At 63.3% G+C, this 88,968-nt stretch carries 81 protein-coding genes; 35 read left to right on the top strand and 46 right to left on the bottom strand.

Annotation, left to right across the window (positions count from 1 at the left end; translation table 11 throughout):
• The 7 genes from GCM43_RS05535 to GCM43_RS25780 form a co-directional block, all read left to right on the top strand.
• Positions 1–5,096: Ig-like domain-containing protein (locus tag GCM43_RS05535; protein ID WP_226929326.1), on the top strand; the 5,096-nt coding region annotated here is incomplete at its 5' end.
• Positions 5,097–5,149: 53 nt separating this feature from the next.
• On the top strand, positions 5,150–7,078 hold the full coding sequence (locus GCM43_RS05530; RefSeq protein WP_152242499.1) for a TolC family protein: 1,929 nt from the start codon (positions 5,150–5,152) through the stop codon (positions 7,076–7,078).
• Positions 7,078–7,875: an efflux RND transporter periplasmic adaptor subunit gene (locus tag GCM43_RS05525; protein WP_193315550.1), complete on the top strand. Its 798-nt coding sequence runs from the start codon at positions 7,078–7,080 to the stop codon at positions 7,873–7,875. Before GCM43_RS05530 ends, GCM43_RS05525 begins: the two co-directional genes overlap by 1 nt.
• Positions 7,876–7,926: 51 nt before the next feature.
• Entirely contained in the window at positions 7,927–9,270 is a 1,344-nt protein-coding gene (locus GCM43_RS05520) for an HlyD family efflux transporter periplasmic adaptor subunit (protein ID WP_152242497.1), read from the top strand.
• Between the two features lie 679 nt (positions 9,271–9,949).
• Entirely contained in the window at positions 9,950–10,663 is a 714-nt protein-coding gene (locus tag GCM43_RS05510) for a phage tail protein (RefSeq protein ID WP_152242496.1), read from the top strand.
• A 214-nt stretch (positions 10,664–10,877) separates the two neighbouring features.
• The gene (locus GCM43_RS05505; protein ID WP_152242495.1) at positions 10,878–11,561 is read left to right on the top strand and encodes a phage tail protein; all 684 of its coding nucleotides are present in this window, start codon (positions 10,878–10,880) and stop codon (positions 11,559–11,561) included.
• Between the two features lie 106 nt (positions 11,562–11,667).
• Entirely contained in the window at positions 11,668–12,381 is a 714-nt protein-coding gene (locus tag GCM43_RS25780) for a phage tail protein (RefSeq protein ID WP_193315549.1), read from the top strand.
• Positions 12,382–12,384: 3 nt separating this feature from the next.
• On the opposite strand, the gene GCM43_RS05495 is transcribed toward GCM43_RS25780, so the two are convergent.
• Both GCM43_RS05495 and GCM43_RS05490 read right to left on the bottom strand, forming a co-directional pair.
• Entirely contained in the window at positions 12,385–13,368 is a 984-nt protein-coding gene (locus GCM43_RS05495) for an SAM-dependent methyltransferase (protein WP_152242493.1), read from the bottom strand.
• Entirely contained in the window at positions 13,365–13,676 is a 312-nt protein-coding gene (locus GCM43_RS05490; RefSeq protein ID WP_152242492.1) for a DUF6916 family protein, read from the bottom strand. The genes GCM43_RS05495 and GCM43_RS05490 overlap by 4 nt, the downstream gene beginning before the upstream one ends.
• Before the next feature lie 95 nt (positions 13,677–13,771).
• Between GCM43_RS05490 and GCM43_RS05485 the strand changes: the two genes are divergently transcribed.
• From GCM43_RS05485 to GCM43_RS05475, 3 genes are read left to right on the top strand one after another with little or no spacing between them, the layout of a single operon-like run.
• The gene (locus GCM43_RS05485) at positions 13,772–14,263 is read left to right on the top strand and encodes a GNAT family N-acetyltransferase (RefSeq protein ID WP_152242491.1); all 492 of its coding nucleotides are present in this window, start codon (positions 13,772–13,774) and stop codon (positions 14,261–14,263) included.
• Positions 14,260–14,973, top strand: a complete 714-nt coding sequence (locus GCM43_RS05480) for an aspartyl/asparaginyl beta-hydroxylase domain-containing protein (RefSeq protein WP_152242490.1) — start codon at positions 14,260–14,262, stop codon at positions 14,971–14,973. The genes GCM43_RS05485 and GCM43_RS05480 overlap by 4 nt, the downstream gene beginning before the upstream one ends.
• Positions 14,970–15,977, top strand: a complete 1,008-nt coding sequence (locus GCM43_RS05475) for a sulfotransferase family protein (RefSeq protein WP_152242489.1) — start codon at positions 14,970–14,972, stop codon at positions 15,975–15,977. Before GCM43_RS05480 ends, GCM43_RS05475 begins: the two co-directional genes overlap by 4 nt.
• Before the next feature lie 60 nt (positions 15,978–16,037).
• Here the strand turns inward: GCM43_RS05475 and GCM43_RS05470 are convergent, their stop codons facing one another.
• From GCM43_RS05470 to nhaR, 6 genes are all read right to left on the bottom strand, one after another.
• Positions 16,038–17,576: a hypothetical protein gene (locus tag GCM43_RS05470; protein ID WP_152242488.1), complete on the bottom strand. Its 1,539-nt coding sequence runs from the start codon at positions 17,574–17,576 to the stop codon at positions 16,038–16,040.
• Between the two features lie 97 nt (positions 17,577–17,673).
• Positions 17,674–18,678 carry a magnesium and cobalt transport protein CorA gene (locus tag GCM43_RS05465; RefSeq protein ID WP_152242487.1) on the bottom strand — a complete coding sequence of 335 codons (1,005 nt, stop codon included), beginning with the start codon at positions 18,676–18,678 and terminating at the stop codon, positions 17,674–17,676.
• Positions 18,678–20,888, bottom strand: a complete 2,211-nt coding sequence (gene paoC / locus GCM43_RS05460) for an aldehyde oxidoreductase molybdenum-binding subunit PaoC (RefSeq protein ID WP_152242486.1) — start codon at positions 20,886–20,888, stop codon at positions 18,678–18,680. Before paoC ends, GCM43_RS05465 begins: the two co-directional genes overlap by 1 nt.
• Complete coding sequence (locus GCM43_RS05455) at positions 20,885–21,859, bottom strand: FAD binding domain-containing protein (protein WP_152242485.1); 975 nt, start codon at positions 21,857–21,859, stop codon at positions 20,885–20,887. Before GCM43_RS05455 ends, paoC begins: the two co-directional genes overlap by 4 nt.
• A complete protein-coding gene (paoA, locus tag GCM43_RS05450) occupies positions 21,856–22,521 on the bottom strand; it encodes an aldehyde dehydrogenase iron-sulfur subunit PaoA (RefSeq protein ID WP_152242484.1) in 666 nt (221 codons plus the stop codon). The genes GCM43_RS05455 and paoA overlap by 4 nt, the downstream gene beginning before the upstream one ends.
• A gap of 112 nt (positions 22,522–22,633) precedes the next feature.
• Positions 22,634–23,533, bottom strand: coding sequence for a transcriptional activator NhaR (nhaR, locus tag GCM43_RS05445; RefSeq protein WP_152242483.1), 900 nt, complete (start codon positions 23,531–23,533; stop codon positions 22,634–22,636).
• A gap of 139 nt (positions 23,534–23,672) precedes the next feature.
• On the opposite strand from nhaR, the gene GCM43_RS05440 reads away from it, so the two are divergent.
• The 5 genes from GCM43_RS05440 (at position 23,673) to GCM43_RS05420 (ending at position 29,978) form a co-directional block, all read left to right on the top strand.
• Positions 23,673–24,638 carry a TerC family protein gene (locus GCM43_RS05440; protein ID WP_193315548.1) on the top strand — a complete coding sequence of 322 codons (966 nt, stop codon included), beginning with the start codon at positions 23,673–23,675 and terminating at the stop codon, positions 24,636–24,638.
• A gap of 26 nt (positions 24,639–24,664) precedes the next feature.
• Complete coding sequence (locus tag GCM43_RS05435) at positions 24,665–25,087, top strand: tellurite resistance TerB family protein (RefSeq protein ID WP_152242482.1); 423 nt, start codon at positions 24,665–24,667, stop codon at positions 25,085–25,087.
• A gap of 71 nt (positions 25,088–25,158) precedes the next feature.
• Positions 25,159–26,175: a M14 family zinc carboxypeptidase gene (locus GCM43_RS05430; RefSeq protein WP_152242481.1), complete on the top strand. Its 1,017-nt coding sequence runs from the start codon at positions 25,159–25,161 to the stop codon at positions 26,173–26,175.
• Positions 26,176–26,185: 10 nt separating this feature from the next.
• Positions 26,186–26,938, top strand: a complete 753-nt coding sequence (locus GCM43_RS05425; RefSeq protein WP_152242480.1) for an alpha/beta fold hydrolase — start codon at positions 26,186–26,188, stop codon at positions 26,936–26,938.
• Between the two features lie 103 nt (positions 26,939–27,041).
• A complete protein-coding gene (locus GCM43_RS05420) occupies positions 27,042–29,978 on the top strand; it encodes a sensor histidine kinase (protein ID WP_152242479.1) in 2,937 nt (978 codons plus the stop codon).
• A 130-nt stretch (positions 29,979–30,108) separates the two neighbouring features.
• Here the strand turns inward: GCM43_RS05420 and GCM43_RS05415 are convergent, their stop codons facing one another.
• From GCM43_RS05415 to GCM43_RS05380, 8 genes are all read right to left on the bottom strand, one after another.
• Positions 30,109–30,573 carry a hypothetical protein gene (locus GCM43_RS05415; protein ID WP_152242478.1) on the bottom strand — a complete coding sequence of 155 codons (465 nt, stop codon included), beginning with the start codon at positions 30,571–30,573 and terminating at the stop codon, positions 30,109–30,111.
• Between the two features lie 89 nt (positions 30,574–30,662).
• Positions 30,663–31,112 (bottom strand): hypothetical protein, encoded by a 450-nt coding sequence (locus tag GCM43_RS05410; RefSeq protein ID WP_152242477.1) that lies wholly within the window; start codon positions 31,110–31,112, stop codon positions 30,663–30,665.
• 147 nt (positions 31,113–31,259) lie between these two features.
• Positions 31,260–31,691: a DUF6602 domain-containing protein gene (locus GCM43_RS05405; RefSeq protein WP_319636937.1), complete on the bottom strand. Its 432-nt coding sequence runs from the start codon at positions 31,689–31,691 to the stop codon at positions 31,260–31,262.
• 14 nt (positions 31,692–31,705) lie between these two features.
• Positions 31,706–32,107 carry a ribonuclease E inhibitor RraB gene (locus GCM43_RS05400; RefSeq protein ID WP_152242475.1) on the bottom strand — a complete coding sequence of 134 codons (402 nt, stop codon included), beginning with the start codon at positions 32,105–32,107 and terminating at the stop codon, positions 31,706–31,708.
• Positions 32,108–32,260: 153 nt separating this feature from the next.
• On the bottom strand, positions 32,261–32,614 hold the full coding sequence (locus GCM43_RS05395) for a hypothetical protein (RefSeq protein ID WP_152242474.1): 354 nt from the start codon (positions 32,612–32,614) through the stop codon (positions 32,261–32,263).
• Between the two features lie 141 nt (positions 32,615–32,755).
• Positions 32,756–33,070, bottom strand: a complete 315-nt coding sequence (locus GCM43_RS05390; RefSeq protein WP_152242473.1) for a hypothetical protein — start codon at positions 33,068–33,070, stop codon at positions 32,756–32,758.
• A gap of 210 nt (positions 33,071–33,280) precedes the next feature.
• A complete protein-coding gene (locus GCM43_RS05385) occupies positions 33,281–33,496 on the bottom strand; it encodes a hypothetical protein (protein WP_152242472.1) in 216 nt (71 codons plus the stop codon).
• Positions 33,497–33,573: 77 nt separating this feature from the next.
• Positions 33,574–34,575, bottom strand: coding sequence for a 2-hydroxyacid dehydrogenase (locus tag GCM43_RS05380; protein ID WP_152242471.1), 1,002 nt, complete (start codon positions 34,573–34,575; stop codon positions 33,574–33,576).
• Between the two features lie 67 nt (positions 34,576–34,642).
• Between GCM43_RS05380 and GCM43_RS05375 the strand changes: the two genes are divergently transcribed.
• Entirely contained in the window at positions 34,643–36,232 is a 1,590-nt protein-coding gene (locus GCM43_RS05375; protein WP_152242470.1) for an aspartate:alanine exchanger family transporter, read from the top strand.
• A gap of 3 nt (positions 36,233–36,235) precedes the next feature.
• On the opposite strand, the gene GCM43_RS05370 is transcribed toward GCM43_RS05375, so the two are convergent.
• Complete coding sequence (locus GCM43_RS05370) at positions 36,236–37,741, bottom strand: DASS family sodium-coupled anion symporter (RefSeq protein WP_152242469.1); 1,506 nt, start codon at positions 37,739–37,741, stop codon at positions 36,236–36,238.
• A gap of 253 nt (positions 37,742–37,994) precedes the next feature.
• Between GCM43_RS05370 and GCM43_RS05365 the strand changes: the two genes are divergently transcribed.
• A complete protein-coding gene (locus GCM43_RS05365) occupies positions 37,995–39,188 on the top strand; it encodes a DUF1624 domain-containing protein (protein WP_226929325.1) in 1,194 nt (397 codons plus the stop codon).
• 29 nt (positions 39,189–39,217) lie between these two features.
• Here GCM43_RS05365 and GCM43_RS05360 read toward each other — a convergent pair whose 3' ends face one another.
• From GCM43_RS05360 to GCM43_RS05350, 3 genes are all read right to left on the bottom strand, one after another.
• Complete coding sequence (locus GCM43_RS05360) at positions 39,218–39,580, bottom strand: hypothetical protein (protein ID WP_152242468.1); 363 nt, start codon at positions 39,578–39,580, stop codon at positions 39,218–39,220.
• A gap of 31 nt (positions 39,581–39,611) precedes the next feature.
• The gene (udk, locus tag GCM43_RS05355) at positions 39,612–40,253 is read right to left on the bottom strand and encodes a uridine kinase (protein ID WP_152242467.1); all 642 of its coding nucleotides are present in this window, start codon (positions 40,251–40,253) and stop codon (positions 39,612–39,614) included.
• A gap of 149 nt (positions 40,254–40,402) precedes the next feature.
• Positions 40,403–41,125: a hypothetical protein gene (locus GCM43_RS05350; protein ID WP_152242466.1), complete on the bottom strand. Its 723-nt coding sequence runs from the start codon at positions 41,123–41,125 to the stop codon at positions 40,403–40,405.
• A 176-nt stretch (positions 41,126–41,301) separates the two neighbouring features.
• Here GCM43_RS05350 and GCM43_RS05345 point away from each other — a divergent pair, with 176 nt between their 5' ends.
• From GCM43_RS05345 to GCM43_RS05335, 3 genes are all read left to right on the top strand, one after another.
• The gene (locus tag GCM43_RS05345) at positions 41,302–42,099 is read left to right on the top strand and encodes an HDOD domain-containing protein (protein ID WP_193315547.1); all 798 of its coding nucleotides are present in this window, start codon (positions 41,302–41,304) and stop codon (positions 42,097–42,099) included.
• A gap of 134 nt (positions 42,100–42,233) precedes the next feature.
• On the top strand, positions 42,234–42,665 hold the full coding sequence (locus GCM43_RS05340) for a hypothetical protein (RefSeq protein WP_152242543.1): 432 nt from the start codon (positions 42,234–42,236) through the stop codon (positions 42,663–42,665).
• Positions 42,662–43,570: a DUF2145 domain-containing protein gene (locus tag GCM43_RS05335; RefSeq protein WP_152242464.1), complete on the top strand. Its 909-nt coding sequence runs from the start codon at positions 42,662–42,664 to the stop codon at positions 43,568–43,570. Before GCM43_RS05340 ends, GCM43_RS05335 begins: the two co-directional genes overlap by 4 nt.
• Before the next feature lie 48 nt (positions 43,571–43,618).
• Here the strand turns inward: GCM43_RS05335 and GCM43_RS05330 are convergent, their stop codons facing one another.
• The 10 genes from GCM43_RS05330 to GCM43_RS05285 form a co-directional block, all read right to left on the bottom strand.
• The gene (locus GCM43_RS05330) at positions 43,619–43,942 is read right to left on the bottom strand and encodes a hypothetical protein (RefSeq protein ID WP_152242463.1); all 324 of its coding nucleotides are present in this window, start codon (positions 43,940–43,942) and stop codon (positions 43,619–43,621) included.
• A gap of 47 nt (positions 43,943–43,989) precedes the next feature.
• On the bottom strand, positions 43,990–45,609 hold the full coding sequence (locus tag GCM43_RS05325; protein ID WP_152242462.1) for a hypothetical protein: 1,620 nt from the start codon (positions 45,607–45,609) through the stop codon (positions 43,990–43,992).
• An 84-nt stretch (positions 45,610–45,693) separates the two neighbouring features.
• A complete protein-coding gene (locus GCM43_RS05320) occupies positions 45,694–46,275 on the bottom strand; it encodes a flavin reductase family protein (RefSeq protein ID WP_152242461.1) in 582 nt (193 codons plus the stop codon).
• A complete protein-coding gene (locus GCM43_RS05315) occupies positions 46,272–46,745 on the bottom strand; it encodes a GNAT family N-acetyltransferase (protein ID WP_152242460.1) in 474 nt (157 codons plus the stop codon). Before GCM43_RS05315 ends, GCM43_RS05320 begins: the two co-directional genes overlap by 4 nt.
• Before the next feature lie 91 nt (positions 46,746–46,836).
• Positions 46,837–48,486, bottom strand: coding sequence for a DUF4394 domain-containing protein (locus GCM43_RS05310; RefSeq protein WP_152242459.1), 1,650 nt, complete (start codon positions 48,484–48,486; stop codon positions 46,837–46,839).
• Between the two features lie 65 nt (positions 48,487–48,551).
• Entirely contained in the window at positions 48,552–49,793 is a 1,242-nt protein-coding gene (locus tag GCM43_RS05305; RefSeq protein WP_193315546.1) for an MFS transporter, read from the bottom strand.
• Positions 49,794–50,032: 239 nt separating this feature from the next.
• Positions 50,033–50,773, bottom strand: a complete 741-nt coding sequence (locus tag GCM43_RS05300; RefSeq protein ID WP_193315545.1) for a substrate-binding periplasmic protein — start codon at positions 50,771–50,773, stop codon at positions 50,033–50,035.
• A 44-nt stretch (positions 50,774–50,817) separates the two neighbouring features.
• The gene (locus GCM43_RS05295; protein ID WP_152242456.1) at positions 50,818–52,203 is read right to left on the bottom strand and encodes an efflux transporter outer membrane subunit; all 1,386 of its coding nucleotides are present in this window, start codon (positions 52,201–52,203) and stop codon (positions 50,818–50,820) included.
• Positions 52,200–55,340, bottom strand: a complete 3,141-nt coding sequence (locus GCM43_RS05290) for a multidrug efflux RND transporter permease subunit (RefSeq protein WP_152242455.1) — start codon at positions 55,338–55,340, stop codon at positions 52,200–52,202. The genes GCM43_RS05295 and GCM43_RS05290 overlap by 4 nt, the downstream gene beginning before the upstream one ends.
• Before the next feature lie 38 nt (positions 55,341–55,378).
• Entirely contained in the window at positions 55,379–56,533 is a 1,155-nt protein-coding gene (locus tag GCM43_RS05285; protein ID WP_152242454.1) for an efflux RND transporter periplasmic adaptor subunit, read from the bottom strand.
• A gap of 131 nt (positions 56,534–56,664) precedes the next feature.
• Here GCM43_RS05285 and GCM43_RS05280 point away from each other — a divergent pair, with 131 nt between their 5' ends.
• The 3 genes from GCM43_RS05280 to GCM43_RS05270 are packed head-to-tail and all read left to right on the top strand — an operon-like array spanning position 56,665 to position 59,201.
• A complete protein-coding gene (locus GCM43_RS05280; protein ID WP_152242453.1) occupies positions 56,665–57,408 on the top strand; it encodes a response regulator in 744 nt (247 codons plus the stop codon).
• Positions 57,408–58,505 carry an ATP-binding protein gene (locus GCM43_RS05275; RefSeq protein WP_152242452.1) on the top strand — a complete coding sequence of 366 codons (1,098 nt, stop codon included), beginning with the start codon at positions 57,408–57,410 and terminating at the stop codon, positions 58,503–58,505. Before GCM43_RS05280 ends, GCM43_RS05275 begins: the two co-directional genes overlap by 1 nt.
• A 57-nt stretch (positions 58,506–58,562) precedes the next feature.
• Positions 58,563–59,201, top strand: coding sequence for an NAD(P)H-dependent oxidoreductase (locus GCM43_RS05270; RefSeq protein ID WP_152242451.1), 639 nt, complete (start codon positions 58,563–58,565; stop codon positions 59,199–59,201).
• Between the two features lie 82 nt (positions 59,202–59,283).
• Here GCM43_RS05270 and GCM43_RS05265 read toward each other — a convergent pair whose 3' ends face one another.
• The 3 genes from GCM43_RS05265 to GCM43_RS05255 are packed head-to-tail and all read right to left on the bottom strand — an operon-like array spanning position 59,284 to position 63,118.
• Entirely contained in the window at positions 59,284–59,982 is a 699-nt protein-coding gene (locus tag GCM43_RS05265; RefSeq protein ID WP_152242450.1) for a Fe2+-dependent dioxygenase, read from the bottom strand.
• 8 nt (positions 59,983–59,990) lie between these two features.
• On the bottom strand, positions 59,991–60,734 hold the full coding sequence (locus GCM43_RS05260; RefSeq protein ID WP_152242449.1) for a tetratricopeptide repeat protein: 744 nt from the start codon (positions 60,732–60,734) through the stop codon (positions 59,991–59,993).
• Positions 60,734–63,118 carry a TonB-dependent receptor gene (locus GCM43_RS05255; protein WP_152242448.1) on the bottom strand — a complete coding sequence of 795 codons (2,385 nt, stop codon included), beginning with the start codon at positions 63,116–63,118 and terminating at the stop codon, positions 60,734–60,736. The genes GCM43_RS05260 and GCM43_RS05255 overlap by 1 nt, the downstream gene beginning before the upstream one ends.
• A gap of 181 nt (positions 63,119–63,299) precedes the next feature.
• Here GCM43_RS05255 and GCM43_RS05250 point away from each other — a divergent pair, with 181 nt between their 5' ends.
• Positions 63,300–64,049 carry a response regulator transcription factor gene (locus GCM43_RS05250; protein WP_319636936.1) on the top strand — a complete coding sequence of 250 codons (750 nt, stop codon included), beginning with the start codon at positions 63,300–63,302 and terminating at the stop codon, positions 64,047–64,049.
• Entirely contained in the window at positions 64,046–65,476 is a 1,431-nt protein-coding gene (locus GCM43_RS05245; protein WP_226929324.1) for an ATP-binding protein, read from the top strand. Before GCM43_RS05250 ends, GCM43_RS05245 begins: the two co-directional genes overlap by 4 nt.
• A gap of 173 nt (positions 65,477–65,649) precedes the next feature.
• Here the strand turns inward: GCM43_RS05245 and GCM43_RS05240 are convergent, their stop codons facing one another.
• From GCM43_RS05240 to GCM43_RS05210, 7 genes are all read right to left on the bottom strand, one after another.
• A complete protein-coding gene (locus tag GCM43_RS05240; RefSeq protein WP_152242447.1) occupies positions 65,650–66,003 on the bottom strand; it encodes a hypothetical protein in 354 nt (117 codons plus the stop codon).
• Positions 66,004–66,320: 317 nt separating this feature from the next.
• A complete protein-coding gene (locus GCM43_RS05235) occupies positions 66,321–68,381 on the bottom strand; it encodes a putative bifunctional diguanylate cyclase/phosphodiesterase (protein ID WP_226929323.1) in 2,061 nt (686 codons plus the stop codon).
• A gap of 44 nt (positions 68,382–68,425) precedes the next feature.
• Complete coding sequence (locus GCM43_RS05230; RefSeq protein WP_152242446.1) at positions 68,426–68,821, bottom strand: response regulator transcription factor; 396 nt, start codon at positions 68,819–68,821, stop codon at positions 68,426–68,428.
• A gap of 245 nt (positions 68,822–69,066) precedes the next feature.
• The gene (locus tag GCM43_RS05225) at positions 69,067–69,711 is read right to left on the bottom strand and encodes a response regulator transcription factor (RefSeq protein WP_152242445.1); all 645 of its coding nucleotides are present in this window, start codon (positions 69,709–69,711) and stop codon (positions 69,067–69,069) included.
• A complete protein-coding gene (locus tag GCM43_RS05220) occupies positions 69,708–71,195 on the bottom strand; it encodes a sensor histidine kinase (protein WP_152242444.1) in 1,488 nt (495 codons plus the stop codon). Before GCM43_RS05220 ends, GCM43_RS05225 begins: the two co-directional genes overlap by 4 nt.
• A 118-nt stretch (positions 71,196–71,313) precedes the next feature.
• On the bottom strand, positions 71,314–73,680 hold the full coding sequence (locus tag GCM43_RS05215; RefSeq protein WP_152242443.1) for an FdhF/YdeP family oxidoreductase: 2,367 nt from the start codon (positions 73,678–73,680) through the stop codon (positions 71,314–71,316).
• A complete protein-coding gene (locus GCM43_RS05210) occupies positions 73,677–76,490 on the bottom strand; it encodes a bifunctional diguanylate cyclase/phosphodiesterase (RefSeq protein ID WP_193315544.1) in 2,814 nt (937 codons plus the stop codon). The genes GCM43_RS05215 and GCM43_RS05210 overlap by 4 nt, the downstream gene beginning before the upstream one ends.
• Before the next feature lie 278 nt (positions 76,491–76,768).
• On the opposite strand from GCM43_RS05210, the gene GCM43_RS05205 reads away from it, so the two are divergent.
• The 7 genes from GCM43_RS05205 to GCM43_RS05175 all read left to right on the top strand — a co-directional run bounded on the left by GCM43_RS05205 (position 76,769) and on the right by GCM43_RS05175 (position 82,889).
• Positions 76,769–77,443 carry a response regulator gene (locus GCM43_RS05205; protein WP_152242441.1) on the top strand — a complete coding sequence of 225 codons (675 nt, stop codon included), beginning with the start codon at positions 76,769–76,771 and terminating at the stop codon, positions 77,441–77,443.
• Between the two features lie 118 nt (positions 77,444–77,561).
• The gene (locus GCM43_RS05200) at positions 77,562–78,560 is read left to right on the top strand and encodes an MBL fold metallo-hydrolase (RefSeq protein ID WP_152242440.1); all 999 of its coding nucleotides are present in this window, start codon (positions 77,562–77,564) and stop codon (positions 78,558–78,560) included.
• Between the two features lie 100 nt (positions 78,561–78,660).
• Entirely contained in the window at positions 78,661–79,203 is a 543-nt protein-coding gene (locus GCM43_RS05195; RefSeq protein WP_152242439.1) for a Dps family protein, read from the top strand.
• Between the two features lie 219 nt (positions 79,204–79,422).
• Positions 79,423–80,847 carry a cytochrome ubiquinol oxidase subunit I gene (locus GCM43_RS05190; RefSeq protein WP_152242438.1) on the top strand — a complete coding sequence of 475 codons (1,425 nt, stop codon included), beginning with the start codon at positions 79,423–79,425 and terminating at the stop codon, positions 80,845–80,847.
• A gap of 2 nt (positions 80,848–80,849) precedes the next feature.
• Positions 80,850–81,857 carry a cytochrome d ubiquinol oxidase subunit II gene (gene cydB, locus GCM43_RS05185; protein ID WP_152242437.1) on the top strand — a complete coding sequence of 336 codons (1,008 nt, stop codon included), beginning with the start codon at positions 80,850–80,852 and terminating at the stop codon, positions 81,855–81,857.
• A complete protein-coding gene (locus tag GCM43_RS05180; protein WP_152242436.1) occupies positions 81,857–82,006 on the top strand; it encodes a DUF2474 domain-containing protein in 150 nt (49 codons plus the stop codon). Before cydB ends, GCM43_RS05180 begins: the two co-directional genes overlap by 1 nt.
• A gap of 88 nt (positions 82,007–82,094) precedes the next feature.
• Positions 82,095–82,889 carry a hypothetical protein gene (locus tag GCM43_RS05175; protein ID WP_152242435.1) on the top strand — a complete coding sequence of 265 codons (795 nt, stop codon included), beginning with the start codon at positions 82,095–82,097 and terminating at the stop codon, positions 82,887–82,889.
• 6 nt (positions 82,890–82,895) lie between these two features.
• On the opposite strand, the gene GCM43_RS05170 is transcribed toward GCM43_RS05175, so the two are convergent.
• From GCM43_RS05170 to GCM43_RS05160, 3 genes are read right to left on the bottom strand one after another with little or no spacing between them, the layout of a single operon-like run.
• On the bottom strand, positions 82,896–83,516 hold the full coding sequence (locus GCM43_RS05170; protein ID WP_152242434.1) for a TetR/AcrR family transcriptional regulator: 621 nt from the start codon (positions 83,514–83,516) through the stop codon (positions 82,896–82,898).
• Positions 83,517–83,545: 29 nt separating this feature from the next.
• Positions 83,546–83,812, bottom strand: a complete 267-nt coding sequence (locus tag GCM43_RS05165; RefSeq protein ID WP_152242433.1) for a UBP-type zinc finger domain-containing protein — start codon at positions 83,810–83,812, stop codon at positions 83,546–83,548.
• Between the two features lie 11 nt (positions 83,813–83,823).
• The gene (locus GCM43_RS05160; protein ID WP_226929322.1) at positions 83,824–84,441 is read right to left on the bottom strand and encodes a TMEM175 family protein; all 618 of its coding nucleotides are present in this window, start codon (positions 84,439–84,441) and stop codon (positions 83,824–83,826) included.
• Positions 84,442–84,638: 197 nt separating this feature from the next.
• Between GCM43_RS05160 and GCM43_RS05155 the strand changes: the two genes are divergently transcribed.
• Positions 84,639–85,070 (top strand): hypothetical protein, encoded by a 432-nt coding sequence (locus GCM43_RS05155; RefSeq protein ID WP_152242432.1) that lies wholly within the window; start codon positions 84,639–84,641, stop codon positions 85,068–85,070.
• Between the two features lie 6 nt (positions 85,071–85,076).
• Here the strand turns inward: GCM43_RS05155 and GCM43_RS05150 are convergent, their stop codons facing one another.
• Positions 85,077–86,423 (bottom strand): ATP-binding protein, encoded by a 1,347-nt coding sequence (locus GCM43_RS05150; protein WP_152242431.1) that lies wholly within the window; start codon positions 86,421–86,423, stop codon positions 85,077–85,079.
• Positions 86,420–87,082 carry a response regulator gene (locus GCM43_RS05145; protein WP_152242430.1) on the bottom strand — a complete coding sequence of 221 codons (663 nt, stop codon included), beginning with the start codon at positions 87,080–87,082 and terminating at the stop codon, positions 86,420–86,422. The genes GCM43_RS05150 and GCM43_RS05145 overlap by 4 nt, the downstream gene beginning before the upstream one ends.
• Positions 87,083–87,220: 138 nt before the next feature.
• Here GCM43_RS05145 and sodC point away from each other — a divergent pair, with 138 nt between their 5' ends.
• Together sodC and GCM43_RS05135 are read left to right on the top strand one after the other, a co-directional pair.
• A complete protein-coding gene (sodC, locus tag GCM43_RS05140; RefSeq protein WP_152242429.1) occupies positions 87,221–87,733 on the top strand; it encodes a superoxide dismutase family protein in 513 nt (170 codons plus the stop codon).
• Positions 87,734–87,760: 27 nt separating this feature from the next.
• Positions 87,761–88,300: an ankyrin repeat domain-containing protein gene (locus GCM43_RS05135; protein WP_152242428.1), complete on the top strand. Its 540-nt coding sequence runs from the start codon at positions 87,761–87,763 to the stop codon at positions 88,298–88,300.
• A gap of 11 nt (positions 88,301–88,311) precedes the next feature.
• Here the strand turns inward: GCM43_RS05135 and GCM43_RS05130 are convergent, their stop codons facing one another.
• Entirely contained in the window at positions 88,312–88,950 is a 639-nt protein-coding gene (locus GCM43_RS05130; protein ID WP_152242427.1) for an HlyD family efflux transporter periplasmic adaptor subunit, read from the bottom strand.
• Between the last annotated feature and the right edge of the window lie 18 nt (positions 88,951–88,968).

The raw sequence follows: 88,968 nt of genomic DNA, 5'->3' as shown, positions 1-88,968 counted from the left end.
CGGCAGCGCCAAGTGCCCCGGTATTGGCGCTGGCTTCCGATAGCGGCAACTCCAGCACCGACGGTGTCACCAACGTCACCACGCCTACCGTCACTGGCACCGCCGAAGCGGGCAGCACCGTCACGCTATACGATACCAACGGCACCACCGTGCTCGGCACGGCAGTGGCCACCGGCGGCGTGTGGAGCATCACCAGCAGCGCACTGGCTTCCGGTACGCACAACCTGAGCGTCAAGGCGGTCGATGCCGCCGGCAATAGCAGCGTCGCCAGCGCGTCGCTGTCGATCACCATCGATACCACCGCACCGGCAGCACCAAGCGCGCCGGTACTCACTGCGGCCAGCGACAACGGTAGCTCGAACACCGACGGCATCACCAACGTCACCACGCCTACCGTCACCGGCACCGCCGAAGCAGGCAGCACCGTCACCCTGTACGATACCGACGGCACCACCGTACTCGGCACCACCACCGCCACCGGCGGCGTGTGGAGCATTACTAGCAGCGCATTGGCTGACGGCGCACACAGCTTGAGCGTCAAGGCAGTGGATGCATCCGGTAACCGCAGCGCGGCATCGCCATCGCTCACGATCACCATCGTGAGCGCCGCACCGGCAGCGCCAGGCGCGCCGGTCCTGGCCCTTGCTTCCGACAGCGGCAGTTCCAACACCGACGGTGTCACCAACGTCACCACGCCTACCGTCACTGGCACCGCCGAAGCGGGCAGCACCGTCACGCTGTACGATACCAACGGCACCACCGTGCTCGGCACGGCAGTGGCCACCGGCGGCGTGTGGAGTATCACCAGCAGCGCGCTGGCGTCCGGTACGCACAGCCTGAGCGTCAAGGCGGTGGATGCTGCAGGCAATAGCAGCGTCGCCAGCGCGGCGCTGTCGATCAATATTGACAGTGCGGCACCGGCAGCGCCAAGCGCACCGGTATTGGCGCTGGCTTCCGATAGCGGCGTCTCCAACACCGACGGTGTCACCAACGTCACCACGCCTACCGTCACTGGCACCGCCGAAGCGGGCAGCACCGTCACCCTATACGACACCAACGGCACCACCGTGCTCGGCACGGCAGTGGCCACCGGCGGCACGTGGAGCATCACCAGCAGCGCGCTGGCCTCCGGCACGCACAGCTTGAGCGTCAAGGCGGTCGATGCAGCAGGTAACCGCAGCGCGGCCTCGCCATCGCTGACGATCACTATCGTAAGCACCGCACCGGCAGCTCCAGGCGCGCCGATCCTGGCCCTTGCTTCCGACAGCGGCAGTTCCAACACCGACGGTGTTACCAACGTCACCACGCCTACCGTCACCGGCACCGCCGAAGCAGGTAGCACCATCACCTTGTACGATACAGATGGCACCACCGTGCTCGGCACCACCACCGCCACCGGCGGCGTGTGGAGCATCACCAGCAGCGCACTGGCTTCCGGTACGCACAGCTTGAGCGTCAAGGCGGTGGATACCGCCGGCAATCCCAGCGTGAGCTCGGCAGCGCTGACGATCACCGTCGACACCACCGCGCCAGCCGCACCGGCCGCCCCGGTATTGGCCGCCGCCAGCGACAGCGGCGCCTCGAATACCGACGGCATCACCAGCATCACCCGTCCTACCATCACCGGCCGTGCCGAAGCGGGCAGCACCGTTAGCCTGTACGACACCGACGGCGTTACCGTGCTGGGCACCGTGCTCGCAGCGGCCAACGGCAACTGGAGCATCACCAGCAGCACACTGGCCGACGGCGTCCATAGCCTGAGCGTGCGCGCCACCGACTCGGCCGGCAACCGCAGCGCCGCCAGCCCGGCGCTGACGGTCACCATCGATACCGCCGTACCAGCCACACCCGCGGTGCCGGTGCTGGCCGCTGCCAGCGACAACGGCGCCTCCAACAGTGACGGCATCACCAGTGTCACACGACCGACGGTGTCCGGCCGCGCCCTGCCCGGCGCCACCGTCACGCTGTATGACACCGACGGTGTCAGCGTGCTTGGCAGCGCGGTGGTCGGCGCCGGCGGTGACTGGAGCATTACCAGCAGCACACTGGCCGATGGCAACCACCAGTTGACGGTCAAAACCACCAGCACCAGCGGCCTCGTCAGCGCCGCCAGCACCGCGCTGGTCGTCACCATCGACACCACCGCACCAGCAGCGCCGGCCACGCCGGTGCTCTCGCCAGCCAGCGACAACGGTGCATCCAACTCCGATGCCATTACCAGCGTCACGCGTCCTACCATTACCGGCACGGCAGAAGCAGGCAGCACTGTTACCCTGTACGACACCGATGGCGTCACCGTGCTCGGCACGGCCGTGGTGGCGGGCAACGGCAGCTGGAGCATGACCAGCAGTGTGCTGGCCGAAGGCAGCCATGCGCTGAGCGTAAAAGCCACCGATGCGGCCGGCAACACCAGCGCTGCCAGCGCTGCGCTCCAGATCGTTATCGATACGGCCGCACCAGCAGCGCCGGCCACGCCGGTGCTCTCGTCAGCGAGCGACAACGGTACATCCAACTCCGATGCCATTACCAGCGTCACGCGTCCTACCATTACCGGCACGGCAGAAGCAGGCAGCACTGTTACCCTGTACGACACCGATGGCGTCACCGTGCTCGGCACGGCCGTGGTGGCGGGCAACGGCAGCTGGAGCATGACCAGCAGCGTGCTGGCCGGAGGCAGCCATGCGCTGAGTGTGAAAGCCACCGATGCGGCCGGCAACACCAGCGCTGCCAGCGCTGCGCTCCAGATCGTTATCGATACGGCCGCACCAGCAGCGCCGGCCACGCCGGTGCTCTCGTCAGCGAGCGACAACGGTACGTCCAACTCCGATGGCATTACCAGCATCACGCGTCCTACCATTACCGGCACGGCAGAAGCAGGCAGCGCTGTCACCCTGTACGACACCGATGGCGTCACCGTGCTGGGCACGGCCGTGGTGGCGGGCAACGGCAGCTGGAGCATTACCAGCAGTGTGCTGGCCGAAGGCAGCCATACGCTGAGCGTAAAAGCCACCGATGCTGCCGGCAATACCAGCGCCAGCAGCCCCGCGCTGACGGTGACCATCGACACCACTGCGCCAGCCACGCCGGCAGTGCCGGTGCTGTCGCCGGCGAGCGACAATGGCGTATCGAATTCGGACGGCATCACCAGCGTGGCGAGGCCGACGATCAACGGTCGCGCTGAGGCTGGCAGCATGGTCACGCTGTACGACACCGACGGCGTCACCGTACTGGGTACCACGACCGCGGACGCCGTCGGTGCGTGGAGCATCACCAGCAGCCTGCTGGCAGACGGCAGCCACCTTCTGTCAGTCAGGATCACGGATGCGGGTGGCAATACCAGTAGCGCCAGCGCAGCATTGACGGTCATGATCGATACTTCTGCTCCAGCGGCGCCAGCAACACCGTTGCTGGCGCCCGGCAGCGATAATGGCGCGTCGAACAGCGACGGCATCACCAGCGTAAGCCGCCCGACCATTACCGGCCGTGCCGAAGCGGGCAGCATCGTCACCCTGTTTGATACCGATGGCGTCACCGTGCTCGGCAGCACTGTCGCCGCCGTCAACGGCAGCTGGAACATCACCAGCAGCGTGCTGGGCGACGGAACCCACAGCCTGACCGTCCGGGCCACCGATGCCGCAGGCAACCGCAGCGCCGCCAGCGCAGCATTGACGGTCACGATCGATACCGGCGCACCAGCCGCACCAAGCGTGCCGGCACTGACGGCAGCGAGCGACAATGGCGTATCCGGCAGCGACGGCATCACCAGCGTCAGGACGCCGACGGTCACCGGTACGGCCGAGAATGGCAGTACCGTGACCCTGTATGACAGCAATGGCACCACCGTGCTGGGCACGGCCGTGGCCGTCAACGGCAGCTGGCGCATCACCAGCAGCACCCTGTCGGAGGGAACCCACACGCTGACCGTGCGCGCCACCGATACGGCCGGCAATACCAGCACCGTTTCCGCACCGCTGACAGTGGTCATCGACACAACTGCTCCAGCCGTTGCCGGCACACCGAAATTGCCAGGCGGCGAGGCCTCGACCCTCGATACCCTGCCCTCGCTGACGGGTACGGCAGAAGCAAGCAGCACCGTCACCGTGCGCAGCAATGGCACCGTGATCGGCACCGTGCAGGCCGACGCCAACGGCACCTGGACGTTGACAGCGCAACTAAGCCTGGGCAATCACCAGATTACCGCCACCGCCACTGACGCAGCAGGCAATACGGGCGCGACTTCGGCAGCGTTCAGCCTCACCGTGCTGGCGCCGCCTGCTCCAGCCGTAACAGCACCGTTGCCGCCGGCGCCGCCGGTGCTGGCACCAGTGGCCGAGCAGGCTCCGCCTGCCACGCCGCCAGTGCGCGATGCCGCCCAGGGGCAAGTAAGCCAGTCTGCACTGGCTGCTGCTGTACAGGGTGCAGTACAGGGAACAATGCAAACGCCAGCACCACAAACGGCCACTATCACCACCCCGGCGCCACGAGTTGAAAACGTTTCCGCACCATTGCCACAAACGACCTCTTCGCTCGTAGTCAACAAGGAAATCAGCAGTATCGCCTTGCAGACGGGAACCCTCCTGAACTTTACCGTGCCGGCCGACACGTTCACCAGCAGTAGTGGCGGCACGCCGACACTGAGTGCCCGCCTGGCTGACGGCAGTGAACTGCCGTCCTGGCTCAGTTTCAATCCCGCCACCGGCACCTTTACCGGTTCGCCTCCTCCAGGCCAGGCCGGCTTGCTGGAGATCGAAGTGCTGGCCAGGGACGCCAATGGCAACGAAGCGCGCACCGTCTTCAAGATAGAGACCGCCGCTCCCGCTCCCGCTCCCGTGCCTCAGGCCAGCCTGACCGGCAAGGAACTGCTGATGGCGCTGGGCCTGCACAAACGCGTGGCGCAGATCGGCCAGCCGGACACGGCGCCTGACGGTGATGCCGTGCCAGCTGACTCGGCATTGGCAGCTGTGTCCGACAGCGCCGAAGCGGCAACCGAGGCCGAGGCAGTTCCGGCGTCTGCACTGAGCGGACAACTGTCGCAGGAAGCACAGCGCTTTGCGCGCGAAGCCCAGGCCACCTTGCGTCATCTGGCACAGATTTAATCGTGCAGACCTTCAAACAACACAACCGACTTGAACAACCAGGAGCTTCATTGATGACCTTTGTTAATAGCGTGACCGGCACGCTGCGTGGTGTACGCCCTGCAGCACTGCGCCGCCTGCCCATGGCCATTGTGCTGGGCGCCGCACTGAGCGCCTGCACCGTGCTGCCAGAACCGATCGATGCGGAAACACGCAACGTGCGCGCACGCAACGATGTCGAGACTCTGTTCAAGGATGTCGAACCGGTCGCCGGCGAAATCACCCTGCACGAAGCTTTTGCACGCGCGCTGAAATACAACTATGACTATCGTCTGCGTTCGATGGAGCAGAGCATGGCATCGAGCCAGCTCGACCTGGCAAAGTACGACATGCTGCCGCGCCTGACGGTCGCTGCCGGTTACAATTCACGCAGCAATGACGCCGGTTCGCGTTCGGTGGACCTCGGCACGGGCGTCGAGAGCAATCTGTTCTCGGGTGCCCAGGAGCGCACGCGCAATACGCAGAATGCGGTGCTGGCCTGGAATGTGCTGGACTTTGGCGTCAGCTACGTGCGCGCCCAGCAGCAGGCGGTGCAGGTGATGATCGCCGAAGAACGCAAGCGCAAGGTCGTGCAGAATATCTCGCAGGACGTACGCCAGGCTTTCTGGCGCGCCTATGTTGCCCAGCAAACGCTGCCGCGCATGGACGACCTGCTCAATCGCGTCAAGGAAGCGTTGCTGCGCAGCGAGCGCATGGAAACCGAGCGTCTGCTGCCGCCGCTGCAGGCGCTGGCCTACCAGCGCGCCCTGCTCGACCTGCACCAGCAGATCGTCTCGCGCCGCCAGGAACTGATACTGGCCAAGTCCGAACTGAACGCGCTGATCAACCTGCGTCCGGGCACGGTCGTGACCTTGTCGGCTGGCCAGGAAGAACAGGAAACGAGCAAGCTGCAGCCGTTTGACGACCTGAACGCGCTGGACCAGGCGGCATTGAACAACCGTCCGGAATTGCGCGAAGAAGACTATCGCAAGAAAATGTCGGTGCTCGAAGGCCGCAAGGCGCTGCTGGCGTTCCTGCCTGGTCTGGAAATTAATGTATCGAGCAACCGCGACAGCAATAAATTCCTGCTCAATAACACCTGGGGCGAAGCCGGCAGCACCATCTCGCTGAACCTGATGCGCGCTTTTGCCTACCCTGCCACCAAGCGCGCCCAGGAGAACCAGGCACAAGTGGACGATGCACGCCGTATCGCCATGACCATGGCCGTGCTGACCCAGGTGCGCATCGCTGCACAGCGCTTCCAGGAAGCGCGCGCGGACTACGTCGTCAGCAGCCAGGCGGCAAAAGTCGATGCCCGCATCGAGCAGCATACGCTGGCCGCCACCAAGGCCAGCGCGGAATCTGAAATGGAACTGCTGCGCACCGAAGTGAAGGCAGCCCTGTCGGAAATGCAGCGCTACGTGGCACTGGCCAACCTGCAGATGGCTTACGCGCGCGTCGCCAATTCGGTCGGCGCCGACCTGCTGCCGGAACAGCCGCAAAGCGAGAGCGTGGCGACATTTACGGCCCAGCTTGCAAAGGCTGACCTGGACTGGCGCAAGACCAGCTTCCATACCGCCGATGTCTCGCTGCCGCCGCCACGCGTGGCGCTGGGCGACATTACCGCACCAGCCGGCAGCAATATTGATATGACCGCATTGCTGCGCAAGCAACTGGGCGAACATGGCACGGTTGTTGTCGATGCCGCTGACGGCAATATCCCTGTCATCAGCGCCAGCACCAACGTAGGCCAAACCAATGCAGGTATGCGCTCGGTGGAAGTGACCTGGCAAGTCAAGCGTGGCAACGCGGTGATGGCCACCATCCCATACCGTTCGGCGATTCCCGACAGCGTCAGCTCGGCATGGCCGGTATTTGGCGAAGCGGCGGCCGAATCGGCGGCGACCAAGATCAGCAGTCTGCTGCGCAGCGAAGCGGCCGCCAGCCGACAGGTGCAGAACTGATGCGCAGCATGACTTTGATGCGCAGTGTGGTCGGCAGCGCTGCGGCGCTGCTGGTGGCCGGTGCCGTGGCTGCGCAGGCCGCAACGCCGGCGGCAACGCCCGCAAAAGCGGCGGCGCCAGCCCAGCCGGCGGCCAGCAAAACCATCCGCGTGCTGGTGGCGGCCGACCAGGAAAGCGTACTTGCTTCCCAGATGGCCGGGCGCATCGACCAGTTGAACGTCAGGCTGGGCAGCCCGATCAAGGCAGGTCAGGTGTTAATACGCTTTAATTGCGAGGAGCAGGATGCCCATCTGAAAATGGCCAATTCCGACTTCTACAGCGCCCAGCAGACCTATGAATCGAAGGTCAAGCTGCAATCGATGCAGTCGGTGGCCGAGATCGATGTACAGCAGGCTGGCGCCGCAGCGCAGAAAGCCAAGGCGCAGATCCAGCTGTACCAGGCGCAGCTCAAGCAGTGCAATATCGTTGCGCCGTTTGCCGGCACCGTCACGCGCCTGCTGGCCAAGCAGTATGCGAGCGTCAATATCGGCCAGCCGCTGATCGAGATCGTCAACGACCGCAAGCTCAAGGTACAATTGAACGTGCCTTCGCTCTGGCTATCCTGGCTTAAAGCGGGTCAGCCGTTTTCGGTGCAGATCGACGAAACCGGCAAGGCCTATCAGGCCAAGGTCGCGCGCATCAACGGGCGCGTCGATGCGGTCAGCCAGTCGATCGAGATCGAAGGCGAGGTGATCGGCAACACGGCAAACTTGCTTCCTGGCATGAGCGGCGTGGCCAGTTTTGCCGCTCCCAGGTAAGCGCGCGCGCCCTTACCACTCTTAGTTACCTGCCTTAGCACTGGAAGTCTCTTGTCAGAATCACCGATCAATCTGCAAAGTATCGGCACCCTGTTGCAGATCGAACAGGATGTGCGCCAGGCCGCCAGCGAAAGCGCGGTGGAATTTATCGCCGTCAATGACACCTGGCGCTTGCTGCCCTACCGCCAGGCAGTGCTATGGCGTAACGATATGGCAGGCGTCGCCAGTGTCAAGCTGGTCTCGGGGCTGGCCGACCTGCCCGTCGATTCGCCTTACCGCCAGTGGATGAACCAGGCACTACGCCTGTTTGCGCCCGACCTGGCGCCAGGCCAGACCAAGCGCATCATCCGCACTGACATGCCAGAAGCAATGTGGGCAGGCTGGGACGAATGGATGGGCGCCTGCGCCCTGCTGGTGCCGCTGCCCACGCCGGCAGGCACCACAGTCGGGGGCCTGTGGCTGACGCTGGAACAGGATGCCGGCGAGGCCGAAACAGCCTTGCTGGCGCGCCTGGCAGGCGCTTACGGCCAGGCGCTGTGGGCGTGGCGTGTGCAAGCTGCGGCCTGGCGCACCACGCTGGCACGCCTGCGTAAGCGCCCCAAATGGCTGTGGCTCGCTGCGCTGGGGGTGGCATTGATACCGATGCGCCTGACCGTGCTGGCGCCAGCAGAGATTATTGGCAAGGATGCCAAGCTCATCGCAGCCCCGCAGGATGGCGTCGTCGCGCGTTTCTTCGTGGCGCCCAACCAGACCGTGGCAGCCGGCGCGCCATTGTTTGCGCTGGAGGATATGGGCGCGCGCAACCGCAATGAAGTGGCGGCAAAGTCGGAGGCGGTGGCCGCTGCAGAATACCTGCGCGCAACGCAAAAGTCATTCAGCGACGGCGCCAGCAAGGCTGACCTTTCGGCACTGAACGCCAGGCTGGAAGAAAAGGCCGCCGAGGCGCAATATGTCAAGGATATGCTCGAACGCATACAGGTACGCGCACCGGAGGCCGGCATTGCGGTCTTTTCGGACCCGAACGACTGGCTCGGCAAGCCGGTACAGACCGGTGAGCGCATCATCCTGCTGGCCAATCCGGCCAAGGTGCAGATCGCCATTCGCCTGCCGGTCGATGATGCGCTGAGCCTGGACCCGGGCGCCGCCGTCAAGCTGTACCTGAATGTGGCTCCGCTGAGCACGGTAGCGGGGGTACTGACTCAATCGAGCTACGAGCCGGCGCTGACCAGCGACGGGGTGGTTGCCTATTCGCTCAAGGCCGACCTGGCCGCAGGCGAAGCGGTGCAGCGCATCGGCCTGAAGGGCACAGCCAAGCTGTATGGCGGCTGGGCGCCACTGATCTACCATGTGCTGCGCAAGCCGCTGGCGGTTGTCCGGCGCACGCTGGGTGTCTGACTGCTTCAGTACGGCTGCAGTAACGCGCTTACGCTGTTCCAGAGCCTGGGCTACCCTTAACTAACTACCTGTGCCTGGCGTTCCTGGCTGGCATATTGATAGTCATGCTGATTACGCCAGGACTGCGTCTGTCGGTCTACCTGATCCCTGTCTGGCTGGGCGTGCTGGGCCTGGGCTACCGCATCGGCCAGAGCAAAGTAAAACCGTAGCCACTGCACCACATTGTCGGCGCTCAGCATCGTCATCACCGAGCGCCGACAGCTCATCTTGCACTAAATTCCCGTCCGCAACCGCCCCTGCCGATATTGCCTTATTGGCACGCAAGTCACGATATACCTTCCTCACGTGCAACAACAATTTCGATCAATCAACCTGGCTTTTTTAATGCCCGCAAACCGGAAATAATTAATAGATATTATTAATCTTTTCAATTACTATATCTATACAGTGCCGCGCCAGCATAACTTCCGGCTTAATTGCCAATTTTCCTGCCAGCGACATGATGCCGCGTTTCCCATTCAAAAGGAAGAACATGCAAGCCGGTACAGCCAGCATAATCAAAGCGAATCATTCACTTGATCAGACGGCAGCGCCATTCTTGCAATCGAATGCATCACTTTTCCGCCGACGCTGTCACGCCGCCTGTCTTCTCATTCCCGTCATCTGAAAGAAAATACGCATGGATCCGATTTTAGGTAGTGTCATGTTGTGCCCGTATACTTTTGCACCGCAAGGCTGGATGTTTTGCAGCGGCCAGACCCTCAATATCCAGACCAATGCCGCGCTGTATGCACTGATCGGCGTACAGTTTGGCGGCAATGGCCAGACCACCTTCAACCTGCCCGACCTGCGCGGCCGCATTCCGGTGGCGATCAACAATACCCCCGCGCCCGACCGCATCGTCACCGCCCCCGTCAATGGCCAGGGCGTGCCGACCAGGCAAGGCGTGGTGGGCGACACCCTGGGCGCCAATGTGCGCCTGGTCAGCAGCGGCCCCGCCAACTTTACGCTGACGCAAGCGAACTTGCCGCCGCACACCCACGTGGCCACCGTGTCGAGCGGCTCGGCGACGGTCGACGTCACCCTGAACGCCGCGCTGGACGAGGCCAGCGACCCTGCACCGACGGCCGGCGGCTACGTGGCCACCGCCGCATCGTCGGGTACCTCGGTCACCAATATGTACCTGCCGGCGCTGGGTTCCAGCGGCAGCGTCGCGCTGGCCAAGGCCAGCGGACAGGTCAGCTTCACCCCGACCGTCACCAATGCCAGCGCCGGTAACGGCCAGGCGGTCAACGCGCTGATCACGCTGCCGGCACAGAGCGCGCCAACGCCGCCTTTCCTGGCCATGCAATACATCATCGCCGTGGAGGGAGTGTTCCCGCAGCGCAACTGATCACCGCGTCGTCAGCAGCAATATGATTATGATCGTTTACCTGTTTTGACGGTTTGACGGTAAATTGTATTTTTAAAAATAACACCGCGTTGCAAATTACAGCGACATGTTTTTAAAATTGAATTAACATATCCAGGCTGGATGCATGTTACCGAAGCCGGTCTCGCAAGCCCGGCGCCATAATATTGAAGCTCTCATTTGAAAGGCAGCAAACATGGATGCATTTGTAGGTACTATTCTTGGCGTAGGTTTTTCTTTTCCACCACGCGGCTGGATGACATGCAACGGCCAGCTGTTAAGCGTTAGTAACTACTCAGCCTTGTTTGCATTGCTGGGCACGCAATATGGCGGCGACGGCATGAGCACCTTCGGCTTGCCCGATTTGCGCGGCCGCGTGGCCGTGGGCCAGAACCTGACCACGACCGCAGACCGCATCCAGGGCAACAACGGCACTGCCGGCGGCACCATGTCCAGCACCGTCATCGCGTCCGGCACCGCCACCGCCGCCCTGACCGTTGCCAACCTGCCGTCCCACAACCATCCTGCGACGTTTACCGCCGGCAGTGGTGGCGCGCCCATCACCGTCGACATCAATGTCAGCACAGCCGATGCCACGTCAGCGGCACCGCTGGCCAGCGGCTACCTGGCCTCCGGCTCGACCGATGGTACCAGCACGCCGTTCCTGTACGCGGCCACCGGCCCTGTCACCAAGCTCAATGCCGGCACCGCGACCGTGTCCGGCGGCGGCGGCGGCGGCACCGTTAGCGTTGGCAATACCGGCAGCGGCACGCCCGTGGTGGCACCGGTCACCACCACCGGCACCGCCGCCACCGTGCCACCGTTCCAGACGATACAGTACATCATCTGCATCAACGGTATTTTCCCTAGCCGCAACTAAATCATGCGGCACGGTCCGGGGCAGCGTATCGCGCGCCCCGGTTCCGCACCTGTCGCATCAGTTTCACGTATCCATCCGACACACCCATCACTTCACCAGAGACACCATGGACCCACTCATCGGCACCATCATGCTGGCAGCATTCCCTTTCGCACCGAAGGGCTGGATGTTTTGCCATGGCCAGACGCTCAGCATCAGCACCAACAACGTACTGTACGCGGTGCTGGGCGTACAGTTCGGCGGCGACGGCAAGACCACCTTTGCCCTGCCCGACCTGCGCGGCCGGATTCCGGTGGCGCTGAACGACACGGTTGCGCCTGACCGCATTGTCACCGCCCCCGTCAATGCACAAGGCGCGCCGACGCGGGCGTCGCAAAATGGCGACCTGCTGGGCGCCAACGTACGCCTCGTCAGCACCGGCACCGCCAGCATCGCCCTGACGGTCGCCAACATGCCGGCACACACCCACGCAGCCACCGTGTCGAGCGGCTCGGCGACGGTCGACGTCACCCTGAACGCCGCGCTGGACGAAGCCAGCGACCCTGCGCCGACGGCCGGCGGCTACCTGGCCACCGCTGCATCGTCGGGCACCTCGGTTACCAATATGTACCTGCCGGCGCTGGGCGCCAGCGGCAGCGTCGCGCTGGCCAAGGCCAGCGGACAGGTCAGCTTCACCCCGACCGTCACCAACGCCAGCACCGGCGGCGGCACGCCGATCATCACGCCGGTCACGGTGACGGCGCAAAGCGCGCCGACGCCGCCCTTCCTGGCGATGAATTACCTGATCGCCGTGGAAGGCTATTTCCCGATGCGCAATTAAAAATCAGCGCAGCACCTCGCACGCCAGGCCCGGCGTGCTGCCCAGCTGATAGGAAAAGGCCAGCGTTTCCGATCCCGTCAGTTGCGGCTTGCCGGGCAGGTGCAGCGGCAGGTTCAGGCTGCAGTCATAATCGCGCAGCACGGTCTCGCCATGCACCTGGATACGCGTCAGCAGTTTCGGCGCCCGCGCCAGCTGCGTCGGCAGGCGGATGCTGGCGGCAGGCAGGGAACCGCCCTGATTCCCTTTCCACGCCAGGATGCTGGCGGCATTGATTTCAAAGATGCGGCCCCAGTCGGCGCACGGCTCATGCATGGTATGCCCCGGCTGACCAAGATGTACCGCGATGGCCGCTGGCACCAGTGCCGCTTGCGGCGCCTGCACGAACAGATTGCGCATGATGGCCACCTGCGGTTCCTTGCCCAATGCCGTATTCATGGTTTCACTGACGATCACGTCCGGGGTTGCCTCCGGCGCGATGCGCCATGTGGCGGCGTCGGCGCAGACGAATGCCGCCACGTGCCCGCCATAGCCGAGCTTTTCGATCAGGGCGCGCGCGTAGTCGAGCGCTTCCTGGTGCACTTCGAGGATGGTGAAGCGCACCTGGTGCGGCGAGAAGATCGCCATCAGCGGCAAGGCCAGCAAGGCAAACGGACCGCAACCGGCATACAGCACCGACACCGGCCGCTGCGGCGTGGCGGCGGCGTTGATGGCCGCAGCCAGGCCCTGGATAAAGGCGGCGCTGCGCAGCGGTTCGCGCGCGCACAGTGCAGCTTGCACCGGTGAAATCGCCCAGCCGCTGGGCAAGGTGCTTTCGCCCTCGGTCATGTGGTCCGAGCCTGCCATCGACAGCTGCGAATGGCGCTCGACAAAGGCGCGCAACTGCCCGGTCTCGCCGATCAACGAGGCGAGCGAACGCGCCGGATCGGCGATGGCGCGGGCGATCTGCGCCAGTTCCGCCTGTTCGGCAGCGCGATCAACGCCGCTCACGACAGCGATACCTGGTAGCACTGCTTGCCTACCTCGCTGGGCCTGGCTGGCAGCGGTGCCGAGATCGGCCACAAATACAGTTCCAGCTGGCCCAGCTGCTCGTGATCGAGGGTGTAATTGCCGTCCATCAGCACCAGTTCGGGCGGACCCGCGAAAATCATGCTCAGCGGCGTGCGGAACTGCTCCGGCAAGCCGCGCCGCGGCAGTTCCTTCGCTTCGGTCAAGGTCAGAGCAACCACGCCTGCGGCGGTATGGGCCATGAAGACGCTGTCGACCAGCGGAGCGATCAGTTCTAGAGTGATGTTCATAGAGGAAATCCTGTAAATGTGATTGCAAGACGACGTAAACATTGGCAGCATAGCAAATAGACAGCTATTTGAACCACCCTTTTTTCGGAGCGCCGGTGTATTCCTTATCCTCCCCTTTCAATTTGCGCGAGTTCGATGCCGCCAGCGAGAGCGACCAGGCTTTCGCGCGCGTTCTGTACCGCAGCAGCCGCGGCGATTTGCTGCAGATGCAAGCCGAACCTGATTTCATCGAGCAGCTGATCGCCATGCAGCAGCGCATGCACGACCAGGGCTATCGCCAGTCCTATCCGCAGGCACGCCACCTGATAATCGAGCGCGACGGCGCGCCGATCGGCCGGCTGATCGTCAATCCCGGCGAGCAGGCGCTGCGCGTGGTTGACATCACGCTGCTGCCGCAGGCGCAGAGCCAGGGCGCGGGCAGCGCCGTACTGGCTGGCCTGCAGGTGCTTGCCGCCACGCAGCAAGCGACGGTGAGCCTGGGCGTCAATCACGGCAACCTGGCTGCACGGCGCCTGTATGCGCGGCTCGGTTTTATGGTCGAAGGCGAAGATCAGATCCAGCAACAACTGCGCTGGAGCACGCCATGACGGCGCCCAGCACCCATCTGCGCTTGCCATTGCGTTTCGACGTGGCGCGCATGCAGCAGGAAATTGCCCGCTTCGCCGCCACTGACTGGCTGGCGCATTTCAATACCGGGGCCTATGAAAACGGCTGGAGTGTGCTGCCGCTGCGCTCGGCCGGCGGCGACGCGCGCCATATCATGTCGCTTGACGACGTGGCCTATGCCGACACGCCGCATCTGGCGCACTGCCCATACTTGCGGCAGGTGATCGCCAGCTTCGACTGCGAGGTCGGGGCGGCTCGACTGATGGCGCTCGACGCGGGCGCGGTGATCCGCGAACACCGCGACCCCGGCACCGCGCTGGCCGACGGCGTGACGCGCATCCACATCCCGATCAGGACCTCGCAGCAGGTGCTGTTTCGCATCGATGGCGAAACGGTACATTTCAGTGCCGGCCACGCCTGGTACATGGATGCCAGCTGCCGCCACGCCGTGGAGAACCGTGGCACGGCGCCGCGCGTGCACCTGGTGATCGACTGCGTCACCAACGACTGGCTGGAACACTTGTTTGCCAGCGCCGGCTTCGTGCCCAAGCCGCCGCCCAAGTATGGCGACGCCAGCATCAACGACGGCAATGTGCAGCACATCATCGCCAGCCTGCGCGCCACCGGCGAGCCTTCCGTGCTGGCACAGGCCGAACGGCTGGCGGCGATTTACCACGCGGTGGCCGCATGAACGTGCACAACGGCTTCGCGATGCAGGAGCGCCTGCTGGCCAGAGGCGAGCAAGTCGAATGGCAACCGGGCATGGATCTGCGCAACTGGTATCCGCTGACCGCCAGCGTCCAGCACGGTGAAATCAGCGTGGCATGGCGCGATATGGGCGATATCGCTTTTAATGACTCCTTCTTTGAAAACACCCTGGCGCGCCAGCCGCGCGAACAACGGCGTATCTGCCATGCGCCTGCAGCGGCGCTGGCACAGTTTGACGACGTGCCTGCGCCTGACGCCTTTATTTTCCATGTCTCGCGCTGCGGCTCGACCCTGCTCACCCAATTGCTGGCGTCTTTACCCCAATGTATCGTCATGTCCGAGCCGCCCATTATCGACTCGGTGCTGCGACTGCACCATGACCAGGGCCAACCTGGCAGCACCATCCCGTTGCTGCGCCAGCTTATCGGCGCGATGGGACAGCGCCGCTCTGACCAGGAAAAGCACTTTGTCATCAAGTTCGATTGCTGGCACATCCACAGCCTCGAACTGCTGCGCGCTGCCTTTCCCGATACGCCCTGCCTGTTCCTGTACCGCGAACCGCAGGCGGTGCTGGCCTCGCACCAGCGACAGCGCGGACCACAAATGGTGCCGGGACTGATACACCCAGCGCTGCTGCCGCTGCCGGCTCGCCACACCGCTCCCGGTGATTTCGACGCCTATACCGCGCTGGTACTGGAAAGTTTTTATACAGCGGCGTGCAGCCAGGCAGCAGCCGGGCGCATCATGCTGGTCAATTACAGCCAGTTACCCGCAATCGTGTTTTCCGCCCTGCTGGCAAGTCTGAAAATCGGCTGCACTGAGCCCCAGCTGGACGCCATGCGCGAACGCGCGCAGTTTCACTCCAAATACACGGGCAACGCCTATCGCGGCGACGCTAGTGCGCCGCAGGCGGAACGGCTGATCGAGCTGGCAGCGGCGATCAGGCCAGCTTATGAAGCATTGGAACTGGAGCGACTGAACACCTGAACCAAGCTGGTCGGGCTTGTCGGGCTTGTCGGGCTGGAATGTGGTTTGACGATGCGGCTGTCAATACGGCCGCAGGAATACACTGTCGTTGATTCCTTGCAGCATGGTCTGGCGCTGTTCGGCGCGTTTTTCCGTGGTGAGCGCCGCGTCGCCGGGCTGGTATGGTGACAGCGCGCCGACCAGGTCGCGCAGCAGGCGGTGCTGGTCGGGCGTGGTGATATCGGATTTGAGCTTGCCCATCACATAGGTCGATACGCGGCTCGACAGGCTGGTGCTTTGTTCCAGCGTGGCGCTGGCCAGCTTGCCGTCCTTGTAGCCGATTTTCGCCTCGCTGGTGGCAGAGTCGTCGATCTGGTGATAGGTGTAGTTCTGCGATTCGGCGGCCGTGGTCAGGCGCAGCGCGGTGCCGGCCACCAGCGGCATATGGTAGCTGGCAGTCAAGGTCGAGCTTTGCTGCTGCGAGATGGCGCGATCATCATAACTGCGCCCGCCCACGCTGGTGCTCTGGCTGACGGAATACGCAAACGCATCCTGCTCGGACAGGCGCATCGGGTTGATCATGGCCGGTGTCTGCGACACCGAGGCGGAGAAATCGGCCAGTCCGGTCAGCAGCGAACGCTCTTCGGCCGCCAGCGCCCATTTCGACGGCGCCGCACCGGAGGTGCTGAGCGTGGCGTCGCTGGCAATACTGCCGTGCAGGCTGCTGAAGGTCTGCTTGAACATATCCATCATGGCCGCATCGGCGTGGCCGCGTGTCGCGGCCTTGTCAAACTGCTGCAACTGCACCTGCAGCGCGCGCGCCTGCTGCTGCGCGCTGCCCAGGCTGGCCAGCTGGCTGGTATCGACCTTGATATCGATGCTGCCGGCCGCGCCGCTGAAGCTGACCTTTCTTTGCGTCGCGTCGGCCTGGAACGACAGGCTTTGCGTAGCGGCCGACTCGGCGCTGAGCGCGATTTTCGCCTGCAGATTGACCGATGACAGCACTTTGGCGTCAAACTGCATCAGACCACCGAGATTGAGTTGCGCCGGCTCCTGCGTGATGCCGTCGATGGCCTCCTGAAAACCCTTGGCCAGACTGCCCAGCGCCTGCGTTTCCGCGTCGCTCAACTCGCCATTTGCCGTCATCTGCACGGCCAGGCCATCGTCGTCGCTGTCGAGCGACAGTTTGACCTCCACCCCGCTTTTGGTCACCACAGACAGGCTGACCTTGCTGTCACCCATGCCATGCAGGGTCGACACGGCCACGCCGCTGGCATAACCGGCGCCGGCCGGTGCGCGCATGACCGTTTGCGACAACTGCGCAACACCGCCCTTCAGCTGCTCCAGCAACGCCGAGCCGAGGCCATTGAAACGGTTGGACGCGTAGCTATTGCTGAAATTGTTGGCCATGCGGTTGCTGACCGAGTCGCGCCCGGCGCGCTCCCATTGCAGCGCGGTCTTGCCGCTCGACTCGCTGACGGATTTGCCCAACGACACCACGGTCGATGGGAAAGCGCTGGTCGATACGACAGGCTGCGACAGATCATCGCGGCGGCTGTCGGTGCTGGCCACGCGGCTGGTGGCCGCGCTCCAGGAGGAAATGCCTGATAGTGTGCTCATGGTATCGATAACGGCAGGCCGCGCAAAAACATGAGTGTTTTAGACAATATTTCGACCTTTAACAGACCGCAGACCGCAGGCCAGTGCAGCTGCTGCGCTACAGCCAGCCCTCGCGCTTGAGGCGCCGGTGCAGAAAGTAGCAGCCGGCCACAATGCCGGCCAGCACCAGCGGGTAGCTGCCGCGCCATTTCAATTCGGGCATGAATTCAAAGTTCATGCCGTACAGGCTGAACACCATGGTTGGCACGGCCAGGATGGCGCCCCAGCCGGCCAGGCGCTTGACCACCTCGTTCTGGCGGATCGAGATCTGGCCCAGCGCCACCTGCATGGCGGCGTTGACCATTTCGCGCATCTGCGCCGCGCTGTGGGTGACGCGGCGCACATGATCGAGGATGTCGCGATAGTAGATCCGGGTTTCCTTCGGTATCAGGTCGGTATGAAAACGCAGCAACTGGTTGCAGATATCGTGCAAGGGTGCTGCCGCCGCGTCGATTTTTAGCAGCTCGTTTTTCAGCAGGTAGAAGTCTTCCAGCGTGTCTTCGCGCAGATTGGGCTTGAACAGCTCCTGCTCGTAGCGGCCGAAGTCGGCCTGCAGATGGTCGATACAGGGCAGGTACTGGTCAACGATGAAGTCCAAGATAGTATAGAGCACATAGCCGGGACCGCTGGCCAGCCGGTCCGGCACGGTTTCCTTGCGCTCGCGCAGGCGCGCATAGCCGGCCGACAGCCCATGGCGCACGGTGATGATAAAACGCGCACCGAGAAATACATGCGTCTCGCCATATTCGATGCGCTGGCCTTCCAGGCTGGCCGTATGCAGCACCATGAACAGCGTGTCGCCATATTCATCGAGCTTGGGCCGCTCGTGCGCGCCCTGCGCGTCTTCCACCGCCAGTTCATGCAGGGAAAACAGCGAGGCTATGCGCGCCAGCGTGGCCGCATCGGGCTCGAACAGGCCGATCCAGGCAAAGGTGTCGGGTTCCTTGAGCAGCTCGCACACCTGCTCGAGCGCCATCTCGTCCTCGACCTTGCGCCCCTTGCAGTAGGCCACGCAGTTGACCAGTGCCTGGCTGCCATGCAATCCGGAATCACCAGCCCCCATCAAGCCGCCATGCTTGGTGCGGCCGGCAATTTGGCCAGCAGTTTGTCGAGCGTGACCGGATAATCGCGCACGCGCACGCCGGTGGCGTTATAGACCGCGTTGGCAATGGCCGCCGCCACGCCGCAGATGCCCAGTTCGCCCACGCCCTTGGCCTTCATTGGCGAAGACATCGGGTCGGTCTCGTCGAGAAACATCACTTCCTGGTGCGGAATATCGGCGTGCACCGGCACTTCGTAGCCGGCCAGGTCGTGGTTGACAAAGAAGCCGACCTTTTTGTCGACCACCAGGTCTTCCATCAGCGCCGCGCCCACGCCCATGGTCATGGCGCCGATCACCTGGCTACGCGCCGACTTGGGATTGAGGATGCGCCCTGCCGCACACACGGCCAGCATGCGCCGTACGCGCACTTCGCCCGTATAGCTGTCGACGCCCACTTCGACAAAATGCGCGCCAAAGGTCGACTGCTGGAATTTCTTGTCGAGATCGCCGTATTCCATGCTGTCTTCGGCCACGATATCGCCGCCGGCCGCCGCCTGGCCCAGCGGCACCTGGCGCTCGTCCTGCAGCACTTGGCCGTCCGAAAAGCGCGCCACTTTGTCGTCCATGCCCAGTTTGAGCGCCACCGCCTGGCGCAGCCGCACGCAGGCGGCGTACACGCCGGCGGTCGAGCTGTTGCCACCCCACTGCCCGCCCGAACCGGCCGAGACGGGGTAATCGGAGTCGCCCAGGCGCACCACCACTTTTTCCAGCGGCACGCCCATCATCTCGGCCGCTGTCTGCGCAATAATAGTGTAACTGCCGGTGCCGATATCGGTCATGTCGGTTTCCACCGTCACCACGCCTTCGCTATTGAGGCGCACGCGCGCACCCGATTTCATCACCATATTGTTGCGAAACGCGGCCGCCACGCCCATGCCGACCAGCCAGCGCCCGTCGCGCACCTGGCCCGGCGTGGCATTGCGCTCCTTCCAGCCAAATTCCACCGCGCCCGTGCGCAGGCAGTCGATCAGGCGGCGCTGCGAAAACGGCCGGCCCGGCTTTTCGGGATCGACCTTGGTGTCGTTCAGGATGCGCAGCACCACTGGGTCCATCTTGAGCTTTTCGGCCAGTTCATCGATGGCGATCTCCAGCGCCATCAGGCCCGGCGCTTCGCCCGGCGCGCGCATGGCGTTGCCTTCGGGCAGGTCGAGCACGGCCAGGCGCATCGCCGTCATGCGGTTGGCGCCCGCATACAGCAATCGCGTCTGCATTACCGCCGTTTCCGGCTTGCCGCCGGGCTGGTCGCCCGACCACGACTCATGGCCGATGGCGGTGATCTTGCCGGCGCGCGTGGCGCCAATGCGCAGGCGCTGGATGGTGGCGGGCCGGTGCGTGGTGTTGTTCATCATCAGCGGACGCTGCAGCGCCACCTTGACCGGACGCTGCGCCGCCTTGGCGCCCAGCGCCGCCAGCAATGCTTCCGAGCGCACGAACAGCTTGCCACCAAAGCCGCCGCCGATGTAGGGCGAGACGATGCGCAGCTTGTCCTTGGGGATATTGAGCGTCCTGGCCAGGTCGCCGCGGCCCCAGTCGATCATCTGGTTCGAGGTCCACACCGTCAATTGGTCACCTTGCCAGGCCGCGATCGAGGCATGCGGCTCCATCATCGCATGCGACTGGTCGGGCGTGGTGTAGGTGGCGTCCAGGCGCACCGGCGCGGCCGCAAAGGCGCCGGCGAAGTCGCCGAACTTGCTGTCGGGCTGGTCGCTCTTGGGCTTGGTGGCGGTCGCCTTGCCGCGGGCCAGGTCGAATTTGCCCTCGGCCTTCACATATTGCACTTCGATCAGTTGGGCCGCTGCGCGCGCCTGCTCGAACGTTTCAGCCACCACCAGCGCAATGGCCTGGTGGTAGTGGGCGATCTCGGGGCCACCCAACAGCGGCGCGGTGTTCATCTTGCCCTTGCCCAGCTTGCCGGCGCTCTCGGCCGTGACAATGGCCAGCACGCCCGGCGCGCGGCGCGCATTGATAATATCCATCGACGCAATGCGGCCCTTGGCAATCGCCGCGCCAAGCACATAGCCGTAGGCCGCATTGGGCGCGGCCGCATGCTGCTCATAGGCGTACGGCGCGGTGCCGGTGGTTTTCAGGGGACCGTCGATACGGTCGGTGGCGCGGCCCACGACTTTGAGCTGGTCGATGGGATTGGTAGTGGCGGGCGTGGTGAATTTCATGCTGCGTTTCCTTTCTGTGCGCCAGGCGCGCGCTGCGCTTCGTCCAGCACGGAGGCCACTGTGCGCTGCGCCAGGGTCAGTTTAAAGGCGTTGTCGTGCGTGGTGCGGGCGCCGGCCAGCAGGCGGCTGGTGATTGCCGGTACAGTCCTTTCCTGTTCCGCCGCTTCCACGCGCCATGGCTGCGAGGCCACGCCACCCAGCGCAATGCGGCGCCTGCCGTCGGCCTGCACCACGGCCGCCACTGACACCAGCGCAAACGCATACGAGGCACGATCACGCACCTTGCGGTACAGATGCACGCCACCGAGCGGCCTGGGCAGCGTCACGCCGGTAATCAGTTCGCCCGGCTGCAAGGCGTTCTCGATATGCGGCGTGTTGCCGGGCAGCCGATAAAAGTCGGCAATCGCAATGGTGCGCGTGGCGCCGCCCGGCTGCACGGTCTCCACCTGCGCGTCGAGCAGGCGCATGGCCACCGCCATATCGCTCGGGTGGCTGGCGATACACGATTCGCTCACGCCCAGGATGGCCAGCGGCTTGCTGAAGCCGGCCAGGGCCGAACAGCCGCTGCCCGGCTTGCGCTTGTTGCAGGCCTGGTTGGTGTCATAGAAATACGGGCAGCGCGTGCGCTGCAGCAGGTTGCCGGCGGTGGTGGCCTTGTTGCGCAGCTGGGCCGAGGCGCCGGCCAGCAAGGCGCGCGACAGCACGCCGTAGTCGCGCCTCACGCGCTCGTCGGCCGCCAGCGCGGTATTGCGCACCAGCGCGCCAATGCGCAGGCCGCCGTCGGCGGTCGCTGAAATCTGGTCGAGTGCCAACGTGTTCACATCGATCAGATGCAGCGGCTTTTCAATCTCCAGCTTCATCAGGTCGAGCAGATTGGTGCCGCCGGCAATGAATTTGGCACCGGGCGTGCGCGCGGCAGCGGCTGCCGCTTCGGCCGGGCTGCGTGCGCGTTCATAGGTAAATGCTCTCATGCCGGCCTCCCTGCTGCGTCGACAATCGCGTCGACAATATTGGAATAGGCGCCGCAGCGGCAGATATTGCCGCTCATGCGTTCGCGCAGTTCTTCCGGGTTCAACAGCGGCTTGACATTCAAATCGGGTGTCACATGGCTGGGGATGCCTTGGCGAATTTCACCGAGCACGGCCACCGCCGAACATATCTGCCCGGGGGTACAGTAGCCGCACTGGTAGCCGTCATGGGCGATAAAGGCCGCCTGCATGGGATGGAGTTTATCGGGCTGGCCCAGGCCTTCGATGGTGGTGACGGACGAGCCTTCATGCATCACCGCCAGAGAAAGGCAGGAATTGATGCGCTGGCCGTCGACAATCACCGTGCAGGCACCGCACTGGCCATGGTCGCAGCCCTTTTTGGTGCCGGTCAGGTGCAGGTGCTCGCGCAAGGCGTCGAGCAAGGTGGTGCGCGTATCGAGTTCGAGCGCATGGAGCTTGCCGTTGATTTCGAACTTGACCGGCATCATCACCGGCGGCGCCGCGTCGGCCGTGTTCGCACCGCTGGCGGTGGTCGCTGCACTTTGTGCAACCGCCATGGCGGGTACAGCAGCGGCCGTGGCGGACAGGGCACCGGCGATCAGGAGATCACGCCGGCCCGTATTGATATTGCAGAGCTTGCTCATCGCTTGTTCTCTCCTGGCTGTGGCTGGGGCGGGCGGATGCCAGCCCATCGGCGAGATTACAAGCGGCGCCACATGCTGTCTGTTCGACAGCGTACGTAGCGCGTGCCAGCCCCTATGCCAGCAGCGTCTCGCGTGCCGCGCGACTGATCGCCTGGGTGGCCGCATGGCTGATGCGCCGCTCGGTAGTAATCGCATAGACCTGCTCGCGCAGGCTCGGTATGGTGCCCAGCAGCACCACGCCGAACTGCGGGCAGATGGTGTCGGCGATCGTTGCCGGCGCGAAGAACAGCCCGGCGCCGGACTGGCCGAAGGCCATGATCATGGCGCTGTCGTCGAATTCACCGACCACGCGCAGGCTGGCCACATGCGCATGCAGCCACTGCATCAGGCGCGCGCGGATGGAAAAGTCTTCGCCCGGCAGCAGCAGCGGCGCATGGTTCAGGCAGTCGGGAAACGGGCCATCGAGCGCCTCGGCCAAGGCTGGCGCCGCATACACGCCCAGCTCGCTCTCGCCCAGCAAATGGTTGTAGCCGCGCACGCTCAGGTGGGCCGGCATGGGCCGATCGGCAATGATCATATCGAGCTGGTGTACGGCTAGGTCGGCCAGCAGCGCGGCCAGCCGCCCTTCCCGGCAGATCAGGCGGGTCGGCTCGTCGAGCGCCAGCGCCGGCGCCACCAGGCGCGAGGTGACCGCCTTCGAGACGGAATCGGACACGCCCACGCGAAACACCGTGGCCCTGGCGGCGGACTGGTCGCGCACCGCTTCGAGCAGCGCGTCGCCGGCGCTGAATATCTCTTCGGCGTGGCGCAGCACGCGCGTGCCGGTTTCTGTCAGCTCCAGCCTGCGCCCCACGCGGCGAAACAGCTCCACGCCCAGGGTATCGGCAAATTCGGTCAGCTGGCCCGAGATCGACTGCGGCGTCAGGTGCAGCTGTTCGGCTGCCTTGGCGATGCTGCCGCTGCGCGCCACCATCCAGAAATAACGTAGATGCTTGTAGTTGAGATTGGCCATAAAATTTTTCAATACATCAGTTTTTTCGATGTTTTATGCAAGTATATTCGAATTGTACGAATTGTCGGACAGCCATATGATGCGTTCACTGGCTGACCAATTTTTGTCAATTTTGATTAATTTTTTTAGGGAGAACGGCATGACTGGTATCGAGAATATCGCTACCGCCCCCATGTGGGCTGGCTTTATCGGCTTTGTGCTGGTAATGCTGGCAGTCGATCTGTGGGTGTTTGGCGGCAACAAGGCGCACAAAATGAAGGTGCGCGAAGCAGCATCGTGGTCACTGGCCTGGCTTTGCCTGGCGCTGCTGTTCAATCTGGGCCTGTGGTGGTACCTGAAGGGCACCGTCGGGCCGGAGATCGCCGAGCAGAAGTCGCTGGAGTTTTTGTCCGGTTACCTGATTGAAAAAGCGCTGTCGGTCGATAACGTGTTTGTGTTCCTGCTGATCTTTACGGCTTTCCAGGTGCCTGCCGAATACCAGCGCCGCGTGCTGATCTACGGCGTGCTGGGCGCGATCGTGATGCGCGCTGTGATGATACTGGCAGGTGCATGGGTGGTCAGCGAATTTCATTGGGTACTGTATCTGTTTGGCGCTTTCCTGCTCTACACCGGCGTCAAAATGTTCAGGGCGGTCGATGACGAGCCGGACGTGAAGAACAATGCTGTGATGAAACTGGCGCGCCGCTGGCTGCCGGTATCGGAAGGCAACCATGGCGAGAAATTTTTCGTCAAAAAAGATGGCAAGACTTTTGTGACCACCCTGCTGCTGGTGCTGGTGCTGATCGAAGTCACGGATCTGGTGTTTGCGGTGGATTCGATCCCGGCGATTTTCGCCATTACCTCGGACCCGTTTATTGTCTTTACGTCCAATATGTTTGCGATTATGGGCCTGCGTGCACTGTACTTCCTGCTCGCTGACATTGCCAACCGCTTCCACCTGCTTAAATTCGGCCTGGCCCTGGTGCTGTGCTTTATCGGCGCGAAGATGCTGTTGATGCCGTGGTTGCATATCCCGGTGCATATCTCGCTTACCGTGGTAGCGACCCTGATTGCCGGCAGCGTGATCGCCAGCCTGTATGCGACCCGCAAGCAAAACAAGAACTGATCTTAATTTAAAAGAAGGAAAAAATAATGCGACATTATGCAACCGACAGTGCCAGCGCCGCTGGCCGCATCCTGGCCCTGTGTATGGTGGTCGACGGCAACCTGGCACCGTCCGAGCTGCGCGCACTGAACCGCTCGCGCCTGCTGGACTATATCAATATCGATATCGATACCTTCCACGGCCTGCTCGACCAGCTGTGCCAGGATATGCTGACCAGCTCGGTCCAGCAGGAGTGCGTAGTACTGGGGCAGGACACCATCGACGCCCTGCTGCGTGAAATTGAAGCGCCGGAACTGCGCCGCCAGTTGCTGCAGGCGATGTGGAGCATCGCCGACGCCGACGGTGTGCTGGCCGACGCGGAAGCCAAACTGCTGGCGCGGGCCTGCGTGATCTGGTCGGCGGAATCCGGTTTTGTGCAGCATGAGGCGCAATTGGCCAGCGCCAACTAAAGCCGCGTCCCCCTGCTGTTTTGGCCTCCAGTTCGGCTACACTGGAGGCCATTCTTTTTTCAGCATCCCCGATGAGCGACAAGAATCTCCCTGAACTGGTCATGCTCAAACGCCTTATCGACGAAGGCGGCCGCCATCTGGAAGTCACTGCCCCCTGCTCCGTTGCCATCGACGGCCGCGATTTTCCCGTCTATACGATTGCGCTGGGCAACCCCAGCCTGGACGTACCGGTGCTGGGCATTTTTGGCGGCATCCATGGCCTGGAGCGCATCGGCACGCAGGTGATACTCGCTTATCTGCAAAGCATCCTGGCGCGCCTGCGCTGGGACAGCACGCTGCACCAGCAGCTTGAATCGATGCGGCTGGTATTCATGCCGCTGGTCAATCCTGGCGGCATGTGGCAAGGCACGCGCAGCAATCCGCAGGGCGTCGACCTGATGCGCAATGCGCCCGTGGCGGCGCAGGAAAAAGTACCGTTTCTGCTCGGCGGCCAGCGCTTCAGTCCCCGCCTGCCCTGGTACCGCGGCGCAGCCGGCGCGCCAATGGAGCCGGAAAGCCTGGCCGTGTGCGAAGTGGTGCAGCGCGAACTGCTGTCGCGCCAGTTCAGCATGGCGCTCGACTGCCACTCGGGTTTCGGCCTGCGCGACCGCATCTGGTTCCCGCACGCGCACACCACCACGCCGATTGCCCATCTGGCCGAAATCGGCGCGCTCGAGCAGCTGTTCAGCGAAACCTATCCCCACCATAACTATGTGTTCGAGCCGCAAAGCCTGCAGTACCGCACCCATGGCGATCTGTGGGACCATCTGTATCTGAACGGCACCAGCGACAGCAGCCGCACTTTTTTGCCGCTGACGCTGGAAATGGGTTCCTGGCTATGGGTCAAGAAAAACCCGCGCCAGCTGTTCAACCGCGCCGGCATCTTCAACCCGACCGCCGCGCACCGCCTGCAGCGCGTGCTGCGCGGCCACCTGGTGCTGTTCGACTTCCTGGTGCGCGCGGCCAACAGCCACGGCCGCTGGCTGCCCGACGGCATGGCGCGCAAAGTGCAGCACCGGCGTGCGCTCAAACAGTGGTACGAATCATGAGCAAGCGGTCATGAGCCACACCTGGGTCCTGCTGCGCGGTCTGATGCGCGAACAGCGCCACTGGGGCAACTTTCCCGCCCAGCTGGCGCAGGCCCTGCCCGACGCCACCATCGTCACCCCCGACCTGCCCGGTAATGGCCAACAGTACCGGATGGACAGCGCCACCCGCGTGGCGCAGACGGTGGAGTTCTGCCGCCAGGACCTGCTGGCGCGCGGCCTGGCGCCACCGTACCGGCTGCTGGCGCTGTCGCTGGGCGGCATGGTGGCCGTCGAATGGGCCAGTCTGTACCCGCACGAGCTTGCGTCCTGCGTGCTGATCAATACCAGCATGCGCCCCTTCAGCCCCTTCCATCAGCGCTTGCGCTGGCAGAACTATGGCGCGCTGCTGCGCCAGTTGCTGCTGGGCGACCAGGCCAGCCAGGAAGCCTTGATACTGCGCCTGACCAGCACCCGTCATCGAGCCGGCAATACCGAGCTGGTGAGGCAGTGGGTAGCCTTTCAGCAGCAGTATCCGGTCAGCCGCCGCAACGCGCTGCGCCAGTTGCTGTCGGCGGCCCGCTTTCGCGCGCCGGCCAGCCGCCCGGGCATGCCGCTGCTGGTGCTGGCAGGTGCACAAGACAGGCTGGTCGATCATCGCTGCTCGTTGACGCTCGCACAGGCATGGCAGGCCGATATTGCGGTACACCCTGAAGGCGGGCATGATTTGCCTCTGGACCAGCCGCAATGGGTGGCGCAGCAGCTTGCCCAGTGGCTGCAGAGGTAGAAAAACAGCTTTTGCTGGCCAGGAGAGCAGCAATAGTATTGTTAACCGGGCCGTGCAACGGTAAGATGGCCATCAAGATACCAGACCAGCCGACCTGCGGACCATGAAACTTATCCGGAAAGTTCTCGCTCTTTTATTGCTGACCTCGCCTGCGCTGTCCAGCGCCGTCACCGCAGGGTTCAGCCCGATCAATATGCACCACAGCAGCTGGACGGCCAAGGATGGCGCACCTGCGTCGATCATCGGGATTGCCCAGACGTCAGACCGCTGGATGTGGATCGCTTCCCTCAACGGCCTGTACCGCTTCGACGGCGTACGTTTCGAGCGCTTCGCGCTGGCCGATGGCAGCAGGCCCAGGGCCGATATCTGGGGTATCAAGGTGCTGAAAAATGGTGACCTGTGGATCGGTTACCGTTTCGGCGGCGCCAGCGTCTGGCGCAACGGCAGGCTGGAAACCTTTGGTGCAGCGCAGGGGCTGGGTGCGTCCAGCGTTCTGGACTTTGCGCAGGATGACCGTGGCCGCGTCTGGGCGTCGACATCGCAAGGATTTCGCATCTTCGATGGCAAACGCTGGAATCGTGCCGACGAGAGCCTGTCAGGGCGTACCGGTATATGCTTTCTGGCCAGCGACGCCAGTGCGATGCTGTGGGCCAGGTGTGAAAATGGTGTGTATACCCTGTCGAAGGGAGCAGACGCTTTCGGCAAAAAAGTTCATGAGCTGACTTTGGGTCGCATGGCGCTGGCGGGCGACGGCACGCTGTGGGCCACTGGCGGCGGGAGCAATGAACTGCTTGCCCTGTCCGGACCGGGCAAGAACAAACCTGTTCCAGACTGGCCACGGCCGCGGGCCGGCGGCGGACCACTATTGTTCGAACGTGATGGCAAGCATATCTGGTCTTCGCAGCCGGCAGGCATTATCCGCTACGGACCAGCCGAAAAAGGCGTGGCGTTCAGCATGGCAAATGGCTTGAGTGGCAATGTCAGCAACTGGTTTTATCAGGATGACGAAGGCAATATCTGGGTTGGCACCGAAAATGGCCTGGACCGTTTCAGGAACACGGCATTGTCCGGTGTCGCCTTCCCTCCCGCTTACTGGGACGCGGAAGCAATTGCTGCCGGTGACGGCGGTGCCTTGTGGGTCGACGGTAACGAAGTCAAGTCTCCCGATACGCGCACGCTGGCCGCACTGCCGGCGCAAACCCCTGAATCGGCTGTCAGTGTCATGTACAAGGACGGTGCAGACGTCTGGACGGCAGGGCGCGACGGCCTGTGGCACTATCACGACGGTCAGCGCTCACGCGTGCCACTGCCCGATTCCGTGAAGGTCATGCAGTTCTTTGCCATGAGCAAAGATGCTGAGGGAGGACTGTGGCTATCGGCGCGCAACGTGGGCAACCTGCGCCTGAAGGATGGCGTATGGCAGCTTGGCGGCGGCTACAAGGACCTTGAGCGTATCGCCAATTCAATCACGCGCGACCGCAGCGGACGCCTGTGGTTTGGCGTCGCAAATAACAGTATCCGCGTGCTCGATGCAGGCAAAGTCCGTTTGTATGGACCTGAGCAGGGACTGTCCGTCGGAACCGTCCTGCAGATATTACCGGGCGACCACGATGCCTGGGTAGGCGGCTCCGAAGGCCTGGCGCACTTCGATGGCAGCAGGTTTCAGAAATTGACCGGTGAAGACGAAGATGCATTTCTCGGTGTCTCGGGTCTGATTGATTACAACAGCAAGCTCTGGCTCAACGGCGCAGCTGGCGTTACGGCCATCAGCAAAGCCGAACTTGCGCTTGCCATCGGCGACGGCCGGCACCGCTTGAAATTCCAGCGCTTCAACCATCTGGACGGCCTGCACGGGACTGCAACGAATTCGTTTCCGATACCGAGTGCGGTCAAGGGCAGCGACGGCAAGCTGTGGTTTGCAACCGGGGCGGGCATTTTCTGGCTCGATACCGAAAAAGCGATCGCCAACAAGGTGCCGCCACAGGTTTTTATCCGCACGATCAATGTCGACAACGCCAGCGTACCCTGGACAGCAGGCCAGACAGCGCGCATCGCGCCCAACCCGGGCCGGCTGCGCATCGACTACACCGCCCTCGCCTACACCATGCCCGAGCGCATGCAATTCCAGTACCGCATCGATGGTGTCGACCGCCAGTGGCAGGAAGGCGGCGCCACGCGCAGTGCAAGCTATACCGGGCTGAGTCCGGGACGCTACCGCCTGCATGTCCGTGCCGCCAATAATGACGGCGTATGGAGCACCTCGGACGCGGTTGCCGACTTCGAGGTCGTCCCTGCCTATTACCAGACGCTCTGGTTTCAAGCACTGTGTGCAACGCTGCTGGCACTGTTGCTGTGGCTGAGCTACAAGCTGCGCATGGCCTATGTAGCGCGGCGCGCCGTGCAGGGATACGCCATCAAAATGGCGGAACGCGGCCGCATCGCGCGCGACCTGCACGACACCTTGCTGCAAAGCGTGCATGCCTTGTCGCTGCGGCTGACGATGACGCTGAACAAGTTGCCGCCGGAAAGCGCCATGCATGATGAAATCGAGCACTCGCTGGACCTGGTCGAGGCCGCATTGCAGGAAGGCCAGGACAAGCTGCATGGCTTGCGTAGCGGGCCGGTGACCGAACTGCTCGACGAAGCGAGCCATCTTGTTCTGGGAGAGTATCCGCAGTTGCCGCTGGCGTCTTCGCGCACCGGCGTGGCAAGAGAACTGGCTTCCTTTGCCCGCGAGCAGCTACTTGCGATCGCGCTCGAAGCACTACGCAATGCGGCGCGCCATGCGCAGGCCACGCAGATTCATTTCCAGGTCAGTTACGACACCGACGCGCTTCGCATGACCATTGCAGACAACGGCAAAGGCTTGCCAGACAAGGTCGCGTCAGCAGGCTGCAGCGATAGCCGCTGGGGCCTGGTGGGCATGCGCGAACGTGTCGAGCAACTAGGCGCGCAGCTGACGGTCAACAGCCAGCCTGACGCCGGAACGACAATCAGCATTGCACTACCGGCAAAGTGCGCCTATGTGCAGGCAAGGTGACAGTAGCTACCAGCTAAAGGTGTCACTGAAACCGGCTGATTGCTACACCAGTCAAGTAAGGAATGATTGAAGTCTGGAGGTGAATGTCGGCTGTCGCTTCGAAGCCGCCGGTGGGGTTACGGTTGACGGCTCATTTTTTTACCGAAATGCTTACCTCTGGCGGATGGCAAGATACGACGTCGATAATATGGTTCAGGCAAAAAATTCCCCAGTGAGTCAATGGGCCGGGAAAACTATTATCGGCAAACGTCGCGTCTCCAACAAAGTCAAGATATCTTGACTTGGAATATTTCACGAAATTTCTTCCTTCAAAAATCTCGTAATTGTCTACGGTCGTAAAGCTCTCGTTTCGAACTGAATAAGCCACGTAACCGGGCCACCGCATGGTGAATATTTTGCAACCCGTAATATGCTCAATGGGACTACCTAGCGGCAAGTTCAGGTCCAGTGCTTCGTTTACGGGCCGAAACGTATCATGAGATGCATCTAGCGTGGCGGCTTCGAAAACTTCCAAGCGTAATTCATTATCGGATGGTTCGCTTATGCTGTTCATAAACAGCCATTTGCACTTTTGGATTTCATTTTCAAAACTCATTAAGCACGCTCACGCTCATATAAAAATTGAAGGGCCGGTACTGTCCGAATTCGGTCGCATGGACAAGACCTCAAGGGTGTCCTTATTTATCACCGCCGATGGAAATGCATATACCCTACTGGTTTATCTAAATACTCAATCATAGCCAAATAATCCGGATCATTTTTAATCCGAAATGTCAATCGAATCTTTTTTATGCGAACACATTTTGATGGAGAAAGTGACAATAGGTATGTCTTTTCAGAATTATCTGCATCTATAGTTATAACCTTACCCATAATTTCTTTAAAGCTTTCCCCTACAGCTTCTTTCTCGACTACGAATTTTGTTGAGCACTTTGGATTGTATTTGTTTGTGCCGCCCCACGAAATATTATTTTTTGATATTATAATTACTCCATATATGGATTCTGATGCATGATCTCCGCCTTCCCAAGCGCCTTGTAACGTTTTCTCATTTATTGCTTCTGCAGCTATTGCATTCGATATCAAAGAAAACAACACCAGGAGCGACCACAGCGTTTTTTTAAGATTATTCATATCATTCAATTCTGATAATTACATCCAGTTGAGTGGCGGGTTCTGAGCGCAAGAAGAAGCACATTCACTTTCTAAAAAAACGATGAAAATTTGGAAACGGTGGTTCTAAGTAAAGCTCGCCCAGGGCGTCCTCTTCAATTTGATCCTCTAAGTGGTAGCGAAGGAAATAGCATCCATATTCACCGTCTCAGAACCACTTTCAGAGAAGAAGGACTTTTCTATGGAGGAAAGCCGATGCGCGCAGTTGTACGCGAGAAGGAGTGATTGCGGAAAGGTGAAGCTATCAGAAGTCCCAAACTCATGTACTTCACTCGCCAGGAATTCAACCCGCTCTGCCGCCAGCAATGACTTCTGAATGTCCTCGGTCTTCAAGTTCGCCTTAATCTCAATAGTTCGAAGAACTGAGTGAAGCATTGCGAGAACAGATCCATCGGCATTCTCGGCAAGCAGCGGATGTCTAACATCCAAAACCATCACATCGAGCTGCGGCGATATGACTCGTGCTGGCGTAATCAAATGACCACATACAGCTCTTAGCACGGAAGGTAAGTAGCGTTGAAGGAAGCGGAGGAACGGGATCTCACCATTGCGCCCTATTTGACTCCGACGGTACCCCAGCCATCGTAATACCCATTGCGAACTTCCGCCAGGGATTGCAGTGCGCGTGTAGTCGCCTGCATTGCTTGCAACTCTGGCACCATCTTGCGCTTGGCATGAATTTCGCATTGCTTATTGGTGGGCTGCTGGTCAACGCCTACAATCTGGTATCCCAAGGCGCTGATTTTCTCTGCAATAGCAACCGCGTCGTCCTTCCGTGTAAAGACAAGAAAGAAATCGATGTCATGTACTTTGGTAACATCCGCGCCGTTCTGACGCAGAGTTTCTATAACCCGTGCATCCTGTTGTTCGGCAATTGACGTTTGAGCAAAGACGGTCGATGCTGCAAACCATGCAATAACCAACGTCGCGCAGGTTAACAGGCGAAGTGGCTTCATAGCGATGTGATCTTTCTTGATCTAGTATAAAAAAATGTGGTGGGCACATTGGCCAACGACTGCGGCCTGTCTGCTTCTGGCCGATCTCGGCCTGTAGCCGGAGGAAGCCATTCGACTGGCAAACGCGATAGCGCGATTTCTCCTTCATGCCTTTTATGGATTGCGAGTACACACAAAGTTTACTAAATCGGATTTACTTGATCCGGCAAGAACATCGGTCCACTTGCCAGGCAAGTCCGTGATCTTGTCAGGACCGTCTTCGCTATAGCCCATGTCGCGATACTGCATGGACTTGCAGTTTATCTCCGTTTTCGAGTAGCCGGTCTCGTTGACGCCGACACGTTTATGACGCGACGTGATGATGCCACCCTTGGTCTTAACGTCTAACAGGTAATACTTACCTTTGTCAGCCATGGTGCGAGGAATGGGGGTTTCTGCGGCTAGCGCTTGAACGATGGGAGCAGCAGTTGCTACGAGAACAAAGCTGGCGGCGAGCATTTTGCGCATCTTATTTAACTTTCGATAATTAGTTATTGAATAGAAATGATTTCAAACCGATAAATTTCTCTTCATTTCAATATAGTGCAAAATCTACCTGTTCAAATTTATGAAACACATAACTAAAAGAGAAAAAATAATGCATCCTTATCAACCACATTTGAAATTGATATCAGACTTAAAGGTAATCACCCATCCTCTATCGCCGTAATGTACGTCGATCATCCAGTATTTTTTGCACCAGGCGACATCCGAAACAAGATTATCTCTGGCTCCCGCATAATCTGACCATCCAGCACTTTTAAGTTCCTTGTCAATTTCCACCAGATCTGGCTCAAAGGACAATGCGCAGGCTTCGACAATAGCAGGGCCGCTGGACCTTGAACAATTAAAAATTATCTTCCGCAGTTCTTTATTTTTTATTTCCCTTAACACATAAAAACTTTCCCTATTTGGGCTTTCCACCACATACCTGAGAAAAAACACATACACAAGAAAACAAACAAATGAAATATAAAATAAATTTTTTCTCATTGTTTACTTGACATAAATGTATAAAATATTTGCAAAACCACCGTATTCATTAAAATACCGATTACCTGTTGATAATATCAATGCAACACCAACGCACCCCAATACACCAATCAATAATAATTTCTGAAATCAGGCTAAAAATTATGAGTTGCCCCATTGCTTGATATCGCGAATCATTTCAGGACTGGCGCTTATTTCAAGCTGCCGGCACTTGCTGGCACCATCAAATTTTACAAGATACACGGGCGATTTTGATAAAGCGCAAAATATCAATTCTCCGTGCCTGCCCCAGAACCAGCCAGAATAATAGCCAAATGCGGCAACGCCATTTTTTATAGAAAGACCAATTTGATCCATCGAAATATTCAACTTGATCACAGCGCAGAGTAACTAACCTTGGGCCACCGGCCCGTATTATGCCCTTGCCGCCGCGCTCAAACCGCCGGAATCCGGTTAACCAATTCCTCGCCACGCTCAAAGGCGCTGATGCTGGCTATGGTGGTCTGCATGATCTGGCCGATGGCCTCTTCGGTAAAGAAAGCCTGGTGGCCGGTGACGATCACGTTCGGGAACGACACCAGGCGCTGGATGATGTCGTCGCAGATGATGGTGGACGACAGATCCTGGAAGAACAGATTGGCTTCCTGCTCGTAGACGTCGATGGCCAGGCCGCCCAGTTGGCCGGTCTTGAGTGCCTCGCTGGCCGCGTGGGTATCGACCAGGCCGCCCCGGCTGGTGTTGACCAGCACGCTGCCGCGCTTGGCGCGCGCCAGCGAATCGGCGTTGACGATATGGTGGGTTTCATCGGTCAGCGGGCAATGCAGCGACACCACGTCGCTGATGGCCATCAGTTCGTCGACCGGCACATAACGGCCGCCCAGCGCCTCGAATTGGGCCGACGGGTAGCGGTCAAAGCCCACCACGGTGCAGCCGAAGCCGGCCATGATGCGCGCAAAAATGGTGCCGATCTTGCCGGTGCCGATCACGCCCACGGTCTTGCCGTGCAGATCAAAGCCCATCAGGCCGTCCAGATCGAAATTGCCTTCGCGCGTGCGCACGCTGGCGCGCGCGATCTTGCGGTTGACCGCCAGCAGCAGGCCGACGGCAAACTCGGCCACCGAATGCGGCGAATAGTCGGTCACGCGCACCACTTCGATACCGTGGCGGGCTGCCGCTGCCGCGTCGATCTGGTTGTAGCCGGTGGAACGGGTGGCCACCAGCCGCGTGCCCTGCCGGGCCAGAATTGCCAGTACCTGGGCGTCGACGGTGTCGTTGACAAACACGCACACAGCCTCGCAGCCGGCTGCCAGCGGCGCGCTGGTGGCGGTCAGGCGGTCTTCGAGGAAGCGCAATTCATGGCCGGCCTCGGCGCGGGCATTGGCCCTGGCCAGCATGGTCTTGTCGTAACGGCGCGCGCTGAAGACGGCTGTTTTCATTGTGTCCACCCTTTCTTAAAATCAATTAAAATCCTGTCAATAGTATTCTAAACGAAAGGATTTGGCTGTGACAGCTTTCAGTGCTTTCCTCACCAGCCAGCCGCTGCTGGCGCTGTTTTTGACCATTGCCATCGGCTACCTGATCGGCTCGATCAGTTTCAAGGGCCTGTCGCTCGGTTCCGGCGCCGTGCTGTTTGTCGGCCTGGCGGTCGGCGCCGCCGCGCCCAAGCTGGTATTGCCTGCCCTGCTGGGCAACCTGGGCCTGCTGCTGTTCCTGTATGGCGTGGGCATCGCCTATGGCGCGCAGTTCTTCCGCGGCCTCAGCACGGCCGAAGGCATCAAAGCCAATCTGGCGGCCTTGACTGCCGTCTGCGCGGCGCTGGCGCTGACGCTGGTCGCACCAGGCCTGCTGCCGTCAATCGACCTGCCGCATGCGCTGGGCGCCTTTGCCGGCGCCGGCACCAGCACGGCAGCGCTGCAGGCAGCGCTGGCCGTGTTCGGCAGTTCGCCGGCCACCGGCTATTCGATGGCCTACCCGATCGGCGTGGCCGTGCCGATCATCCTGCTGGGCATCTATAACGCCTGGCGCAAGCCTGACGTCACGCGCGCGGCGCAGGCCTCGCTGCATATGGAAGAAGTCGAGGTGACCGAGTTTTATGTGATTGGCATGACGCTGGCGGCCGCCGCGCGCAACCTGCCACCCGGCATTTCCATCGTGGCCGTGCGCCGCAGCCACCATAACCTGGTGGCCGAGGACGACATGAAACTCGAGCGCGACGATGTGCTGCTGGTAGCGGGCAACGATGCTACCGTGCTGCACGATGTTGCCACCCGCTTCGGCCCGGCCCATCCGGGCCGCATCCTGCATGACCGCAGCGAACTCGATTACGAGCGATTCTTTATTTCCAGCGGCGCCATTGCCGGGCTGCAGCTGTCGCAATTACAGCTGCCGCCGGAACTGCACGCGCGCATCCTGCACCTGCGCCGCAATGACGCCGACCTGCCGCTGACGCCGCAGCGCCTGCTTGAATTCGGCGACCGCATCGGCGTGCTGGCGCCGCGCGACAGTTTCCCGGCGCTGCGCAAGCTGTTTGGCGATTCGGTGCGCAGCACCGGCGAAATCAACTACGTCAGCATCGGCGTGGGCGTGACGCTGGGACTGGGTTTTGGCGCCATCCACTGGCCGCTGCCGCTGCTGGGCCAGCTGTCGCTGGGCTTTGCCGGCCTGCTGCTGGTGGCGCTCTTTCTGGGACGCCAGCGCCGCACTGGCATCTTCCAGTGGGCCATGCCCAGCTCGGCCAACCTGGTACTGCGCAACTTCGGCCTGACCCTGTTCCTGGGCGTGGTCGGCATCTCGTCAGGCGCCACCTTTGCCGCCACCTTTGCGGAAAACGGCCTGCTGTACCTGCTGCTGGGCAGCGCCATCGTGTCGGTGATGGTGATCGTCACCATGCTGCTGGCGCTGCTGGTGTTCCGCCTGCCGTTCGACAGCGTGGCCGGCATCGTGGCCGGCGCCACCGGCAATCCGGCCATCCTGGCGTTCGCCAACCGCATCGCGCCGACCGACCGGCCCGATATCGGCTACGCGATGATCTTTCCCTCGATGACGGTGCTCAAGATCGTGCTGGTGCAGCTGGTGGGCGTGCTGGCGCGCTAGCGCTTACCAGAAACCCAGCAGCTTCCACCAGGCGCCGCCGATGACGGCAAACACGGCCAGCTCCAGCACGCACATGACAAAGCCGACGCGCCACCAGTTACCGAGCGTAACGTAGCCGCTGCCGAAAATGATCGGCGAGGTGCCGGTGGCGTAGTGCGTCAGCGTCATCATGATGGCCGAGCCGGCGGTCATCATCAGCAGGAACGGCACCAGGTAGTCGCCCGGCAGCAGCTGCGCGCCGACCGACATAAAGGCAAACATCATGGCGCTGATATGGGCGGTGGTGCTGGCAAACAGGTAATGCGAAAACACGAACGCCAGCAGCAGCACGCTGGCCACCGGCAGCCAGCCCATGCCGCTGGCGACAATCGCGTCCTTCATCGTCAGCGCCGCCCAGCCGATCACGCCCAGCTTGTTGAGCTGCTCGGCCAGCATCACCAGCGCGCCGAACCACACCAGCGTGTCCCAGGCACTTTTTTCTGACAGCACGTCATCCCAGTCCAGCGTGCCGGTAATAATCAGCACGAACAGGCCAAGAAAAGCCACCACGGTCGGGTCGAGCGTCCAGCCTGGACCGAAGAGCATGGCAGGAACATTGGCCCACAGCACCAGCAGCAGGCCAAAGGTGCCCAGCATGACTTTTTCCTTCGGCGCCAGCGGCCCCATGCGCGTCAGTTCGCTGCGCGCAAAGCGCACGGCGTCCGGCGTCACCTTCAGTTCCGGCGGCGACAGCAGATAGATCACCAGCGGCATCAGCAGCAGGCAGGCCAGGCCGGGCAGCAGCATGCACAGCGCCCAGGTGGTCCAGCTCAGGTGGAAATTCTGGTTGCTGGCCCTGGCCACAAAGTCCACCACCAGCGGATTGGGTGCGGTGGCCGTCAGGAACATGGCCGAAGTAATCGGATTGGCATGGTAGTTGACCAGCGCCAGGTAGGTGCCGACCTTGCCTTCGGTCCCCTTGGCGGGATCGGAATCGAAGGCATTGGCAATCGACTTCATGATCGGATGGACAATGCCGCCGCCGCGCGCCGTATTACTGGGCGTAAACGGCGCCAGCACCAGCTCGCACACCGTCAGGCCATAGCCGATGCCGATGGTGCGCTTGCCCAGCAGGGCAATGAACATCAGGCCGATACGGCTGCCGAGGCCAGTTTTCTTGAGGCCGCGCGAAATCAGGATGGCCACCACGATCAGCCAGATCAGCGGACTGGAAAAACTGCTGAGTGCATCGGTAATGGCGCCCTTGGACGAATGCGAGGTCACTTGCGACAGTGCAACGATAACAATCGCCATCATCGCCATCACGCCGATCGGCATCACCTTGAGGATAATGGCCACGATGGTGGTCAGGAAGATTGCCACCAGCGCCCAGGCCTTGGGTTCCAGGCCGGCCGGGCAAGGCAGCAGCAACAGGATAATCAGCACCGCAGTGGTAATCAGTGCCGGGACGAGGCGGAACGGCACGGCGCCGTTGAAATAGCGGAATGCCGCAGTGACCTTGGACAACATGCTGAGCCTTTCAAAATAGAAACAATTACAGGCTCTACGCTAGCATGCGCTTTTGTTATCTCAAACCGATAATATTGCAATTTGGAACGTTTGCGAAGGAAACGCAAAATTCCCGGGGCAACGTATCTGACGGTGCCGCACTGCGCGGTATCCGATCTGACTGCGCCTTGCCGCCACTATCGATAATGCGCTATCATTATCGATTAATAATGCAGTATCAGCGCTGCATCTATCCAGCAACAGGAGAGCACCATTGGACAACGTCTTGCCAACCGGGCAGCAGCAAAGCCCGCACGCCGCAGCACCGGTACACATTAATCGCCGCCGCCTGCAAAGCCTGGACGCCCTGCGCGGCTTCGTCATGGTGATCATGCTGATCGACCATATCCGTGAAAACTGGTATCTGTACATGAACGTCAGCGATCCGGTCAATCCGCTCACGGTGGAGCCTGCGCTGTTTTTCATGCGCATTGCCACCAATCTGTGCGCACCGATCTTTGTGGCACTGACCGGCCTGGGCGCTTATCTGTACGGCCAGAACCACACCAAAGCGGAGACGGCCAGCTACCTGGTCAAGCGCGGCCTGCTGCTGATGGCGATCGACGTGCTGCTCATTACCCTGGCCTGGACGGTCAAGCTGCCGATGACCTTCTGGCTGCAGGTGATCTGGGCCATCGGCCTGTGCATGATCGCGCTGGCCGGCCTGATCTACCTGCCGAAAAAAGTGCTGCTGGCGCTGGGCCTGCTGATTGTCGGCGGCCACAATCTGCTCGACGCCATCCGTCTGCTGCCGAACGAGCCGGGCTTTACCTTGTGGACGCTGCTGCACCAGCGCGACCTGATCGCCCTGCCCTTTGGCGCTGCGGCCAGGACTTCCTACCCGGTGCTGCCATGGATAGGCGTGATCGTGCTGGGCTACCTGCTGGGCAGCTGGTTCGAAGCCGGCAAGGATGGCGGCCAGCGCGTGCGCCGCCTGCTGCTGCTGGGCGTGGGCATGCTGGCAGCGTTCGTGCTGCTGCGCGCGCTGAACGTGTACGGCGACCAGCCGTGGGTAGCGCACGATACGGCGCTGCATACCTTCATGGCCTTTATCGCGCTGACCAAATACCCGCCGTCGCTACTGTTCCTGCTGCAGACGCTGGGCATCGGCGTGGTCCTGCTGGCGCTGTTCGAGCGCTGGCAAGGCCACCCGTGGCTGAATGCGCTGGCGGTGTTCGGCGGCGCCCCCATGTTCTTCTATATCCTGCATATGTATGTGCTGCGGGCGCTGTACCATATCGCCTACTTTATCTGGGGGCCCACGCATGGCGTCAGTTTCGGGATCGATAACTTCAACTGGATCTGGCTCTGGTATGCGGCACTGCTGCCAATACTCTATGTACCGACTGCGTGGTATTCGCGTCTCAAGGCGCGCCGGCGCGATATTGCCTGGCTCAAGTACTTCTGACATAGTCAAAACCGGGCGCGCCCAGTACCTTACAGCGCGTCCCGGGGCGGACACTGCTTGTCCCAATAATCGACTGACAGAACGCTCACTTGCTCGCCCCAGGTCAGCACGCGCATGCATGCCTTGCCTTTTGCATAATGCACGATGCAGACAGGACGGTCGACGGCACAGCCCTCCAGACCCTTGACGCCGCTGCGCAGCAAGGTCTTTTCGATGCCGGTGTAGCTATAGGTGTGTTTTACGTGCATGGCCTGCGGCAACCAGCCACTGCGGCGCAGTTCGCTGTCGGCCGCCTGGAAAGCCATGCCTTTTTTCAATCGCGCCGGTGCTGGAGCCGCCGGCGCATTGGTCGCCATCGAGAGAACGAGCAAGGCCAGCGCATGCTGTTTCATGCTCTGGCCGCACTTCCGCTCGGCGGCGCGATCATGTCCGCTTGAGCTTGCCGATCACGCTGGCCACCTTGGTGGTGATCATGTCAACCGCCGGACCGTTGGCGCCATGTGGCAGGATAATATCGGCATTGCGCTTGGTGGGCTCGATAAATTGCTTGTGCATCGGGCGCACGGTTTCCAGGTACTGGCTGACCACGCTTTCCACCGAGCGGCCGCGTTCGGTGATATCGCGCTGCATGCGGCGGATAAAGCGTACGTCCGAGGCGGTGTCGACAAAGATCTTGAGCGACATCATGTCGCGCAGATCGGCATCGTACAGGGCAAACAGGCCCTCGATCACGATCACCGGCGCCGGCTTGACGGGAATGGTTTTTTCGGAGCGGTTGTGCAGCGTGAAGTTGTATTCCGGCATCTCGATTGCTTCGCCGACGCGCAGCGCCTGGATATGCTGCACCAGCAGCGGCCAGTCGAACGCATCGGGATGGTCGTAGTTTTGCCGGGCGCGCTCATCGAGGGACAGGTGGGTCTGGTCGCGGTAGTAATCGTCCTGCATCACGACCGACACCATGTCAGCGCCAAACGACGCCAATACCTGCTGCGAGACGGTCGACTTGCCACTGCCGCTGCCGCCAGCGACGCCAATAATAAAAGGTTGGAAGGAAATATTGTTCATGCCGACATGATACCGGAATGGCGGCCGAACCGACAGTACCGGCTGACCGACATCGGCTATCGCCGAGGCCCCGCATGCCCGATTCGCCGCGTAGGTCGGATTAGGCCCCGGAGGGGCCGTAATCCGACAACATTGTTGGCGTATCAGGGCTAAGGCAGCCGATGCCGGAAGGTCGGCTCGATATTGCGCGCGTGCAGCCAGCGCACGATGTCTTCCAGGGTGGCGTCCTGCAGCAACAGCCCGGAAAGTGGCGTTTCGGGCGCGGTTGCCACAATTACCGGGATTGCCGGCGCTGCCACCTCCCCAACATGCTGCTGCAGCTTGGCCAGCGCCTGCGCAAACTGCTGGGCCGTGATGCTGCGCACGTTCTCGAGCAGGGCCAGCTGGCCGGCGGCGGGCGGCGCCATGTCGAGGCCGGGTTCGTCGACAAACGCCGCGCCCATGCCGGGATGGATAAAGGCCGACCATTTGCCGGATGCATGCAGCGACGGCGGCAATGGCAGGTCGACCAGGTCGGCCGGCGGCGCACTGGCCAGCACCCGGCCGCTATCGGGCAGGAAGACGCGGCGCAGCAGCGCCACAAACGCCTGTGCCTGCGCCAGCGGCACCGGCGTGGCCAGCGACAGCCACAGATGGAAGGTATCGCCGCCGGACACGCTGACAGCCGGCGCCGGCAAATCGAGTTCCTGCTGCAGCGCATTGGCAAGCGTTACCAGCTCGCTCCAGTGCTGCGCGCCGTCGCCCTTGCCGCCAAAAGCCAGCACCAGTGTGCGCAGTTGCCCATCGTCGCTAACCAAGCGCAGCGCGGCTGGCCCCGGCTCCTGCCCTTCGCGCAGGTACAATCTTTGCAATTCGGAAATCAAGGTATGCATGCGGCTCCCATAAAACATGGCGCCGATTATAGCCGAGCGCCGGCCTGGCGACGCCGCTGCCAGTCCGGCGACACGCCCGACAAAATTGTCTGATAATGGTGGCATTGTTTGCGCCTGGCGCCTTTTTACTTCTTCCATACATGCACGCCGATAAACTCAGCAGCCTGGCCCAGCTCATGGACCGCGCCCACAGCGACACGCTGTCCTTCCCCACCACCGTCAATACCGCCTTGCGCCTGCAGCAGGCGCTGGGCGACCCTGACTGCCACGCGGCCGATATCCACCGCCTGCTGCTGTCCGAGCCTGCGCTGTCGGCGCGCGCAGTGGCGATGGCCAACTCGGTCATGTATGCGCATGGCCATGTGCAGGCCGTGACCAGCGTGCGCGCCGCCGCCGATCGCCTGGGCCAGCGCAACCTGCTCTCGCTGGCCACCGCCGCCGTTATCTACCAGCTCAAGTCCGGCATCCGCGACGCCGCCTTGCGCGCCAGGGCCGCGCAATTGTGGTCGCACAGCGTGCATGTGGCGGCGCTGGCCCATGAAATTGCCGGCACCGTCACGCACACCGACGCCGATACGGCTATGTTTGCCGGCATCGTGCACGAAGTGGCGGGCCTGTTCGTGCTGGCCGAGGCCGACCGCACGCCCGGCCTGTACCAGCAGGTCGAAGGCCAATTGCCGGCCGCGCTCGAGATCATCGGCCGCGCGCTGATGCGCCAGCTGGGCGTGCCGACCCAGGTGGCCGACGCCATCAACGCCCTGCCCGGCGCCAGCGTGCTGATGCCGCCGGAAGGCCTGCGCGACACGCTGCTGCTGGCCAAGGCGCTCGCGCCGGTCGCCTCGCCCCTGCCGCAACTGCCGTCAACCACCAGCGAACGCCTGCGCCATTATCTCGACAGCGACCCGACTCTGTACGAAATGCGCAACAATCCATCGGCTGAAGCGAAGGCTTTGATCGCGGTATTGCTCAGTTAAACCAAGTTAAGCCAAGTTAAGTATTCAGCCATGTCGGGCTCTGCTATGATGGCAAGCCGAGCACCGGACTGTACCGGTGCCGGCTTGCTTTTTTTGCTCTCGTACTGGATACCGCCGTGACAACCTCTTTACGCATGCTCGGCCTGGCCGCAGCCCTGAGCGTGGCCTGCAACGCCAACGCCGACAGCTTTGTTTCTTCCGCCTCCAGCGCCGGTTCGGCATCGAGCGGCAGCGTGTCCGATTCGCTCAACGGGTCGAGCAACAGCTCCTCGCGCGACAACAAAGTGGCCAACGGCCCTTACCGCATTATCGATATCGCCGCCGTTGCCGGGCGCGATGGCATGACGCGCCTGACGCTGCAAACCGATGCCGGCAAGCAGCCGGTGCTGCTGGACCTGCCGCAAGTGGCGCTCGACAAGCAGCAGCTGGCGCAGGGCGACATGATCTACGCGCAGAACCGCGCCTACGGCATCGAGTTTTCACGCAACGACACGCGCGCCGCCTTCTTCCTGGTGCTGGCCGACGACTGGTACGGCGAACTGGCAACGCGTCCGGTCAGCATGTGAGCTGGCGCTTCGCGCCGATCGTTGCCGCCTGTGCCTTGCTTGGCGCTGCCGGCGCCGCGCAGGCCTCTGGCCTTTCCACCCGTTTTTGCGACCGCAGCACCGAGCTGACGGCCAGCGAGCAGGACCGCCTGCTGCGCTTTGCCGCCGTGGTGCGCGAGGAGCTGGCCGCCACCGAAGGCAGCGTGGCGCTGGTCAGCCGTTCCGGCCTGGACCTGGCACGCTTCGGCATCCGCTATTCGCACGCCGCACTGGCCTGGCGCCACGACGACGGCGCCTGGAGCGCGCGCCAGCTTTATTACGCCTGCGACGAAGGGCGTCCGCGCATCTTCGACCAGGGCACGGCCGGTTTTGCGATGGGCACCGACAATCCCGCAGTGGGCTATATCTCGCTGGTGCGTCTGCCTGCGGAGACCACGCCGGCGCTGCGCCGCACCCTGCTCGATCCGGCCACCGTACAGCATCTGCTGGCAGGGCGCTACAGCGCCAACGCCTATCCCTACAGCGTGCTGTACCAGAACTGCAACCAATGGGCGATTGAAATGCTGGCCGCCAGTTGGGGGGAGCTAGCCGATGGCGCCGACCTGCGCCAACGCGCCCAGGACTGGCTGCGCCAGGCCGGCTATGCGCCCGAGCCGGTCGATGTCGGCTCGCGCTGGCTGATGCTCGGCTCGATCTTCGTACCGTTGGTGCAAATGAACGACCATCCGCCCGAGGCGATTGCCAGCATGCAGCTGCAGGTCAGCCTGCCTACCAGCCTCGAAGCGTTTGCTCGCCAGCACCTGCCAGCGAGCAGCCGCGTGGAAATCTGCCATAACGGCAAACAGGTGGTGGTGCATCATGGCTGGGAGCCGGTGGCAGAAGGCTGCGTGGCCGGACCCGGCGACCGGGTGGTGGCGCTGGACTGATCTAACGCCGGCACGCCTACCTCATGGCGTCTGTTTCACAGCCACGTGTCAATCCATATGCACCACGCCATCCCAGTTGTCGGGTACAGCCAACCCCGGCCAGCGGGTATCTTCTTTGGGCCTGCCCTCGCACAGCGAGGTCATGACCACTGTGCCGCTGGGCGTGGCCCGGCAAATCCAGCGCTTGTCGGCCCGGTGCGCCACCTGGTCCCAGGCCACGCCCAGGTCAGTGAGCAAGGGCATGCGTGATGGGGTGAGCGCCGGCGTGGCCGAAGTGGCCGGTTTGGGCGCCACGACCGGCTCGGTCACAGTGCAGGCAGACAAGCCTGCAGCGACCAGCACCGCCGTCCAACTTCTGATTGCATGGATCATCGACTGCCTCCTGATTGACATTACTGTATCCCGTGGCCGGCCCGGCCTTACAGCCCCGGAATATCGGTGTTATGGAATTTGCTCATGCCCACCACGCGGGTGTTGCTGTCCGAGTAGGATAGCTCGACCTTGTCGCCGGGTTTGGTGAGCACCAGTTCTTCCGACAGGTCCGAGCTGCCGGTAAAAATCGTGCCCAGTATCTTGTCGCCGACGGACAGCGTGATGTAGTACATGGTCTGGTTGTTGCGAAATTCAGCGGCGATGCGCACCACCGTGCCCTGCACCGCGATCTCTCGTGCTTCGGCGCCGATATCGGCCGCCACCCGGTTGGTCGAGCGGCGCGACTGGTAGCTGCGCAGGGTGGCGCTCAGCGTGTCGGCCACGCCGATCACCTGGTTATTGCGCATGTCGACCATGCCGAAGGCGCGCGAGACGCCCTGGCCGTCGCGCAGCGCCATCACATAGGTCGGTGCGCCGTTGACCAGGAACGGCAGCGGATTGGTGGCGCGGTAGCGTTTTTCAGGATTGACGTTTTCCACCGCATGGGCAGCAGTAGCCTGCGAGACGGACGGCACCTTGAACCAGCGCACGGTCTTGCTGCGCGAGTCGACCAAATAGAAACCGGACAGACCGTTGTTCTTGCCCTTGGAGGTCATGCCGCCGATCCAGTACGGTCGCTTGTCGGCGCCATAGACCAGGTCCAGATCACCGTCCACGCGCAGGCGGCCTTCGTTGTTCAGGTTGATATAGCCGTGGATATATTCGCCGCGGTCCTGCATCTGTTCGAGAATAAATTCCTCGGCCTGGATGCGGTCGACCCAGGCCGGCTCGTCGCCCATCTTGTAGCGTTTGACCTCGCCGGTCAGTGCATTGACGGTCACGATGCCGGTGGTGTCGCTGCCGGAAAACCCCACCTTGTGCTGGTACACCGTGCCAACGTAATACGGCACGCCGTCGTCGTCGATTTCCGGCTCGAAGTCGGTCAGCCCCACGCCGGCGTTGCCCGACAGGTAGGCATGGCGCTCGACATAGTCGCCAAAATAAGCCGACTGCAGGTAGCGCAGCTTGAGCGGCTTGCCGTCGAGCTCCATCACCAGCTTGACGTCGGCCGGGTCGTGCGCCGAGACCACCAGGTAGCCTGGCGTGGCGCCGTCGGCAAACCATTTGAAAAAGCCGCTGTGTTCCAGAAAGGCCACCCACACCAGCTTGTCGCGCACCAGCTGCTTGACCGGCGTGCCGACCGCCACTTGCGAGCCCAGCGACGCGATTTCCGACAAACGCTTCTGCATTGCCTGCAGCGCCATGTCCTGCGACACCAGCGGCGCCTGGTCGATATCGATGGGCGCCAGCGCCTCATGGAAATTGGCCGGCGTTTCCGCGCCCAGCATGCGGTAATAGGCCGATGCATGCAGCACCGGTGCGGTGGTGAAAAACACCACCGCGCCAAACACCAGGGCCAGCGCCACCCATGCCGCCATCAACACGGCGCGCCCGCTCAGCAGCACTGCAGGGATGGCTGCGGCCAACAGCACCACGTAAATACTGGCAAAGTCGGGCGCCAGCGCCGGCGCCTGGAAGTAAAACAGCACCAATAACAGCAGCACCGACAAGATCACACCGGTCACTGCCAGGGCACGACGATAAGCTGCAAGACTTCTGATGGTCATATTCTATGGAACCCGAAAACGATGAGTGCTACCAGTGATGGCAGCGTGGTCCCATAGCATAACATTTGCCGCAAAGAAAACTTGCTAATTTTCTACCTGGACTTTCAGGCTCTCGCCGATCGCATAGAACTGGCCGCCGGCAATGTAATGCAGGCTGCGCCAGGACGGATCGGCGTCTTCAAAATGCCAGTGGCCGTCACGGAACACGCGCTCATCGGCCCAGGCCGCCACCACCTCGCCGATAAACAGGTCGTACGTGGCTTGATTATGTGGCTCCGGCACCAGCCGGCATTCGAGCCATGCCGAGCAGCCGTCAACGAAGGGCAGATCATGGCCTTCCGGATCGAACAGGGTCACGCCGGCGCGCGACAGCTTGTCGGGCAGTTCGGCCAGGCTGTGCGTGCCCACCACATGGGTCAGCTGCAATTGAGCCGCCGTCGGCACCTGGATCACGAAGCGCCCTGCCCCTTCGACCAGCGCGCGCGTGCGCGTGGCCTTGTCGAGCACTACGGTCAGCTTGGGCGGCGAAAAGTCCAGCGCACAGGCCCAGGAGGCGGCCATCACGTCGTCCATGCCAGCGTGGCGCGCCGAGACCAGGATGGCCGGGCCGTGATTGATCAGGCGATAGGCTTTTTCCAGCGGGACGGGAAGAATATGCGGGTTCAAGATGGTTCCTGTTCGGGTGGCGTTAAAGGCAGCAGCATATCCCATCGGTCGATGCCGGGGCCATAGCCGTCCGGCGTGACCTTGACGGTTTCAAAACCGAAGCGCGCATAAAAGCGCTGCGTATGCTGGCTGGTGTTGATTTCCACCTGGCGCAGCTGCGGCAATGCGCGGATCGCCGCCAGGCGCACTGCCGTCAGCGCCTGGCCCAGGCCCTGGCCATGCAGGCTGCGTTCGACCATGCCCCAGGTCAGGCTGGCCGTCACGCCGTCGGACTCGACCGCATAGCCGCCGCAGGCCACGATCACGCCATCGCGCTCGATGACGAAAAACGGCTGGGTGGAGCGGCCAAGGTAGCGGACAAACAGTTCGCGCTCGGACGGATCGAAATAATGCGGGGTGTTGCTGTCAAACAGGCGCAGACAGGCATCGAGGTCGGCCGACTGGTAGGGACGATGCAGATTGGTGGACAAGGCGGCTACTCCGTAAACATGCAAAGCGTGCAAAGGCGCGCCCTCTACAATACAGCAAGGCGCGCCTTTTTTTCAACGCTGCTTATTTCGCTTATTTGAGCGCGATCGCCAGGTCCACCAGTCCCACGCTGCCGGCGCCGATGGCCGAGGTGGCTGGCGTGGCTGCGCCATTGACCGGCACCGCCGCGCCAGTGACCAGGTCAACCCGGTACAGCGCGCTCGGGCCGCCTGCCGTGGTGCGCAATGCGGCCAGGGCCAGGCCGTTGGCGCCACCGGCAATATCGAAGCCTGCGTCGCCCGCTACCGCCACGCCCAGCGCGCCGATATTGACCAGCGTGCCGTCATTGGGCGGATTTTGCAGCGCCAGGCTGGCGCTGGCCGTGTCGATATCGAACAGCTGGGTGGCCGTGGTGCCGGCATAGCTGTTGGTATAGGCGGCGGCTGTCACCACCGGCAGTGCGCCGGCGCGGTTGATGGTGCCGTCGGTGGTGGTGGCGCCCGTATCGACATTGATGCGCAGGCTCTGGCCCGTGTTGCCGATCACGCGCAGACGGTCGGCCACCGGATTGAAGTCGACGGCGAAGGCGCTGCCGGCAATGGCCGTGTAAGGCGCGGTGGTATCGGCGGCATCGGCGCTGAGGGTGGACTTGACGGTGGCGGCGCCCGTGCCGGCGTTGATGGTCACGATGCGTCCGGTCGAGGAAATACCGTACAGCAGGCCGTCTTTCGGCCGGATATCGATGCCCAGCAGCCGTTCACCACTGGCCAGGCCCGTAATGGCCACGTTGGCGTCCAGCGTATTGGGCGTGGCAGGTTTGAACGTGACCAGGCGGCCGTCGTCGGTCAGGCCGTGCGCCAGCGGCGCGGACGGGGTTTTCAGGGCAATGCCGCGCACGTCTTCACCGCCGCCGATGGCCACCACCAGCGTGGCCGGTGCGGTCGCAGCGGACAGGTTGACGCTGTACAGGCTGCGCACCCCGCCCACCGTCATCACGGCGTAGCCGGTATTGTTGCGCGCATCGATATCAAAGGCGCCCACGGCAGTAGCGGCCACGCCCAGCGGCACCGGGTTGACCAGCGTGCCGTTATTGGGCGGGTTTTGCGTGTACAACGTAGCGTTGGCCGCGTCGATTACATACAGCGTGGTGCTGGCCGTGCCGGCAAAGCTGTTGGTGTAGGCCGCAGCCGTAATGGCGGTATTGGCCGCGCCACCGTTGATATTGCCGTCGGTGGTGGTGGCGCCCGTATCGACATTGATACGCAGGCTCTGGCCCGTATTGCTGACGATGCGCAGGCGGTCGGCGACCGGATTGAAGTCCACGCCAAAGCTGGCGCCGGACAAGGTCGTATAAGGCGCCGTGGTATCGGCCGCATCGGAGCTCAGCGTTGACTTGAGCGTGGCGGCGCCCGTGGCGCCGTTGATCACATAAATGCGCCCGGTGCTGCCTACACCGTACAGCTGGCCATCGGCCGGGCGATAATCAATGCCCAGCAGGTTTTCGCCCGACTGCAGGCCCGTTACGCTGACGGTGGTATTGACGGCGCCTGGCGCGGTGCGGTCGAACGAAATGAGCTTGTTACTTGCAGTCAGAATAAATGTATCGCCGGCCGCCAGCGCGGGCGGCGGCGTGACGATTACCTCGTCCTTGTGATCGCTGCCGCCGCCACAGGCGGAAAGGCTGAGGGCGATGGACGAAACGAGCAGCAGGCGGGGAAAGGACAAAGCAGGCAGGGTAGGCATGGTCGTGGCTCCTTAGATTTTATCTGGGGTGCCGCGCCCGCGAAAAACAGGCGCGTACCATTGCACTACACGGGACGTGCCGGTTTGGATGCAGGTGGTTGAAAAATATTTTTTGATGCTAAAACCATTGCCGCCACCACCCCCACCAGCGCCGCCACCGCATATGGCGCGCCCGGATGCAGCGCGTACAGCCAGGCGCCGGCCGGTGGGCCAAACATGCGCGCAATCGACTGCTGCGCCTGGTTGGCGCCCTGCACTTCACCCTGCCGGCCTTCCGGCGCCGCGTCGGCAATCAACGCGTTGACCGAGGGCTGGAACAGGCCGTCGCCAAAGGTAAACAGCGCCACGCCGCACAGCAGCAGCGGTACAAAGGGAAAGCGCGCCAGCCAGGCCAGCACCAACAGGCCGGCGGCGTTGATCAGCAGCCCGGCGCCGGCCAGGCGCTGTTCGCCCACGCGCGGCAGCAGCCGGCGCGCCACCAGGCCCTGGCTGACAATATCGATCACACCGATACCGGCCAGCACCAGGCCGATCGCCGCCGGCGTCAATGCCAGCAGGTCTTTCATCAGCAGCGCCAGGTTGGACTGCAGCAGCACGCTGGCCAGCGCAAAGCAGAACACCACGCCAAACAGCAGCCGCAAGACCGGGACGCGCAGCGCGGCGCGCAGCTGGCTGAAGGCGTTCAAGCGGGCTTTTTGCGGTGCCGTACTGCGCCTGGCCGGCGCCAGGCTCTCGGGCAGCCAGCGCCAGACCAGCAACGCATTGAGCAGCGCCAGGCCGGCCGCGCCATACAGCGGCGCGGCCAGCGACCAGCTGCCCAGCAGGCCACCGAGCACCGGGCCCAGCATAAAACCCAGGCCGCCGGCCACGCCCAGCAGGCCAAAGGCCGGGCCGCGCTCGTGCGGCGCGTGGGTGTCGGCGATGCAGGCGTACAGGGTCGAGATGCTGCCGGCGCTCAGGCCTTCGATCATGCGGCCAAGCAGCAGCACCCACAGGCTGCCGCTGACGCCAAACACGGCAAAGCCGACGGCCGAACCGCACAGTGACAACAACAGCACCGGCCGGCGGCCATGGCGGTCGCTGATGGCGCCCAGCACCGGCGCGGCCAGGAAGGAGCACAGGGCGTACAGCGACAGGATCAGTGCGACCCAGAATGCCACGTCGCCGGGCGCGGCATGGCGCGCCACCGAAAACGGCAGCACCGGGATAATGATCGTAAAGCCGGCAAAGTTGAGCAACACCGACAGCAGGATCACGGCCATGGAACCGCGCGCCGATGCAGCAGCAGGAAAAACAGGGAAAGACATACAGGACTCCGGTTGCTGTTCGACCGGAGCAGTTGTCAAGGAAGAAGCGCCTGAGACCACACGGACGAACAATGGACGCCATGCGGCGTAAATGTTCGTCGAGGGGACTCATGCACAAGGCAAGGAACAGAGCTTTCAGCTGAAAGGATTTGGGCTTACCTATGACCAAATCTGCCTTTTCCGACATGGCGATTGTAGGCCATGTTGCAAGGTTTGGCCAGAATTTCGCCGGACCGTGCTTATTTTCGCGACACCGCCAGCTCTTCCTGGCGTATCGCCTGCAGCGCCCGGTCGAAGTGCGCCGCCAGTTGCGGCGAAACCGTGCGCCGGTTGAACATCAGGTAGCTTTGCGTGGTGTCGACCACCGGCCCGCTGACCTTCACGCGCGCTTCGGCCTGCAACTGCTGCAAAATTGCCAGACCCACCACGCGGCTGCAGATCAGCGCCTGCATGCGCCCGGCCAGCAGTTTCCTGAAGCTTGACTCATGGCTGCTACTCACTTCGAGCCGGCGCAACTGGCCCTGTTTGACGGCTGCATCGAAACGGGGGCCATAGGAGGTGCCGCCGACCACGCCGATGCTGGTGCCGGCCAGCGCGGCCAGGTCGCCGCGAAACGGCAGCGGCGTATCGCGCAGTGTAAAAAATACATAATCCTGCTGCAGTATCGGCTCGCTGGAGAACAGGTAGGCAGCCATACGTTCGGGGGTTTTCTTGACGGTAAACATGGCGTCGGCGCTACCTGTTTCCATCTGCAGCAGCGCGCGCGCCAGCGGCACGATCTCTAGCTGCACCGGCTGGCCCATGCGTTCGAACACGCGCGCGACCAGCTCGACCATCGGCCCTGCCGGCGCATGGCCGGCGTCGACCAGCATCAGCGGCGGATAGGGAAAGCTGACCAGCTTGAGCGTAGCGCCCGGCCGGCCCGGCCCGGGCTGCTCGCCAGCCTGTAACGGCAGGCTGGCGGCCCAAAGCAGTAACACTGACAACAACCTGGCAGACATAGGGACTCCGGTCAGCCTCGCGGCTATTTTTCCAGTCCTCCTCCCAGCGCCTTGTAGAGCGCCACGGCAGAACTGAACTGGTCACGCCGCAAGTCTAGCAAAGTTTGCTGCGAAGCATATGATTGCCTTTGAGCATCGAGTAGTTCCAGCCGGCTATCCTGCCCCGCTTCGTAGCGCAGGCGCGACAGACGCAGCCTTTGCGCCGCTGCCGCTACCGCGCGTTGCTGGGCTTTGACCTGGCCGGCATAGGTGGCGCTGCCGGCCAGGCCATCGCTCACCTCGCGAAACGCGACTTCAATCGCCTGCTCGTACTGCAGCACGGCGACCTCCTTGCGCAGTTCGGCCAGGCGCAGCTCGGCGCGCAGTTGCCCGCCCTGGAACAGCGGCTGGGTAATCTGCGGCGCAAACGACCAGGTACGTGCATTGCCCTTGAACAGCTGTCCCATGGCCGGGCTGGCAAAGCCCAGTTGGGCCGTCAGCGACAGGCGCGGAAAGAAGGCCGCGCGCGCCGCGCCGATTTCCGCATTGGCCGCCACCAGGGCCAGCTCGGCCTGGGCGATATCGGGCCGGTGCGCCAGCAGCTCGGACGGCAGGCCGCTGGGCAGTTGCGTCAGCACCGGCTGGGCGTCAAGCGCGCGACCGGCCGGCAGATCGGCAGGCAAGGCCGTTCCCAGCAACAGTTCAAGGTTGTTGCGCGCCAGCACGCGCGCCCGTTCGCGCGCCTGCAGGTCCGCTTCAGCGCTGGCCACCTGACCTTCGGCCTGCGCCACATCGAGCCCGCTGGCCTGGCGCGCCGCGTGCAGGCGCCGCGTCAGCGCCAGCGCCACGCGCCAGTCATGCAAGGTCTGCTCGGTCAGCTGCCATTGTTCCTCGGCCAGCCGCTGCGCCAGGTAGGCGTCGGCTACCGCCGCAATCAGGCTAAGACGCGCCGCCTGCTGGCCCTGCTGCGTGGCCAGGTAGCGTGCAAAGGCCGCGTCAGACAACGCGCGCAGACGGCCGAACAGGTCGATCTCGAACGCGCTCATGGCCACGCCGGCCGTCAGTTGCTGTTGCACGGCAGGCGCGCCGATGGCGTCCTGCGTGCGCTGGCGCGTACCACCGGCTGTGGCGCCAATGGCCGGGTAGCGCGAAGCGTCCTGGATCTGGTACTGGGCGCGCACGCTGTCCACATTGAGCACGGCCAGGCGCAGGTCGCGGTTATGTTCAAGCGCCAGCTCGACCAGGCGCTGCAGGCGCGCGTCCGGCAGCATCTGGCGCCAGCCGATGTCCGCTGCACGGTGCGCGCCGGCCACCGGCAGTGCATAGGTCGCCGGTATCGGCGGCGCCGGCTTGTCCAGTGGCGGCACCAGGCTGCAGGCCGACACGGCCAGCACCATCGCCGACGCCTGCAATATCACTAAGCTTCTCATGCTTGTTCTCCTTCTGCTGCTGCCGACTTTTTGCCGCGCCGATATAGCCTGAAACGGTCCATGGCGCTCAGTACCACCACAAAAAACACCGGCACGAAAAACACCGCCAGCACGGTGGCCGTAATCATGCCGCCAAACACGCCGGTGCCGATCGCATGCTGGGTCTCGGCGCTGGCGCCACTGGCCAGCATCAGCGGCACCACGCCCAGCGCGAAGGCCAGCGAGGTCATGACGATAGGACGCAGGCGCAGGCGCGCCGCTTCAACCGTGGCCTCGACCAGCGTCTTGCCGCCGGCCTGCAACTGGCGCGCATATTCCACGATCAGAATCGCATTCTTGGCCGACAGGCCGATAATTGTAATCATGCCCACCTTGAAAAACACATCGTTGGGCAAGCCCCGCAGCATGACGGCGGCGACAGCCCCGATTAAACCGAGCGGCACCACCAGCATCACCGACAGCGGCACGCTCCAGCTTTCATACAGCGCCGCCAGCACCAGGAACACCACCAGCATCGACAGCGCCATCAGCATCGGCGCCTGCGAGGCCGATTCTTTTTCCTGCAGCGACTGGCCGGTCCAGGCCAGCGCAAAGCCCGGTGGCAACTGGCCCACCAGACGCTCCATTTCGGTCATGGCGTCGCCACTGGAGACACCGGGCGCGGCGCTGCCGGAAATACGCGCTGCCGGATAACCGAGGTAGCGCACCAGCTGCAGCGGTGCTTCGGTCCATACCGGCCGCACCATTTCACGCAGCGCCACCATCGCGCCGGCGCTGTTTTTCACGCGCAGCGCCAGCACATCGTCGAGCTGCATGCGCGCTGGCGCATCGGCCTGGACAATCACCTGCTGCATGCGTCCGGCGTTGGGAAAGTCGTTGATATAGGTCGAGCCCATGGCGGCGGTCAGCGTGTCCGATACGCTGGCAAACGACACGCCGAGCGCTTCGGCCTTGGCGCGGTCGATATCGAGGCGCACGCTGCTGCCCGCCGGCAGGCCATCCGGATACACACCGGCCACCTTGCTGCTTTGCGCAGCCAGCGTCAAGAGCTGATTCTGCGCCGCCTGCAGCGCTGCCAGTCCCTGGCCGGCGCGGTCCTGCAGGCGCAGCGAAAAGCCGGACGAATTGCCCAGTTCATCGATAGCCGGCGGCATCAGGCTCATGATCGTGCCCTCTTTTGCCGCGGCCATCGCCTGCTGCGCCAGCGCCACTTCCTGCTGCGCCGTAGCGCCATTGCGCTCTTTCCAGTCCTTGAGCATGGTAAAGGCCATCGCCGCGTTCGCGCCGGCACCGGAAAAACTGAAACCGAGTATGGATTGGTTGTTTTCAATGCCGGGCCGGCTGGCCACATGCTGCTCATAGAGCTTGACGGTATCGAGCGTGCGTTCCATGGTGGCGTCCGACGGCAGTTGTATCGACGTAATGAAGTAACCCTGATCCTCCTCTGGCAAAAACGCCGATGGCAGCTGCATAAAGGCCAGCACCAGTGCCGCCACGATGGCGCCATAGACAAACATGGTGCGACCAGCACGCCGTACCAGCAGCACCACGCCCTGCTCGTAGCGCGCTGTCATGCGCTCGAACTGGCGATCGAACCAGGCAAAAAAGCCGCGCTTGGCATGGTCGTCAGGGCCGATTGGTTTCAACAGCGTGGCGCACAGCGCCGGCGTCAGGCTCAGTGCCAGGAAGGCCGAGAACAGGATCGACACCGCCATGGCCAGCGTAAACTGGCGGTAAATGGCGCCCACCGAACCGCTGGCCAGCGCCATCGGAATAAACACCGCCGTCAGCACCAGCGTAATGCCGACCACCGCACCGGTGATCTCGCGCATGGCCTTGACGGTCGCTTCCCTGGGCGACAGCCCCTCGGTGGCCATCAGGCGCTCGACCGCCTCGACCACCACGATGGCGTCGTCGACGATAATGCCGATTGCCAGCACCATGCCGAACATGGTCAGCACGTTGACCGAATAGCCGGCCATCAGCATCACCGTAAAGGTGCCGAGCAGTGCAATCGGCGCGACAATGGCGGGAATGAGGGTATAGCGTATCTTCTGCAGGAACAGATACATCACCAGGAACACCAGCACCATCGCCTCGATCAGCGTGGCAATCACCTTTTCAATCGAGATTTTCACAAACGGCGCGGTGTCGAACGGTACCGAATAAGCCATCCCTGCCGGCATGGCCGGCGCCAGTTCGGCCATGCGCGCCCGCACGGCCACTGCCGTCTTGACCGCATTGGCGCCCGGCGACAGCATGACGGCAGCACCGGAAGCCAGCTGGCCGTTTTCACGGATGCTGAAGTTGCTGGTCTGCGCGCCGAATTCCACGCGCGCCACGTCGCCCAGCGTCAGGTTCGAACCGTCGCGGTTGGCGCGCAGCACGATGGCGGCGAACTGCTGCGGCGTTTGCAGCTGGCCCTGCACGGTCAACGGCACGGTGACGCGCTGACCAGCCACGGCTGGCGAATCGCCCAGGCGGCCCGGCGCGATCTGCGCATTTTGCTGCGCAATGGCGGCGGTAATATCGCTCATGGCGATGTTGTACGAGACCAGCCTGCCCGGATCGACCCAGATGCGCATGGCCCGTTCGGAGCCGAACAGCTGGACCTTGCCCACGCCTGGAATGCGGCGCAGTTCTTCCACCACGTTGCGCGCCAGGTAGTCGCCCAGCGCCACCTCATCGTACTTGCCCTGCGCTGTAGCGTGCACGCTGACAATGAGCAGGAAGCTTGACGACGCCGATTCGACGCCCAGGCCATTCTGGCGCACCGCCTGCGGCAGGCGCGGCTCGATGGCTTTGAGGCGGTTCTGCACGTCCACCTGCGCCATTTCCGGATCGGTACCGGGCTTGAAGGTGGCAGTGATCGAAGCCGAGCCGGAGCTGTCGGTCGACGATTCAAAGTACAGCAGGTGCTTGACGCCCGACAGCTCGCGCTCGATCAGGCTGACCACCGAATCGTTCATGGTCTGCGGCGTGGCGCCAGGGTAGCTGGCGCTGATGCTGACGCTGGGCGGCGCCACCGAAGGAAAACGCGCAATCGGCAATTGCGGTATGGCGATCAGTCCGAACAGGATAATAAAGACCGCTACCACCCACGCAAAGACGGGGCGGTTGATAAAAAACTGAGGCATGTTAAGGAGCTTTCAGAAATAAGTAAGGCCGGGCCGTATCAATGCGCGGCAGCGGCTTTGGCAGCGGCGGCCTTGTGCTGCCATGGCTGCGGCGTTACCACGGCGCCCGGCTGCAGCCGTTCCTGGCCTTCGATGACCAGCGTCTCGCCAGCTTTCAGGCCGCTGGCCACCACGTACTGCTGCGCGATCACTTCTTCGACCTGTACCGGACGCAGGCTGGCCTTGCGCGCGCTGTCGACCACCCAGACCCGGGCCTGGCCGTCGCTGCTGCGCTGCACGGCCTGCTGCGGCACCAGCACGGTATCGGCCGGCGCGCCGCGCGCAATGCGGGCGCGCACGAACATGCCGGGCAACAGCTGGCGCTGCGGATTGTCGACCAGCACGCGCACGATGGTGTCGCCGGTACCGGCGTCGACGCTGGTGCCGGCAAACAGTACCTTGCCGGAATGTGGATACGGCTTGCCGTCGGCGCCGATGATCGTCACCGGCTGAGCGGTAGCCGCACCGGCAGCCAGGCTGGTGGCGCGCTGACGCACATCGACATACACTTTGTCGATCTGCTCGATGCGGGCCATCGGATTGGTGTCGGCCTGGCCCACCAGCGCGCCTTCGGTCACCAGTTCGGAGCCGATGCGCCCGGCAATCGGCGCCTCGATACTGGCAAAGGCCAGGTCCAGGCGACGCCGCGCCAGGGCGGCGCGCGCCTGCGCCACGCTGGCAACGGCCTGGTCGCGCTGGGCCACCGCATCGTCATAGGCCTGGCGCGAGACGGCGTCTGCTTCCATCAACGGCTGCAGGCGTTCGGCCTGCTGCATGGCGCGGCGCGAGGTGGCCAGCGCCTGCTGCAACGCGGCGTCGGCCGCATCGGCATCGGCCTGGAACGGCGCGGCATTAAGCTGGAACAGCTTCTGGCCGGCCTTCACTTCAGCGCCCTGCTCGAACAGGCGGCGCAGCACGATGCCGCTCACTTGCGGGCGGATATCGGCCGTGCGCAGGGCCGCTACGCGCCCGGGCAACTCGTCGCTGCGCAGTACGGGTTCGCTCTGGACTTTGATGACCGTTACGGCGGCCGGCGGTGCTTCCGGGGCCGCCTGCGCGGGCGGCGCACTGCGGCCGCAGGCGGCAAGGCTCAACAGAGCCGCCACGATGACGGTGGTTTTCAGGGAAGATAAAGGAAATTCATCAGGACGCATGGTTGCTCTCACAGGCTGTTGCCGTGCGCGGTCGCGACGGCCAGTGCCGCACAATAAGGGCTTTGCATGGAAGCGCCGTTGAGGAAATGTGGAGATTCGATGGAGACGGCCAACGGTGCTAGACTGGCCGCATGATTTCCCTGCGCCCGCCCGAACCACCTCCACCGCCCTCGTCGGCGCCCCTGATCCTGATTGCCGAAGACGAGCCGCAGATCGCGCGCATCCTGGCCGGCTATCTGCAGCGCGACGGCTACCATACGGCGCATGCGGCCAACGGGCGCGCCGCGCTTGAACAGCATCTGATGCTCAAGCCCGACCTGATCCTGCTGGACGTGCAGATGCCGCTGCAGGACGGCTGGAGCGTGCTGACGCAGGTGCGCCGGCGCGGCGAAACCCCGGTCATCATGCTGACCGCGCGCGACCAGGACGCCGACAAGCTGGCCGCCCTGCGCGTGGGTGCTGACGACTATATCGTCAAGCCCTTCAATCCGGCCGAGGTGGTAGCGCGGGTGGCGGCCGTACTGCGCCGCTCGCAGGGCCGGCAATACGATGGCGCGGCGGGCGTATTGCGCTGCGGCCCGCTTGAAATCGACCAGGAACACTATACGGTCAGCGTGCGCAGTGGCGGTGGTGCGCCGACGGCGCTAAACCTGACGCTGACCGAATTTCGCCTGCTGGTCCATCTGGCGCGCACGCCGCGACGCGTCTGCAGCCGGCTTGAACTGCTCGAAGCGTGCATGCCCGAAAGCCAGTCGCTTGAACGCACCGTGGACAGCCATATCAGCAAGCTGCGCAAAAAGCTCGAGGAAGCTGGCGTGCCCAATATGCCGGTCAGCCTGCGCGGTGTGGGCTACCGGCTCGAAGGCGAAGGCTGATGCGGCTGACCGGCCTGTTCCGGCAGATCGGCCTGTCGATGTCGGCGATGATCATCTTCGCCATCCTGGCCATCTGGACCGGCTCGTGGATCTTCTTTGCCGTTATCTACGATATCGACCCGAACCTGGTCTCGCAGCCTGACGACACCTATCCGAAACTGGCCGAATGGCTGTGGATCCTGTTCATGCTGGTGTTCGGCCTGGTGCTGGCGGTCTGTTTTTCCATCCGGCTGGCGCGGCGTATCCTCGAACCGATCAATTCGGTGATGGACAATGTGCGCCGCGTGGCCCATGGCGACCTGGCCGCGCGCGCCACGGCCGGCGACCGCAGCCTGGGCGAGACCGCCATGCTGGTCGACGACTTCAACAGCATGGCCGAGCGACTGCAGCGCACCGCCAGTGAAAGCCGCACCTGGAACGCCGCCATTGCGCATGAACTGCGCACGCCGGTGACCATCCTGCGCGGCACGCTGCAAGGCGTGGTCGACGGCGTATTCCAGCCCGAAGAGATCGAATTTCCTGCGCTGCTGTCACAAGTTGAAAACCTGGGCCGTCTGATCGAAGACCTGCGCACTCTGAGCCTGCTCGACAGCGGCCAGCTGCAGCTGCGCCTGGCTGACGCGGATCTGGCCACAGAAGTGCGCCAGGCCGCCAGCCTGATGGCCCCGACGCTGGCCGCTGCCGGCCTGCAGCTGCAACTGGCGCTCGACGGCGGCAGCGTGCTGTGCGATGCGGCGCGCCTGCGCCAGGTGGTAATCGCCCTGCTCGACAACGCCTGCCGCTATGCCGATCCCGGCCCGTTGACGCTGTCGCTGCAGCTTGATGGCCGGCAGTGCCTGCTGCAGCTCGAGGACGCCGGCCCCGGTATCGACGCCGCGCTGGCGCCGCTGGTGTTCGATGCCTTCCGGCGCGGTGATACTGCGCGCGTGCAGGCGCATGGCGGCAGCGGCCTGGGGCTGGCGGTGGTGGCCGCCATTGCGCGCGCGCATGGCGGCAGCGCCAGTTGCCGGCGCAGCGGCGCCGGCGGCAGTATTTTTTGCATTGCCTGGCCGGCGCCAAAGGGCGCGGCAGCAGAAATTCTGGCGCCGAGCACTTGAAATGGCCAGATCGGCTATCATTTCCGACCTGTACTATTCACACTGAAAGGTTTTGCCATGTCCAATCTGCTGGAAACGCTGCAATGGCGCTATGCCGCCAAAAAAATGGATCCGTCGAAAGCGGTACCACAGGAAAAAGTCGACCGCATCCTCGAGGCAGTGCGCCTGACCGCTACCTCCAGCGGCCTGCAGCAGTATGAAGTGTTCGTGGTGACCAATCCGGCGCTGCGCGAACAGATCAAGCCGCATGCCTGGAACCAGGGCCAGATCACCGACAGCTCGCATTTGCTGGTGTTTGCCGCCTGGGACAACTACACGGCCGAGCGCATCAACGCCATGTTCGACCTGGTTAACGAAGAGCGCGGCTTCAAGAACGAAGGCTGGGAAGCATACCGCCAGATGCTGCTCAATACCTACCCACAGCGCGACGCCGAAACGAACTTCCAGCACGCCGCCCGCCAGGCCTATATCGGCCTGGGTACCGCCCTGATTGCCGCAGCCGAAGAAAAAGTCGATTCGACCCCGATGGAAGGGTTCGACCCGGCCAAGGTCGACGAAATCCTGAACCTGCGCGAACGCGGCCTGCGCTCGGTGGTACTGCTGCCGCTGGGCTACCGCGCCGAAGAAGGCGACTGGCTGGTCAACCTGAAAAAAGTACGCCGTCCGCGCGAGCAGTTTATTACCGTACTTGCGTAAGCCGACAGTATTATTAGCGCTGATGGGATTTGTCGGATTAGGCCCTTCGGGCCGTAATCCGACAACATTGTTGACGCCCCCATTACCCCTGCGCCCACATCCGCAACAGGTTGTGATACGCGCCCGTCAGCCCTGTGATGGCCGGCGACTGCTGCCCCTGCGCCTGCGCGCGTAGCGCCATCAGGTCGCGGTCCATCTGGAACAGCAAATTGCGCTGCTGTTCATTCCTGATCATGCTTTCCAACCAGATAAAGCTGGCGAAGCGGCAGCCGCGTGTGACGGGGTTGACGCGATGGATCTTGTCGCCCGGATAGAGCAGCATATCGCCGGCAGCGAGCTTGACGTGCTCGTCGCGCCAGCTGCTTGACACCACCAGTTCGCCCCCGTCGTATTCCTCAGGGTCGCTAAAAAACAGCGTGCACGACATATCGGTGCGCACCCGTTCGCCGTCCGGCAGGTAGCGCAGCGCCACGTCGACATGGTCGGCCAGATAGTCGCCCTGCTCTACCCCATCAGCAGCGTCATAGCGGTTGAACATGGGTGGCGCAATCCGGTTGGGCAGCGCGGCCGAGAAAAACAGCTGGTTGCGCCGCAGCGCCTGCAAGACCAGTTGCTGCAAGGCCTGGGTGCTGGCACCCTGCGCCGGCAACTGGCGGTTGCGCTTGATCGACGCGGGCAGGCTGCCCGACGTCACGCGTCCGTCTTCCCATTGCGCGCTTTCCAGGATGGCGCGCGCCTCGGCCACTTCGGCCGGTGTCAGTACCGATTTCAGATGCAGCATGGATTTTCCTATGATTGAAATGGCGGCAAGGCGGCCAGCGCCGCCACCTGCGGCGTGCCTGAGGCCTGCAGCCAGCCGCGCAGGTTGGCCAGAAAAGCCGGCGTGGCCGTGGCCGGAATACGGCGCAGCCAGGCCACGGCCTGCACCACCTTGCCTCGTTCGAGCAGCAGACGTGCATGATTGAACTGCCCGCGAAAGTCGCCGCCGATGGCCGCCTGGCAGTACAGCAGCGCCGCCTGCGCTGGGTCGACCGGCATGTCCCAGCCTTCTTCATGAAAACGGCCGAGGATATTGACCGACTTGGCGTGGCCCAGCGCCGCCGCCTGGCGGTACAGCGCCAGCGCGGCGGGCCGGTCGCCGGCGATGCCCTTGCCGCTCATCAGCAAATTGGCCAGGTTGTACATGCCCCAGTCCAGGCCGGCCACGGCCGCCTGGCGATACCAGTAGACGGCCAGCTGCGCGTCGGCCGCCACGCCCCAGCCGTTTTCCAGGCAGCGCCCGAGCATATTGATCGCTTCGGCGTCATCGCGCGCGGCCGCCTGGCGAAACCAGTGGACGGCCTGCGGCGGATCGGCCGCCACGCCCTCGCCCGTCAGCAAGCGTTGCGCCAGGATAGCCTGGGCACGCGACACACCGTGGCGCGCCGCCGCTTCCAGCCAGGCTAGCGCCTCGGCGCCGCCCTCGGCCAGCATGGCAGACCAGTCTGTGGCCGGCATAGTGCGCAATTGCGCCACGCTGACAGCTGCCTGCATCAGAAGCTCAGGTCCGCGCTCAGGGTCACGCTGCGGCTGGCGCCCGGCACACCGTACAGCTGGAAGCCGTCCAGCGAGGAGCCGATGCGTGCCCAGTAGAACTTGTTGGTCAGGTTTTGCACGTTGAGGTTCAGTGCCAGCGTCGGGTTGACGCGGTAGCGCACGGCCGCGCTATGAACCCAATACGACGGCGCCTTTTCCGTGTCGAACACATAGGTCGGCGCGCGCCCGGCCGGGCCGGCCACGGTGCTGCTGTTGTTGTTCAGGCCACCGACCCGGGCATTGTCCGAATAGCGGCGCTCGCCCATATACTGCGCGCCATAGCTGAACACCAGGCCCGAGACCGGCGTGTAGGAGGTCCACAGGTTGAAGGTCATATCCGGGACGTTCTTCGCTTCGCTGCCGTTGTTGGCGCCCTTGGTCTGGCGGCTTTGCAGGCGCGACAAGCCGCCATACACCGACCACTGTTCGGTTACGTTGCCCTGCACGCCCAACTCGGCCCCCTGCACGCGTTTGGACGGCAAGGCGCGCACTGGCGACACTTCGTCGGAGCTGTATTCCCACGAATCGCTCACTTCGGTGCGGAAGACGGCGCCGGTCAGCGCCAGGCGATGGCGCAGTACGTCCCATTTGCCGCCCAGTTCCATGGTTTTCGAGGTGGCCGGCGAGTATTGTGCTGCCGCTGCCGAGCCGTAGATGGCGTTATTGGTCGACGCGCCCATGGCCGACGGCTGTGCGGCTTGTGCGTAGGCGGCGTACAGGCTGGCTTCTTCCACCGGCTTGTACATGGCTGCCAGGCGGCCGCTGAAAGCGCCGTCGCTGCTGCTGGTGGTATTGACGTTCTTGAGCGAAGTGTCGGCTTTCCAGTGGTCGTAGCGCAAGGAGGCCACCATGCGCCACTGGTCGGAAAAGCGGACCGCGTCGGTCACATAGACACCGGCATTGCTGATGCGCGAGACCAGGCCGGCGGCGCCTTTGACGGTTGCCACGCCGTTATGCACCACCTGCGGGTGGGCCATGTCGAACCACAGCGTGCCGGTGGGCGCCAGCACGGTGCGCTGCAGGTCACCATAGGTTTCACGGTACAGGTCCAGGCCCGTGACCAGTTCATGGCGCACGGCGCCGGTATTGAAGGCCAGGCTGAAGTCAGTCTGGTTGGCCACGATTCTATAGCGCTTGGAGGTGCCCAGGTCGCTTGAGCGCAGCACGCCGTAGGCATCGGTCTTGTTGGCAAAGTCAGCGTAAGAGGGAATCCCGGCAACCGGCGTCAAACCGCCGACGCCCGTATAGCCAAGCGAAGTGCCCAGCGTCGTGCCGTTGGCATTGGCGCCGTTGAAGCGCGCCGGCGACAGCACCGACAGGTTATCGGTCAGCGCCCAGCGGGTCTGGTTGCGAATCTTCACGCCTGGCGCAAATTCATGCGCGAGCTTGACGGTGCCGCTGTCGGACTTGGTTTGCTGGGTATAGGAGTCTGCACCGAACCAGGCGCTGTGCGGCACGTTGGCCATCGGTTGGCCGTTGGTGCCGCGCTGGATCGGCAGGCCGCCGTCCGGCACGTTCTTGTCTTCCTGGTGGAACAGGTCGATCACCAGGCTGGTCGGGCCATCGAGGCCGGTGGCAAACGAGGTGGCCAGGCCCTGGCGATCGAGTTTGGTCACGTCGCGGCCCGGCACATTGTTTTTCTGCTTCATCACGTTAAAGCGCAGTGCGCTATCGGCGTTCAGCTGGCGATTCAGGTCGGCCGTCACGCGGCGGTATTTGGCATTACCCACGCCCACCGAGACGCTGTTGCTGTTGCCCAGTTTGGCCTCCTTGCTGACCAGGTTGACCGTGCCGCCCACAGCCGAGGTGCCCGACTCGATCGATCCGGTACCCTTGAATACTTCCACCTGTTCGATATTGAAGGTGTCGTTACGGCTGGACATACCGGCGTCGCGCATGCCGTCGACCGTCAGGCTCTGCTCGGACGAGAAGCCGCGGATGGTAAACAGATCGCCCCAGCCCAGGTTGCCTTCGCCCGAGGTAAAGCTGATGCCGGGCACGTTTTTCAGGATATCCTGCAGGTTCTGCGCATTCTGTTCGGTCAGCACTTCACGCGGCACGATGGTGACGCTTTGCGGCGTATCGCGCAGCGGCTGGGCAAACTTGGCCGAGCTCAGGTGCTCAGGCTTGTAGGCTGGCGCTTCGCGCTCGGCCTTGACCACCACTTCATTGAGCTGCTGTGGTTCGGCCGCTGGCGCTGCAGCCGGCTCGGCAGCCAGTGCCACGCTGCCGGCGCCCAGCGAGCCGACTGCCAGGCCGACGGTGGCCGACAACTTGCCGTATTGGGAAAAAAGCGCTTCGATAGTGTCTGCGGTACTGTTATGCTTGTTGCGAAATTGCATGGATTCCTCGGTAAATTGTAATGATTCTCATGTGCAAGTAGGAGCGTGCAAGTAATATAATGTCGGGCAGCGCCAGCCAAAACAGCTGGCGGCGCGCAAATGTAATGAAATGTGTTGGCGCAACACACTCAACACAAAGCATTACAAATCATCGGCAATCAGCAAGCAGGAGTGGCAGGCAGTGGCAACGAGTATCGGCAACAGCAGCGTGAAACGGACGGACCAGATATTGATCGTCGACGACGATGAGGACATCCGGGAACTGCTGTCCAGCTACCTCGAAGGCGCGGGTTACCAGGCGCATGCCGCAGCCAATGGCGAACAGATGTGGCAGCTGCTGGCCAGCACACCGGTCGACCTGATCATTCTCGACCTGATGATGCCGGGCGAAGACGGCCTCGAACTGTGCCGCCAGCTGCGCGCGCGGCGCGAGACGCCGGTGATCATGCTGACCGCGCGCGGCACGCTGGTCGACCGCATTATCGGACTGGAAGTGGGGGCCGACGATTACCTGCCCAAGCCGTTCGATCCGCGCGAACTGCTGGCGCGCATCAAGGTCATTATCCGGCGCGCGCGCAGCTTTCCTGAAAAGCACGAGGCCGACCGCATCGACACCATCAGCTTCGAAGGCTGGCAGCTCGATACGCGCGCGCGCCAGATACGCTCGCCGCAGGGCGTGACGCTGTCGCTGGGCAGTTCCGACTACCTGGTGCTGCGCGCCCTGCTCGACCATCCGAAGCGCACGCTGTCGCGCGACTTCCTGCTGGCGGCCGTGTTCGGCAAGGAAAGCCTGCCATATGACCGCGCCATCGATGTCTGCATCAGTCGCCTGCGCCAGCAACTGGGCGACAACCCGCGCAGCCCGGCTTTGATCAAGACTATCCGCCATGGCGGCTATATGCTCAACGCTGAAGTGACCTACCAGGCATGAAGCGCCTGACGGCCTGGGCCGTGCGCGCCTGGCCGCGCAGCCTGTCGGGCCGGCTGGCGCTGGTGCTGGTGGTGGGCATGCTGGCCGCGCAGGCGCTGACCGGCACCGTCTGGTACGACATGCGCTATGGTAAGGCGATGGAAATTCCCGTGCGCCTGGCCGCCACCCGTCTGGCCGACGTGACGCATATGCTCGACGCCGTACCCGCCGCCAGCCTGCCGGCCGTGCTGGCGGCCGTCAACACGCCCGGCTTTACGCTGCGCCGCATCGACGCGCCAGCCAGCGTGCAGGCGCCGCTCGAGCACAATACGCTGCTGTCGAGCGAACTGTTCCTCGATGTGCTGCAACAGCGCCTGGTGCGCCCGACACACCACCAGGCGCGCGTGCTGGCCGTCAGCCTGGCGCACACCGGCAAGCGTCAGGGCAACTGGTTTTCGCTACTGCGCGAGCCTTTCCCGACCGGCCACTTCGTGGTGCAGCTGCGCCTGCACGACGGCAGCTGGCTGCAGGCCGATATGGACGAAGGCCAGGCCGGCATGAGCACGGCGCCGCGCAAGGCGGCCATTGACTACCTGCTGCGCATCTATGTGCTGCGCATTGCCGCCGTGCTGCTGCTGGCCTGGCTGGCTGTGCGGCTGGTGATGCAGCCGCTGGCGCGCCTGGCGCAGGCGGCCGACCGCCTGGGCGACAATATCTTCAGCGCACCGCTGGCCACCGACGGCCCGACCGAAGTACGCAAGGCGTCCACCGCCTTCAACGCCATGCAGCGCCGCCTGATCGACAATATCGCCGAACGCACGCGCTTTCTGGCGGCCGTCTCGCACGACCTGCGCTCGCCGATCACGCGCCTGAAACTGCGCGCCGAAATGCTGAGCGACGAAGCGCAGCGCGACAAATTCCGCCGCGACCTCGATGAAATGGACGCACTGGTGGCCGCCACGCTGACCATGGTGCAGGACAGCGGCCTGCACGAACAGCGCCAGAACGTCGATATCGACAGCCTGCTGGCCAGCCTGGCCAGCGACTTTGCCGAAACCGGCGCCACGGTCACCATCGAAGGCCACGCTGCACCCCTGCCCGCCTACCCGCGCAGCCTCAAGCGCTGCCTGCAGAACCTGGTCGACAACGCCATCCGCTACGGCCACGAAGCCCATATCATAGTGACCCAGGACAGCCGGCAGCTGACCATCAGCGTGGCCGACAAAGGCCCAGGCATCCCGGCCGACCTGCTCGAACGCGCACTCGAACCGTTCTACCGCGTCGACGCATCGCGCAACGCCGGCACGGGCGGCTTCGGCCTGGGCCTGTCGATCGCCCAGACCGTCGCCCAGGCCCACCACGGCACGCTGACGCTGCAAAACGGCGCCCACGGCGGACTGGTGGCCAACTTGACCTTGCCTATTTTCAAGAGCGCAGTCAGGTCGTAATACCGCCAAGTTAAGGAAAACTCGTGGCAAACCAAGTAGGTCGGATTGGCCGGGCCGCGCAGGCCGCGGAGCGGCGTAATCCGACAATATCAGCTGCGAATTGTCGGATTACGCTATGCTAATCCGACCTACCGTCCTCTTAAATTAGCGGCATTAGGGTCCGGTTTTCAGGTTCAGGCGGCGTTGACGTCGTAGCGCGACATGTCGCCCTTGCCGCCTTGCCAGAGGGCGGCAAACGCTTCGCCGACGTGGCGGCTCAGCGATGGGCGGCGGCGCGACTTGCGCCAGAATTCGTAGCGGCCCTTGAATACGTAGCCGTCGATAAAGGTCACCTCGAAATCGAACTGCATGTCCGAACGCACGGCGTCGACCCAGGTGCCCAGCAGGCGGTCGGCTTCGCGGAACGCGCCCAGCACGGCGCGCTGGGCATTGGCGCGGCCGATGCGGATATGAGCCACTTCGATCTTCTCGCCGTCATAGTCGTCGCCGTCGTCAGCGCAGTGTTCTGGCATGGCCTGTGCAATCATGATAACCTCCGGTTTGTAAATGCTGTTTGTGGGTTCGGCCACGCGCGCCAACGCGTGGTGTTTTTACAGAAAATGCGTTTTTGTACCAGCTACCATTTCAACAAAATGCCCGGCTTTCGTCGCCGGTCATCAGTCCTACTCCCGACCTGGCCATACGATAGGTGACAGCGCGGGCCAGGTACGCTTACACCGGGTTTGCAATTGGTACATCTTGCGCACGGGCACGATGTTGAGCGTCAGTTTGTGTGCGATCTTCAGGTGTTGGAACCATTTCATACAGTGCTCTTCGTCAGACTCGGGTCGACAGGAATGGTGGCTCAAGCGGCCTGCCGCTGGTCGCTCGCGTGCAGGAAGCGGCTGGCGGCCAGCGCCGGCAACGGCCGGCTGTAGTGGTAGCCCTGGATCTGGTCGCACTGCCAGCCAGACAGCAGGGCGCGCTGCGCTTCGGTTTCGACGCCTTCGGCAATCACCGTCAGGCCCAGGCTGTGACCCAGGCCAATAGTGGCCTGCACGATGGCGGCCTGCTCGGCCACGCCTTGCATATTGCGCACGAAGGACTGGTCGATTTTCAACTTGTGGATCGGAAAGCGGCTCAGGTAGGCCAGGCTGGAGTAACCGGTGCCGAAATCATCGATGGCCAGCGTCAAGCCCAGTTCGCGCAGGCGACGCAGCAAGGCAATGGCGCCCTCGGCGTCTTCCATCACCACGCTTTCGGTAATTTCCAGTTCGAGCTGGGCCGGATTGACGCCGCTGGTCGCCAGCAGCGCTTCGATATGCGGCAGGAAGCCGGGTGCGGCAAACTGACGCGGCGAGATATTGACCGCCACCATCGGCGCCACGCCCATCGCCTGCCACGCATGCAACTGACGGCACGCCTCTTCCAGCACCCAGTTGCCCAGCTCGACGATCAGACCCGACTCCTCGGCGAGCGCGATAAACTGGTCGGGCGGCACCAGCTGGCCGTCGCGGCGCCAGCGCACCAGCGCTTCGAAGCCCACCAGATTGCCGTCGGCCAGCGACTGCTGCGGCTGGTAATGCAGTTCCAGTTCGTGGCGCTCCACCGCATGGCGCAGACGCGCTTCGAGCGCCAGGCGGGCGCCGGCCTGAGCGTTGATCTCTTCGCTGTAATGCACCAGCGTGTCGCCGCCGGCCTGGCGCGCCTGCTGCAGCGCGGCGTCGGCATTGCGCAGGAGCGCTTCGGCTTGCGGGCCATGTTCGGGATAGCTGGCCGCGCCCAGGCTGAGCGTAGTGAAAATTTCATGCCCCTGGTGGCTGTATGGTACGCGCACTTCGTCGCGCAGGGCCGAGATGGCGGCCTCGAATTCGGCGCTGTCGCGCGCCCAGCGGTACAGGATGGCGAAATTGGCGCCGTCGAGGCGGAACACCTGGCCGCCGCTGGCCTCGGCCACCTGGCGGATGCGCCCTGCCAGGCCGACGATCATGCGGTCGCCAAAGCCGTGCCCCAGGCCGCCGACAATGCGCGAAAAGCGATCGATGGTGCCCAGCACCACCGCATGCGGCGTCGCCGGCAGGCTGCGCAGGCACGCTTCGAACGAGCGGCGATGGGCCAGGCCGGTCAGCGGATCATGGCCAGCCGCATGTTCGAGCTGCTGCTCGACGCGAAAGCGGGCCCGCACGTGGTACAACAGGAAGCCGCTGGTCAGCAGCGCCAGGATATCGAACAGATGCACCAGGCGCGTCATGCCCATCGCATCTTTTTCGGCGCTGGCGCCGCCGGCATAGATGGCGCCCTGCACCGATTCATGCAGCACCGCCACGCGCTGGCGCAGCTGCGCCGCTTCGATGCGAAACGCGGCCGTGATGGCGGCCAGCTCGGCGCTGCTGGCGTTCAGGCCGGCCTGTTCCAGTTTTGTCACCAACGCCGGGCCTTGCGCCAGCAAACGCCAGTAGCTGGCATTGATGGCGGCCAGCGCCGGCTGCTCACCCATGCCCAGGCGCAGCGCCAGAAAATCGCGCTCCAGCCCGGCCCGCAACTGGGGCAGCTGCGCCAGGAAATGCCGGTGCGACGCCGGCGCGGCGCTCAATTGTTCCAACGCCTGCTGGTAGCGCTGCAGCGAGCCGCCCAGTTCGCCCAGATGGCGCAGCATCGGCAGATTGCGCTCCAGCAGCGGCCCGGCGCTGTGGCGGATGCTGCTGGTGGTGTGCTCCATCACCGCCGATAACGCAATGCTGGCCAATATCATCAGCGACAGCAAAGCGCGGATCGACCAGCGCGCGACAGGCTGGCGCAGTTTTTTCAGGCGGCGTGCCTGCTGCGTTGCCAGCCGCCACAGCGCCGCGACGCGGCGTGGCAGCCAATACAACTGGGATGCCAGCGTCGGCATGGCGGCATGGAACTGGTTGGCGGCAAGGTGCATGGCGGACTCCTGGCGCGGTGGCCACTATAAGGTCGGTAGGTCGGTCAGTGCGGCTGGCAGGCCTGGCGTATGCAGCGCACCAGGTCATTGGCCTGGAACGGCTTGCTGAGGAAACACGAGGCGCCCGACTGCAGCGCGCGCTGGCGCACCACGACCTCGGGAAAGGCCGTCAGCATGATCATCGGCGTGGCGCTGCCATCGCGGCGCATGCTCTCGAGCAGGTCCAGGCCGCTCATGCCCGGCATCTGCAGGTCGCTGACGATGCATTGGTAGGTATCGAGCGACGGGCCGGCCAGCAGGCTCTCGGCGCAGTCGAACACGGTGGTGGTGTAGCCATACGAGCGCAGCAGGCTGCCAACGGCATTGCGCACCGACTCGTGGTCGTCGACGATGGCGATATGGAAAAGTTCTTCGTTATAGTCAGTTGATGTATCGGTCACAGCATACTCCCGGATGTGGATGACGCCAGGCGGTCATCCAACGCATGGGAGAACGATACAGGTCCAGCAGCGGACAGGAAATCATACAAGGGTATAAGAAGGCGCCGGATCGGCAATGCGTTCAGTTATTCTGTCCGGCGCATTTAAAAGCGTAAAAGCCTCAAAGCGGGCCGGAGACGCGAGTCTGAGAAAATGCCGATGGTGGTGTTGTCGGGTTACGCCCTGCGGGCTAACCCGACCTACGCCTATTTGCGGCGCGCGGTATCGATGCCCAGCGCTTCGGCCATGCGCACCAGGTCGGCGAAGGTGCGCGCCTGCATTTTGCGCATGGCGTTGCCGCGATGGATCTTGACGGTGATTTCGCTGGTGCCGAGGTCGCCGGCAATCTGTTTGTTCATCAGGCCGCTGGCGGCCAGCGCCATGATTTCGCGTTCGCGCGGGGTCAGCGTGGCGTAGCAGTCGTGCATGGCCTGCGCGGCCTGGTCGCGCGTGCGCCGGTTACGATCGGACGCCAGCGCCAGGTTGACGGCGTCGAGCAGGTCCTGGTCGCGAAACGGCTTGGCCAGGAAGTCGTGGGCGCCGGCCTTCATGGCGCGCACCGACATGGGAATATCGCCATGGCCGGTCATGAAGACCACCGGCAGCGGCACGCCGTCGCGATTGAGCTCGGCCTGGAAATCCAGGCCGCTGATGCCCTGCAGGCGCACGTCGAGCAGCAGGCAGCTGGCCACCTCGGGGCGTGGCTGCGCCAGGAACTGCGCCACCGAGCCATAGTCGGCCACGTTGAGGCCTACCGAGCGCAGGAGGCTGGAAATGGCTGCGCGCAGCGGTGCATCATCGTCGACGATATGCACCAGGCCATCGTCTTGCTGTTCCATCATGTTGCTCATGCGGCCTCTGCCTGATCCTGTTGTCCGTCCTGCGCGTTTGTGCTGTCCATCACCGGCAACGCAAACGACAGTGTAGCACCGGCGCCGACGCTGCTGCGGGCCCAGATGCGGCCGCCATGCGTCTCGATAATCGAACGGCAGATCGGCAGGCCCATGCCCATGCCGTTGTCCTTGGTGCTGAAAAACGCTTCGAACAGGCGTGGCAGATGGTCGGGAGCAATACCGGGACCGGTATCGGCCACATGGCACTGCACCGATCCGTCGGCGTCGAGCGTGGTGCGCAGCGTCAGCGTGGCCGACCCGCCGCTCACGCCGTCCATCGCCTGCATGGCATTCATCAGCAGATTGATCAGCACCTGCAGCAGCTGCACGCGGTCGCCGCGCACCAGCGGCAGATCGGGTGCCAGTTCCAGGCGCAGGCTGACCGAATGGCTGCCCAGTTCGCGCTGCACCAGGCTGGCCGCCTCCTGGGCTACCGAATTGACGTCAAGCGGCTGGTGGTTCGGGTCGCTGCGGCGCGCCAGCGCGCGGATGCGCCGGATCACTTCAGTGGCGCGCGCGCTCGCTTCAAGCAGGCTGGCAATCGCCGCGCGCGCTTCGTCCAAATTTGGCTCGCGGCGGTTGAGCCAGCGCAGGCTCGCTTCGCCATTGGTGGCAATGGCCGCCAGCGGCTGGTTCACTTCATGCGCAATCGAGGCGGCCAGTTCGCCCAGCATAGTCACGCGCGTCACATGGGCCAGTTGCACCTGCGATTCATGCAGCGCTTGCTCGGCCTGCACTGCAGCGGTAACGTCCATCACAGCGCCCAGGTATTCGCAGTGACCGGCCTTGTCGTAGGTCGGATGGGCCAGCACATGCAGGTGTTTGAGCTTGCCGTCGAGCGTGCGCACGCGATGGCGCACGTCGACCTTGCCGTCGCAACGCATCGCCTGGTCCATCGCAGCGCGCACCTGCGCGCGGTCTTCCGGCAGTACACGTTCGAGCACCAGCTCCATGGACGGCTCCACCTCCGACGGATAGCCGAAAATGCGCGCCGCCTCTACCGACCAGCACATGGCGCCGTCCGGCGCGCCCAAGCTGAAGCTGCCGGTCTTGCTGATGCGCTGGGTACCGGCCAGGAAGCCTTCGCTGCGGCGCAAGGCGTCTTCGCGCGCCAGCAGGTCTTCGGTAGCAGCCTGCCCGCTCAGGGCCAGGAAGGCGGTAATGCCGATAGCCGCCAGGCTGACCACCAGGCGCCCTGAAGCCGGGCCGGAAAAGATCGAGGCATGGATCACGCCATAGGCGATCAGCGTGAGCATCAGGCAGGCAATGGTGGTCAGGATCACGCCGCGGCGGCGCCAGACGCTGGCCGACAGCAGCACCACCACCACATACATGACGGCAATGGCCACATCGAGGTCGGTAAAGGTGTCGACCACGAAGATCATGATGGTGACGGCGACCAGCAATATCGACAATAGCGGACTTCCCGGGACGCGTACCATGCCTGATTCTCCAATGTTTTATCTATTTGCCAGTATTTTAATCCAGCAATTTTTAGACCGAGCTATACGAAAGTATAGTTTTGGCCTGATGCAGATGGAAAAATCAGGGAATCGGCGCCTAGCGGCCTCCATTGGCCGGCATGCTGCCCGGCACCAGCAGTACCGGGATCGATTTGAAGGTCGGCGTGCCGGCGCCGTCGGCCACGCTGGCCAGCGGCACCAGTGCATTGGTTTCCGGGTAATAGGCGCCCACGCTCCCCCTTGGAATATCGTAGGCCACCAGCATGAAGCCGTCGGCGCGCCGCTCGACGCCGTCGTCCCACACGCTGTGCACGTCGACCCAGTCGCCGGCCTGCATGCCCAGCATGGCGATATCGTCGGCATGAATAAAGAGCACGCGGCGCATGCCGAACACGCCGCGGTAACGGTCGTCGAGCGCATAAATGGTGGTGTTGTACTGGTCGTGCGCGCGGACCGTCATCATCACCAGCAGGCGCTCGCCATGCAGCGCGCGGGCGCGCGTGATCGGCGTATCCTTCGGCAGCGCATGTACCGAGAACTGCGCCTTGCCGCTGGGCGTATGCCAGATGCGCTGGCGCGGCGCGACCGTCAGGTGAAAGCCGCCCGGCACGGCAATGCGCGCATTGTAGTCGTGGAAGTCATCGAACACGCGCGCGATATCGTCGCGGATCAGCGCATAGTCGTCGCGCCACGCGCGCCAGCGCAGGCCGTGGCGGCCCTGCCCTGGTTCGTTACCATTCGAGCCGCCCAGCGTGGCCTCGGCCATGCGCGAGACGATCGCCACTTCCGACAGCAGTTCGTCGGAGGCCGGCTGATTGCGGCCGTACGACACATGCACCATGCTCATCGAGTCTTCCACCGTCACACCCTGCGCCACGCCCTGCTGCAGGTCGATTTCGGTACGCCCCAGCGTGGGCAGGATCAGCGCTGCACGGCCATGCACCAGGTGACTGCGATTGAGCTTGGTGGTGACATGCACGGTCAATGCGCATGAACGCAGCGCCGCAAAGGTCTGCGGCGTGTCGGGCGTGGCGACGGCAAAATTGCCGCCCAGGCCGACAAATACCTTGACCCGGCCTTCGGCCATGGCGGCAATCGTCGCCACCACATCATGGCCGTGCTGGCGCGGCTGCGGAAAGCCGAAGACCTGCTCCATGCGGTCGAGGAATGCCGGCGTCGGCTGCTCTTCGATGCCCACCGTGCGGTCGCCCTGCACATTGGAGTGGCCGCGCACCGGGCACAGGCCGGCGCCCTGGCGGCCGATATTGCCGCGCATCAGCATCAGATTGGTCAGCATCTGGATAGTGGCCACCGCATGCTTGTGCTGCGTGATGCCCATGCCCCAGGTGGCGATCACGCGTTCGCTCTTCGCGTAAATATCGGCCAGCAGCCAGATCTGCTCCTGCGGCACGCCCGACTCCTGCACCAGGTCGGCCCAGCTCTCGCCGCGCAGGTCGGCTGCAAAGTCATCAAAATAGGCCGTGTGCTGGGCGATAAAATCGAGATCGAGCAAACGGTGCTCGCCCTTTGCAAGCGCCGCATCGTCTTTTTCCAGCAGGCGCTTGGCAATCCCCTTGACCAGCGCCAGGTCGCCGCCCAAGCTGGGCTGCACGAATACCGAGGCGATCGGCGTGCTGCCGCCGGTCAGCATGGCCACTGCATCCTGCGGGCTGGTAAAGCGCTCCAGGCCGCGCTCGCGCAGCGGGTTGATCGACACGATGGTGCCGCCGCGCAGGGAGCAACTGCGCAACTCGTCGAGCATGCGCGGATGGTTGGTGGCCGGGTTCTGGCCGAACAGGAACAGCGCGTCGGCATGCTCGAAGTCGTCCAGCGTAACGGTGCCCTTGCCGGCGCCGACGACCGGCGGCAGGCCGCGGCTGGTGGCCTCGTGGCACATGTTCGAGCAGTCGGGGAAATTATTGGTGCCAAAGGCGCGTGCAAAGACCTGGTACAGAAAGGCCGCCTCATTGCTGGCGCGCCCCGACGTGTAGAACGCCGCCTGGTCGGGATGATCGAGCGCATTCAATTCTTGCGCGATCAGGGCAAAAGCGTCGTCCCAGCTGACCGGCAGGTATTTGTCGCTGGCCGCGTCGTAGCGCATCGGCGCGGTCAGGCGGCCATGCTGCTCAAGCTCATAGTCCGATTGCGCCAGCAGCTCGGTAACGGTATAGCGCTCGAATAAGTCGGCGCGCACGCGCTTGCTGGTGGCCTCGGCCGCCACGGCCTTGGCGCCGTTTTCGCAAAATTCAAAGGTCGACGAATGTTCGCGGTCCGGCCAGGCGCAGCCGGGGCAGTCGAAACCGTCGTGCTGATTCTGTTTGAGCAGCGTGCCATACTTCCCCGGCGCGACGCGTTCGCGCACCAGGTTCAGCGCCACGTAGCGCAAGGCGTCCCAGCCGGCGGCAGGATGGGTATACGGGGAGATTTTACCGGCGGGCGTATCGGGTTTGTCGGAATGGCTCATGTGGCAGTCTCCTCGGTTGACGTTTCAACGATAGCAGAATCCGGTGCGGCGTTCACGGTATGGGTATTGCCGTGACCATCGACCAGGTCCAGATGATGGTTCTGGGTGGCTGCCACCAGCGGCTGGTGTCCGAACAGCAGCGCCTGCGGCGGCACGGCGCGCCCGAACAGATAGCCCTGCAGGCCGCCGCAGCCGATCTGGCGCAGGCTGTCCCACTGTTCGCGGCTCTCCACGCCTTCGGCCACCACCTGCAGCCCCATGCTGTGGGCCAGCGTGACGATGCTGCGCACGATGGTCGAGGCATGCGGCGTATGGAGCATATCGTGCACGAAGGAACGGTCGATCTTCAACTGGTCGATCGGCAGGCGCTTCAGGTAGCTGAGCGATGAATAACCGGTACCGAAGTCGTCAAGCGAGAAGCTCACGCCGCGCGACTTGAGCAGCGACATCTTGCCGATCACGTCCTCCACGTCCGCCAAGAGCATGCTTTCAGTCAGCTCGAGTTTGAGCAGGTGCGCGTTGGCGCCGCTCCTGGCAATAATCTGCAGCACGCGCTCGGCAAAGGCCGGCTGGCGGAACTGGCGCGCACTGACATTGACGGCCACCGTCAGATGGCATGTAGCAGCATCGCCCGACCAGGCGACCAGCTGCTGGCAAGCCGTTTCCAGCACCCAGTCGCCGATCTCGCCGATCAGGCCGGCCTTTTCGGCCTGCGCAATGAATTCGCCTGGCGCCACCAGGCCGCGCCGCGGATGCTGCCAGCGCAGCAGCGCCTCGGCGCCCGTCATGCAGCCATCGGCGTCGACCACCGGCTGGTAGTACAGCAGCAGTTCGCGCTGCGCCAGGGCCGCGCGCAGGTCCGTTTCCAGCGAGGCCGAAGCATCGAGCGCAGCCTGCATGGCCGGATCGAAAAAGCGAAAGGTGTTGCGCCCGGCCGCCTTGGCTTCGTACATGGCCATGTCGGCCTGGCGCAGCAGGTCGTTGATGGTGTGGTGGCCTTCGCCAAACAGCACCACCCCGATGCTCGGTGTGCTGCGCAACTCGTGGCCATCGAGCGGATAAGGCAGCCCCAGCGCCTGCAGCACCTTGCTGGCGACGATTTCGGCATGGGCGCCAGCCTGCGCGGCCGAGCCGCCCACGTCGTCGAGCAGGATCACGAATTCATCGCCGCCCAGGCGCGCCACGGTATCGCTGTCGCGCATCACCTGCTGCAGGCGGAACGAGACCATTTCCAGCAAGCGGTCGCCCACATCGTGGCCCATGGTGTCGTTCAACTGCTTGAAGTTGTCGAGGTCGACAAACAGCACTGCGCCATGGCAGCCCCCGCGCTCGGAGCGCGCAATCGCGTGAGCCAGGCGGTCAAGCAGCAGGCGCCGGTTCGGCAGGTTGGTCAGGCCGTCATAGAAGGCCAGGTGGGCAATCTCGGCCTCGGCCAGCTTGCGCGCGCTGATGTCCATCAGGGTGCCCACCATGCGCGTGGCGCTGCCGTCGCGCGCACGGTCGACCACCTTGCCGCGGCTTTGCAGCCAGACCCAGTGACCATTGCGGTGGCGCATGCGGTATTCGGCTTCATACGGACGACTACGGTCGCCCAGGTGCTGCGCCAGCGCGCGCTCGAGCGCCTCGCTGTCGTCGGGGTGAACCAGCAGGCGCCACTCGCCGCTGGCCAGCGCCAGCTCGCCCGGCACATAGCCGAGCATGGCGGCAGCGCGCGCGTCGATGGTGCGCAGGTCGCTCGCCAGCTGCCACTCCCACAGGCCCAGGTTGGCGCCGTTCAGCGCCAGCTCGACGCGCTCGGCGGCCGCAACCCGTTCATTTTCGCGCGCAGCGGCGATCTCTTCGAGTGCGAGGCGGCGCCGCTGCGCCAGCGCCAGCCCGACCGCGCCGAACACACCGGTCAGCAGCCAGGCCAGGCCGCTGCTCCAGGCCAGGCTGTGCCAGCCGGCCTCGATGCTGGCCTGCGAGCGCGACAGGCTGATCACCAGCGTCTTGTCCAGGCCCAGGCTTTGCAACTGCATGGTGCGCTGGACCACCAGCCGCTGCTCGCCACTGGCGGCCTGGCCCTGCTCGACCGTCAGCACGCGACCGCTGTGCAGGTGGCGCACAAAGAACGGATCGGGGGCGCTGCGCGCGCGCATGGCAGCCGGATCGGCCGGCACATACAGGATGCGCCGGCCGCTGTTTTCGGTAATGGCGCTATTCATGTCGGGCGCATACAGGGCCGAGCGCATCACGGCGTCGAAATACTCGGGATTGAGAATGGCGCTGACGGCGCCCTCGTTGGCGCCATCCTCGGCGACCAGCGCCAGCGACAGCTTGATATTGAATACGCCCGGCGTATTTTCGTAGGGCTGCGACAGGTACAAGGTGTCGGGCGAGCGCATCTGCACCACCTTGCTGGTAAATTGATGGTCGTCCAGGCGCGCATCGCGCAGATCGTCGTCGGACAGGCGGATGCGGCCACGCTTGTCCACCGCCACCATGGCGCGCACGCCGGGCATGGCGCGTTTGAGCGACTGCAGCAGTACCTGGCGGCAGTTGCCGGTGCAATCGGCGTTGGGATGGAACACGCGGCGGGCACTGTCGAGCGCATTGCGCACGCCTTCGAACTGGTGCCGCAGGTTCTCGTCGATAATCATTGTCTGCATGCGCATGCGCTCGATATCGGAGGCGATCAGCAGGCGCCGCTCGTTCCAGATAAAGTAGCTCACCATCAGGGCGCTCATGATCAGCACGCCGGCCAGCACCAGCCATTCGGCGCTGCTGCGGCGCGGGCGCGGCAAACGCTGCAACAAATCCATCGGCATCATTTTTATTCCCTTCGTGGATGGTCGGACACGCTTGGGCCTGTCCATGCCAGCCACTATAGGCAGCGTTTTCCTGGTGGAAAATTAGACTTTCGTATAAGCCCCTATACCAAAGTACAGGGCCGCACCCGCGCCGCAGAGCGGAAAACAGCGCTCGCAGCAGCGTCCTATACCCACGTATAACTAGGCAGCGCTGCAACGGTTTTGCACAATGCGTCATCGGTTAGCTGGCCGCCCCGCTGCCAACGACGCCGACCCGATTACCGTACCGAGGATCAGCCATGCACACCATCACGCCAACAACGAGCACAGCGCATGCGTCCCACGCAGCGCCGGACACCACCACCATCGTGATTGCCGATGACCATCCGCTGATCCGCGCCGGCATGGTGTCGCTGCTGCAGTCGGAAGGCAGTTTCACGCTGCTGGGCCAGGCCTGCGACGGCGAGCAGGCTGTCGAGCTGTATCAGCGGCTGCAGCCGGACGTGCTGCTGCTGGACCTGTCGATGCCGCACTGCGACGGCATCGAAGCGACGACCCGCATCCATGCGCTTTATCCGCAGGCGCGCATCATTATCATGAGCGCCCATGAGGGAGACGAGGTGGTGTACCGCTGCATGCAGGCCGGCGCCAGCGCCTACCTGTTGAAAAACGCCCCGTTCGACGAACTGCTGGCCACGATTGCCAGCGTGCTCAAGGGACGCAAGGTGGTGACGCCCCAGATGGCCGCCAAACTGGCCACCCGCGTGCACGGCAGCGACCTGTCGATACGCGAACGCGAAATCCTGGTGCACCTGGCCACCGGCGCGTGCAACAAGACGATTGCCCGCGCGGCCGGCATCGGCGTGGGCACGGTGAAGTTTCACATCAACAATATCCTGTCCAAGCTCAACGCCGCCACCCGCACCGAGGCGGTGATGCTGGCCAGCCGGCGCGGCCTGCTGGGGCTGCATTAGGCGCGCCCTGTCTTTGGATCAGTTTGCCAACTGATCCTGTGGCAGTCGCCTGCCGCGGCACGCGCCGTTAGCATGGCAGTGCAAGCCCCATTGAACGCAATTGTGAAGAAAGTCATCCATGCATCCATGTTCCTCTTTCATCAAAGCCGGCAGGCTGTCACTGGCCGCCATCGCCGTGGCACTGGCACTGCCGCTGGCCATGCCGACTGGCGTTGCCCATGCCGCGGCGCCACAGGTACAGACCCAGGCGCCCGGCTATTACCGCATGATGCTGGGCAAGTTTGAAGTCACGGCCCTGTCGGATGGCACCCATGCTTTCCCGGTCGATACCGTCATGCGCAATATCACGGCCGCCGAGATCGGCCGTGACCTGGCGGACGCCCAGCTGACCAAGCCGGTACAGGGCTCGATCAACGCCTTCCTGATCAATACCGGCAAGAAGCTGGTGCTGATCGACGCCGGCGCCGGTGTGCTGTACGGCAACTGCTGCGGGCGATTGCTGGACAATCTGCGCGCTGCCGGCTACCAGCCGGAACAGGTGGACGAAGTATTGCTGACCCATCTGCACAAGGACCATGCAGGCGGCATCGTGACCAACGGCAAACCGGCCTTTCCCAATGCCGTGGTGCGCGTGTCGCAGGCCGAAGCCGACTACTGGCTGTCGCCAGCCAGCAAGGCTGCCGGACCGGACTTTCTGAGCACCTTCTTTGATGCGGCAGTCAACGTCACGGCGCCCTATATGCGTAGCGGCCGTTTCCAGCCCTACACCAGCTTTGGCGAACTCACGCCCGGCATTACCGCCATGCCGGCGCCGGGCCACACGCCCGGGCACGCCATGTACCTGGTCAGCGACGGCGCGCAGCAGTTGCTGGTGTGGGGCGATATCGTGCACGTGGCCGCGCTGCAGATGCCGCAGCCGGCAGCCACGGTGCAATACGACAGCAGCCAGGAAGACGCCCGCGCCACGCGCACGGCCCTGCTGAAAAAACTGGCCGGCGATCATCTGCTGGTAGGCGCCGCCCATATCGCCTTCCCTGGCCTGGGCCATGTGCGCCAGCAGGGCGATGGCTATGCCTGGCTGCCGGTCAACTACGACGGCCTGCCGCCAGCACCGTAATTCCGATTTTGATCCAGCTGGTACGGGCGCATGGGAGCGGCGCCCCGCACAGGCCAGTTCACATTTTCCGCCCCGCTAATCTCACCGACGAAAGCACATCATGAACAAAACGACTGACATCCTGCAAGACTTTGGTTCCCTCGCTGACGTTCGTATCGGCCTGTCGGCCGAAGTGCGCGCCCAGAGCGTGCATGCGCTCAATCGCCTGCTGGCCCACACCATGGCCATCCGCGACGCTTACAAGAAAGCCCACTGGCAAACCTCGGGCGCCGCCTTCTACCAGCTGCACCTGTTGTTCGACAAGCACTATGGCGAGCAGGAGCTGATCATGGACACCATCGCCGAACGCGTGCAGACGCTGGGCGGCGTGACCTTCGCCCTGGCTGGCGACGTGGCCGACGAATCGTCGATCGCACGCGCACCGCGCGGCCGCGAATCGGCCCTGGCCCAGCTCGAGCGCCTGGTCACTGCCCATGAAACCATCCTGATCGAAGCGCGTCCGCTGGCGCGCACAGCGGCCGATATCGGCGACGACGGCACCAATGACCTGATCGTCAGCCAGGTGGTGCGCGCCAATGAGCTGCAAAGCTGGTTTATCGGCGAGCACCTGGCAGCCCAGAGCAAAGCCGGCAACACCCAGTAAGCTCCACCCTCGACCCTACGCCACATCGGGCGCGCCACTGCAGAGGCGCACCCGATGTGGCGCTCAGTACGCAGTTTCCATATCGGCTGGCGGCTGTTGCCTGTCCTGCCCCTCTTGTCCGACATATCCCGAACCCGGCACATGCGCCGCCTGCGGCCCGCATGCGCACCGGTGCGCTCAAAAGCAGGATGTGTGCCCCACCCCGCCTGGAGAACAACGATGGATAGCACCGCCCTGTTGTTGGCCCGAATACAGTTTGCTTTCACCATCTCGGTCCATATCATTTTCCCCGTCATGACAATCAGCCTGGCCAGTTTCCTGGCCATCCTGGAAGCGTGCTGGCTGCGTACCGGCCAAACCGTCTACCGCGATCTGTATCACTACTGGATCAAGATTTTTTCCGTCAACTTCGGCATGGGCGTGGTATCCGGCCTGGTGATGGCCTACGAGTTTGGCACCAATTGGAGCTTTTTCTCCAATTTTGCCGGCAGCATTACCGGCCCGCTGCTGGCGTACGAGGTCATGACCGCATTTTTCCTCGAAGCAGGCTTCCTGGGCGTGATGCTGTTCGGCTGGAACCGTGTCGGCCCGGCGCTGCACATGTTTTCCACCGTAATGGTGGCGCTGGGCACGCTGGTGTCGGCCACCTGGATCCTGGCCTCGAACAGCTGGATGCAAACGCCGGCCGGCTATGCCATCGTCGATGGCCGCGTGGTGCCGACCGACTGGCTGGCCGTGATCTTCAACCCCTCGTTTCCCTATCGCCTGGCGCATATGGGCGTGGGCGCCTTTATTGCCACCGCGCTGATCGTCGCTGCCACCGGCGCCTGGCATTTGCTGCGCGGCCATAACAGCCTGCATGTACGCAAGATGTTTGCCATGGCGCTGGGCATGCTGCTGCTGATCGCGCCATTGCAGGCGCTGCTGGGCGACATGCATGGCCTCAACACCCTCAAATACCAGCCGGCGAAAATCGCCGCCATCGAAGGCCACTGGGAAAACGGGCCGGCGGCAGAAGGCGTGCCGATGACGCTGTTCGGCCTGCCCAACATGCAAACCGAAACAACAGACTATGCGGTGCGCATCCCGCATCTGGGCAGCCTGATCCTCACGCACAGCTGGGACGGCCAGTTTGCCGGCCTGAAGTCGATTCCGCGCGCCGACCGCCCCAATTCGGCCGTACTGTTCTGGAGCTTTCGCATCATGGTCGGCCTGGGCCTGCTGATGATCGCGCTGGCCGTGCTCGCTGCGATTGCCCACTGGCGCGGCCGCCTGTACAGCGCGCGCTGGCTGCAGCGCTTTGCGCTGTGGATGGGCCCGGCCGGGCTGGTTGCCATCCTGGCTGGCTGGTACACCACCGAGATCGGCCGCCAGCCGTGGGTTGTGTACGGCCTGCTGCGCACCGCTGACGCCGCTTCGCCGCATGGCGTGCTGGAACTGTCGATCAGCCTGATCCTGTTCGTGCTGGTGTATATCCTGGTATTTACCGCCGGCGTCCTGTACATGCTGCGCCTGATGCGCGCCGATCCTGCGCCAGCCGGGGCCCACTTGCCGGCCGACGGCGGTCCCGGCACCAGCCGCCAGGCCATGCGTCCGCTATCGGCCGCCATTGACAATGACCACACACCTGGAAAAGGAGCATAAGCATGGGCATCGACCTGGCAGTTCTGTGGGCCGTCATCATACTGTTTGGCATCATGATGTATGTGATCATGGATGGTTTCGACCTCGGCATCGGCATCCTGTTTCCCTTCCATACCGATAAAACCGAACGCGACGTCATGATGAATACGGTCGCCCCGGTATGGGACGGCAATGAAACCTGGCTGGTGCTGGGCGGCGCGGCCCTGATGGCCGCCTTTCCCATCGCTTACGGCATTATTCTCACCGCGCTGTACCTGCCGCTGATCTTCATGCTGCTGGGCCTGATCTTTCGCGGCGTGGCGTTCGAGTTCCGCTTCAAGGCGGATACCGCGCAGCAGCCGCTGTGGGACCGCGCCTTTATCTGCGGTTCGACCTGCGCCGCCTTTTTCCAGGGCGTGACGCTGGGCGCGTTTATCGGCGGTATCAAGGTCAACGGTCACGCCTTTGCCGGCGGCCCGTTTGACTGGCTGGCGCCGTTCCCGCTGTTTTGCGGTGTGGGTCTGGTACTGGCCTACGCACTGCTGGGCTGTACCTGGCTGATCATGAAAACGGATGGCGCGCTGCAGCAGGGCATGAAAAAGCTGGCGCGTCCGCTGACCTGGATCATGCTGCTGGTGCTGGCCATCCTGTCGGTCTGGACGCCAATGACCCATCCCCTGATTGCCCAGCGCTGGTTCAGCACGCCCAACATCTTCTGGCTCCTGCCGGTGCCTGTGCTGGTGCTGCTGGTCACCGGCACGCTGCTGCGTTGCTTGCAGCGTGACCCGCACGGCGGTCCGTTCGTGCTGACGCTGTGCCTGGTGTTTCTCGGCTTCAGCGGCCTGGCCATCAGCCTGTGGCCGCACATTGTCATGCCCGTCATGACCATCTGGGAGGCATCGGCACCGCCGCAGAGCCAGGGCTTTACGCTGATCGGCGCGTTGTTCATCATCCCCTTTACCCTCGCCTACACGGCATGGTCGTACTACGTGTTTCGCGGCAAGGTCAAACCAGGCGAGGCTTATCACTAATGAAACGACAATACCTTGAAAAGCCGCCCCTGCTTTGGCCCAAGCGGCTGTGCTGGCTGCTACTGATCTGGCTGGGCAGCGTCATGGCGCTGGGCGCGGCAGCCGGGCTGCTGCGCCTGCTCATGCACGGCATCGGCATGTCGCGCTAGAGTTCATGGCCGGGCCTGATTAAAGTTCTGGCAAGATTGTCCGTTACCGATGATGCATGCCGCCTGCCTGGCATGACAGGGAACCAGCATGATCAATGTCACGACCTACACCAGCCAGAGCACACCGCGCACGGCCTCAACCGCATATGGCGCCAGCGTGTCCATCAACGGCGCGCCCGGCCAGGCTGGCGCCGCGACCGGCGCCGCCGCCGTTGCCGACACCACCGTCATTTCCACGCTGGCCTCGCGCCTGTCCAGGGCCGCTGGCGTGACCGGGACCAGCAATCAGGGGCTGGACCGCCAGGCGCTGGCCGACAAGATCAGCCAGAACAACCTGGCCACCTTCTATCCGCTCGACGCGCAGCACAAGGCAGCTGCCGCAGCCCAGACGCCCGAGCCCAATGACGCCGCGTCGGCGCAGTCGGCGAAAGCAGCGACCGCCTTTGTCGACAAGAAAGGCCCGAATCCGTTTGCGGGCTTATCTCGCGAGCAATTGTCGACTATCGCCCAGGATGAAAGCGGCACCTTTACCGTCAACGAGAAGCGCGCGGCGCTTACCCAGGCCTATGACGAAGAGCTGGCCTGGCGCCAGAAGGTAGTGGCCGAAGCGATGCGCGAATATAACGAGACGGGCAAGATGACTAAATTCTTCTCTTCGGTGCTCGGCCACTTCAACGCGCTGCCGGAAGCCGAACAGGTGCTGTACCCGGCCGATTACGCCAGCGGCCTGCAGGAAAAGATCGACCTCGATTTCAACTACTTCAACCACGCCGCCCACGATGGTCCGCCAACGCCAGGCTCGCTGGCCAGCCTGACCGGCCGCCAGTTGGGCAAGGATGGAATGGACTGGCTGGCACTGCTTGAGTTGCCAAAGCGCAGTTAAGGTCAATCAGGCGCCGTAAGCGGCCACGAACACGGCCACGGCGCGCTGCGCCGCCGCCTCCAGCACAGCCGTGCTGGGCTGCTCGAGCACCCCCATCAGAAACTTCATCAGCAGTTCGGACTCAAGCAGCGCACGCAAATGGGCTGCTGCCACCTGCGCGTCGGCCTGGCGCAGCAGGCCGCACTGCATCAACTGCTGCAGCAGCGTAGCCAGCTGCATCTGGTAGCGCGCAATGCCGTTATGGTAGACGCTGCTGCGCACTTCGGCGCTGGCGCCGTCCGACAGCGCCAGGCGCCGCAGCGCCTGGTAGCCCGGCGCGTACAGCGTCTGCAGGAAGCGCGTGCCAAAAGCGCACAAGGCCGGCTCCATGGACCCAGGCGTACCGAGCCTGGCGCCGGGCAAGGCTATCTCGCTGAACACATGCTGTGTATCGTGCTCGGCCTTGCCCAGCACCACCTCGAAGAAGAGTTCGTCCTTTGACGCGAAATAGCTGTACAGCGTGCCCTTCGAGCACTGGGCGCGATCGCTGATGTGAGCCATCTGCGTTCGCTCGTAGCCCTGTTCCAGAAATACGCTGGTGGCCGCCTCGAGAATTTCCAGTCGCTTGCTTTCGGTCTTGACACGCATGCCGTTACCACGCTTCCATTGAGTTCAGTTCAGATGGGATCATAAAACAGCTCGTCGACATAGCACCAGCCCCAGGTTTCCCCCGGCTCCTTGGAGCGCATGATCGGGTGGCCTGTCGCGTGAAAATGCTTGGTGGCGTGCTTGTTTTTCGAGTCGTCGCAGCAGCCCACATGGCCGCACACCATGCATACGCGCAGGTGGACCCAGGTGTCGCCCATCTTCAGGCATTCTTCGCAGCCCTTGGAATTGGCGCCGCGCGTATGGATATCGTGCAGGTGTTTGCAAGCCTGGGTCATGGCAATCTCCTTCAGTCAGTGGACGGGGCGCTGCGCTGCTGCGGAATCAGCCACAGCAGCGCAACGCCGATATAGATGGCAGCGCCCAGCGGGGCGTACCACAGCGACAGCACGATCGCCACCAGATACAGGGCGATCGACAGTTCCTTCTTGCGGCTGCGGCCCACGGCATGGGCCAGCGGCGAATCGGGACCTTCGCATTTCACCAGCGCCTGTACCAGCTGGCGAAATGAGATCGCGCACATCAGCATGACCACGCCATAGAGCGCCATCGGCGCCGGCGTCAGCGGGTAGTTGCCGGCCCAGGCGGTGACCAGCGGAATCAGGCACAGCCAGAACATCAGGTGCAGATTGGCCCACAGGATGCGGCGGCTGACGCGGCGCGCCAGCTGGAATACATGGTGGTGGTTGACCCAGTAGATGGCCACGTACAGAAAACTGAGCAGGTAGGCGCTCAGCACGGGCGCCATTTCCAGTACCTCGTGCCAGTCCGGTCCGGTCGGCACCTTCAATGCCAGCACCATGATGGTCAGCGCCACGGCAATCACGCCGTCGCTGAAGGCTTCCACGCGCCCCTTGTCCATGCCGGGCTCAGGCTCCTGGCTGTGGCCTTTGAATAATTGTTTCATATGCAAGCCGGCGCCGCGCGCCCGGCAAAAGTGATTCACTGTCTCTATGGTAACGCCGCCAGACGGCGCTGCGCCCTGCCGAAAGGCCAGTAGGCGCCGCCAACTGCACCTAGGATAGGTCACGCCAGCGGCTAATTGACGCTACACTCGCTGCAGCGCGCCCTTGCGCGGGAATCACCATGAACCGGAGCAAAACCATGAGTACACCAGACAGTATCGTCAATGACCAGGCCGAACGCGCCAAGCTGAACGCCCTGACGCGCGCCCTGCGCGACCTGCACAAGCAGCTGATTCATGTTGAAACCCAGTATTTCGGCGCCGTCGGGAGCCCGCTCGAGCTGCTGCAACTGGTCACCAACCACCCGCATTTTGCCTGGCTACAAAAGCTGTCGGGCCTGATGGCGCAGCTTGACGAACGGCTCGATGAACCCGAAGCGGTCACGCCCGAAGTGGCCACCGCCTACCGCAGCGCTATCGAAGCGCTGATCGGCCCGTCCGAAGCGGGCGACCAGGAGTTTCGCACCAAATACAATGCGCTGCTGCATGACGCGCCGGAAATCGTGATGGTGCATGGCGCGGTACGCCAGCTGCTGGGTGCGATTGCCGCACCGGCCAAACCGGCCGCCTGATGTGGCCTAACCCGGGACGCTGGCCGTTGCAGTCTCGGGAGCCGCAGCGGGAACGGGAAACAGCACCGTGACCATCAGGCCACGGCCGCTGCCTTGGTCGGCGGCGTCCAGCACGATCTGCGCCTGATGCTGGTCGGCAATATTGCGCACGATCGACAGGCCCAGGCCGCAGCCCCAGGCATCATTGCCGTCGGGCCGATAGAAGCGGTCGAACAGGCGCGCGCGGTACTGCAGCGGCACGCCGGGTCCGTTGTCGCTCACGCGCAGCAACGGGCGCCCCGCTTCCACGCCCGCCTGCAGGTCGACCGTGCCGCCCTGCTGCGTGTAGCGCAGTGCATTGTCGATCAGGTTATTGAGCAGCACCTGCAGTGCATCCGGGTCGGCTGCAATATTGACCTTTGCTGGCGCCACCACGCCCAGGTCGATGGCGCGGCTGTCGGCCAGCGCGCTATGGTCGGCCACCGCCGCTTCGAGCATCTGCCCCAGGTCGACCGTCGTCAGTTGCCCTTCGGTCAGCGCCACCTCATGACGCGCCAGACTGAGCATCTGGCGCACCAGATGCGTGGCGCGGTCGAGCCGCTCGTGCAGCTTGCGCAGCGCCTCGCTGCGCGCCGCCTCGGTCTCGGCCCGCTCGACCAGCTGCAACTGCAGCTTCAAGGCCGTCAGCGGCGAGCGCAGTTCATGCGCGGCGTCGGCCACGAAGCTGCGCTGGGCTTGCAGCGCCTGATCGAACTTGTGCATCAGGCCATTGAGGGACGCCACCACCGGGCGCAGCTCGGGCGGCATGTCCTGTACCGGCAGCGGCGCCAGCGCATCGGCCGAACGCCCTGCCACCGCCTGGGCCAGGCGCTCCATCGGCGCCAGCACGCGCGCCACCACCACCACGATCAGCAGCGCCAGGATCAGCGCAAACAGCAGCAGCGGCGCGCCGGCGCGCAGCGCCATGGCGGCGGCCAGACCGTCGCGCACCTCGAGCGGCTGGGCCACCTGCACATAGCGTCCGCGCCGCGTTTCGCCATACAGGCGCCAGCGCTGCTTGAACACCGTCACTTCGGCAAAGCCCGATACCGCATAGCGCGGCAGCTGTGGCTTGTCGGGCGAGATGACCTGCTGGTGGCCGGCATCGTCCCAGGCCTGCAGCACGAACATTTCTTCCGGGTCCTGCGCCAGCGCCATGCCGGTATCGGGCGCAAATTCGTTGGGCAGGGCCGCAGCCAGCTGGCGCAGTTGCAGATCGGCCAGCTCGTTGGTTTCTTCCAGCAGCGAGCGGTACAGCGACGCGCCCGCCGCCAGCACGCACAGCAGCGTGGCGCACAACAACCCCAGCAGCAGCTGGCCGCGCATGGTCTTCATGGCGCCAGCGGCAGTTTGTAGCCGACGCCGCGCACGGTTTTGATGAAGTCAGCGCCGAATTTCTTGCGCAGCTGGTAGATATACACATCGACGGTATTGCTTTCCACCTCGCTGTCCCAGGCGTAGAGCTTGTCTTCGAGCTGGCGCTTCGACAGCACCACGCCAGGATGGTCGAGCAAGATGCGCAGCAGCGCAAAAGCGCGCGGCGGCAGCTTGACCGGTTCGCCTTCGAACGTCGCCTCATGGCTGGCCAGGTCCAGCGTCAGCGCACCATGCACGATGACCGAGCGGGTGCGGCTGACACGGCGGCGCAGCAGGGCCCGCACGCGCGCCAGCAGTTCATCGAGATCGAAGGGCTTGACCAGATAGTCGTCGGCGCCCGCATCAAGCCCTTCGACGCGGGCCGGCGTGCCGTCGCGGGCGGTAATGATCAATACCGGCAGATCGCCGCCGCGCGCGCGCGTGGCGCGCAGCACCTCCATGCCCTGCTTGCCGGGCAGCCCCAGGTCGAGCAGCATCAGGTCGTAGGCGAAGCCGGCCAGCGCCAGCTCGGCGTCATGGCCGTTGCGCACCCAGTCGACGGCATAGCACTCGGCACGCAGGCCTTCGCCCAGGCTCTCGCCGATCATCGGATCATCTTCCACCAGCAACAACCGCATTGCGTACTCCATACCAGGTCAATACCGGCATCTTACTCCGTGTGCGCCTAAGGAACACTGGACCTCCGCTTAAAATGCGACAATGACGAATGCACAATGCATGCACTGACCTCTACACTTGCCAACCGGGAGAAACGTATGAAAATGTTGTTGCCTATGGTATTGATGCTGGGCGCGCAATTTGCGCAGGCACAAACGGTGGAACTGAACTTTGTCGGACCGAACGGCGTGGAAAAAGCTGCCGGCACCGTCACCATCAGCCAGACCGGCTACGGCGCGCTGCTGACGCCCGACCTGCAGGGCCTGCCGCCTGGCGTGCACGGCTTTCATTTGCATGAAAAACCGTCGTGCGAGGCCAGCGTCACCGATGGCAAGCCGACACCGGCCGGCGCCGCCGGCGGCCACTGGGACCCGGCCAAAACCGGTGCCCACAAGGGCCCGTATGACGACAGCGGCCACCAGGGCGACCTGCCGGCACTGTACGTCGGCGCCGACGGCCGCGCCACCTATCCCGTGCTGGCGCCGCGCCTGAAAGCCGAACAGTTCAAGGGCCACGCCCTGATGGTGCACGTGGGCGCCGACAACCACAGCGATCACCCGGAGAAACTGGGCGGCGGCGGCGCGCGCATGGCGTGCGGGGTCGTAAAATAAACCCTCGCTTTATGAAGGAATGAAAACATGACCACACCTCCCCCACCAACGAAACCGGCAATGGACGCCGAGACGCTGGAATTTATCCGCAGCCTGTTTGCGCTGGTGCGCGAAGGCGATACCGAACAGCTGGCGCTGATGGTGTCGAAAGGCGTGCCGGTCAATTTCCGCAACGAGAAAGGCGACAGCCTGATCATGCTGGCCAGCTACCATGGCCATCTGGCCACGTCGCGCCTGCTGCTCGAAGCGGGCGCCGATCCGAACGTGCCCAACGACCAGGGCCAGACGCCGCTGGCCGGCGTGGCCTACAAGGGTTATCTGGAGATTGCCGAACTGCTGCTGCAGCACCGTGCCCATGTGGAAGGGGCAAGCCCGGACGGCAAGACGCCGCTGATGATGGCGGCCATGTTCAATCGCCTGCCCATCGTCGAACTGCTGCTGCGCCACGGCGCGCGCGCCGATACGGTCGACAGCCGCCGCATGACGGCAATCTCGCTGGCCAGGACCATGAACGCGCCCGACACCCTGGCCTACCTGGAAAAACTGGCTACGGGCAGCCAGAGCTAGCGCATGCGCCTTTAGCTGCGCGTATCGACGCTGACGCGCATCGGCAGGCCGGGCTGCAAGGGATGGGCAGCGACTTCGCTGGCGTCGAGCGAAATGCGCACTGGTTCGGCGGCCTGATGGCCGATGTGTATCACCATGCCGTGAAAGCGTATCTTGCGACCGTATGGAGCGGCAGTCAGCGTTACCGGCTGGCCGCTGGCCAGCCTGCCCAACTGCGATTGCTCGAAGCGCGCCGCTACCCACATGTCGGCCAGCGGCGCCAGCACCATCAGCCTGGCGCCAGCGACAACCTGCTGTCCCGCCTGTACCAGGCGCTCGGTGACGACGCTCGCCTGCGGTGCCGCTGCCATGGCATGCGACACCGGCCCCTTCAGCTCTACGAGTGCCTGGCCAGCGCGCACGCTGTCGCCATGCTCGGCAGCAACCGCCAGCACGCGGCCGGCAACCGGCGCCAGCACCGGTACCAGCCTGCCTTCGACCACCGCATCGCTGCTGACCTCGCGGTATTGCATGCGCTGAACCCAGTGCACGGCAAAAGCGGCCACGATCACCAGCAAGACGGCCAGCATGGCCAGTGCCAGCTGGCGCCGGCGGCGCCTTTCGGCGTATTCGCGCTCGCCCATGTGTGGGTCAGGAAGAGATGTCTGCATGCTGTGCCATCGTAAAAT

Origin of the sequence: Janthinobacterium aquaticum, from assembly GCF_009208565.1 — a bacterium.
In the GTDB taxonomy this organism is placed as follows: Bacteria; Pseudomonadota; Gammaproteobacteria; order Burkholderiales; family Burkholderiaceae_D; genus Janthinobacterium.
This window is presented reverse-complemented; position numbering and strand designations above follow the sequence as displayed.

Excerpts from the sequence above, each read along its gene's own strand:
- GCM43_RS05150 (WP_152242431.1), bottom strand. The coding sequence starts at position 86,423 with ATGAAGACCATGCGCGGCCAGCTGCTGCTGGGGTTGTTGTGCGCCACG.
- GCM43_RS05180 (WP_152242436.1), top strand. The coding sequence starts at position 81,857 with ATGAAACGACAATACCTTGAAAAGCCGCCCCTGCTTTGGCCCAAGCGG.
- GCM43_RS05295 (WP_152242456.1), bottom strand. The coding sequence starts at position 52,203 with ATGAGAAGCTTAGTGATATTGCAGGCGTCGGCGATGGTGCTGGCCGTG.
- GCM43_RS05305 (WP_193315546.1), bottom strand. The coding sequence starts at position 49,793 with ATGTCTTTCCCTGTTTTTCCTGCTGCTGCATCGGCGCGCGGTTCCATG.
- udk (WP_152242467.1), bottom strand. The coding sequence starts at position 40,253 with ATGAACAATATTTCCTTCCAACCTTTTATTATTGGCGTCGCTGGCGGC.
- GCM43_RS05530 (WP_152242499.1), top strand. The coding sequence starts at position 5,150 with ATGACCTTTGTTAATAGCGTGACCGGCACGCTGCGTGGTGTACGCCCT.
- GCM43_RS05345 (WP_193315547.1), top strand. The coding sequence starts at position 41,302 with ATGGACCGCGCCCACAGCGACACGCTGTCCTTCCCCACCACCGTCAAT.
- GCM43_RS05360 (WP_152242468.1), bottom strand. The coding sequence starts at position 39,580 with ATGAAACAGCATGCGCTGGCCTTGCTCGTTCTCTCGATGGCGACCAAT.
- GCM43_RS05130 (WP_152242427.1), bottom strand. The coding sequence starts at position 88,950 with ATGCAGACATCTCTTCCTGACCCACACATGGGCGAGCGCGAATACGCC.
- GCM43_RS05490 (WP_152242492.1), bottom strand. The coding sequence starts at position 13,676 with ATGAACATCACTCTAGAACTGATCGCTCCGCTGGTCGACAGCGTCTTC.
- GCM43_RS25780 (WP_193315549.1), top strand. The coding sequence starts at position 11,668 with ATGGACCCACTCATCGGCACCATCATGCTGGCAGCATTCCCTTTCGCA.
- GCM43_RS05480 (WP_152242490.1), top strand. The coding sequence starts at position 14,260 with ATGACGGCGCCCAGCACCCATCTGCGCTTGCCATTGCGTTTCGACGTG.
- GCM43_RS05400 (WP_152242475.1), bottom strand. The coding sequence starts at position 32,107 with ATGAAGCCACTTCGCCTGTTAACCTGCGCGACGTTGGTTATTGCATGG.
- GCM43_RS05145 (WP_152242430.1), bottom strand. The coding sequence starts at position 87,082 with ATGCGGTTGTTGCTGGTGGAAGATGATCCGATGATCGGCGAGAGCCTG.
- GCM43_RS05410 (WP_152242477.1), bottom strand. The coding sequence starts at position 31,112 with ATGAATAATCTTAAAAAAACGCTGTGGTCGCTCCTGGTGTTGTTTTCT.
- GCM43_RS05265 (WP_152242450.1), bottom strand. The coding sequence starts at position 59,982 with ATGCTGCATCTGAAATCGGTACTGACACCGGCCGAAGTGGCCGAGGCG.
- GCM43_RS05350 (WP_152242466.1), bottom strand. The coding sequence starts at position 41,125 with ATGCATACCTTGATTTCCGAATTGCAAAGATTGTACCTGCGCGAAGGG.
- GCM43_RS05310 (WP_152242459.1), bottom strand. The coding sequence starts at position 48,486 with ATGCCTACCCTGCCTGCTTTGTCCTTTCCCCGCCTGCTGCTCGTTTCG.
- GCM43_RS05160 (WP_226929322.1), bottom strand. The coding sequence starts at position 84,441 with ATGAAACAATTATTCAAAGGCCACAGCCAGGAGCCTGAGCCCGGCATG.
- nhaR (WP_152242483.1), bottom strand. The coding sequence starts at position 23,533 with ATGGCCAATCTCAACTACAAGCATCTACGTTATTTCTGGATGGTGGCG.
- GCM43_RS05505 (WP_152242495.1), top strand. The coding sequence starts at position 10,878 with ATGGATGCATTTGTAGGTACTATTCTTGGCGTAGGTTTTTCTTTTCCA.
- sodC (WP_152242429.1), top strand. The coding sequence starts at position 87,221 with ATGAAAATGTTGTTGCCTATGGTATTGATGCTGGGCGCGCAATTTGCG.
- GCM43_RS05380 (WP_152242471.1), bottom strand. The coding sequence starts at position 34,575 with ATGAAAACAGCCGTCTTCAGCGCGCGCCGTTACGACAAGACCATGCTG.
- GCM43_RS05135 (WP_152242428.1), top strand. The coding sequence starts at position 87,761 with ATGACCACACCTCCCCCACCAACGAAACCGGCAATGGACGCCGAGACG.
- paoA (WP_152242484.1), bottom strand. The coding sequence starts at position 22,521 with ATGAGCAAGCTCTGCAATATCAATACGGGCCGGCGTGATCTCCTGATC.
- GCM43_RS05465 (WP_152242487.1), bottom strand. The coding sequence starts at position 18,678 with ATGGGGGCTGGTGATTCCGGATTGCATGGCAGCCAGGCACTGGTCAAC.
- GCM43_RS05385 (WP_152242472.1), bottom strand. The coding sequence starts at position 33,496 with ATGGATCAAATTGGTCTTTCTATAAAAAATGGCGTTGCCGCATTTGGC.
- GCM43_RS05255 (WP_152242448.1), bottom strand. The coding sequence starts at position 63,118 with ATGCAATTTCGCAACAAGCATAACAGTACCGCAGACACTATCGAAGCG.
- GCM43_RS05210 (WP_193315544.1), bottom strand. The coding sequence starts at position 76,490 with ATGATGCCGATGGATTTGTTGCAGCGTTTGCCGCGCCCGCGCCGCAGC.
- GCM43_RS05270 (WP_152242451.1), top strand. The coding sequence starts at position 58,563 with ATGTCCAATCTGCTGGAAACGCTGCAATGGCGCTATGCCGCCAAAAAA.
- GCM43_RS05430 (WP_152242481.1), top strand. The coding sequence starts at position 25,159 with ATGAGCGACAAGAATCTCCCTGAACTGGTCATGCTCAAACGCCTTATC.
- GCM43_RS05340 (WP_152242543.1), top strand. The coding sequence starts at position 42,234 with ATGCTCGGCCTGGCCGCAGCCCTGAGCGTGGCCTGCAACGCCAACGCC.
- GCM43_RS05280 (WP_152242453.1), top strand. The coding sequence starts at position 56,665 with ATGATTTCCCTGCGCCCGCCCGAACCACCTCCACCGCCCTCGTCGGCG.
- GCM43_RS05275 (WP_152242452.1), top strand. The coding sequence starts at position 57,408 with ATGCGGCTGACCGGCCTGTTCCGGCAGATCGGCCTGTCGATGTCGGCG.
- GCM43_RS05325 (WP_152242462.1), bottom strand. The coding sequence starts at position 45,609 with ATGACCATCAGAAGTCTTGCAGCTTATCGTCGTGCCCTGGCAGTGACC.
- GCM43_RS05370 (WP_152242469.1), bottom strand. The coding sequence starts at position 37,741 with ATGTTGTCCAAGGTCACTGCGGCATTCCGCTATTTCAACGGCGCCGTG.
- paoC (WP_152242486.1), bottom strand. The coding sequence starts at position 20,888 with ATGAAATTCACCACGCCCGCCACTACCAATCCCATCGACCAGCTCAAA.
- cydB (WP_152242437.1), top strand. The coding sequence starts at position 80,850 with ATGGGCATCGACCTGGCAGTTCTGTGGGCCGTCATCATACTGTTTGGC.
- GCM43_RS05395 (WP_152242474.1), bottom strand. The coding sequence starts at position 32,614 with ATGCGCAAAATGCTCGCCGCCAGCTTTGTTCTCGTAGCAACTGCTGCT.
- GCM43_RS05470 (WP_152242488.1), bottom strand. The coding sequence starts at position 17,576 with ATGAGCACACTATCAGGCATTTCCTCCTGGAGCGCGGCCACCAGCCGC.
- GCM43_RS05190 (WP_152242438.1), top strand. The coding sequence starts at position 79,423 with ATGGATAGCACCGCCCTGTTGTTGGCCCGAATACAGTTTGCTTTCACC.
- GCM43_RS05475 (WP_152242489.1), top strand. The coding sequence starts at position 14,970 with ATGAACGTGCACAACGGCTTCGCGATGCAGGAGCGCCTGCTGGCCAGA.
- GCM43_RS05260 (WP_152242449.1), bottom strand. The coding sequence starts at position 60,734 with ATGCAGGCAGCTGTCAGCGTGGCGCAATTGCGCACTATGCCGGCCACA.
- GCM43_RS05165 (WP_152242433.1), bottom strand. The coding sequence starts at position 83,812 with ATGACCCAGGCTTGCAAACACCTGCACGATATCCATACGCGCGGCGCC.
- GCM43_RS05220 (WP_152242444.1), bottom strand. The coding sequence starts at position 71,195 with ATGGTACGCGTCCCGGGAAGTCCGCTATTGTCGATATTGCTGGTCGCC.
- GCM43_RS05455 (WP_152242485.1), bottom strand. The coding sequence starts at position 21,859 with ATGAGAGCATTTACCTATGAACGCGCACGCAGCCCGGCCGAAGCGGCA.
- GCM43_RS05175 (WP_152242435.1), top strand. The coding sequence starts at position 82,095 with ATGATCAATGTCACGACCTACACCAGCCAGAGCACACCGCGCACGGCC.
- GCM43_RS05205 (WP_152242441.1), top strand. The coding sequence starts at position 76,769 with ATGCACACCATCACGCCAACAACGAGCACAGCGCATGCGTCCCACGCA.
- GCM43_RS05245 (WP_226929324.1), top strand. The coding sequence starts at position 64,046 with ATGAAGCGCCTGACGGCCTGGGCCGTGCGCGCCTGGCCGCGCAGCCTG.
- GCM43_RS05240 (WP_152242447.1), bottom strand. The coding sequence starts at position 66,003 with ATGATTGCACAGGCCATGCCAGAACACTGCGCTGACGACGGCGACGAC.
- GCM43_RS05225 (WP_152242445.1), bottom strand. The coding sequence starts at position 69,711 with ATGAGCAACATGATGGAACAGCAAGACGATGGCCTGGTGCATATCGTC.
- GCM43_RS05235 (WP_226929323.1), bottom strand. The coding sequence starts at position 68,381 with ATGCACCTTGCCGCCAACCAGTTCCATGCCGCCATGCCGACGCTGGCA.
- GCM43_RS05155 (WP_152242432.1), top strand. The coding sequence starts at position 84,639 with ATGAGTACACCAGACAGTATCGTCAATGACCAGGCCGAACGCGCCAAG.
- GCM43_RS05195 (WP_152242439.1), top strand. The coding sequence starts at position 78,661 with ATGAACAAAACGACTGACATCCTGCAAGACTTTGGTTCCCTCGCTGAC.
- GCM43_RS05525 (WP_193315550.1), top strand. The coding sequence starts at position 7,078 with ATGCGCAGCATGACTTTGATGCGCAGTGTGGTCGGCAGCGCTGCGGCG.
- GCM43_RS05330 (WP_152242463.1), bottom strand. The coding sequence starts at position 43,942 with ATGATCCATGCAATCAGAAGTTGGACGGCGGTGCTGGTCGCTGCAGGC.
- GCM43_RS05415 (WP_152242478.1), bottom strand. The coding sequence starts at position 30,573 with ATGAGTTTTGAAAATGAAATCCAAAAGTGCAAATGGCTGTTTATGAAC.
- GCM43_RS05215 (WP_152242443.1), bottom strand. The coding sequence starts at position 73,680 with ATGAGCCATTCCGACAAACCCGATACGCCCGCCGGTAAAATCTCCCCG.
- GCM43_RS05510 (WP_152242496.1), top strand. The coding sequence starts at position 9,950 with ATGGATCCGATTTTAGGTAGTGTCATGTTGTGCCCGTATACTTTTGCA.
- GCM43_RS05285 (WP_152242454.1), bottom strand. The coding sequence starts at position 56,533 with ATGCGTCCTGATGAATTTCCTTTATCTTCCCTGAAAACCACCGTCATC.
- GCM43_RS05290 (WP_152242455.1), bottom strand. The coding sequence starts at position 55,340 with ATGCCTCAGTTTTTTATCAACCGCCCCGTCTTTGCGTGGGTGGTAGCG.
- GCM43_RS05435 (WP_152242482.1), top strand. The coding sequence starts at position 24,665 with ATGCGACATTATGCAACCGACAGTGCCAGCGCCGCTGGCCGCATCCTG.
- GCM43_RS05440 (WP_193315548.1), top strand. The coding sequence starts at position 23,673 with ATGACTGGTATCGAGAATATCGCTACCGCCCCCATGTGGGCTGGCTTT.
- GCM43_RS05420 (WP_152242479.1), top strand. The coding sequence starts at position 27,042 with ATGAAACTTATCCGGAAAGTTCTCGCTCTTTTATTGCTGACCTCGCCT.
- GCM43_RS05200 (WP_152242440.1), top strand. The coding sequence starts at position 77,562 with ATGCATCCATGTTCCTCTTTCATCAAAGCCGGCAGGCTGTCACTGGCC.
- GCM43_RS05425 (WP_152242480.1), top strand. The coding sequence starts at position 26,186 with ATGAGCCACACCTGGGTCCTGCTGCGCGGTCTGATGCGCGAACAGCGC.
- GCM43_RS05170 (WP_152242434.1), bottom strand. The coding sequence starts at position 83,516 with ATGCGTGTCAAGACCGAAAGCAAGCGACTGGAAATTCTCGAGGCGGCC.